The organism is Acinetobacter sp. ANC 4805, assembly GCF_022549495.1.
Taxonomy (GTDB): domain Bacteria; phylum Pseudomonadota; class Gammaproteobacteria; order Pseudomonadales; family Moraxellaceae; genus Acinetobacter.
Window position 1 is genome coordinate 230,686 of sequence record NZ_JAKZGD010000004.1, and the last position, 107,440, is coordinate 338,125.

The following is a 107,440-nucleotide window of genomic DNA, read 5'->3' on the forward strand; positions in this document are numbered from 1 at the left end:
AATGTGGAAATGCCACTAATTTTGGCGAGTCTACCGATCTATTCAAAATTGGATTGGAAAAATAAAGATTTTACGCGTGTGACACTACAACCGATTGTCGGTTCAGGGCCTTATATTGTTGATCGAATTGATGCAGGGCGTAGTATCACCTATAAACGCAGTCCGAACTATTGGGCAAAGGATTTGCCTGTCAATAAAGGGCGTTATAATTTTGATCGACTCAAATATGTGTATTATCGAAATTTAGATGTCAGTTTTGAGGGCTTTAAATCTCGACAATTCAATTTATATGAAGAAAAAAATATCCGAAATTGGGTTACAGCTTATCATTTTCCCGCCGTGCAAGCAGGTCAGATCAAAAAATACAAAGCACGTTTGGGGACACCGCTCGATATTCAAAGCTTGGTATTTAATATTCGTCGTTCACCACTGAATGATATTCATCTTCGTAAAGCACTTACGTATGCTTATGATTTTGAATGGCAAAATAAGGCTTTATTCTTTAATCAAAATCGGCGTTTGCAAAGCTATTTTGATAATACGGATTTGGCTGCAACAGGTCGACCCAGTGCTAAAGAGTTAAAAGTACTGAAACCTTTCTTCGCTCAACTAAATCCAGTCATGCGACAGGGTCTTTTAGCCGATTGGCATTATCCTATTTCGGATGCGAGTGGTTTTAATCGGCAGAATTTATTGGTTGCACAACAAATTTTAAAAGATGCTGGTTATGTGATTCGTCATAATCAGCTATATGATCGACAGGGTAAAGAGGTTCGTATTGAATTATTAATGCAGCAAGAAAATCCACAACGTGAGCTTATGCCTTTTGTGCGTAATTTGAATCGTTTAGGTGTCCAAGTCAATCTCAGACAGGTGGATGTTCCACAATATATGGAGCGAATCCGTCACCAAGATTTTGATATGATGATGTTGAAATTGCCACAAACTTTGACACCTGGTAAGGAGCAAGCTCAATTTTGGGGCAGTGCTGCTGCGGATGAGGCAGGAAATTATAACTATTCAGGAATAAAGAACCCTGCAATTGATCAGATGATCGAGAAAATTGTGGCAGCCAAAAGCCGTGAAGATGTGGTGCTCTATACACATGTACTCGATCGTTTATTACGCGCAGGTTATTATCAAATTCTGACCTATGGGAAACCTGAGCGATGGTTTGCTTATTGGGATATTTATCAGCAACCTCAAATTAAACCGAAGCTTTCAGTTGGTTGGGAATATTGGTGGGTGGATGGCACGAAAGCGAAGAAACTCGACCAACCTATACGAAAATCTGACTTAAAATAATTAAGGATCTTATTAGATGGTTCACTATATTCTGAAAAGAATGTTATTGATGATCCCAACTTTATTTTTCATTTTATTGATTAATTTTACGATTGTGCAAATTGCACCGGGTGGCCCTGTCGAACAAGCCATTCAGCAAATTCAGAATGCGCAAGGTTTAGGTGTTGGGAATAATGCCCAATCTAGTTTGAGTACCTTGGCTCAATATCAAGGGGCGCGTGGGTTGAGTCCAGAGATGATTGAAAAGATCAAAGCACAGTATGGTTTTGATCGTCCTGCATATGAACGTTTTTGGTTAATGCTCAAGGGTTATCTCACCTTAGATTTTGGCACCAGCTTCTTCAAAGACAAACCTGTAACGCAACTGCTCTATGAAAAGTTGCCTGTCACGCTGTCTTTGGGAATATGGAGTACTTTTCTCATTTATTTGATTGCGATCCCACTGGGAATTAAAAAAGCCAAAAACAATGGTTTACTGTTTGATCAATCTACTTCGTTATTACTTGCTGTGAGTTATGCCATTCCATCATTTGTCTTTGCCATTCTGCTCATCGTTTTTTTTGCTGGGGGCAGTTATTTGCAATGGTTTCCATTACAAGGATTAGTCTCTGAAAACTTTAATCAGTTAAGTTTGTTCGCCAAAATAAAAGACTATCTATGGCACATGAGTTTACCGATTCTGAGTATGGTATTGGGTAGTTTTGCTGCACGAACCTATCTGACGAAATATTCCTTTGTAGAAGAGCTGAAAAAACCTTATGTCCTGACGGCACGATCAAAAGGTTTAAATGACAATCAGGTACTTTATGGGCATGTTTTTCGTAATGCGATTTTGGTGGTGGTTGCAGCTTTACCCGAAGCATTGGTCGGTATTTTCTTTGTCGGCAATTTATTTATCGAGATTATTTTTAATCTCGATGGGATTGGTTTATTGGGTTTTGAGGCAATCACTCAGCGAGATTATCCTGTGATTTTTGGAACCTTATTTTTATTTACCTTATTTGGAATGATCTTACGTTTAATTGGCGATTTGCTCTATCAAATGATTGACCCTCGGATTGATTTTGAAGCGAGAGGTGGAACATGATGTCACCGCTGATGCGCGCACGATTTCACCGTTTTAGACAAAATAAATTGGGTGTCCGTTGTTTCATTCTATTTTTAATCATTTTTATTTTGTCATTATTTGCTGAGTTGATTGCCAACGATAAACCTTTGTTGGTTCGTTATCAGCAGTCCTTGTATTTTCCTATTTTTAAAGATTATCCAGAAACCACTTTTGGTGGTGTTTTTGAAACGGCGACAGATTATCAAGACCCTGCGGTAAAACAGCTGATTCAGAATCAAGGATGGATGATTTCTCCACCCGTTGCATTTTCTTATCAATCTCCGAATCTATCACTTACTGTACCTGTCCCGTCAAAACCAAGTCCACAGAACTGGCTTGGAACGGATGATCAGGGACGGGATGTATTTGCTCGAATCCTTTATGGTTTGCGTATCTCGCTCTTATTTGGATTTGCCTTGACGCTTTGTTCTGCTGTGATTGGCATTATTGTTGGTGCAATACAAGGCTATTATGGTGGATGGATTGACTTGATTGGGCAGAGGATTCTGGAAGTATGGGGTGGTTTGCCGATGCTATTTATTGTCATGATTCTGGTCAGTATGTTCAGCCCCAATGTGTATTGGTTATTTTTGATCATGTTGTTATTTGGTTGGACAGAATTAGTGGGATTGGTCAGAGCAGAGTTTTTGCGTGCCAGAAATTTTGATTATGTTCGTGCAGCTCAAGCATTAGGTGTTCGTGATCATCAAATTATCTTTAAGCACATTTTGCCGAATGCCATGAGTTCTAGTCTGTCACAGATTCCTTTTATGTTGACTGCCAATATTATTGCTTTAACTGCATTGGATTTTCTCGGTTATGGTTTACCTGCTGATGCCGCTTCGCTTGGGGAGTTGTTATTGCAAGGCAAAAATAATCTCGATGCACCTTGGTTAGTGCTTTCAGGATTCTTTACTTTGGCGATTGTATTGTCTTTATTGATTTATATTGGGGAGGCGGCACGTGATGCATTTGACCCAAGACGGTAATACAGTTTCGAATCCACCTTTATTAAGGGTTCAGCAGCTCAGCATTCACGATGAAACAGGACATTGCCTTGTGGATGACTTGAGTTTTGATGTTTATCCCGCACAGACTGTTGCGATTGTGGGTGAAAGTGGTTCTGGTAAGTCAATTAGTACTTTAGCTTTATTGGGGTTATTGCCTGAAAATTTAACCGTGCAGGGAAATGTTAAATTCGCCAATCAATCACTTTTGTCTTTAACTCAGACCCAGTTACAACAGATTCGAGGCAAGCGAATTGCCATCATTTTCCAAGAGCCAATGACGGCTTTAAATCCTTTGCATCATGTCGAAAAAATGATGGCTGAAAGCCTGATCTTGCAAGGTGTTTGTAAAGCTGATATTCGACAACAGACGCTTTCTTTATTGCAGGATGTCGGGATAGATGATGCAGTGCAAATTCTTAAATGCTATCCACATGAGTTGTCGGGTGGGCAACGGCAGCGTGTGATGTTGGCGATGGCTCTAGCTTTAGAGCCAGAGATTTTGATTGCGGACGAACCAACAACGGCTTTGGATGTCGTGTTGCAAGCTCAGATTCTCACGTTGTTAAAAAAACTCCAAGAGCAACGAAACATGGCGATGATTTTGATTAGCCATGATTTAAACCTTGTTAAGCAATATACAGATCAGGTACTTGTGCTGAATCAAGGTCGCATAGAGGAACAGGGATGCACGACTGAAATTTTTACACATCCTCAAACTGCATACACACGAAATTTACTCAATCACGATTTTGGACAAGCTCTATCGATTGCACAGACTGAGCGTTTACTTGAACTAAAAAATGTCACGGTCAAGTATCCCATCAAACGTGGTTTATTGAACCAAATTAAGGCTTATAAGATTGCAGCCAAATCAATCAATTTCAATTTATTCAAAGGTGAAGCTTTAGGTATCGTGGGGGAAAGTGGTTCGGGAAAATCATCATTGGCTTTGGCAATTGCACGTTTGATTTCGAGTGAAGGAGAAATTTGCTTTCAGTCCCAAAACTTAAATCAGCTCAATCAAAAACAACTTCGCCCCCTACGCCGTGATTTTCAAATTGTATTCCAAGATCCTTTGAGTAGTTTGAATCCTCGCATGTCTGTTGAGCAAATTATTGCGGAAGGGCTTCACCTTCAAAATATTTCCAAACAGCAATCTAATCTGCAAATTGAAGCTGTTTTAGCAAAAGTCGAACTCTCTTTGGAGGATAGAAGCAAATATCCACACCAGCTTTCTGGTGGGCAACGTCAACGGGTCGCGCTTGCACGTGCTTTGGTTTTAAAGCCTAAATTGATGATTTTGGATGAGCCGACTTCTGCATTAGATCGCAGCACTCAAATGGCGATGATTCAACTGTTACGCCGTTTGCAGCAACAAGAGCAGATCAGTTATGTGTTTATCAGTCATGACTTACAAGTCATTAAAGCACTATGTCAGAACGTCATGGTCATGCATCAAGCTGAAGTATTGGAATATCAAGCAACAGAACTTTTATTTAATCAACCTCAAACTGAATATACACGTCAGCTTATTTCTGCAAGCAAATATTAGCATTGTAATTAAATTGACATATGTTATTGTCAATTTATCGGAAGAACCCTTGACAGTCACAATAATCAGATTAAATTAGAGTAAATACTCTAATTGTAGCAGAGGATGACCATGAGTCAGATTGCAGACAGTATCCAAATTCGTAATACCACATTTAAAAACCGCATTATTAAAGGGGCGATGAGTGAGGCACTTGCCAATCACGAAGGGCAGCCGAATGAGTTACACATTGGCTTATATGAGGCTTGGGCAAAAGGTGGTTTAGGTTGTGCGATTACAGGTAATGTAATGGTCAATATTGCTGCCAAGAATGAACCTGGTGTCGTTGCGATTGAGACTGAGCGTGATTTGGCAAAGTTACAGCAATGGGCTGCGGTAGGTAAAAAATATGGCATGGTGCAATTGATTCAATTGTCACATCCAGGTCGCCAATGCCCTAAAGGTTTGAATAAAGAAACTGTTGCACCATCAGCAGTTCCTTTTAGCCCAATGCTAGCAGCGATGTTTGGGACTCCGCGTGAACTTCAACATGAAGAAATCCTCGATATTATTCAGCGTTTTGCAACAGCAGCAGCAGTTTGTGAAAAAGCAGGGTTTGAAGGTGTGCAGCTTCATGGTGCGCATGGATATCTGATTAGTCAATTTCTATCTCCATTAACCAATAAACGTGCGGATCAATGGGGTGGTTCGATTGAGAACCGTATGCGTTTCTTGGTGGAAATTTATAAGGCTGTACGTGCAGCAACATCAGAAAACTTCATTATTTCGGTGAAGCTCAATTCAGCAGATTTCCAACGTGGTGGGATCACTGAAGAAGATGTGATGACAGTATTTAAAACCATTGATGCTGCGGGAATCGATATTATTGAAATCTCAGGTGGTACTTATGAAGCACCAGCAATGGCAGGTGCCAAAGCTGAGTCTCGTAAAGCCAGTACCATTGCACGTGAAGCTTACTTCCTAGAATTTGCTGAAAAGATTCGTCAGCATGTGACTTGTAAATTGATGGTTACAGGCGGTTTCCGTACTGTAGCAGGTATGAATGCAGCACTTGAAAGTGGTGCATGTGATTTTATTGGTATTGCACGCCCATTGGCAGTTGAAACTGATTTAACAGATCGTTTAATTGCAGGCAATGATGTACGTTATGCCGTGAATCAAATTAAGACGGGGATTCCTTTTGTCGATAAAATGGCAATCATGGAAATCATTTGGTATGCAGCACAATTCAAGGCAATTGGACAAGGTAAAAAGCCAAATCCAAAATTATCGCCTTTGATTGTATTTTTGAATTATGCAAAAGGGAATATCAAGGCTGTTGTCAAAGGTCGAGTCAATTCGCGTAAATCGGCATAACTGAATTACCACGCAATCGTCCAATAGGACTGAAACGTAGAAGCAGACCATTGTCCTTTAATTAAAGATTTTTTAAAGGCGGGTCTGTTTTCTATTTGAGCTAAATAACGCTGTATATGTTTAAACTGATGCTCATTTTGTGAGCAAGCCAGTAATGGAAACCACATCAAAATATCTGCAATCGTAAATTGATCTCCAGCAAACCATAAGTGATCTTCTAAATGTCCATCGATCATACTCATTTGTCGTTGTAATGATGGATTTAAATAGCCTTGATCAAATCCATATTTTAAAAGCTTTGAAACGAAGCGAATTGGAAATGGTGTGCGTTGTACAATTTGGTTAAAAATTTGTTTGAGTAACAGATCGGGAATAAATGTGGCTTCACAATAATTTTTCCAATAATAAAAACTTCGAAGTTGTGATCCTAATAATTTACTTTGCCCTAATTGAGGATATAGATAAGACAAGTAATCAAGAATGGCTGAAGTTTCCGCTAAAATGGAAATTTTTCCTTGATCAATCATTTCAAGGGTAGGGAATTTTGCTAATTGATGCGGTGAGTTTTTCTTTTCATCTACGTTTGAATGGTGGTTGATGACTAACTCATAGGGAAGTCCTAATTCTTCTAAAAACCAAACGATGCGTTGTGAACGTGAATTTTGTAAGTGGAATAAACGGATTTGCATGTTGGGTTTAAATTTATCGTTTTGATCTATTTGCAGTATAGGATAGAAAGCACCATAAATATAATCAAATAGATTTCTCAAATCATAGTTTTATAATGTATGGACTGAAAAACATCAATAAAAAAGCCACTGTCTTAAAGATGCAGTGGCTTTTTAAAATTTGGCGTCCCTACGGGGATTCGAACCCCGGTTACCGCCGTGAAAGGGCGATGTCCTAGGCCTCTAGACGATAGGGACTTCTTGAGGTGGGTGTATATTAGGGCTCTGTCACCAAAGTGTCAAGAAGGTGAGGAGACAGTTTGTTCAAAATATAGCAAAACAGTTCAGCAGTTTTTTGCGTATCGTATAAAGCAGAGTGCGCTTCTTTACCATCAAACTCGATTCCTGCTTGAATACATGCACGTGCTAACACAGTTTGACCAAACATCACTGCACTCAAAGTCACAGTATCAAATACTGAAAAGCTATGAAACGGATTTTGATTTTTAGTACCAGAACGATTGATCGCTGCTTGTAAAAAACCTAAATCAAAATGGGCATTGTGACCCACCAATACCGCATGGGTACAATGCTGTGCTTTACGTACTTCATTTAATGATTTGAAAATGCGACGTAAGGCACCACGCTCATCTTCTGCCATCGCCACACGCATTGGATTAAATGGATCAATCCCAATAAAATCTAATGAACGGCGATCTAGGTTTGCACCCTCAAAAGGATTGATGTGTGCATGGAAGGAAGGGCCTGGTACAAATTGTCCTTGTTCATCATAGATGATTGGGATACAAGCAATTTCGAGGAGGGCATCGGTTTGTGAATTAAATCCTGCGGTTTCTACATCAACCACCACAGGTAAAAATCCACGAAAACGTTGTGCAATCACTGGAGCTTTGTTTTCTTCTTGGGTCACACTTTTCTCCATTGTAGTGTTTTACCTGCATGAAGTGGAATGATTTTTTGACCCTCAAGATAGTCAAAAGATTCAGCGACCGTATTTTCTTCTTTCACTAGCGTGATTGTTGATGTATTGCGAGGAAGACCATAGAAGTCAGCACCAAATATGCTTGCAAAGCCTTCTAAGCGTTCTAATTTACCAACTTGGTCAAATGCTTGAGCATACAATTCAATTGCATTTGGCGCACTGTAGCAACCTGCACAGCCACATGCATTTTCTTTCGCATTCTGTGAGTGAGGTGCGCTGTCTGTACCCAAGAAGAATTTTGGATTGCCACTGGTCGCAACTTCTAATAACGTCGTTTGATGAGTTTGACGCTTTAAAATAGGCAGGCAGTAGAAATGAGGTTTTACGCCGCCAACCAACATATCATTACGGTTAAAGAGTAAATGTTGCGGTGTAATCGTTGCTGCAACATTACGATCTTGTTCAAGTACAAAATTCGCTGCATCACTGGTGGTAATATGTTCTAAAACGACTTTTAATTTTGGGAACTGTTTTAATAACGGAGACAAAATTTCATCTAAGAATCTTTTTTCACGGTCAAAAATGTCGACATGGTTGTGAGTGACTTCACCATGCAACAATAATGGCACTTGATGTTCTTCAAGTTGTTCAATCACCGCATAGACTTTACGAATATCGCTCACACCATTATCTGAATTCGTCGTTGCGCCCGCAGGATAAAGTTTAATGGCATTTACAAACTCAGATTCTTTGATTTTACGAACTTCATCTGGTGAAGTGAAATCTGTAAAATAAAGCACCATACGTGGGTCAAAGTGAAGCCCTTCTGGAACATGGGCAAGAATACGATCACGATATGCGAGCGCTTCTTCTACCGTTTTGACTGGTGGAACCAAGTTCGGCATACAAATTGCGCGCGCAAATTGTTTAGCAAGATCTGGTACAGTACGTTTTAAAGCTAATCCATCACGTAGGTGTGCATGCCAATCATCTGGCTGTAAAAGTGTAATAGTATTCAAGGCGTACTTCAGACTTAAAAATAATATAAATAATAATGCATATAGTGTAAAAATGGTAACTACAATTATGGATAAGTGGTTACGTAAAGCACATGAAAATATAAGAAATTGTGTTATTTTTATGTTGGACAAGAATACAGCATTATAAGAAGAGTGAGAGGGATGGAAAATCAATATGATATTAATCAGTTACGCAAAACAAAAGAAGATTTAGAACACCTTGTTGTTCGACATTCCAGAACGAAGAAAACAAAGAAAATTTTGCCTGCTCAACTCGAAAATGAGTTTTGGCAATTTAATATTGATCGAACCAGAATTAATGCGATTCAGTTTTTTGGTCAAGGTGTAATCACGTATACGATTTTTATACTTTTGATTTTACCATCGAACTTATTGGTTATTCGAACAAGCACTCATTTTCTATTAGATCTTATATATAGCATTCTTAGTCTGGTTGTGGTGGGTGTTGCATTATTTTCATTTTGGGCATTTTCCCGTTTTAGACGTTTGAACCGATTATTTTATCCAGCCACATGCGTGATTGTGTTTTGCACAATTCTTTTTCCATCTTTATTGATGATGAGTATTTCTAATGCAGTGTTGCAGAGTCAATCAATGGTATTGATTGCATTTCTGTATATGTTGGGTTTTATTCTCAGTGGGATTAAACCTAAACATATGTTATGGATTGGTTCTTCGGCTGCGATCGTGATTTTATTGTCCTTATATTTTCTCAAAGTCCCATGTGATTTTTTGATGTTAGGGCGCACTTTTATTGGAAGTCTCTTGTTAGGCTTTTCCATTAGTGTGATGCTTACATCGAAAGAAAGAAAATTATTTTTAAAAACCAAAATAGCTGAAATTGATGAAAAAATTTTGCGGTTACAAGCATCTGAGCTTCTACATTTAAGCCAACATGATGAGTTAACCAAGGTCTCAAATAGACGCACTTTTGAAGAAATGTTTAGTTATTACTATGACTTGGCATGTAAAGATAGTAAGGCAATGTCTGTACTGTTTATTGATATTGATTTTTTTAAAAATTATAACGACTTCTATGGGCATCAGATGGGGGATCAAGTGATTTCTGCCATTGCAAAAACCATTAAAAGTTCAATTCGACATATGGATTTTATTGCACGTTATGGTGGAGAAGAGTTTGTTGTTCTTTTACCGGAAACGTCTGCTCAAGGTGCTTATGCAGTTGCAACAAATATCTATCGAGCAATTGATCGGCAGATGATTCCCCATGAAAAATCTTTAGTTTCTAATCACGTCACCATTAGTTTAGGGATTACAGTTTTTAATGGGAATTCTAAAATCAGCCAAGATTTAGTGATTCATACGGCAGATAAAGCGCTTTATAGAGCCAAACAACTTGGGCGTAACCAAATCTATTATCAACCATTGCCCAGTGTAGAATAAAAGAAAGCGTGATAAAAAAACCGAATACTGATGGTATTCGGTTTTTTTAATTGAATAATCTAAATTATTCTAAGAATTTTACAGTAACGCCAGAACGTACTTTTCCACCTAAATCATTTGCATCCCAGTTGGTTAAGCGAATACAACCATGTGATGCAGTCTTCGAAATCAAAGAAGGATTAGGTGTCCCGTGAATACCAAAAGATCGCTTGCTTAGACCGATCCAGATATTACCGACAGGCGCGTTTGGACCAGGTGGTAACATGAGTGGTTTAAGATTATTGCCTTGAATAAAATTCGATGGTGAATAGCTATAGTATGGGTTCTTGGTTACACCGACTACTTTATATGTACCAGTCGGAGAAGGCGTGTCAGCACTGCCAATTGTTGCAGGAAATGAAGCAATCATTTGGTTACGGCTATTGAATAAATAAAGCTGTCTTGCGCCTTTATGCGCAACGATTAAATGAATATCTTCTGGTAAATCATTGCGCACATTGGCAACAATAATTTTTTCGCCTGCTTTTTTGAACGTTGCAGTTGGATTTAGTTTTTTGAGGAAACCTTCATCCATATGAAATTTTTCACCTAACATTTCTGTTACGCGCGTGTAGTACAAGCCTTTCATTTTTGCTTGTAGTGCATAGTCAGCAGGAATTGAATCTGCATATGGACCTTTTAAGTCCGCATCAGTGATCGTGTATTCAATATATGTTGGTTTGTTTTGTTGAGCGACTAAAGCATCCCACGTTTCTTTTGTGAGTTGTCCTGTTGGCGTGAGACCATTCATTTGCTGAAATGAAGCAATTGCTTTTAAGGTATTTTTACCATTTGAACCATCAATTGCACCAGGTGAAGCATGAGCATTGTTGAGCATCACATGTGCACGTGCATAGACAGGCAATTGACCTTTCTCAAGATTTTCATACCAATCGGCAGTATTTAAACTGTCTAAAGTCCATGAAACTTTAACGGTTGGTGTTGTCGCCGTTGTCTCTGGTGCATTTTCTAGTTTTTGAGATATTGCCGAAGCAGCTCCCGTATTGACTTGTGGTTCAGAAGCAGCTTGAACAGCAACACTTGATGCGGGTTGAGCCATTACACTCGATGCAGCAGAACGCTCGATAGATAATGGGTCAATAGGATCTTGAACGGGAGCTGAGATTTTTTTTGGATTTAATGCTTGCTCAGTTGTTGGGGCAGCAAAAGCAACGTTAGCAAGAATACAACTTAAACTCATAGCGAGTAATGAGCGAACAAACATGTAATTCAACCTTAAGAATTATTCATATTGAAATATAAGATATTGCAAGTATTACAGAAAATAGAACAGCTTGCAGTAGCAGTTTTGTGTCAAAGCTAAAAAATTAGTTGAAGTCTGATTTTTTGTATGGGTTTACAATTATAAATTCAGGGCTAACTTTGTTATGATGCATCCTACATGAAAAAATTTAGAGATTGGTAATGACAACGTTGAAAAATGATCGTTTTTTACGAGCTTTGCTGCGTGAACCTGTAGACACCACACCTGTATGGATGATGCGTCAAGCAGGGCGTTATTTACCAGAATATCGTGAAACTCGTGCGCAAGCAGGAGATTTCTTGTCTCTATGCAAAAATACTGAGTTTGCTTGTGAAGTGACTTTACAGCCATTACGTCGCTATGAGCTCGATGCTGCGATTTTATTCTCAGATATTTTAACTGTACCTGATGCACTGGGCTTGGGACTATATTTTGAAGCGGGCGAAGGTCCTAAGTTTCATAAAACTATTCGTACTGAACAAGATGTTGCAAATTTACCGAAACTAAATTCTAAATCAGATTTAGCTTACGTGATGAATGCAGTTTCAACGATTCGATCTGCTTTAAATGGACAAGTGCCGCTGATTGGTTTTTCGGGCAGCCCTTGGACATTAGCAACCTATATGGTTGAAGGTGGTTCAAGTAAAGAATTCCGCTTCATTAAGAATATGATGTATGCACAACCCGAAGTGTTACATGCTTTACTTGATCATCTTGCTGATTCAGTGATTGATTATCTCAATGCTCAAATTGATGCAGGCGCTCAAGCAATCCAAATTTTTGATAGTTGGGGCGGCGCATTAGCACATCGCGAATATGTCGAATTTTCATTGAACTACATGACCAAAATTATTGCAGGACTGCAACGTGAAAAAGATGGTCAACGTATTCCGATTATTGTATTCACCAAAGGTGGTGGTCAATGGTTGGAGACCATGTTAAGCACTGGTGCAGATGCATTTGGCTTAGACTGGACGACACCACTTTATACTGCACGTGATGTGGTTGCAGGTCGAGCTGCCCTACAAGGAAACTTAGATCCAGCAGTGCTCTATGGCTCAGCAGCTTCAATTGAAAAATCGGTAAAAGCAATGCTCGATGATGCCTATGCAAATGGTGAGAAAACAGGGTATATCGCAAACTTAGGTCATGGCATTACTCAATGGGTTGATCCTGCCCAGCCTAAGATTTTTGTCGATACTGTACATGAATACAGCGCAAAATATTTAGGTTGATATTGAGCATATTTCAAGGCTAAACACGCTAGGATTCATTTTGTGCAGTTGATCGTATTATCCCTAAATTTTATGACTAAGGCAGCTTCGGCTGCCTTATTTGGATTGTTGCTTTTAATTGCTTTTGCATTGACAGCACCTATGGGAAGTCATGAGTACTATGGTTTCTTTCGCTATGACTATTTACTGTTTTATGCATTAGCAATTCAGGTTTGTTTGCTGTACTTAAAGCTTGAATCATGGGCTGAAGCGAAAGTGATAGCCTTGTTTCATATCATGGCAATGGGGATGGAAATTTTCCTCACGCATCCTGCGATTGCTTCTTGGCAATATCCGCAACCTGCAATTTTTAAACTCCTTACTGTGCCATTATTTGCAGGTTTTATGTACTCGGCTGTAGGGAGCTTTTTTGCTCGATCTTTAAGACTTTATCAAGTTTCTTTTGAAAATCTACCACAGTTTAGCAATATGCTGTGCCTAGCAGTTTTGTCGTATTTAAATTTTATGAGCAAGTTTTTTATTCCAGACATTCGTTTAGTTTTATTTGCTTGGAGTATTGTCATTTTTTGGAAGACCAAACTCTCTTTTCAGCTTGAAAGACATACTTTTAAAGTTCCAATGTTACCTGTGTTATTGGTACTTGCATTTTTGATTTGGATCGCGGAAAACATTAGTACATTTTATAAAATTTGGCTATATCCGAGTCAGGTCGATGCATGGCATATGGTCGGTTGGGGAAAATTAGGTTCTTGGTATTTATTATTACTTTTAAGTTTAGTCTTGGTTTTGAAAATCTTAGGTACTAGAAATAAAAAAGGAATGTGGCAATTACATTCCTAAATTCTATATGTTGAAATGTATGTAATGAAATTACACTTCAACAAGCACATAGTATTTTTTAACAGCTTCAATGACTTCAAATGTACCGATAAATGCAGGGGGAATAATGCCTGCATTTCCCGCAGTTACTTCAATAAAAGAATTGGTTTTTGCATCATGGATACGGACAATCCCTTCAATGACTTGAAAAAACTCTTGTTTATTGTCAGCAAATTGAATATTCCACGCACCCACTTCACATTGCCAAATACCACAGCCCATATGTGGATGTTCATATAAGCTATAGGTGAGACGTTCAGGATTTCCTGTGACTAGGCGATCAGCTCGAGGAAAATCAATGCTGGCTTGGTTTTGAACTAATTCACCAAAACCTGCTAACTGAATAGATGACATATGAATTGCTCGGTTTAATAACTTTCAGGCACAGCGCTTAAAAACTCACGACGTGCGTCTTTGTCAGTTTTGAAATCACCAACAAAAGAAACTGTACGTGTGGTTGATTCTTGTTTGCCGACACCCCGCATCATCATACACATATGGGCTGAGTCAATGACAACTGCAACACCACGTGCCTGAGTTACTTCAGCAACTGCTTCGGCAATTTGCTGAGTCAAGTTTTCTTGAATCTGTAAACGGCGTGCAAACATTTCAGTAATACGCGCAAATTTAGATAGACCTAAAACTTGACCTTCAGGTAAATAAGCAATGTGTACACGACCATAGAAAGGAAGAAGATGGTGTTCACAAAGCGAATAAAACTCGATATTTTTGACCAATACCATTTCATGGTTATCGGATGGGAAAACCGCACTATTTGTAACTTCTTCAAGGGTTTTGCTATAACCAGAAGTTAAAAAAGAAAAAGCTTTAGCCGCACGCATAGGCGTATCTTTTAAGCCTGGGCGATTTAGATCTTCGCCAACGGCAGTTAAAATATTTGCGTACGATTGCTGCATAGACATAACAATGTTCACTTAGATGGGTTGAACAAAACGGGAATTGTATCAGAAAACGACTCAAAAACTTAATTTTGAACCAAATGCCGATTATTGTTTGTGCTTTGGGTTCTTTTCTGCACGTTTTAAGAGCACTAAAACAGCACCAGTACCCCCCTGATTTTCAGGTGCGCTGACAAAAGCAAGCACATCACGATGTTGTCTAAGCCAGCCATTGACATAGGTTTTTAAAATGGCTTCAGGTCCTTTACCGTGAACAATTTTGATGACATTTTGATTTTCATCTTTTGCCATTTGAATGATCTGTAGAACGGCTGCTCGGGCTTGTTCAACGGTACAACCATGTAAATCGACTGCTTCAAACCAACGAGTTTTACCTGTTTTTAAATCTTCAAAGACTTTGTGCTGCAAGGTTGCAATGCGATAGCTTAAAGTCGCTTGGCTTGCCACTGGATTTAAGATGGCTTGGGTATCTGAAATTTCTGTAAGCTCTTGCTCAGTACCACCTTCGGCTGCTGCGCGTTTTGCTAAGGTTTGGGCATCAACTTTTTTGCGACGCGCGACTTTGGTATCGGCAATATTTTGATTGTCGATTGGTTTTACGCCGAGAAGGGCTTTTTTAAAAAGCTCAGTATCTTCCAACTCTTCAGCGATCGCCTGAGTTTTTTTTGCCTCAACTTGTTTTGCGATAGCGCTAGATTGAGGGTTAGAGATTTGCTTTTTAAAGGCTTTCAGTAAATTAAACTGATCTTTAGAAAGCGATGAATCATGTTTACTCATAAGTTTAGAAAAATAGGCAAGATACGAGAGATGTAAAATTATAGTCCGAATCTGTGATGATTTGAACTAAATTGCATTCATGCAATGTTGTAGATAATCGAAAGTAGTGAGTGGCTGTTCAAAAATGGTCAATTAGTTGTAATTATAAGGTTATTCAAAATTAGATTGTTAAGAAAAAAGTTTTAAAAAACTAAATATCAAGTAATGACTCATCAAACCAAACATCTTCATAATTATTAGCTATTAAGAATCTCCAACCAGGAGGTAATGCTAGAAATTTTTGTATTTGTGGGCACCATTCAGTGATATGTTCTATATGTATAGATTTAAAAAAATTAGGATCATCAGAAAAATCTTCGCCGCCCCAGATATACCATCCATTTGTATTCTCTTCAGGAGGATGTCTCAAGCCATTAATAGGAGTTATATTTTCTTTAATATTCAGTGTTATTCCTAACTTCGTTCCCTCTAAAGTGGGACGATAAGGAGTACCATATTTTTTACATAAGCTTCTTTGTAATGATTCAATTTCTTTATTCGACATAAATTTAAGCTCTTTATTTTATTGTCAATTCGAATTCATATTTTGGCATGGTATTTTTTAAATAATTATAAAAGCCCAATGATAAAGAATTGGGCTTTTATTTGAATTTAAATTAAATCTGCTCAGTCTTCCCAAACAATTCTGCAAATGCTTGATCTGGACGTGGCTGTTTCATAAAGCTTTCACCGACAAGGAAAGTATGAATATCATTGGCTTGCATCATTTCTACATCAGCAGGTGTGGCAATACCACTTTCAGTAACCAATACACGAGAAGCAGGCAACAATTTCTTTAAACGTAATGAAGTATTTAAATCAACATCAAAGGTTTTAAGATTGCGGTTATTCACACCTAGAATACAGTGCTCAGAAAGCTTTAACGCACGTTCCAATTCATATTCATCATGCACTTCAACCAATACATCAAGTTGATGCTCAAATGCAGTTTTTGACATTTCTTCAAGTTGTTGATCTGATAAACATGCCACGATTAATAAAATACAATCTGCATGTAAGGCACGTGCTTCAACCACGTTATAAGGATCAACCAAGAAGTCCTTACGCAAAGCTGGTAGGGCACAATGATTACGTGCAATCACAATATTTTCATCAGCACCTTGGAAGAAATCCACATCAGTTAAGACAGAGAGACATGCTGCGCCTGCTTGCTCATATTGCTGTGCAATTTCCGCAGGATTAAAGTCTGCACGAATGATGCCTTTAGATGGTGATGCTTTTTTAATTTCAGCAATCACAGCAGGGCGTTTATGCTGTAAAGCATTCGCAAAACCACGAACTGGTGTTGCCTCTTTTGCCCACTGTTCAACATCGTGCAAGCTACGTTGTTTTAAACGTGCTGCAAGCTCCTCATGTTTGCGGTCAACAATTTTACCTAAAATGGTATTTTGAATATCGATCATGAGAAGTCCTTAGTCTGCTTGGTATTGTTTCAATGTCTTGGTGAATTCAGCCAAAATACTCATTTTTTCTAAGGCTTGACCGCCGTAAAGAATATCCTGAGCGAACTCAACTGCTTGTTTGTAGGTCTTGGTGATACCTGCAACATAAATACCTGCACCTGCATTCAGTGCAATCATATTTGCTGCTTTTTCACCAATTTCTGATTTGTCACGACCTAAAGCATCTTTGATCAGCTTTAAGCTTTCTTCTGAACTGTTGACCACTAAGCCAGTTAGTGTTTGAGAGGGAATACCAACTTCATCAGGCGTTAGCGTCCATTCGCTAATTTCACCATCTTTAAGTTCAGCGACAGTCGTTGGGGCTGCAAGACTGATTTCATCTAAACCATCTCTTGAGTGTACAACCAATACATGGACTGCACCCAGTTGTCTTAATACTTCTGCAATAGGACGACACAGCTCATCTGAAAATACGCCAATCACAAAACGTCTGACACCCGCAGGGTTGGTCAATGGACCTAGTAAATTAAAAATGCTACGAATACCTAATTCACGACGTGGTGCGACTGCATAACGCATTGCTTTATGATGATTTGGTGCAAATAAGAAACCAACGCCGATTTCACGGATACAGCGTTCGGTTTGTTGCATGTCTAAATCAAGTTGAATCCCCATTTGCTCAAGCACATCGGATGAACCCGATTTGCTTGATACGCCACGGTTACCATGCTTGGCGATGGTTGCCCCCGCGGCTGCAATTACAAAACTTGAAGCAGTAGAAACATTAAATAGATTTTGACCATCACCACCTGTACCAACAATATCGACAAGGTGAGGAATATCACTAACATCAATTTTTATTGCGAACTCACGCATAATACGTGCAGCCGCGGTAATCTCATCAATACTTTCACCTTTCATACGCAAGCCCATCATCAGCGCACCGATCTGTGCATCGGTTGCTTCACCTTGCATAATGCTACGCATGACATCTTCCATTTGTGGCTGGCTAAGATGAATGTTTTTAGTAATGTGATTGAGTGCCTGTTGGATATTCATAGTCATGAGTTACAGCATTTAATGATTAAAAGATTGAGCAAAACCAGTTGATGATGAGGGTGCGCTTTCAGTGATATATGATTCACTTGCTAATTGGCTATGTTAGCAGAAAATAGCTTTAGTTTTGAGCTTGCGCTTAGTTTTTTAATTTAAAGTATTTTCATGATGCAAAATAAAAACAGCCTATTTTTAAATAGGCTGCTTATCTTAGAGCTTGAGTTTACATTTAAGCGTAAATATCTAAGAAATTTTTGAAAATTTGATGCCCATGTTGGCTCAAAATAGATTCGGGATGGAATTGAACGCCTTCTACAGGTAGTGTTTTATGCTTTACGCCCATAATCTCTTCAATCGTTCCATCGACTTGGTTGGTCCAACACGTCACTTCTAAACACTCAGGCAATGTTTCTTGCTCAATCACCAATGAATGGTAACGTGTTGCCGCAAAAGGTGAGGGTAAATTGCTAAAAATACCTTTATCGCTATGATGCATATCGGATAAACGACCATGCATGACAGTTTTTGCACGAATGATACGACCACCAAATGCTTGCCCGATGGCTTGATGCCCTAAGCACACTCCAAGTAATGGAATTTTTCCTGCAAAATGATTAATTGCTGGAATTGAGATTCCGGCTTCGCTTGGTGAGCATGGACCTGGACCAATTACCAAGTATTTAGGCTGCCATCGTTCAATATCTTCTAATGTGACTTGATCATTACGAACAACTTTTACTTCTTGATTCAACTCGCCAAAATATTGAACGATGTTGTAAGTAAAACTGTCATAGTTGTCAATCATTAAAAGCATGATTATAACCTTTTGAAAATACGCACTTTATGGTGCTTTTGCTTTTGATAAACCTATCTAAAAACGATATTCCTTTCGCGCTATATGCGTCGTAAAGGCATTTCTTAGATATAGAGGACAATAATCATAACAAAAACAAATGATCAATGTTGAATATTTCGTTTAATAGATGTTTTGATGGATTTATATACCGAGGATATAAAGAACCATAGAAACAGATAATAAACTTCATAAATTGAATGACTTGGGTGAAAATATACAAAGTGAACCAAAAGTCTAAATGAATTGATTGGAATGAAGTTAAAAAGAATGATATAAAAAGCCAATTTATGCTAACTAGTGATGGTGTGCTTTTGCACTACATTAGTTCTCTGTTATATGTTTTGCACCACTTTGGTTCGTTATGTCTATTTTGGGGACTAGCTGGGATCGGAATGTTTAAATATGGTGCATTTGTGAAAGCAAACATTATAGTGGACATAGGACATGGAGCTTAAAGCATTTTTTCTGCAAAGAATTTCAATGTTTTAGGTATGCTTTAAAATTGTTGGTATGATAATTGCTAATTATATATCAACAACTAACACGCACTTAACAAGTGCATAAAAATTTCATTGGAGCAAATGAGCATGGCGAACAAGGTCCTTCAACTCATCAAAGAAAGTGGCGCAAAATGGGTCGATTTTCGCTTTACTGATACTAAGGGTAAAGAGCAACACGTAACTTACCCAGCTGACACAATTGATGAAGATACGTTTGAAGACGGTAAAATGTTTGATGGTTCTTCAATTGCGGGTTGGAAAGGCATCGAAGCTTCTGACATGATCTTACGTCCAGATGCTGCAACAGGTTTTCTTGACCCGTTCTTTGCTGAACCTACAGTTGTTGTTACTTGTGACGTAATCGAACCATCTACTGGTCAAGGTTACGAGCGTGACCCACGTTCGATTGCTCGTCGTGCTGAAGAATATTTAAAATCTACTGGTATCGGTGATACAGCATTCTTTGGTCCAGAACCAGAATTCTTCGTTTTTGACGAAGTTAAATGGGATATCGATATGTCTGGCGCGCGCCATACATTAATCGCTGAAGAAGCTGCTTGGTCTACAGGTAAAGATTACGAAGCGGGTAACTCAGGTCACCGTCCACGTGTTAAAGGTGGTTACTTCCCAGTTCCTCCAGTTGATTCTCATCAAGACATGCGTGCTGAAATGTGTGCACGTATTGAAGACATCATGGGCCCTGGTCGTGTAGAAGTACATCACCATGAAGTTGCATCTTGCCAATTAGAAATTGGTGTGAGCTTCAATACTTTAGTTCGTAAAGCAGACGAAGTTCAACAATTCAAATATGCAGTTTGGAACGTTGCTCACCAATATGGCAAAACAGCTACATTCATGCCTAAGCCAATGGTTGGTGATAACGGTTCAGGTATGCACGTTCATATGTCAATCTCTAAAGATGGCAAGAACTTGTTTGCTGGTGATGAATATGCTGGTTTATCAGAAATGGCATTGTTCTTCATCGGTGGTGTGATCAAACATGCTCGCGCGTTGAATGCGATCACAAACCCAGGTACAAACTCTTATAAGCGTTTAGTTCCACACTATGAAGCACCAATTATGCTTGCTTACTCAGCACGTAACCGTTCTGCTTCTATCCGTATTCCTTACGTTTCTAGCCCTAAAGGCAAGCGTATTGAAGCACGTTTCCCTGATCCATTAATGAACCCGTACTTAGGTTTCTCGGCATTATTAATGGCTGGTCTTGATGGTATTCAGAACAAGATCCACCCAGGTGAAGCTGCTGACAAAAACTTGTATGATCTTCCTCCTGAAGAAGAAGCAAAAATCCCAACAGTTGCTCATAACTTGGAAATGGCTATTGCAGCACTTCAAGCTGACCATGAGTTCTTGTTGAAAGGTGGTGTATTCACTAAAGAAATGCTTGATGCATATATCGAACTTAAAACTGAAGATGTACGTCGTCTTAACACGACTACTCATCCAGTTGAATTTGATATGTACTACAGCTTGTGATACACACATTTCTAATGCTGAAATAGGTTAACACTTATTTCATATAAAACGCCCGATGAATTTCATCGGGCGTTTTATATTTTTCTGTATATAGTCCTGATTTAAATCTAATAGAAAACATGTCAGTGTATGTAAAGAAAAATAATGGTTTGTTGGCTTAATTGATATGTTATTTAGGTTGTTTTTTTAATTCTTAGATTCTCATAAGTAAGTTGCGTAGTTCTACTATATTTTTTAATTTATGTTAAATGTTTATAGTAGTCCCAACTTTATGAATTAGACGAGTTTTTTATATTTGTTCTGTATTCTTGCAAACTGTAATAACTTCAGGTTTTAGCTCAGGTAATGACTTTCTCTGACCCATCATATAGGGATGGTCGGCGAGTGAGAGCATGTCTAGATCTTCTTCGCTATTTCCATAAGCATAAATATATTGATAATCTTCTAAATTATATCGTTGCAAAATCCGTAATTTTTTCTGTTCACGGCTACAATCCTGAGAGCTATAACGACCCGTTAAAATACCATTTCTAATTTCTGTTTCTGTACAAATTAACTCAATATTGAGCAGTTCGCAGATTGGTGCTAAATACAAATCGACTGATGCAGAAACAAGAACGATATGATCACCACGTTGTTGGTGTAAATAGAGTTGTTGTAGTAAATCTGGATCTAACTTTTTAACCAGTTGTTTCGCATATTCATATACTAAATTTTCTACAACATCTGCTGAGATTCCCTTAAACATGGTTTGAAATAAACGAGGTCTCATCGCATGAGCTGGATACAAGCGTAAATAATAGGCTTGAATCCAAGGTAATATTGTTAAGCCTTTTTTGACGATGTGACGCTTTGATAGGGTAAAGAAAATAAACCCTGTAAAACTATCTTTAGGATAGAGTGTGCCATCAAAGTCAAATAAAGCAAGATTTATAGTTTTATGCGTTTCGCTCTTTGCATGCATGTCTCATATCGTCCATTTACACGGCTTGCAAACCAATTTGTATTGTAGTCACGACTCAGTTTAGGTCCTGAAATAACGACTTGTGGCATGACGGCATAGATTGGTTCTTTTTTGGTTTTATTTTGATAAAGCTTCTGTACTGCTAAATAGGTCTGAGTATCTTCAAATTTTTTCTCTTTTTCTTTTTTCAAATCATCGCGAATTTGGCGTGGTGTCACTAAAATATTATTTTTTGCAAAAATTGCAATCAGCTCTTTTTCAGTTTGGCTTTGTGTTGATTTTACATCACCATCTTTACTATAAAGCAATAGGTCGCCATCTAGGCTAATTTCAGTTTTTGTGAGTGCATTTAACATGGTTTGGAATGCTGCATTACGGCTTGAATAAACACCAGAGTTGTAGTCTGCAAAACGATAGATTGCTTTATCATAATCAGCAGGGTATTCCATTAAACGATGAATACCATAATATAAACCACCATATTGGGTATACAGATCATTGCGTAGTTCAGCAATGCTACCACTTTGGCGTTTATGTTCTTTTGCGTAGTTAATATGAACTTGCATTGAACCTAAAGTGGTAATTGGATTCATTTTTTCGCCAATGTCTTGCCCAACAAGTTTAGCTGCACCTGTTAATGCACTAACATGGTAATGCTTTGACATGTAATCGAAAATTTCACGGTAGAGTAAATCAAGTTCACGCTCAGTTTTGACTTTGCGCATTTGGCTCATGTAGTTATTTTCAGGAGATGGTTGGTTTTTGAGTACATCTTCGAAATAACCAGCAATTGTTCCACCAATTGTTTCGCCCAACTTGGCTTCAAATTTTTCTTTGAGTCGAGTATTGATTTCTTGTACTGCTTTTTCCCCAAGCCCAGGCACAGTTGGGTCAGCAACAAAATTTGATTCCTGATCAACGACTGCAACGATACTGCACACATTTTGCTTCGTTTTAGGAATATCGAGTTGCTGCATGATATCAAAGATATCTTTTGCCCACGATTGACGATCGTTTACACGGGGAGGAATGACCTTCTTAATCTGTTCTGCTTCCATTTCTGGCCCTTTACCATTAGACCACCACGCCTTATCTCCACAAGCTGACAAGCTGAGGCATGCAGTAATGATGCTAACAATTTTTAATAAAGGACGAGTCGGGAATGATTTATTCATAATCAGAACAACACCACATAATAAAGATGAGTCAAATGGGCGAATGAAGTATACTATGTTGCTCAGAATTTGTAAGAATATATATGTATATTGGTTCGTATCAACTGTCAAATAATTTGATTGTTGCACCTATGGCAGGTGTAACGGATAGACCCTTTAGGACACTGTGTAAATACTTTGGTGCAGGTCATGCTGTCAGTGAAATGATGACGGCTGATAAAACCCTGCGTATGAGTAAAAAGAGTTTATATCGGGCAAATTTTGACGGTGAACTAGCACCCATCTCAGCACAAATTGCAGGTTCTGACCCTGAACAGCTTGCTGAAGCTGCACGTTATCAAGTGGCAAATGGCGCGCAAATTGTTGATATTAATATGGGTTGCCCAGCCAAAAAAGTCTGTAACAAACTTGCGGGTTCAGCTTTGTTACAAGATGAAGACTTGGTTGCTCGTATTTTAGATGCTGTGGTTGCTGCGGTTGATGTGCCTGTGACTTTAAAAACTCGATTGGGTTTTTTAAATGGACATGAAAATATTTTACGTGTTGCAAAACGCGCGGAAGAATCGGGAATTGCTGCTCTAGCGTTGCATGGTCGTACCCGTGAAGATATGTATTTGAATACAGCACGGTATGATCTGATTAAACAGGTCAAAGAATTGATTGATATTCCTTTGATTGCGAATGGAGATATTGATAGTCCCGAGAAAGCCAAATATGTTTTAGATTATACAGGTGCAGATGCTATTATGATTGGGCGTGCAGCACAGGGGCGACCTTGGATCTTTAGAGAAATTGCACATTATTTGAAAACAGGCGAACATTTGGCAGCACCTGATATTGCTGAAGTGAGAACTGTACTGTTAGGACACTTGGCTGAACTTTATCAATTCTATGGTGAATACTCAGGTTGTCGTATTGCACGCAAGCATATTGCTTGGTACACCAAAGGCTTGCATTCGAGTAATGAATTTCGCCAAAGTATGTATAAAGTAGAGAATACTGCTGATCAGGCAAAGGTTGTAGAAGCATATTTTGATCAATTGCTTGATCTAGGGCAGCGTATGAGTGATGTGCAAGTTGAACAGGTTAATTTGTTAGAAATTAAATAGTTGTGTTGTTTTTGGTGATTTTAAAAAACCCTGTAATGATGATCATTACAGGGTTTTTTATTATTCCAAATGCGCCGTGATTTTTTGCAAAATTTGCAAGATCACATCAAATTCACTTTGCAATGGTGTGCTTTTTCGTGTCACCAAAGCTAAGGTACGACTCGGCGCAGCTTCAATTGATTTAACGGCAATTTCTTCATTGAAATGAATCATACTGTTTTTCAATGCAATTTCAGGTAGAAGCGTAAAGCCAAGATCAGATGAAACCATTTCGATGAGTGTTGGAAGAGAGCTTGCCTTCAAACGATGATCATTTTTACGCTCACCTACAGGACAAGCACTTAAAGCATGATCACGTAAGCAATGTCCTTCCTCTAGCAACATTAGACGCGATAAATCCAAATCATCTAGTGAATTTGCATTTTCAGCATTCTTGTCATTTTTATTGTAGACAACAAATAAGTTTTCTTTTGTGATTTCAGCAACTTTTAATCCACGCGTATCGAAAGGAAGCGCAAGCACAATCATATCCAGATTGCCGTGTTCTAATTTTTCTACGATTTTTTCGCTTTGAGCTTCATGCAAGTGAAGTTGAATCTTTGGTAATTGCTGATGCACTTCATCAAGAAGTTGGGTCAAGATAAATGGTGCAATCGTTGGGATAATCCCAAGGTGTAAATCACCCGTTAGTGGTTCACTCATTTCTCGACTTAAACGCATCAAGTCTTGCGCATCTGCAAGTAATACACGCGCACGTGCGACAACTTGTTCGCCTAAAGGGGTTAAACGAACATTTTGACGATCACGCTCAACTAGGACGCCACCTAAGAGACGTTCCAACTCCATGATGCCACCCGATAAGGTGGACTGAGTAACAAATGAACGACGTGCAGCTTCAGTAAAATGTAAAGTTTCTGACAACGTAACTAAATACGATAGCTGTCTTAATGAGGGTAATGCAGCCATAGAGTCCTAGTGTGATGATCTAAAGTGGTGAGCAAACAAACCGCTAAGTTGTGGAATGAAGTGAGCAGGAATATCATGCCCCATTCCTTGAATTAATTCAAATTTAGCACCAGAAATTGCCTTCGCAACGGCTTTCCCATGACTTGGCGGTAATAAACGATCTTTTGAGCCATGTACAACCAAAGTCGGTTGAGTAATATCTTTGTTCAATGGTAATAGCGAACCTGTACATAATATTGCTAAAAACTGTTGAAGTACACCCGCTGGATAGAAACTACGACGATATAGTTTGCGAATCGTTTGAATTGCTTCAACTTGATTCACATAACCTGGAGAACCAATGATGTGAAAGACCTTTAAACTGTGATTAACAATTGCTTCTTCATCATGTGCTTCAGGCTTACCAATTAAACTGAAAAGCTGTTTTGGAAATGGCGGTGGAAGGAAGGGCTGATTGTTACTGGTAAATAGTAATCCAATTTTTTCAACTTTTTCTGGATATTTTGCAGCTACAATTTGAGAAATCATGCCACCCATTGACGCACCTAGGAGATAGGTTTTTTCTAGCCCTAATTGGTCGATCAGCATTGAGACATCTTCAGCCATATCATAAAGCGTATAGGGTGCGCCATCATTGCCAAGCCCCATGATAAAGCGACCCATTAATTTCATAGTATTGAGTCGTTTTCTTTTTTCACGAATTTTTGAGGATAAACCAATATCTCGGTTATCAAATCGAATAACACGAAAGCCTTGGTCAATTAATGATTTACAAAAAAAGTCAGGCCAAAACAGCATTTGAGCACCTAAACCCATCACCAATAAAATTGTTGGGTGTTCTGGGTTTCCCCCAATTTCAACATGCAGTTGAATACCATTGCCTAAAGTGACTTTGGTTTCTTGCATAAATGGGGCGTAAGGTGACACATTAAATTGTAAGGCGCTGTTCATGGCATTCATTCCGAGTTGAATTCTTTTTATCGAATTAAAGTCTGTTGGAAATTCCTTTCTCAACAGACCCTAATTTAAACCTTAAACTTGTGCTGGAATCAAGTCAGGAACCAGTTTGGTTAAGCTTAAACGTTGTTTACTTGCTGTTGCACCTAACAGTACAAAGCCTCGTAATGTTCCTTCGCTATCCGCAGCTTTTGCAAGCATACCATCATCAAATTCTTCTGTTTCCCAACTTACATCAATACCGATTGGTGCAGGTAAAACAGTTAATGGCGCAGCAGGCGTTTTTACTGCAACAGGCATAGCAGGGTAGTGTACCGCAGTGCTTTGACCACTCAGAGTTTTTGCTAAGGCACGTGCTTGTTGCATGATTGGCATCACAAATGGCAATAATGTTCCATTCACTTCAGCACAGTCACCCACCGCATAGATATCTGCTTGATTGGTTTCCAATAAGGTATTGGTCACGATACCGCGACTGGTTTGAATATTTGCAGCTTTTGCCAAGCTTGTATTTGGCTGTAAACCAATTGCTGAAAGGACGATATCGGCAACGAGGGTTTGACCATTTGCAAGTGTAACCGCATAGTCTTCGCCATTATTCGTTTTTGTTACTTTCTCTACCGTAGTTGAAAGTGCAAATTTAATACCTGCTTGTTCTAAATTGGTTTTAAATGCATCTGCAACATGATTTGGGAGTAAACGACCGAGCGGTTGTGGTGCAAGATCAATCACAGTGACATCATAGTTGCTATGAAGTAAATCGTTGGCAAACTCGCAGCCAATTAAACCCGCACCTAGAATCACAACACGTTTATCTTTGCGGTTTGCTAAATTTTCACGGAATGTACGATAGTCACTGAGCGAGTTCACCACATGAATATCATCGCTACCATCACCAGCAATGGCTAAACGAATTGGATTTGCGCCAACAGCAAGCACAAGTTTTGAATAAGGTTGAGTTATGCTTTCACCATTTTTTTCTAAGGTGATCTCATGATTTTCAGCATTAATCTCTTTTACCAATGTTTCAGCTTCAATACGCATATTGAGTTGAGCTGTCATTTTAGCTGCATCGCCTAGAGCAATTTGTTCAGGTGCTTTATTACCTGCAAATGCGTTAGATAATGTTGGTTTTGCATAATTTACCGCATCATCTGCGCAGATCATAACCAGTTCTTGTTCAGGGCTTAGTTTGCGAAATTCTCGTGCAACAGTATAACCTGCCATGCCCGATCCGATGATGACGATAGGATGCATTATATTCTCCAGTATTTTTTCAATAAAAAACAAACGATAGGAAAAAAAAGACCATGATCATAATCACGGTCTTTTAGATCTATTTAGATTTCAATCATTTCAAAATCAGCTTTTGAAACGCCGCAATCTGGGCAAGTCCAATCATCAGGGATATCTTCCCATTTGGTACCTGCTGCAATGCCGTCTTGTGGCCAACCATCTGCTTCGTCGTAAATCCACCCACAAACGATACATTGATATTTTTTCATGTGACTCTCCAAACTGATAGGTGTGCTCAAATTGCCTTTCAGTAAAACTATTCCATAATGTCGCTACGATCGCTGCAATACAACAAACTTGTGTTGATCAGGAGTTAGATTTTTACGCAGAACGCCATTTAAGTAAAGCAAATGCAAGAGTTTAATCATTTATGTAGAAAGTGGAATGGCAATTTGTTCTGAAAGTCTTGTTATTTGAGCAATTACTCTAATTTTTGTAGATATGTATATGCTTATAGCATTTTAAAAACAGTAAAAGTATAAATACAGAGTGGGTGAAAAATAACCATTTAAAATTAAAAGATCAAAAATATCACCATAATTATGAGGAAAATAAAAATGCAGACCTTATCTTATGAAATTGAAATTCATGCTTCTAAACAAAAAGTTTGGGAGATTTTATGGCAAAAAGGAACTTATCAAGCGTGGACGCAATTTTTTTCTTGCAACTCGACCATGCGATCAGACTGGAAAGTAGGCGGTAAAACCTATTTCTATGATGATAAGGGAGATGGCATGATTTCAACAATCGAACGTTTAGATGAACCTAATGTGATTATTTTTAAACATATCGGGATGATTCAAGATGGAGAGGAAGATACTGAAAGTGACGATGTAAAATCTTGGGCAGGTGCATTAGAAAAGTACATGTTATTTGATTTGGATGACGTTACTCAACTCTATGTAGAAGTGGATATTCAACCCGAATATATTGAAATGATGAATCAAGGATTTGAAAAAGGGTTAGCTTTGGTTAAACAACTCGCTGAGCAATAAAATCACTTTTGCCGTACATTTATTACAAGATCGGCGTACTATTTTTGCTTGGAAATGGATAAATCTTTGCTTTTTTCGCCTTTGTGGTACTGAAATGATGCGAAAATGGGCTTTGATCTGCTATTCTATGCCACTTCAATTTTACTTAAATCGAGGCAGAGATGACGCAACAAAACGCTCAATCGACTTCTGAACAAACACTTTCCGAAAACGATTTAATCGCACAGCGTCATGCCAAATTAAAGCAAATCCAAGAGACTGCCAAACAAACAGGTAAGAGTCCTTGGCCGAATACGTTTAAACGTGAGCACTATACGGGTGACTTACAAGAACAATTTAAAGATCAAGATAAAGCACAAATCGAAGGTGCTGAAAAAGTTTATGTAAAAGTTGCGGGTCGTGTCATGTTAAACCGTGGGTCATTTATTGTGATCCAAGACATGACGGGTCGTATCCAACTGTATGTGGATCGTAAAGGTTTACCAGCTGACATTTTAGAAACTATTAAAAGCTTAGACCTTGGCGATATTATTGCTGCTGAAGGTTATATTGGTCGCTCTGGTAAAGGTGATTTATATGTACACCTTGAAGGTTTTGAATTATTAACCAAATCACTTCGTCCACTTCCAGACAAATTCCACGGTTTAACGGATACTGAAGCGAAATATCGCAAGCGTTATTTAGATTTGATCGTCAACGAAGAAACACGTAAAACCTTTGAAATTCGTGCCAAAGTGGTTGCAGGTATTCGTGCATTCTTGACCAATGAACGTTTCATGGAAGTTGAAACGCCAATGATGCATATCATTCCGGGTGGTGCATCGGCTAGACCATTTGTAACGCATCATAATGCTTTAGATATGGAACTCTATTTGCGTATCGCGCCAGAGCTCTATTTAAAGCGCCTTGTGGTGGGTGGTTTTGAGCGTGTGTTTGAAATTAACCGCAACTTCCGTAATGAAGGGGTGTCAACACGTCATAACCCTGAATTTACTATGATCGAGTTTTATCAAGCTTATGCTGATTATAAAGACTTGATGGCATTGACTGAAAACATGCTTGAGAAATTGGCAGTCGACATTTTAGGTTCTACTGATTTGCCTTATGGTGATGAAGTATATAGCTTCAAAGGGCCATTCAAGAAAATTTCAATGTTTGATGCCATTCTTGAACATAATCCTGATTTCACACCTGAAAATGTGAATGATCGTGAGTTCTTAGCTAAATTTACTCAAGATGTGTTGAAAGAAAAAGTGAAGCCAAGTTTCGGTTTAGGTAAATTGCAGACGATTGTCTTCGAAGAAACTGTAGAAACGAAACTACGTCAGCCGACATTCATTACAGAATACCCTGCTGAAACTTCACCACTTGCGCGCCGTAATGATGATAATCCTCATATTACAGATCGTTTTGAGTTCTTTATTGGCGGTCGTGAATTAGCCAATGGTTTCTCGGAATTAAATGACCCGATTGACCAAGCGGAACGTTTCCAAGCACAGGTTGAGGAAAAAGACGCAGGTGATGATGAAGCTATGCATTATGATGCAGACTTCATTGAAGCATTGGAATATGGTTTACCGCCTACAGCAGGTCAAGGGATTGGTATTGATCGTTTGGTTATGCTATTTGCCAACGCACCAAGTATTCGTGATGTATTGTTGTTCCCACATATGCGCCGTAAAGATTAATTTCTGATACGCATTCATAAAAAGCCACTTTCAAAAAGTGGCTTTTATTTTCTTGGTTAATAAGTGTAATTGTTTGGTTTGATGATTGAAAAACACGCATAAAAAAACGATGATGTATTGGATAAATACATTTGAGAACAGTTTGGGTATGTTTGTAAAAAAATCGCTTTATATCGCATTATTTTCGGCTATTTCAGCCACTACTTTTGCTCAAGGTCTTGTATTGAATGATGCAAACTTACGCACTGACTTAAATTGGTTAAATCAACAAGGTGTTATACAGATTAGCACTTCAACGTGGCCGTTGAGTGGTAACGAAATTCAACGTGCTTTATCACAAGCAAAGGTCAGTAATAATACACAGCAAAAAGTGATCAATTCTGTACTAAATGCACTTCAAGCTGATAATGAAACCGTAAAACTTGGTTTACATGCAGCTACTGATTTAAAAACTATTCCTCAAACATTTGCTGATAACCAAAAATCACAATATCAAGCAGCCGTTGAATTTAACGCGGGTGGGGAAAGCTGGGATGCCAAACTGCGTGTTAATGGGGAGAAAGATCCTTTAATTAATCATGGGCATGATGCAAATGTTGAAGGTTCTTATATTGCAGGTAAATTCTGGAATCAATGGGTCGTTGCTGGTCAGATACCAACTTACTGGGGACCTGGACATGATGGTAGTTTGATTCGTGGGGATGCAAGTCGTCCTGTATATGGGGTTACAGCACAACGTGCTGTTCAAAATGCTTTTGAAACAAAGTGGTTGTCATGGATTGGACCTTGGCAGTATCAAGCTTTTGCGGGTCAATTAGATGATTATAAAGCAGTCCCTGATGCGAAACTCATTGGTTTGCGTTTAACAGCTCATCCATTTCCAGCATTAGAAATTGGTGCTTCCCGTGCTATTCAATGGGGTGGTGATGGTCGATCTGAGAGTTTAAGTTCACTTTGGGATGCCTTTACAGGAACAAAAGATAATGGTGGGACGGGCAAAGCCGATCCATCTAATCAAATTGCTGGATTTGATGGTCGATTATCTTTACAGCCTTTGCTTGATGTTCCAGTCAGTTTATATGGTCAGTTTGTTGGAGAGGATGAAGCTGGCGGATTACCTGCAAAATATATGTATCTCGGTGGTGTAGATTTTTCTTCAAGTTATAACAATATGCCATATCAGCTTTATGCTGAATGGGCAGATACACGCACCAATGGTGAAATTAGAAGTATTTCTTATACACATACGACTTATAAAGATGGTTATTACCAACATGGTTTCCCTTTAGGCCATGCAATTGGTGGTGATGGGCAAATCTATTCTGTGGGTGGTGATATTCGTTTTGATGTGATCAATCGTTTAAGTGGGCGTGTATTGTATACAAAGGCGAATCAATCCAATTTGGCAATTAATGACGCATTTCCAAAACAAGACACATTAAAAGGCTTAGATTTAACTTGGACGCATTATTTAAAACCAACAATTCCGTTAAAAGTGAATGGTTGGGTGAGTGATTCTGATCTCAATGGTCGTGATGGTGGTCTTTCAGTCGGTGTAGAAATTCCATTAGAAAAGAATATGTTCCGTTTCTAACAAATTTGAGTAAAAAAAGAAGCCGACAATGGCTTCTTTTTTGATCGTATTTTAGGCGTTTTAAAGTCGTGATCTTCTGTTTTGTCGCTATGCATATCACAATTTTGCATATTGATATGAAAAAACAAGCTAAAGAAGTCAATCTAAATTATTATAATGGATAACCTTTACTAGATTACTGATTTGTTCGCTAGTAAGAATATCGATATCACGAAAAATTGGAGTTGTTATGGTACTCGTTCCTCCACACGGTCTTCCAAGTGGTGGTTTAATGCCACTTATAGATTTTATGGGTAACATGGATAAAGGGGGATATGTACATGACTGAAAATAGATTAACTCACCTCAAGCAACTTGAGGCTGAAAGTATTCATATTATTCGTGAAGTTGCCGCTGAATTTGAAAACCCTGTCATGCTTTATTCTATTGGTAAAGATTCAGCTGTAATGCTACATCTTGCAATGAAAGCATTTTACCCTGCAAAACTTCCGTTTCCACTCCTGCATGTAGATACAGGTTGGAAGTTTAAAGACATGATCACATTCCGTGACAACATGGCAAAAACACATGGCTTTGATTTGATCGTACATCAAAATAAAGAAGGTCGTGATGCAGGAATTAACCCATTTGATCATGGTAGTTCAAAATATACGGACATCATGAAAACTCAGGGTTTAAAGCAAGCATTAGATAAATATCAGTTCGATGCTGCATTTGGTGGGGCACGTCGTGATGAAGAAAAATCACGTGCGAAAGAACGCGTCTATTCATTCCGTGACACTAAGCATCGTTGGGATCCAAAAAACCAACGTCCAGAACTTTGGAATCTTTACAATGGTAAAGTGAACAAAGGCGAAAGTATTCGTGTTTTCCCTTTATCTAACTGGACTGAGTTAGATATTTGGCAATATATTTATTTAGAAAATATTCAACTTGTTCCTCTTTATTTCTCAGCTGTACGTCCAGTTGTAGAGCGCAGTGGCACACTCATCATGGTAGATGATGAGCGTATGCGTTTAAAAGAGGGAGAAGTGCCTCAAATGAAATCGGTACGTTTCCGTACACTCGGCTGTTACCCATTAACAGGTGCAGTTGAATCAGAAGCGGATACATTGCCTGAAATTATCCAAGAAATGCTTTTGGCTACGAGTTCAGAGCGTCAAGGTCGTATGATTGACCATGATGAGGCTGGTTCGATGGAAAAGAAAAAGCAAGAAGGTTATTTCTAATTTCCTTAAGCAAGTCCCTCTTTTTAAAGAGGGATTTAGGGGAGATTAGAACCGATTTCTAAAGAATATGTGGAGTTTTGAGCAATGTCTCATCAATCAGATCTTATTAGCCAAGATATCTTGGCATATTTAAAACAGCACGAAAATAAAGACCTACTGCGTTTTTTGACCTGTGGTAACGTCGATGATGGTAAATCAACACTTATTGGTCGTTTGCTTTATGATTCAAAGTTGATCTATGAAGATCAATTACAAGCGGTAACACGTGACAGTAAAAAAGTAGGAACGACTGGTGATGCGCCTGATCTTGCTTTACTTGTAGATGGTTTACAAGCTGAACGTGAACAGGGGATTACGATTGATGTAGCCTATCGTTATTTCTCAACTGAAAAACGTAAGTTCATCATTGCAGATACACCAGGACATGAACAATACACACGTAACATGGCAACGGGCGCATCAACAGCTGATCTTGCCATCATTTTGATTGATGCGCGTTATGGCGTACAAACGCAAACTCGCCGTCATACTTTTATTGCAAGCTTACTCGGTATCAAGAATATCGTAGTTGCGATCAATAAAATGGACTTGGTTGAGTTTTCTGAAGCACGTTTTAATGAAATTCAAGTTGAATATGATGCATTCTTAAGTCAGCTTGGTGAACGTCGTCCAGAGAATATTTTATTCGTTCCGATTTCGGCATTGAATGGCGATAACGTCGTTAATCCATCTGCAAGTACGCCGTGGTACAAGGGTCAAACCTTGATGAGCATTCTTGAGTCGGTGGAAATTAAACGCGAATCAAATAAAAATGAATTCCGTTTCCCTGTTCAGTATGTAAATCGTCCAAACCTTGATTTCCGTGGTTTTGCGGGTACGATTGCGCTTGGTGAAATCAACGTTGGTGATGAAATCGTTGCCTTACCTTCAGGTAAAAAATCAACGGTTAAAGAAATTGTGACCTTTGATGGAAATCTTGAACAAGCAATTGCAGGTCAAGCGGTTACCTTAACGTTAAATGATGAAATTGATATTTCTCGTGGTAACGTTTTGGTTCGTGCAGGTGAACAACCGCTTATTTCACGTAGTGTTCGCGCATCTGTTGTATGGATGAATGAGCATCCTTTAGTGAAAGGTAAACTATATAACGTTAAAATTGGTACGCAAACTGTTCCTGCAAAAGTCAGTGCGATCAATTATCGTGTCAACGTAAATACTCTTGAACATACTCAAGTTGAAGAAATTGAGTTAAATGCGATTGCAGATCTTGTGATTGAGTTTGATGCTCCAGTGGTATTTGACCAATATCAAGATAGCCGTTATACAGGTTCGTTTATCTTTATTGACCGCTTAAGCAACGTTACTGTTGGTGCGGGGATGGTTGAAGCCGCAGTAGAATGGACTGCGCATAGCAATCCTGTAACAGCGGAAGATCGTGCCGCTCGTTTAGGTCAAAAACCTGCTGTGATTGGTGTTTCTGCGCAGTTAATCGAGAATGCACAAGCTTTAGAAAGTTTGTTGATTCAACAAGGTGTCGTTGCGATTGCGAAAGTTGGTTTAACGACTGAGCAAATTACGCTGTTACGTGAAACAGGTGTTGTTGTGCTCACAACAGTTGTTGATGGTACTGATACTGATATCACTGCTGACACTGTTGAAGAGGCAGTTGATCAAATTATTGAATTAGTTCGCCTGTAAGCGATTGAACTGATTTAAACAAGCCCGCTTCATGAAGCGGGCTTGTTTATTTTATACAACTTAGATTTTAGTTTTAGAGGTTGCTGATTTTGAGCTGTGATTTAAAAGATGAGTAAATATATCGGGCTGATATTTTTATTCTGTTTTGAAATGTCTTTTATGAGACAATAGTTCTTTAAATTATTGTCTAAGGACTCCCATGACTGAACAATCTCCTGAATATTTAAGCGATATCGAAATTTTAGACGTTCTACAGTCTATGAAAAAAGATGAGCTTGATGTTGAAGCAAATGAGATCATCCGTAATGGGGGAAAGGCTGGGCGTCAAGAAGCACATAAACAAGCATTGGTGGCTTTGAATACAAGTTTTGAAGAAAAATTTGTAGAAGCAGTGACACTTGCATTAGGTTTAAATGCAGGGCAGGCTAAAAAAATCCGTTATAAAAAAGACCGTATCCGTATTTTAAAAGTACGTGATATTGATTATCTTGCGATTGATGGTGCAGAAACGGCACAGGTTTTATCTCAGGTTGCACAGGCAATCAGCCGCGAGGATGCGATTGTGACTGAAGGTTTACATAATATTTTTCCATTTTGGAAAGAAGGCTGGCCAATGGTTCAGTTTGATAATGCATATAAAATTTTATCTGAAGACATAGCGATTCATTACCAAGCGACTTTAGATCAATTGATTTCATTGTATGGTGGAAATTAAGATTCAATAAGATTTCTGCAAAATGGAATAAATGATTAAAAATAACAAGGATGTTAATTTTATGAACTCGAATTTAGAGATTCCGCATGAGGCTTTACAAGCATTAAGAGCAGGGCAACTGATTGATGCAATTAAAATTACGCGTGAGAAAACAGGTCTTGGGTTGAAAGAATCCAAAGACTTGGTTGAGCAATATTTAAAAGATCATCCACAAGAGCAAGCACTTATTCAAGAGCAATTAGCTCAACGTAGTCGTGGTGGCGTTAAAATCTTTATTCTGATTTTTGTCGTATTCATCATTTTAACTTGGTTAATGATGAAATAAAATTAAGCCCAAGAAATGGGCTCTATTTTATGGTGCGTTATTCTGTTGGTGATGTAGGCGGTTCATTTTCTAAGCTTGGGATAATTTGAGTGACCAGTAATTGATCAATTTTATAATGATCAATATCAACCACTTCAAACTTAAAACCAGCATATTCTACCGCATCAGCAGGACGTGGAATTTTACGTAGACGATACATAATAAAACCAGCGATGGTTTCATAATTCTCGTTTTCAGGAAATTCTTCAATTCCGAGTACATGTTTTACATCTTCAATAGGGGTGCTACCATCAATTAGCCATGAATGATTATCACGTTTAATGATTTGTAGGTCTTCTTCCATTGGTGTGACCCAATCACCCATCACCGTAATCATAATATCGCTTAATGTAATGACACCGACAACTAAAGCATACTCATTAATCACAACAGCAAATTTTTCTTTGGTCGAACGAAAACGATCTAGTACTTCAGATAAAGTCAGCGTATCAGGAATGATCAGAACAGTACGAATGGTTGATTCATTAAGCTGAAGGAGAGATTGATTATTTAATATACGTACTAAAATATCTTTTGTATCAACATAACCAATGACTTGATCTATTTGTTCATTGCACACTAAAAACTTCGAGTAGGGATATTCGGCTAATTTCTGGCGAATACTATTCTCGTTTTCTTTTAAGGTGAAATAAACCACATTTTCACGTGTGGTCATACTTGATGGGACGGTACGTTCTTCAAGTTCAAAAACATTTTCAATAAAATGATGTTCTTGTTTCTGTAGTACCCCAGCTTGAGCCCCAGCATCCATAACGGCTGAAATATCATCAAAGGTAATGTTGTCATCACGAATGGTATTCACTTTAAATAAACGGAACAGCAGATTGGCAATGGCATTGATTCCCCAAGCCAATGGTTTGCAGACTTTAATAAAAACTTGAATCGGTTCAATGACACTAATCGCAATTTTTTCTGGAGCGATCATTGCCAAACGTTTTGGCATTAAATCAGCAAATAGAATAAATAGGGAGGTCACTAGGGTAAATGATAAGGCAAAGCCAATGGTTTCTAACCAAGGACCCACATAGAATTGTTTCAGCATTTCTACAAAAAACGGACGAAAAGCGGCTTCACCTAAAATGCCGCCTAAGATTGCAACGGCATTTAGTCCTATTTGCGAGGCTGCAAAAAAGTCAGCAGATTGTTCTTGTAAGTCCAGAACTTTTTGCGCACGAATTTCACCAGATTCTGCCAAGATCTTTAATTTAACTTTTCGTGCGCCAGCAAGTGCAATTTCAGTGAGTGAGAGGAATCCTGCTGCAATAATCAGCACAATAATGATAATAATATTTTGGAAGAGACTCACACATCACCTGTGGTTCATCGTTTATTATGAATATGTTGTAACATAAAAAAAGAAGAGAGGTAATTGGGTATTACCTCAGTATAACAATTTTGCTTATGAAACAAGTATATCCGTAGAGGGATTCATATTGTTACAAAGCAATATTTTAGTATTGTGAAAATTGTGAATTATTTAAAAGAAACTCACGATTTTCTTCTTCAATCATTTGGCGTGCAACAAATAGAATCAGTTGTCTTAACCAACGATGTGCTGGATGATGATGTAATAGTGGACACCAAGCCATTTTTAGCTCGAATTCTGGAATGTAGAAAGGAGGATCTTTGATTAGAAGTCGAGGATTCTGTGCTTGTAGGCGTGCCATACGTGTTGGTAATGTGGCAATCAGATCAACATTTTGTGCTAAAAGTGCAGGCATTTGATAATGGCGTGTAAATACCGAAATCTTACGACGTTGACCAATGCGTTCTAAGGCTTGATCAATCCAACCAAGTCCTGCTTGTTTGTCAGGGTTTACGCCAAAACCTACCCCCATTCCTGTTTTAGATACCCAAATATGTTGAGCATCTAAATAGCTTTTAAGATTGAGGTGAGTTACAGCAGGGTGCTTATCATTTAAAATACAGCTAAAACTATCACGCCACACCAAAACTTGGTGGAAACTTTGTGGTATTTCGTTAAAGCGATTAATTGCTAGATCAACTTTACCTTGCTCCATGTCACGATAAGACACATCACTTGGTGTTAAGAAGTCGAGTACAACATTTGGTGCTTCTGAGCGTAATGCTTTAACTAAACGAGGAACAAGTGTTGCTTCAGCATAATCCGATGTCATAATACGGAAAACACGAGTACTTGTATAAGGTCTAAATTCGGTACGTGGTTCTAAAATCATTGACAGATCTGACAATGCATCACGAATACGAGGTTGTAACTCTAATGCACGTTCAGTTGGTGTCATTCCTTCAGAAGAACGAATCAGGAGAGGGTCATTAAATAAGTTACGTAAGCGACGTAATATATTACTCATCGCTGGTTGGGTAACACCCAGTTGTTCGGCAGCACGTGTGACATTTTTTTCACGAAGAAGTACATCAAGATAAATTAATAAATTGAGATCCACTCGCTCCAGATTCATAAAAAAAATACCGAAAATAAAATTTTTGAATTGTGTTGAATTATGACATATGTAAAACCGTTTGTGTAACTTAATACACTATAAAAATGGCAGTAAATGGTTGAATAGGTTGGTCTGAGTGAGTCATTCACATTTATATAATTTGGAAGTTACGATCAAAATTCTATAAATGGAGTCAAAATAATGAAAAATAACCATTATTTTAATGCGAGCGATTATTTCAGAGATTTTTTTGTATGGGGTACTGATTTTAAAGTGTGTGGAAATAATACGATTCTAATAGAACATTCTATTTTTTTAGAATTTTTACTGTTATTAAAATGTTTAATAACAGTAATTTGTGGTTTTTATTTAAATTTTAAATCCCTCTTTATCTGTATATTTCATAAATAAATACTGAAAATTAACCTAGGATATTGGATAAATTTGTTTGCAAAGACTAAGCTGTGCAACATGTTGATGAAATGCTTAAAATCTAGACTATAAAAGCATGATTTTTAGCAGTCATTCGATGCCAATCCTCAAAAGGAATATATCATGTCTACATATCAAACAGCGATTGATGCAATCCGCGAACTAAAAGCAAAATTCGGCAACACTTGGCGCGATATCAGCGCAGAAGATGCTGCGCGTATGCAAATGCAAAACCAATTCAAAACTGGTTTAGACATTGCTAAATATACAGCTGCGATTATGCGTCGTGATATGGCTGCTTATGATGCTGATTCTAGCAAATACACTCAATCATTAGGTTGCTGGCACGGTTTTATCGCGCAACAAAAAATGATCGCGAACAAAAAATACTTCGGTACTACTGAACGTCGCTATATCTACCTTTCTGGTTGGATGGTTGCTGCACTTCGTTCAGAATTTGGTCCACTTCCTGACCAATCTATGCACGAAAAAACTTCAGTACCTGCTTTGATCGAAGAAATCTATACTTTCTTACGTCAAGCTGATGCGAAAGAACTTAACGATTTATTCCGTGCGCTTAAAAAAGCAAACGAAGCTGGTGATACTGCTAAAGCTGCTGAAATCACTGCTCAAATCGATGGTTTCCAAACTCACGTTGTGCCAATTATTGCGGACATCGATGCTGGTTTCGGTAACGAAGAAGCAACTTACTTACTTGCTCGTAAAATGATCGAAGCTGGTGCTTGTGCGCTTCAAATCGAAAACCAAGTATCTGATGCTAAACAATGTGGTCACCAAGCTGGTAAAGTAACTGTTCCACACGAAGACTTCATCTCTAAAATCCATGCATTACGTTATGCATTCTTAGAAATGGGTCTTGATGATGGTATCATCGTTGCTCGTACTGACTCTGAAGGCGCTGACTTAACTCAAAAAATCCCAGTGGTTAAAGAGCCAGGTGACATCGCTTCTCAATACATCAGCTACTTAGACACAACTGAAATTGACATCGCTGATGCTGAAGAAGATGAAATCTTAATCAAGCGCGGTGGTAAATTACACCGTCCTAAGCGTTTAGCTTCTGGTTTATATCAGTTCCGTGCTGACACTCAAATTGACCGTGTTGTACTTGACTGTGTATCTAGCCTTCAAAATGGTGCTGACCTTCTTTGGATCGAAACTGCGACTCCAAACGTAGAAGAAATCGCTCACATGGTTAACCGTGTACGTGAAACAGTTCCAAATGCTAAGCTTGTTTATAACAACAGCCCATCATTCAACTGGACTTTAAACTTCCGTCAACAAGCTTACGACCGTTGGGTTGCTGAAGGTAAAGACGTTTCTGCTTACGACCGTGCTAAATTAATGAGCGCTGAGTACGATGCAACTGAATTAGCTGCTGATGCTGATGAGAAAGTACGTACATTCCAAGCTGATGCTTCTCGTGAAGCGGGTGTGTTCCATCACTTGATCACACTTCCTACTTACCACACTGCTGCGCTTTCTACTCATGAGCTTGCACAAGGTTACTTCGGTTCTGAAGGTATGTTGGCTTATGTTGCTGGCGTACAACGTAAAGAAATCCGTGGCGGTATTGCTTGTGTTAAACACCAAGCAATGGCTGGTTCTGACATCGGTGATGATCACAAAGAGATCTTCTCTGGTGACAACGCTCTTAAAGCGCACGATGATGCTAAAAATACAATGAACCAATTCTCGGCTCACTAAGCTTTGACTTGATTCAATAAAGAAACCCTGCATATGCAGGGTTTCTTGCTATTGGTTTTTATAAAACTAATAAGAAGTGATTGCTTATTTAACTTCTTTTTTAAGTTGGTACTTATCTGCTAAAGCACCTGTAATCTGATTGCCTTCTAAATCTAGTGCTTTTAGATGACCTTCAGCAACAAAATATTTGCGATTATCGCCAGCTTTATCTAACGTAATAATAGATGAATTTTTACTGTCGAATTGGAAGCTACCTTTGCTTTCAAATGCTTTACCATCACCTTTACCGAGATAGGTTTCTTTTATTTCATAGGTTTTATCTAGATTGAGTTTTAACTCGGTTTCAATCCCTTCACAATCTGCGCAAGGGAGTACGCCTTTGTAAGTACCATTCCAATCTAATGAGTTTTCAGCAGTGTGTGCTGTATCTGCTATCGCAGTCTCTGATACTGCTTCAGTTGTCGTGGCTGGTGCGGGTGTTTGCTGCTCTTCTGTTTTTTTATTTTCAGTTTTGCTACAAGCCACTAAAACAAGAGAAGCTAACGAAAGTGCGAGAATGGATTTTTTCATTTTTGATTTGACCTTTTTGAAAAGATTGCCATCTAAACTATGAAATTTCAAAGGAAAAGGGTAGTGATAGTATGTAAGTGTTATTTAACCTTTAGTAAATTGATTCATTGCTTTAATTGCAATTTTTTCTATTTATATTGTATTAATAATCTGAATTTTGGTATTAGAAAACCATAAACCATTGATATGAAAAAGCCCTCATCAAAAGATAAGGGCTTTTTAAATTTTGGAGCGGGAAACGAGACTCGAACTCGCGACCCCAACCTTGGCAAGGTTATGCTCTACCAACTGAGCTATTCCCGCAATATGAAAGCATTATAGAGAATTTCATCAAACTGTCAACTCTCTATCATACTAAGTGCTTAATTAATCAGCACGCCGCCAAGTGGTTCCTTGACGAGTATCTTCAAGAACAATCCCTTGAGCTAACAATGATTGGCGAATTTCATCTGCTTTCGTAAAATCTTTCGCTTTCTTCGCATCGACACGTTGTTGAATAAAACTTTCAATCTCCGTATCAGACAGAGCAAGTGCTTCCTGTCCAATATCAGATTTTAAAAACTCTTCGACATCATGTTGAACCAAACCAAGAATGTTCATTAAATGACGTAGCGTTGAATACAGAACTGTTGCTTGCTCAGCTTGTTCTTCTTTAACAGCACGATTTAATTCTTTATTGAGCTCAAATAATACTGCAATTGCTTCAGCTGTGTTGAAGTCATCACGCATTGCACTATTGAAACGTTCAACAAAATCTTGTTCTAAGGTTTCAACTGTTTTTTGCCCATAAATTTGTTGATAGGCTTTAAAAGAATGATAGAAACGACTTAACGTTGCTTTCGCTTCTTTTAATGCGAAATCTGAAAAGTTCACTGGGCTACGATAATGTGATGACACAATAAAGTAGCGAATGACTTCTGGATGGAATTTATCCATAACATCACGAATGGTAAAGAAGTTGCCTAATGATTTAGACATTTTCTCACCATCAACATTGATGAAACCGACATGCATCCAGTAATTCACATACTGTTCACCCGTCGATGCTTCGCTTTGCGCGATTTCATTTTCATGGTGTGGGAACATGAGATCCGAACCACCACCATGAATATCGAAATGATTACCTAAGCAGCAAGTCGACATTGCAGAACATTCAATATGCCAACCTGGGCGACCATTACCCCATGGTGAAGCCCATGCAGGTTCATTTTCTTTGGCATGTTTCCAAAGTACAAAGTCAAATGGATGCTTCTTGTCTACTTCGACATCCACACGTTCTGATGCGCCAGCTTGCATATCATCCAATTTACGACCTGATAAGCGACCATATTTATCAAATTTAGTGACTTCAAAATACACATCGCCATTTTTAGCAGGGTAGGCAGCACCTTTACTAACGAGTGTGTTGATCATGTTTTGCATTTGATCAATATATTCAGTTGCTTTTGGTGCTTCGTCTGGTGCAGCACAGCCTAAGTTGGCGGCATCTTCATTCATTGCATCAATAAAACGTGCTGTGAGTTGTTGGATGCTTTCACCATTTTCATTGGCACGCGCAATGATTTTGTCATCAATATCGGTAATGTTGCGGATATAGCGAACTTTCCAGCCTTGGCTACGTAAGAAGCGGATGATGTAGTCAAATGCAACCATAACTCGAGCGTGTCCAATATGACAGTAATCGTAAACGGTCATACCACAGACATAGATATCGATTTGACCTTCTTGGCGTGGGACAAATTCAACTTTTTTACGTTGCTCAGAATTATATAGAACAAAATGTTGCATAAGGGTTTTCAAACACTCTACAAAAATCGTGATTCATCATAACGTATGCATTGTATTTCATAAAGTTATCAGGTGAAAAAAATGGAGAAGTGCTATTCATGATTGGGTCAGTTGAAATCTAATGGATTGTTTCCAAATGATGTAGGCTTAGAAAATCTATAAAACGAGTATGATTTGTATGTTGCTATATGGTTTATAGAGAGGATTTTGAAAATTCAGTTTACAGATTGGTGATCAATTCTATTGATTTTATAGCTGCTGTGATTTGTTTGACATAAGTTCAATCTCTCTTCATTTTCGATGAAAACTACTACATTTAGAAACGTGCATATTTTTCAATTATGCTAGAATCAGCATCATTCTTTTGATTAAAATCATCTACCTTCAGGTGGATAGCGTATTATTTTGGGTCAAACTCATATGTCACAAGCCATAAATTTTCAAAGAAGCGCATTAGAGACCCTACGAATCGAGCAACAAGCCTTAGAGGTTCTTGCGACACAAATTAATGAAAGTTTTGATTGTGCCTGTGAAATCCTTTTGCAGTGTAAAGGGCGAGTTGTTGTGACGGGTATGGGCAAATCTGGTCATATTGGTCGGAAGATGGCAGCTACTTTTGCATCAACTGGAACACCATCATTTTTTATGCACCCAGGCGAAGCGGGGCATGGTGATTTGGGTATGTTGGTGCGAGGAGATGTTCTGATTGCCATTTCAAACTCTGGCAAGAGTGATGAAATCATGATGCTTATGCCGTTAATCAAGCATCTAGGTGTGCCATTAATCACCATCAGTCGTGATGATAAGGGACCAATGCCACAGAATGCGGATGTTGCACTGACGTTAGGTGAGGCGGATGAGGCTTGTCCTCTCGGTTTAGCACCAACGTCTAGTACGACTGCAACACTTGTTTTAGGTGATGCATTAGCCGTTGCATTGTTGGAAGCACGTGGTTTTACCGCAGATGATTTTGCTCGTTCGCATCCAGCAGGGGCATTAGGTAAACGGTTACTTTTGCATGTAAAACATTTGATGCATACAGGGACTGAATTACCTAAAGTTAAACCCAATACACCGATGAATAAGGTGTTATATGAAATCTCAGATAAACGTTTGGGTCTTACCACGGTTGTTGATGAGAACGATATTTTATTAGGTATTTTTACCGACGGTGATTTGCGTCGAATGATTGATCAGCAACAAGGTTTTGATGTAAATCTACCTGTTGCTGAAGTCATGACCAAAAATCCACTCACTATTTCTCAAGAAGCCCGTGCGGTGGAAGCATTGGAAAAAATGCATGAGAGAAAAATTAATCAATTTGTAGTTGTTGATCACACCAATAAAGTGATTGGTGTGATTAGTATGCATGACCTTATTCAGGCAGGAGTAAATTAAGCCATGGCATCTTATGCTTTACAAGAACAAGCACGTCATTTACAAGCATTAGTGCTTGATGTGGATGGAATCTTAAGCGATGGCTTTGTAACCTTAACCAATTCAGGTGATGAACTTAAATCATTTGATATTCGTGATGGTTTAGGTATGAAATTGATCCAAAAAGCAGGAATGAAAGTGATTATTATCACTGGACGCAAGAGTAATATTGTTGAAAAAAGAATGACAGATTTAGGTGTTGATCTTATTTTTCAAGGACGAGAAGATAAAGGTGTAGCACTACGTGAAGCATGCGCTCAGTTGAATATCTTACCTGAAGACTGTTTGTATATGGGGGATGACTGGCCTGATTTATCTGCATTTGCGATTGCAGGAATGAGTATTACTGTTCCAAATGGGCATGAAGAAGTTCGTCGTCGTGCAAATTTAGTCACACAAGCGATGGGTGGACGTGGCGCAGTGCGGGAAGTATGCGATATGCTACTATTTTCAAAAGGCATTTACCAAGAGCTACTTGCAAAATACCTAGCTGTACCACATTAATAATAGCGTGAATTACCCAAAGGTCAGGTAACCCTGTTTATGGATACCAAAGTTTTATATGTTGTTGCTGTTTTGATTGCTGCTTTAAGCGGTGGCTATTATTATTACAGTGGCAAAGCAAAAAAGTTGGATGTAGATTCAGCGAAGAATATGACTTATTCAGCACAGGGTGTTCATTTAACACAAACCGATGAGCAGGGTAATTTGTATATTCGGGCTGAAGTAAAACAGTTGCAGCAAAATATGCAACAAAAAACCTCTCAGCTTGATCAATTAAATGCCGTGATGTACAAGCAAGGTAAAGCTGACGCAATGTTTTATGCAAAACAAGCGAAAGGCTATAATGATAATACTAAGATCGTACTGCAAGGTAATGTCGTTGCGACTCGATTGTCTGATCAGGGTAAAATGGAATTTCATACGGATGAATTGACAGGCTACCCAAAAACAAGAGAACTAGAAACACAACATGAGGTGGCTGTGCAAACGCCAAACTCTGAGTTTGTGAGTCAAGGTCTCAAGGCAAATTTGAATAATGGTCAATATGAGTTCTATAAAATTCGAGGAAAGTATGCACCAAGCTCTTAATTCTAAATCTCGTTTCGCTTTCCTAAAACAAGTCACCTGTATTGCTGCTGTTGCTTTGTCTTCTGTTTCAAGTTTTGCTTTGCCATCTGATCGTAATCAGCAGCTTTCTTTGGTTGCTGACCATGCTACTTATAATGATAAAACAGGTGTGACAACTTACACAGGTAATGTTGTGATTGAGCAAGGTACAATGAAGCTACAAGCTGATTCAATTATTGCGACATTAAATGCTAAAAAAGAAATACAAACCATTACTGCCAAAGGGCAATTAGCTAAGTTTCAACAACAAATAGATACCAACAAAGGATTGGCACGAGGTGAGGCTCAGACGATTGTTTATAATGCAGAAACAGGTATTTTGACATTGACTGGTAAAGCATACCTCTACCAAGGTGGTTCTAGTATTCGTGGTAATAGTTTGAAATATAGTATGAATAAGGGTGATGTTGAAGCTCAAGGTTCTTCATCAAATCGAGTTCAAATTATTATTCCACCGTCAAGCTCAAAAAGTTTTCCAGGGGCACGTGATTAATGGATCAATCAGTGCAACAACCACAAACCTTATGTATTAAACATCTAGCTAAAAACTATAGCAAACGTTGGGTCGTTAAAGATGTTTCTTTTACCATGCAAAGCGGTCAAATTGTGGGTTTACTTGGGCCAAATGGTGCTGGAAAAACGACAAGCTTTTACATGGTGGTAGGGCTTGTTCGAATGGATAAGGGTGAAATCCATTTAGATAATTTAGACCTGTCTGATTTAGCGATGCATGAGCGGGCACGTAAAGGTATTGGATATTTACCGCAAGAAGCTTCTATTTTTAGAAAGCTGACAATTTCCGAAAATATCATGGCAATTTTGGAAACACGCAAAGATTTAAACAAACAACAACGCCAGCAACGCTTAACTGAATTATTAAATGATTTTAAAATCAATCATATTAAAGATTCATTGGGGATGAGTGTTTCAGGTGGTGAACGCCGTCGTGCTGAGATTGCTCGTGCGTTGGCTGCTGATCCAAAATTTATGTTATTGGATGAACCTTTTGCGGGCGTTGATCCAATTTCTGTGGGTGATATTAAAGATATTATTCAAACGTTAAAGAGTCGAGGAATTGGTGTTTTAATCACTGACCATAATGTTCGAGAAACCTTAGCCATTTGTGAAAAAGCTTATATTGTAAGTGAAGGTTCTGTGATTGCAGAAGGAACTCCGCAAGAAATTTTAGATAATGAGCAAGTGCGTAAAGTGTATCTAGGTGATGATTTTGTGGTTTAAATTTAAGCAGTTGTTTGTGAGAAAGAGCAGATCCTGCTCTTTTTTTATTTTTAAAACGGTAAAAATAATGAATATATTTCTAGGTTTTTATTCGTTAAAATTATGCTTCTGTTTTTATGTAATTGAATTTAACTGATTTAAAATTATCAGTGGTGATGTTTTTTTGTGACTAGTGAGAGAATATTTTATAAAAATAACTGATTATAGGGGGTGAATTAATGTTTAGAGTATAGTGTTTTTTCTAAAAAAATAAGTAGAATGAATTAGCTTTTTAATCATAACTATATGAAAAGAATATGAGTGCTAAAAACGACAGAAAGGTAAACAATGGATTTCTGGAAATATGCAAAGATTTAAAATTTTTAATGTGTGTTGTGGCTTTTTCTGTACAAACGGTGTATGCAGAAACACCAAGTGAACAGTACCATACTTTAAAAAATAATCTATCTCAGTTATTTGCACCCAAAAGTAGCGAAGACTTTAAAGTTGCGAATATGCAGAAGTTAAGCAATTTCTCAGTGAATCCTTCGACTATTGAACTACCTGTAGTTGGTTCTAGTTATGCGATTGATAATGTTCAAAATGCCTTGTTGCAAACTCAGCTTAAAGTATTAAAAGATGCTGTAAAAATTGCAGTACAACGAAATCCTGAAATTTCTCAGACGCTTGCAACACTAGCAGCACAGAATGCAAATATTGATGTGGCGAAAGCTGGCTATTACCCCCAGATTACTGGGGGAATCAATACTGGAAATTTAACAAAAAAATCAGCGCGTGGACAACAAATACTTGCATTAAATGCTACACAGATGCTTTATGACTTTGGAAAAGTAAAATCAGGTGTGAATACAGAACAAGCAAAGCTTGCATTAGAGCAAGCAAAAGTTCTTATTAAAATTGATGATATTTCATTGGATGTTGCGCAGACTGTTATTAATATTCAACGCTATCAAAAACTTATAAAAATTGCGAACCAACAAATAGTTGGTATTAGACGTATTCAGGAAATGGCAAATTTAAGAGCAAATGCGGGAATTAGTAGTCAGGCAGATCCTGTTCAGGCTCAATCTTATTTACAGTCGGCTCAGTCGGCTTTAATCGCTCAACAATCTTTACTCGCACAATATCAACAACATTTACATACATTACTTGGATTTGATCCAAGTAATGCGCAGTGGACTATTCCAGAGGATTTAGTTCAACAGTCTGATCTGTATTCCGCACCACAATTTAATATTATTCCTCAGATGATTGCTGCTCAAGCAGGAATTGAAGTTGCCCGTTCTCAAAAGTTGCAAACACAATTAACTCGCTACCCTACATTATCTGTAAAAGGCGAATTGAGTCAGGCTTTGCATGGTCGAAATCCGAATAATGATAAAGACGGGGGATTTGATAGCGCTATTATGTTGGAAGCGACCAGCCAGTTTTATCAAGGTGGAGCAACATCTTCACAAATCAAAGCTGCGAGCTTTGCTGAAGAAGCTGCTAAAGCCCAAGTCAATGCAATCTATCTACAAGTGCTTGACCAGATTCGCACGAGTCGAGAACAGATTGAAAATAAGCAGCGACAAATGCAGGTTCTCATGAGTCGGCAAGCGACAACGGTGAGAACAAAAGAACTTTATCAAGAACAATATAAACTAGGTACACGATCGCTTGTTGATTTATTAAATGCTGAACAAGCGATTCATGGTGCAAATTCTGAATTAGAAACTGCACGTTACGATATTTATAGCAGTATTGCTCAGTATATAGCGACTACAGGGCGTTCGCGTCAAGCCTACGACTTAAATAATATTCAAATTCAGGGGTTTGAAGTTCAGCCATGATGACTAAAATAAATTATCAGCCTTGGTTACAAGCGGTATTGACGATTGCAAAGCATTATCGGATAGAACCATCAGAAGAGAGAATTCGTTTACAACTGGATTGGAATCAAAACCAAAATTTAGATGAAATCTTATTATTAATGAGTCGGCAGGTTGGACTTAACTTACGAAAAGTTAAATTTAGCGATGAAGTTGTGAATCCCTGGCGATTGCCTGTCATTGTTGAATTTAATGATGGTCAAGTGGGTGTGATTGATAAAGCGGATACTGATGGTAATGTGAGCATTCAATTAAGTGGTGATCAAGGGTTATCGCAAAGGTTTGTGGTAGATTCACTTAAGCAGATTGTCAAAAATATTTATGTGCTACGCCCAGAAAAATCGGTTCCTGATGCACGTATTGATGAATATATTAAACCTTATGAGGCAAATTGGTTCTGGTCGATTGTCTTGCAAGACTGGAAACGTTATATCGATATTATGTTTGCTTCATTAATGGCAAATATTTTGGCTTTAGCAACCATTATTTTCTCAATGCAAGTCTATGATCGAGTTGTTCCATCGCAATCCATCCCCACACTTTGGGTGCTTGCAGGTGGGGTATTTATTGCTGCAATTTTTGAATTTGTACTTCGTGTTTCCCGTGTTTATTTGTCTGATATTATTGGGAAACGTGCAGATTTACGTGTTTCAGATCGGGTATTTGGTCATGCTTTAAGAATAAAAAATAGTGAGCGCTCTAAGTCTACAGGTACGTTTATTTCACAAATTCGGGAACTTGAAGGTGTTCGTGATCTTGTGACATCTACAACGATGGGTGCAATTGCTGATTTACCATTCTTCTTTTTATTCCTCGTGATCTTTGCAATTATTGGCGGTAATTTATTCTGGGTGATGCTAATTGTTGTCCCATTGATGATATTGCCTGGTATTTTGGTACAAAAAAAATTAGCGCAACTTGCACAAGAAGGGATGCGTGAATCTTCTATCCGAAATGCAATTTTGGTTGAAGCAGTCCAAGGTATTGAAGATATTAAGTTATTGCGTGCAGAATCTCGTTTCCAAAATCAGTGGAATCATATGAATGAAGTTTCTGCTGATATTAGTATGCAGCAACGTAAAATCGTTGGCGTTCTAACCGCATGGACTCAAAAGATTCAGGGTTTGACTTATGCTGCAGTAATTTTGGTGGGATGTTTTGCGGTGATGGATGGTGAAATGACCACAGGTGCGCTTGTCGCTTGTTCAATTTTGTCATCACGCATGTTAGCACCTATTTCTCAAATTACTGGTATTTTAGGACGTTTGCAACAGGCAAAAGTTGCTAAAAAAAGCCTAGATGAACTTATGCAAAAATCTGTTGATCAAGCTGATCAAGCTCATTTAGTTCATAAAGAGGTTCTAAATGGGGATTATGAACTTAAAAATGTGATGTTCCAATATACAGAAGAAGATCCAAGACCAAGCTTAGCAATTCGCCAATTAAAAATTAAGGCGGGTGAAAAAATTGCGATTTTGGGGCGCAATGGGGCGGGGAAATCGACTTTATTGCAAGTTTTGTCAGGAATGCAGTTTCCTACCAATGGTTCAGTTCATTTAGATGGATTGGATATTAGTTTGATTGATCCAGCTGATGTGCGTCGAGATATGGGATTATTGAATCAAAATGCGCATTTATTCTATGGGACAATTCGTGAGAATTTAACATTGGGTGCTCCTCTAGCACGCGATGAAGATATCTTAAGAGTATTAAAAGTTACCGGTGCTTTGAGCTTTGTACAAGAGAAAAAAGAAGGCTTAGACCATTTAGTCCTAGAAGGAGGAGTTGGTTTTTCTGGTGGGCAAAGACAGGCCTTGTTATTAGCACGTTTACTCGTTCGCCAACCGAATATCTTGCTCTTAGATGAACCAACGGCTGCAATTGATGATGTTGCTGAGAAACAACTCATTGATCATTTAAAAGGTTGGTTATCTCATCGAACTTTGGTTGTAGCGACTCATCGCCGTGCTGTTTTGGAGTTGGTAGATCGTATTATTGTCATGAATGATGGCAAAGTGGTCATGGATGGACCTCGTGATCAAGTTTTAAACCAGTCTGTTGTACAACAAAAACAAATCAAGCAAGGGGAAGATTCATGAGCGAACAACAAGTCAATAGCCGTTCAATGAATGTTTCCTATAAAGAACCTAACTTACCACGTTCTAGCTTTGTGATCTGGATTGTTGGTATCGGTTTACTTGTACTTTTAATTTGGGCATGGTTATTCAACTTAGAGGAGGTTTCAACTGGTACAGGCAAGGTTATTCCATCTTCTAAGGAGCAGATTATCCAGTCTCTTGAGGGGGGGATTTTGACGAAATTAGATGTACATGAAGGTGACATTGTACAAAAAGGAGAAATTCTAGCTCAACTTGATCCAACACGTTTCGCATCTAATGTCGGTGAATCTAAATCACTGTTAGTTTCCTCCCAAGCAACAGCTGCTCGTTTACGTGCAGAAGTTAATGGAACACCTTTGGTTTTTCCTGAAGAAGTTTTAAAAGAACCAAAGTTGGTAAGAGAAGAAACAGCACTGTATTATTCACGCCGTGAAAATCTTGAAGAATCATTAGCAGGCTTTCAACAAGCACTGAAATTAGTACAACAAGAGTTGGTCATGACAGAACCGTTGGTTGCTAAGGGTGCGGCAAGTGAAGTTGAAGTTTTGAGGTTGAAACGTGAAGCGAATGATTTACAAAATAAGATGAATGACACTCGTAATCAATATTACGTTAAGGCTAGGGAAGAACTTTCTAAAGCCAGTACAGATACTCAAACACAACAACAAGTGGTTATGGGACGGAGTGATAGTTTACAACGTGCTGTTTTTAAAGCTCCGGTTCGAGGGATTGTAAAAGAGATTGATGTCACAACTTTAGGTGGAGTAATTCCACAAAATGGTAAATTGATGACTATTGTGCCTTTAGAAGATAAATTATTAATTGAGGCGCGTATTTCTCCAAGAGATATTGCATTTATTCGCCCAGGACAAGAAGCATTAGTAAAAATTACAGCTTATGACTATTCAATTTATGGTGGTTTAAAAGGCAAAGTCACTGTTATTTCACCTGATACGATTCGTGATGAAGTGAAGCAGGATCAATTTTATTATCGTGTCTATATTCGTACAGATTCTGATAAGCTCAAAAATAAAGTAGGAAAAACCTTTGGCATTACCCCTGGTATGGTTGCGACGGTTGATATTCGAACTGGTGAAAAAACAGTCATGGATTATTTATTAAAACCATTTAATAAAGCAAAAGAAGCCTTACGCGAACGTTAATTATGATATAGCTTAAACCTCGCTTGATGCGAGGTTTTTTATTTCGGTGTGAAAAGTTATAATTCCTTTTTAAGCTTGTATTTATGTTTATGCCTTTCACCATTGCCAATACAGTAACTTTTGAAGAAGACATTAAAAAAAGTCGCTTCCAAGCGATTGCTGCAATTGTTGAAAATGAGCAGCAAGTTAAAACTTTTTTAGAACAAAACAAAGATATTTCAACGATACATCAATGCTGGGCATGGAAAATTGGACACCATGTTCGGTTTAATGATGATGGTGAACCTTCTGGCACAGCAGGTCGCCCCATTCTAGCGACAATTGAAGGCAATGACTTAACCAATGTCATCGTCTTGGTGAACCGTTGGTACGGCGGTATTAAGCTTGGTACAGGTGGTTTAGTTCGCGCCTATGGTGGATGTGCAGGTCAATGTTTATTATTGGCTGAAAAAATTGAGTTGATTGAGAAAAAACAGATTCAATTTGCCTGTTTATTTAATGAATGGGCAATTATTCAATATGAGTTGATGCAACAACAAATTGAATATCAAGAAAGTTACACTGAAATAGGTGTTCTTATTCAGGCACGAGTACAAGTACATCAAATTGAGCCTTTAAGGCATAAGCTCCAAGATGTCACACGTGGACGTGAATTGCTTAAGGTGATAGATGAACAAGAAGATGACAACTGATCCTTTATTAAAGTATCGAGAACAACATAAGCATCGTTTGAATTATATGCCTTGGTTGTACTGGTCACTTAAAGCGAAGCATCGAGAATGGGCCGAAGCATGGCAAGCTGAATATCAAGCTTATTTGATGGAAATGGAAACAATAAAGATTGGCAAAAATTGTTTTATTTCCCCTTTAGCACATATTTTTGCTGAGCGTGGGCGCAAGATCACGATTGGAGATAATACTTTTATTGCAGCCGATTGTACTTTACATGGCCCTTTAGAGATTGGTAACGAAGTTGCAATTAACCATCATTGTATTTTAGATGGTGGACGGGCAGGGATTAAATTACATGATCAAGTCAGAATTGCAGCTTATAGTCATTTATATGCATTTGATCATGGCATGGGTTTAGACCGACCGCTGTACCAGCAGCCTGTCACGTCCAAAGGGATTGAGATTGGGCGAGATGTTTGGTTAGGTGCTCATGTTGGTATAAAAGATGGTGTGAAAATAGGGCATCATGCTGTTGTTGGAATGAATAGTATGGTCACAAAAGATATTGAAGATTTTGCAATTGTTGCAGGTAATCCAGCTCGATTCATTCGTTATCGCACTGAATAAAATCAATTAAAAGCTCATTAGATTCTATACATAAATTTAACCCACCATGCTTTGATCTGTGATAAGTTAAAAATAAGTAGAAGACCTAAGGTATATACCTAAAGAGAGGCGAAAAATGAACCGTGTAATTGCATGTATCGATTCTTCACCCTGTATTGATGCTGTTGCAGAAGCTGCGGTTTGGGTTGCAAAACAAACCCAAAGAGAATTAGTACTGTTGCAAATCTTGGATTATTATCCTGCAAGCTATCATTTAGGTGAAATTAGTGGTGTGATTGGTTTTGAAAGTAATGCGATGTTACTGAAAGAGCTAGCTGAACTAGAGCAAAAGCAAAGTGAACTCGCGCTTGATTATAGTAATAATTTACTCAAGCATATTTCAGAACTCATAGAGAAACAATACGATTTAACCAGTACCAAGATTCAAGAAAAGGGCGATTTTCTTGAACAAAGTTTTAACATCTTGAAAGAAAATGATGTGGTGATTATTGGTCGTGTTGGCGAGCGAGCAGCAGAAAAGAATAAGCCCATAGGCAGCAATGTTGAAAACTTTATCCGTGGTGCAAACTGTACGGTAATTACAGTAGGTGAGCATTTTGAACCACCAAAACGCTTTATTTTTGCTTATGAATACTCACCAACCTGTCAAAAGATGATGCAACGTATAGCTCAAAGTGACTTATTGAAAAAGTTACAATGTCATTTGCTGTATGTGGGGGATCATCCTGAAATGTTGGCTGAGCCTGAAAAATATTTAAAAAATGCGGGTCTAGATGTTATACCCGTTTATCGTTATGGTGATGTCGCACAAAATATTCTTGAATATCAAAGAGAACATGACATTCAACTGATTGTTTTAGGTGCTTTTAGCCATAGTAAAATTCATCAATTTTTCTTGGGGAGTATCACCACAACGATCTTCCGAAATGCGAATGTACCCTTACTCGTTGCTAAGTGATTCATTTTATTCCATATAGTTATCCGCAATTACTGTGGATAACTATATGGAAAAGCACTGTGGATAAATACAATACATTGATATTAAACAACTAATTTTTTTAGATTGTTTTTTGATCTTTATTTCACAATTGCGATTGCAAAGCCATCATGTCCCTTTGAGCCAACTGTTTGTAATGCAGTGCAAGACAAAAGTTGAGGATGATCTTTTAATGCTGTGAATGCTTCACGAATGCCTTCAATACTAGGCTTCTTATTATTTTCATCTAAGATCGCACCTGCACGAATGACGTTATCAAGCACAATAATCGTCCCTGAATGAGAAAGTTGCAAGCTTAATTCAAAGTATTCACGATAACTTTGCTTATCGGCATCAATAAAAATCAAATCAAAGGGTTCACTGCCTTCAGCAATGAGTTGCTTCATAATATCTGCACCACGACCTTTCTTTAACTCGATATTGGTTGGCATCTTGGCAAAATCAATATTTTCCTGAGCAATAATGACGTGGGTATCTCGACCTTCTACCGTGAGTAGATAGCCATCTTCAGGTAATGCTTTTGCAAGCCAAATGGTACTATAAGCACCAAAAGTTCCTAGTTCCAGTACCCGTTTGCATTGGTTCATCTGAATCAACATTTGCAAAAACATGCCTTGATTAGGCGCAACAGCCAAATGATTAGAAAATCCCTGCGTATCGGTATTGTCTAATGCATGTTGAAGTCTTGGGTCTGTGGGAATTAAATGTGAATTGATATAGTCATCAATGTCGGTCCACATCTGTTGCATAATCAAGTTTACCTACGAATCTGTTAGCTGCATTTTAAACATTTATGCTCAGAGTGCAATTTGATTACTGAATTAATCAGTGTCATTGAAATGAAAAAGAGATCATCTCGATCTCTTTTGGGTTTAAGTCTATTTTAATTAGAAGTTACACATTGAACTATTACGGGTGAGGTCAGGTCCCCAAGTTCGATAACCTTGAGTATCAATATGAATTTGACCAGAACTATATAAACCGATTCCTAGGTCTAAACTTTGCCCATGCTGTATCCAGAATTGGCATAATTTAAATTTAGTTTGTTCAATATAAGCGTAGTCTTGTGGTTGTGGCACTTCAGGGCCAATACGGAAATCGATGGCTGAATTAAATAAATGTTTAGAAGAACCCGCACCACCTGCACATTGGTTTAATGGCAAATCACGATAAACGGAGGTTACTTCGAAATCGGTGAGAACTTTAGCAGCAATCAGATATTTAAAGACACGTAAGGTTGAAAGTGAGTTATTCCATAGCTCACGATTTGGCACCATATATTCCGAACGACCACATTTTTGCCAATCTCGTGCAGTACGTAATAATTCAAAACTTGGAATAATATGTGCGACATTATTACGATTTAAGAACTGCTCGTATTCACGAACACGTGCATAGTTTTCACCTTGGTTGAGCCATTGGCGGTAAGAGGTAGGTTCAACTTTATTGGGAATTGGGCGAGTAAAAGTGATTTGTTCTTCAGGAATATAAATTCTTTTACCCTGATTTTGATTCACTTTAGTGGCTGAACTGACACAACCGACCATCATCACAGGGATGATACAAAATGATAAGAGACCCTGTAATTTATTTCGCATCATAAAAAGGTGGTTCACAATCTATAGGTGATAGATGGATTATTTTAATGCAAAATAACGCACAGATAATGGTGCAATTGCAAAGAAATGTGTGATTCGAGTATAAAAAAAGACCAGTCCGTACTGGTCTTTTTTTATGATTATTTTTCTAAATATTGCAATTTATTTGGTTTGCCGTTCCATTCTTCACGATCAGCAGGCTGTTCACCAATTTGAGTGATGTTATTACCTGCCCATTTTTCAGAAAGTTCAGTATTGAGTTCAATAAAGACTTCTTGACCTTCTGGTAGCTCATCTTCAGAGAAAATAGCATTTGCAGGGCATTCAGGTTCACACAGTGCGCAGTCAATACATTCATCTGGATTGATCACGAGGAAGTTTGGACCTTCATAGAAACAATCTACAGGACAAACTTCAACACAGTCTTGATATTTACATTTAATACAATTTTCGGTGACAACAAAGGTCATGGCGGCAGCTACCTAAAAAATATGGTTTTCATTTTGCATAGTGTATTTTAGGCAAAAAATACCGATAGAAACAATTCCTTTTATTGATATTTATTATTCGTATCAATGAAATGGGCTTATTTATATGACTTTTATTGATAATAAGTCTCAATAACCTACTAAATTCAAGAATCTGCCTCTGAAAAATTGTTTGTCAATTGATGCAACAGAGATATTTAAAGTGGTTATCGATTTAAATCAGCTCTAACTAAATGCTAGAGCTGATGATTTAGTCTTAATTTTCGAGGGTTTGACTGGATTTAAATAAGGCTTTGAGCTGATAAAGCTGTTCAAGTGCCTGACGCGGAGTCAGATCATCTACATCAATTTTATCCAACAACTCAAGAGCAGGGGATTGAGCTTCCACTTCAACAATTTTCTCAACAACTTGAGTTTCAATTTCATGCTCAAGCGAGCTGAATAAATCATTCTGAACTGTATTTTGCAAATGTTGATGCTGTTGTTTTTCCAGAATTTTCAAACGTTTCTGCGCTTCTTTAATTACACTTGCGGGAATACCTGCCAGTTTTGCAACTTGTAAGCCGTGGCTTTGGCTTGCAGGACCGTGTTGTACTTTGTGCAATAAAATTAAATTACCATTCAATTCCTGCGCAGTGACATGATAGTTATCAATGCCAACTTCACCGCCCAATTCAGTCAATTCAAAATAGTGTGTTGCAAAAAGACAGAGGCATTTCACCCGCTTAGTTAAATCGACAACACATGCCCAAGCCAAAGAAAGACCATCATAGGTACTCGTACCACGACCAACTTCATCCATCAGCACTAAAGACTGACTGGTTGCATGATGTAAAATTTGTGAGGTTTCAGTCATTTCCACCATAAAGGTCGATTTGCCTGTCGATAAGTCATCAGCAGAACCAATACGGGTAAAGATACGATCAATCGACCCCAATTTTGCCGATTTTGCAGGGACAAAACTACCACAGTAAGCAAGTAAACTGATTAATGCAGTCTGACGCATAAACGTCGATTTACCACCCATGTTTGGACCAGTGATAATCGCCATACGATGTTGTGGGTCTAAGAAGGTATCATTCGGGGTGAATGGTGCTTTATTTAAAGCTTCTACGACTGGATGACGACCTGCTTGAATTTTGATACTAGTTTCAGCGGTAAATTCAGGTCTTGCCCAATTGTTTAATCTCGCTTGATGGGCAAAATTGGCAAGTACATCAATATGGGCAATCGCAGCGCTCATCATCTGTAAATGCGCAATGTTTTGACGAAGCTGATCTAGCAATGATTCAAACAACAGTTTTTCACGGGTAAGCGCACGTGATTCACTCGAAAGTACTTTATCTTCAAAGCTTTTGAGTTCGGGTGTGATATAGCGTTCAGCATTTTTGAGCGTTTGACGACGTATATAATCGGCTGGTGCTTGCTCTGCTTGCGAACGTGTTAACTCAATATAATAACCACTGACACGGTTATAACCAATTTTAAGGGTATTGATGCCAGTACGTTGACGCTCTTTAATTTCGAGATCAATCAGGAATTGCCCTGCATGATCACGAATTTTACGTAGTTCATCGAGTTCATCATCATAACCTTCTGCGATGACATTACCATCACGTAACAGCACAGGTGGACTTTCAACAATTGCATCCATTAGGTGTTGATGAAGGCTTTTGAAATCACCTAATTCATTGTCTAGTCGGTTTAATAACTTAGATTGTTGTGTTTTTAGCACAGGGGCTAGTGCATGACGTAAAAATGGAATTTGTGCACATGCTTGACGAAGTTGAACTAAATCACGCGGACGGGCACTCCCTAAAGCAACACGACTCAATACACGTTCAATATCACCAATTTCTTTGAGCACTAAACGTACAGGAGATTCATGATAGCCTTGTAATAACTGCTCTGAAGCATCCAAACGAGCATCCAAAATCGCAGTGTCACGAATTGGCTGCATGAGTGTCCGACTTAGTAAACGTCCACCCATTGCCGTTTGACAATCATTAATCAGTTGGAATAAGGATGTACCATGATCAAATAACGGTTCAATAATTTCTAAATTACGGCGAGTAATGGGGTCGAGTGCAATAAAATCGGTACTTTGCTCAATCTGAATTGAACGAATATGCGGTAAAGCCGTCTTTTGTGTTTCTTTGGCATAATGAATCAAAGCTGCTGCTGCCGCTTTTGCCAAAGGCAGTGGATCTAAACCAAAACCTGATAAAGTTGAAACCGCAAACTGATCACACAAAGTTTTTTGTGCATTATTTAAATTAAAATCAACATTTGGACGTTTGGTAATCGGGCAGTCTAGATTCTTTTTAATCTGTTCAATAATATTTTTATCAATCAGATCTTCATCAATCAAAATCTCACTTGGCATCAAACGAGCCAGTTCAATCGCCAATTGTTCAGGTTTATAGTCTTGTTGTTGAACTTTAAAAATACCAGCACTTAAATCAAGTAATGCGAAGCCAATTTGGTTCTGTTGAATACATAACGCAACCAAATTTGAAGATTGATAACTGGTGAGTAGTGCATCATCTGTTAATGTCCCTGGCGTTAAGATGCGAACGACTTTACGGTCGACAGGCCCTTTTCCTGTTACTTCTCCGACTTGTTCGCAAATAGCAACAGTACGACCAGACTTAACCAAACGAGCAAGGTAGCCTTCTGCTGCATGATAGGGCACGCCCGCCATTGGAATTGGTTGTCCATTGGCTTTTCCGCGATGGGTGAGGGTAATTCCTAAAAGTTTGGCAGCTTGATGGGCATCTTCAAAGAAAAGTTCATAAAAATCGCCCATACGGTAGAACAGCAAAGCATGTTGATACTCTGTTTTGACTTTGAGATATTGCTGCATCATTGGGGTGTGGTTTGAAAGGTCTGCTATGCTATTATTATCATTCATTGTTGTTAAGTCCTTTATTTTCAATGTATTTAATAGTATCTAACATAAACAGAATATCCGAAGGTGTAGGAGAAAATCTAAGCAAATACAGCCTAAGCCAAAACATTAGTGTAGGTTTTAGTGTAGGTTGTTTTAGTTTAAACTAGCCATCATTCCTTATCAATAATTGGAAAATGGACAGCTTGAAAGGATAACAAATAATTCAGTCTTTCTGTGAGGATTAAAGTGGTTCGTTCAATAGAGCAACAAACAACAATTAAAAAAGCACTTTCAGCTAAGGCGATAGAGAAGATGAAGGTGGGTGATCCTGATAAATCTGATATTGGGGAATATGTGGGGCTGCGGGTGCATTGCGGCAAAACGGGAATGAAGACCTTTTTCTACCGTTATCGTAGTCCTGTGGATGACTCGATCAAACAATATAAGATCGGAAATTTCCCTCAAGTTACATTGGCGGAAGCAAGGATAGAACTCATTCGTTTAAAGGCTGAACGAAATCAGGGAATTTGCCCAAAACAAAAAAAAGAGCAAGAAAAGCTTCAACAACAGATTGAGCAAGAGCTTGCACAAAAAGATATGTCTCAACTCACTGTGCACCAAATGATAGAGATGTATTTGACCGAGGTGATTGAAGATCACTGGGTTGCTGACTCTCGAACAGGAGAAAGGAAGAAAGTCTTGGGGGTAAGAAAGCCCAAAGGTCAATCTGAAACACGACGAACCCTGTATGGTGATGCGGTACGGGTTTTGGGAAATCGTGTTGCCGTAGAAGTGACCCGAAAAGATGTTGTAGTTTTAACCAAGGAAATTATTGATCGTGGTTCTAATGTACAGGCTGGACGGGTATTGTCTGAATTGACGTTAGCATATGAATACGCTATTGGGCTAGAGCGATTTCCTGCCAATTTTGCCAATCCTGCCTTATTAGCCAAAATGAGTATCAAACAGTCAAGGTTGAAAGTAACCTGTAAAAAGGGCACACGAGTTTTAAATGATCAAGAGTTAAAACGTGTATTGGCTTGGTTGCCAACATCAGGATTTACAACACATCAAAAACACATTCTTTATTTAACGCTATGGACGGGTTGCCGTACTGGAGAATTGTGTGATGCACAATGGAGTGATTTTGATTTAGATCATGGAACATGGCATCTGAAAGCTTCAAAAAATAGTACTGAGCGTTATGTTCAGTTATCAACGCAATGCATTAAATTTTTACAGAAATTATATAAACCTGATCAGAAATATTTATTCGCCTCGAGTCGAACGGGGCTTCCTATTCAGCAAAAGTCTTTGAGTGAAATGAAATGGCAACTGAAGAATCCAGAGAAGGTCCAAACGAAATATCGTGCTGAACAACTTTGGTTAGAGAGCATGGATGATTGGAATCCCCATGATTTACGGCGGACGGTGAGAACGGGTTTATCCAGATTAGGCTGTCCTACAGATATTGCAGAAGCAGTTTTAGGGCATAGCAAGAAAGGGATTGAAGGGACATATAACCTGCATAATTATGAAGCAGAATGTGCGGAGTGGTTACAGAAATGGGCGAATTACTTGGATAGTGTAATAAAAAATAGTCTCTAAATTTGGAATTAATTATTTTTGAGATCTGGTTGTTTCAACTGGATCTTTTTATTTATATATCAAATGTAATTCTGTGTTTTAAATTTTCAGGACATAAAAATGTTTGCAGTTCCGTCGGTTAATTTTATCAATTTAGATAATATAGTTGATCAAAATAACAATTATGTTAATTTTTATGCAAACTATACTTTGAACTTAGATTATATTTTTACCCTATAAATATTCCTAGTCAGCAATTTACAAATATATCGAGTAATATGGGAGTTAGATATGGAATTCAATTTTTTATGACAAACTCTCAAATTATTCAATGGTTTTTTGTTGATTTAAGTGAAAGAAATTCTAAATTAGATAAGTTGAATCTATTTTTTAATACGTAAAATTGATTTAGCTATACATTAGTTCTAATTTAATGTATTTTTTAATTGATTTTATATACAAACTTGATGCTTATTGGTTGTTTTTATTTTTTGTATCTTGCTGTTAATTGGGGTATTATTGTGAAAATATCATTGGATTTTTTGGTTGATGAAATTGGTATTCTTACGCATGAGCTACAGCACAACATTCATTTCTATGACACGAAAAGTACAGGAATTACTCCGTTTATTCATTTTGAAGACTTCTCAAGAGTGGCGCAAATTGAAAAATTTGTAGTCTATATTTCAAAGTATAAAAGCAATTTATTTAGAGCCATTCCTCAGTTAGATGGATCAACAATATTTACGATCACAACGCTTTCAAATCTAATTAACCCTTATCATTTTTTATACTATACCGATTTAAGTGCTGAAAGCTTGCTCAAAGTTAGCAATAGATTTAGCCTTAATGTACGTATTTTTATAGATGTTCTACTCAACCAAAATCGGCAATTAGATTGTAGGACAATACCTGAGGTTATCTACGACAATCAGATACCTAGTGATGGATGTATACCATTCTTGGATACTGAGTTGACTCATTTGCAAAAAAGAAATTTAAATTTTTTTGTTGATAGGCTGAGAGATAGGCTTGCTGTTAAGAATGATGATGAAGCCATAAAGAAAGTTTTAAAAAAAACTAATGCAAAATTTCGAGATTATAGTAATTATATTGATGAATTGTTTGAGCAGTACGGAGATCTAACTTTCGTCTGCTTAGAGCTTGGTTTAGTAAGTGGTTTGCAAGTAAATTTTAAAAATAATAAGGTATTGAACTTGGTTGAGCTTAAAACCAAGTTATTGAATAATGCGAGAAATGTTGATCCATTGAGTCGAGCAATAGGCTTTGTTGGTAAGTGGGAGTGGTCTACTGTAAAGGGTGGTTTATATTTCAGAATAGTATTTATTTTCCCTACAAATGATCTTGGTGATATGAATGCTCTTCAACTTGCTTTAAATTTTTATTGGTGTGAAGAAATCACGCATGGGCAAGGTTTATGTCATCACGCTCCATTGGCTGCTGCTCCTGCAAAATTCAAGAAAAGTTTTTGTCATATTAAGGCAAGTAATCAGAAAGAACGAGAACGTTTCAAAGAAAGAACGATTGGTTATCTTACAAAGTCAGAAAAATACTATTATCCACCTGAGCTAAAACATACTTTGAATGATTTGTTAACTGAGAAAACATCCGATAGGGAACTTAGTCTAACGTTCAGATCGAAATCTAAAAAATAAATTAACTTTAGCTTATCCTGATTTCCCATTTTTATGAGGTTGAGGTGAAGTTCGTATTCCAAAGTCATTGTTGGATGGATGATCAACCTTAGTTGGTTTTTAAAGTTATTATAAGTAAATATTAATACTAACTATCAATAGCTTATAGGTTTAGGTGGTTCTTTATTCATATATATGAGTAAGAATTTAAAAATTACAGATCAGTCAGTGATATGAATCCAATCAGATGAGTATCCTACATGATTACAGTAACTTGGAATGAAGCAAGCCTGACACATGCAATTGATCAGTTTGTTAAACAGGTTTGTTTTTATCCAATCTCTCAACAAGAGTTCTTATTGAGTTTGAATGCGCTTTATCATGCCTTTAAGCCAATCTATCAACCGCATTTGATCTATGCCAAAACAATCGAATGTTTTATTCAGTGCATGCAATGGATTGAGTACTTCGTTGGTGCATCCAAGCCATTTAGCTTGGAGCAGTTGGATGAACAGCAAATCTCAATTCTTCAAATGTGTTTACTTCAGTATCAACCATGCCACTTTCATGAACAGCAGTATCAAGCTCAATTAGAAGTTGCTAATAGAGCATCCTTATCGCAGTACTTACAACAACTATTAAATCATTATTCTCAACTGCTATTTGTTCGAGTGGATTTGTCCTATGCAATGGAATACAGGCATTTGATTAACATTGAACAGGTCAAATCTGATCTTAGTGTTTTACTCAATCGAATTGCGAATAAAGATACGTGCTTCTATGGCTTACAGGGATATGCATGGGCACTAGAGCAGGGTGCTGATAAAGGCTATCACTGCCATTTATTACTGATCTATGATCCATCTAAGCGTCAGAGTGACTGGTATCTTGCTGATCAAGTTGGACAATTATGGAAAGAGATCACTCAGCAACAGGGGATTTTCTATAGCTGTAATACGCCAGAAATCAAAGCGCATTATGAAAAATTGGGTCGTTTGGGTGTTGGACTAATTCATCGGAACAATGTAGATGAGGTATCCAATGCCATGAATGCAGCAATGTATCTGGTTAATCCTGAAAAGTCTGAACAATGGCTTTTAGCTAAAGTGGCAGGCATGCGTACTTTTGGTATGGGGCAATTTGATGTTGCTTGGCGTCGAGGTGTAGCAAATACCATGCAACAGCTTCAAGGTTATCTCCCTTAAAGATTTACAGCACTCCTAGTGATATGAACAAATAACCTAGGATGTGTTTTCTCATGACGACCTACAACGAAGCTCAAACCTTTTGTGAAATTGAAAAATTTATCAAGGATGTGGTGGATGACCAAATCAGTTGTGAACAATTCAAGCAACAAATTGTTCCTTTAATTATCAAGTCTAGACGCTTTTTTATTGCTGGTTATGACTATGTTGATTCCATCATTATTTTTAAGCTGATTGAACGAGCCTTGTTTCAAGCAAATAAATATAGATTGTATGAAAATATTTATGATCTGCCCGATCATGTGATTGAGTTGATGATTGCAGATATCCAGTCGCAATTTGAACGAATACAAGACGGTCATCAATACGACCAAAAACAGAATAAAGCTGAAACGAAAAAGGTCGAACGTTTCTTATTGAATACCATGCAATACACAGATTGCTTAATGATCTTTCCAATGCGATTTGGTATCAGGGAAGGTGTATCGTCATTAGGATTTAACGGTTTTGAGTGTTATGTCAATGCCATATTAAGAGAGGTCAGGGCAAGGGAGACCAATGTATTCCGTTGCATCCATTCAGTGATTTGGAAGATAAAACATCATCCTGAACAGGGCTACTACCTCCAGATCTACTTTATTTATGCTGGACAAGCACAGGATACGACTTTATCTGACCATGCCAATAAACTGATAGCAAAGTGTGAAGAACTCAGTAATGGTTTTGGTGAAGTCTACATTGAAGAGCAAGCTAAAAAAGGATGGTCAGTGAATTGCCAAGATGACAGGCAGATTCAACGGATCCTGCAATTGCTGAAGAGTGATTTCAATGCGAATAGTAAAAATCATTATTTAAGGGTGATGCCAACTCACGGCAAAACTTTTAATTGTGAACGCATTCCTCTAAAGCTGAAGTAGCTTTATTCAGTAAAATCAATCGAGTTGTTATCGAATAATGGTCTAAGAATGAATCCGCTTAGACCATTATTAATTTCAGTGGAAAAATACGCCACTTGATCTAGGAGTTGAATACCTAAAAATTATAGGTATAGGTCAAACCACTATTGGTGGTGACCGTCACTTCACGAACATATTCAGCCGAACAACCAAGATAGACCTTTGCCACAGAGCCATAGCGCATATTTTGGTAATCGTATGTACCTTTGCTTCTACAATTCCCACGATTGATTAAAACCCCTGTGATGGTGGTTGGCGCATCGTTCAATGACATGATGTTTAATAAATCGGTATAGCCTGTCATGGAGTATTGTGATTCTTCACGACGAACACGGACCTCAAACTGTTCCTGCACCGTGGGTTCAGTCACTTCCTCAGCATTATATGATTCATCTTCCAAAAAGGATTTACCAACGGCTGGAAAATCATCTTCGGATTGTTGAGGCGTTTCAGTTGTATCAGCAGTGCTATGCTCACTGGTTTGAGTTTGGACATCTTTGGGTTTTGGTGCATCGTTACCTGAATTACACGCAGTTAAAGTCAGTAGCAGCACACAGGATAAAACAATAGATGGAATAAAATTCATTACATATGCCTATATTTAATCGAATATTCTGATTTACAGGGTTGGGCGAAAGTCCAACCCTGTGTATTTAATTGTTTGGTCAATCAATTTTTTACTTTTTATAAAAGTGGGAATTACTCATCGATCTTTTTAAATACCTTTTCGATCGGGGTATAGTTTTCCAAGCTAAAATCAAAAGGAATTGGCTTTTTCAGCGGCACATCAAATTTCTTTAATGGCGCATTTTCTATGCCGTTGAAATGTTTACGTTGAAAGGACATGGTACTTGGTTCAAGGATTGCGATCGGCTCATTTAGTGAATCAACTTGAATATTCTTGGCTTTATAAATGACTAAGCTATCTAATTCCAATTGATGATTATTGAAGTTGAAAATGTAACCGACATACTTTTGTCCACCAGCCGTAATGATATTTTGTGCTAACTCTGGCGTGGATGGGGCTGTGAAATTCACAATAAGGTCAGATGAGAAATTCATATTCTCAAAATGTAGTTGTTTCGAATCAGCATCATAATAAACAAAATTATCAATCGGACCCTTTGGTCGATCATTCGGTGTATAGCTGCTTGGCATAAACAGACTTTGTGCAGACGTAGCATTTAAACTGAGTTCTAAAAGTTTCAAGTCATAATTTAGATGGGCATTTTTAGTATCCAATTCTTTTTGAAGTGTTTGAATACGTTGCTGATATTGCTCTGTACTTTCAAATTGATCTTTTTGTGGTGGAGTCACCTGCATTGTTGATCTTATATAATTGATGGCTGTATCATGCGCTGCACGCAAAGAATAGTCATCACCTAAAGCAAAGGTGAATGCTGGAAATTGTTGACCTGTATTTCCGATCACTAAAACTTGATTGTTCTTTAAAGCCAGCACATTTCTTAAATCATTGAGAACGGACTGGAAATGCACACAGTTTGCACAATACTCTGCAACATCGTCATTTTCAGCAAACATCTGCAATCCAGAGATGGTTTTATACGGTGGATAAAAGGAAAAATATCCTTCATCTTTGATCAATTCCTGAAAGCTTTCACCTGTTTTGGTGAGCGGAGGTGTAATTTTATTGCGAGCGATAATCAAAGGGGAAGAAACAGCCTGTGCAGGGGCAGCATCATTCAATGACATGTTTTCAATCTTTTGAGTAAGTTCTTTATTCTCTACATCATCTTGTTGTGGTTTAGAGCAGCCGACCAATGCAAGGCTGGTGAGCAGCACAATTGAAATGTATTTCATCCTATTATTTCCCCATCCAATATTTTTTAAGTTTTTAAAATGAATTATGAAATTGACTGTAATTTCAAATACATTTTGTTTGGCTGTCACAGACTCTAGCGATGCTGTTACTGAGCACAATAAGAACAATCCGAATAAGCCGTGTAGTACGCTTCATGATTTTTATCCAGCACAAAACACCACTGACAAAAATGGATGCAGCAGTTAACTGATGTCTTGAATCAATCAGGACACAGCGAAAGCGTGTGATAAATGAATTGGAATAAAATGCCTGAGAGGCGGAGAAAGTGCAGGGGAATAAAGCACAGTAAAATGTGTCATGGTTGACTCCTTGGAATTACAAGAAGTTCTGCTACATCACTGCTAAATAATGGTGGCAGAACGAAAGGGGGTTAGCAGACTGGGATCCAAGGAACCAGCACGCACGAGGCGTCCCCCTCTCGCCCTACCATAGAAAAAAAGGGGGACACGAGGGTTCCCACAACATACAAAATTACTTTCATATATCGTGCTGGATCTGCGGTCTGCTAAAACCGACTGACAATGTAGGTCAGCCCTTGCATCATAATCGTTGCGAAAAAACAGGTCAATTGATCTATTTAACCTTCATTCAAAAATTGCCTAAAACTGATGATAAAAAACGCATTCTAAAAAAATACAAATACATAGCATCTAATTGAGAACGGTGTTTCTCCATTTGAGACCGCACCAATACATGCTTCAGCTACATCGCAATCATTTTGCCTGCTTCCCTCAGCAGGCTTTGTTTATTCATTTACAGGAAATATCACAATGAGTTTGCCATGTCCTTATTGCCAGTCCCGAGAGACGGTACAACTGCAATCCCCACAACATTTACCCAGTACTTCAACTCACAGCCCAATTTCCAATAGTGTGATGTCACCGATGGCACTTGCCACCTTGGGTGTCAGTGTTTCTAAAAGCCTGAATATTCCTCCGATTGCAGGCGCGATCGTTGGGGTGTTGATCGGTGGTATCTGGATGTTGATCACTGAAGATGAACCGCAACAACCGCTTCACCCAACTTATCGCAGACAGTATTACTGCAATCACTGTGACCGCAGCTTTAGCCCGAATTTACACAATTAAGCATTCAGCAAAATTCAAATCCAACGCTTTACCCATTTTAAAATTAATACAGGAATTATTCTTATGGCACATTTAGTTGAAACAATGGCATTCACAGGACAAACCCCTTGGCACGGTTTAGGCAACCAACTCATCCCAAACCAACCTATCGAGGTCTGGGCACAACAGGCAGGCATGGATTGGCGGATTGAATCCTCGGATGTCAGTTACATGGCACAGAACCATCGGGGGCAGAGCATTATTATGCCCTTTGAGGAACAACGAGTGCTTTACCGTTCAGATACGCATGCACCTTTATCCGTGGTCAGCCAACGCTTTCAAGAAGTCCAACCGATGGAAATCCTACACTTCTACAAAGACCTGACGGAGCAATCAGGCTTTGAATTGGAAACCGCAGGCGTACTCAAAGGTGGTAAGAAATTCTGGGCACTGGCTAAGACTGGACAGACTTCAGCACTCAAGGGTAAGGATGTGAGTAATGGCTATATTCTACTAGCGACGGCTTGTGATGGCACACTTGCCACCACTGCTCAATTCACTTCTATTCGGGTGGTGTGTAACAACACCTTAGCGATTGCTCTTAAAGGACAAAACACCAGTGCAGGTGTGGTCAAAGTTCCACATAGCACCAAGTTCGATGCGGAGAAAGTCAAACAGCAACTCGGTATTTCAGTCCGTGCATGGGATGAACACATGTATGAAATGAAACAACTGAGTCAACGTAAAGTGACACAGCAAGAAGCCGCAGCCTACTTTGATGCGGTATTTAACAACACTAACTTGAGTACAGCGGAACAGGATGAAAGCATTATTCAGTTCTACCGAAATGCCGCCATGCCAAATCAAAGTAATCCGTCCAAAGCGGACAATAAAACTGAACCGAATGGACGTGCGATGTCGAAAGTCATGACTATGTTTAACGGGCATGGACGTGGGGCAGAACTGAGTTCAGCTAAAGACACGGCTTATGGTTTACTGTGCGCAATAACTGAATTTACTGACCATGAACGTCGGGCGATGAGTACCGATCACCGACTCGATTCAGCTTGGTTTGGTGCAGGTGCAGTGATCAAGCAACGAGGCTTGGAACAGGCACTTCGAATGATTGCCTAAATTCAGTTTCAATTAAGCCGCTTCTTTTAGCCTAAGCATACGGTAACACCGTACAAGCACAGTGACACTTTTCGCCACATCTCCCCTGATGTGGTTTTTTTATGCCATAAATATGTATTAAGCTCTTCATAGTTATAGAAAAATATAGATTTGTGATTGAAATCGGATCAATTTTCTATAATGATAACTGTTATTCACTTGGTCATTTATTCTAGGGAGTAGATCATGATTGATGTGCAATATTCTAAAAATGTCTCAATTCAACAGTTAGCCGATGATGCATTCGTATTAAGGATCAATGATGCAAAAGTCTATCAATACTTGCTTATCCAGTGTGGCAAGACCTTTGGTTGGGAACGCTCCATCCAAAAGTCACAAAGCTTTTTAAATGGAGATATTGAATATCAGATCAATGTATCCGATTTGGCTTTAGAGCACTTTGGCAAAGACTTTTTTATGTTAGAACCCGAGTTGCTCAATAACATCGCCAAAAGTTAGATGTTCAACCGAGAGAGGATGTATTTAGGATAAATACATCCTCAAAATCAAGATTCACTTTTTTGCCACATTTCCCCAAATGTGGCTTTTTTTATGCCCGAAATTTAGTTTTTACGATTTTACTCATACAGGAATATTCAATATGCATAGCCATACTCAAATTCAAAACACTTTAAACCATCCACCTTTACAACCTTATTCACCAAACCTGAATCCACCCACCCAAAACTCACCGACCCAACAGCTTGAGGTGGGAACTCGAACTAAAAGTGGCCGACTGAATACGCAGCCACGAAAAACCAAAGCACCTACAGCCAAACGCCTTGCCAATACTAAACAGCTCAATTATCAACAATGGCTCGAAGTCAGAAAACAGGGCATTGGCAGTAGTGATGCGGCAACCGCCTGTGGACTCAATCCTTACATGAGCATGTTGGAACTGTGGATGATTAAAACAGGACGGATGCAACAAAACATCGAGGATGAAAGCGCAGGCTATGCGCCACTTTACTGGGGTAAGCAGTTAGAGCCGCTTGTGGCGGAATACTACAGCATGCACACCAACAATAAGGTACGTCGAGTCAATGCAGTGTTACAACACCCTGATGAAGACAAACACTTTATGCTCGCCAATTTGGATTATGCCGTGGTGGGCAGTGGCGAAGTGCAAATATTAGAGTGTAAAACTGTTGGAGAATATGGTTCAAAATTATGGCGAGATGGCGTACCACTGTATGTCCTGTGCCAAGTGCAACATCAATTGGCAGTGACAGGCAAACAAGCCGCACATATCTGTGCCTTGGTTTGTGGGCATGAAACTAAAATCTTTAAAGTGACCCGTAATGAAACCGTGATTCAGCACATCATCAATGCCGAACGTCACTTCTGGCAATGTGTGGAATCCGATATTCCACCGAGTGTCGATGCCTCCGATTCAGCAGCCAAAGCTTTACAACAACTTTATCCTGCACAAACCCCATTACAGGTAGAAGACCTCAGCCAAAACGAACAAGCCAACTATCTGTTTAATCAGTTGCTTGAGGAGCGACATAAAGTTGAGCAGCATCAACAGTATTTTGATGAGTTGAAACATCAATTACAAATGATGATGAAAGAGGCAGAACGAGCAGTATTTACAGGTGGCTCAGTGACGTGGAAGAAATCACAAGACTCAATCAGCCTAGACAGCAAATCCCTGCTTAAACAATACCCTGAATATCTACAGCAGTTTCCACAAACCAAAGCAGGGACACGAAGATTTCAGATTTACCCGAATGGTGGATAAGGCAGCTACGCATATCCAGCATTTATTTCTCAAACAAACGTATCAAATCAGCCAACACAGAAACCCACCGATCCCATACCACAATAGGTATGGGATTTTTTTATACCCAATTTTTATTGAAAGGACATCATCATGATTAAAGGTTTAGCAATCACTCCACCTGTTTTAGGTCGTATCAGTATCGGCAAGATTGTCGAAAAGAATGGTAAACGTCTGCCTGAACGGGATGATCAATTTACCATCACTAGCCAAATCCAGAACAAGGATGGCTGGGTCAAACATCCACTGGATGAACAACTTAGATCTAAAGCACCCAATCAAAACCAAAAGCTCAGAACTATTCCAGTCCGCATGATCTTCAATGATCCTGAACTGAACTTACGGGCAGAGTACAGCCTATTTGATCGCCAAACTGGACGATTAATCTGCTCAGGCAATGGAGAAACTTGTCAGCGACTTGGGCAAAGCGGAGTTGAACAACATCCATGCCCATCACCTGATTTATGCCCACTGGCACAGGGTGGGTTGTGTAAACCTTATGGCAGGCTGTATGTCAATTTAGATGAATCAGATGAGTTTGGCACATTCATCTTTAGAACCACAGGTTTTAACAGCATTCGCACCTTAGCAGCACGGCTTCGCTATTACCATGCAGCTTCAGGTGATTTACTTTCATGCCTGCCATTGCAACTTACTCTGAGAGGCAAAAGCACAACACAAAGTTATCGTACTCCGATCTACTATGTGGATTTAACTTTACGTGATGGCACAAACCTGAAAGATGCGATTAGCTCAGCCAAACAGATGGATGAACAAAGTAAGACAGCAGGGTTTTATCAGGAAGCTTTGGATCATGTGGCACGGCAGGGTTATGGCAATGCTCATTTTGAGGTTGGAAGTGAAGAAGGCTTGGATATCGTGGAGGAGTTTTACAACGATGAATCTAAAACAGAGTATCAGCAAACGCATGATCTCACTCATGTTCAGGATATTCAGAAAGGGTTGCAGCAGTCGGTGCAGGCTTTGAATTGAATGGGTGAAAGCAGGACGTTTTTTCTTACAGCGAGCTCTATTATTTGAGCGAAATCGCGCTCGCATCATTGATTGGGAGAAAAACATCATGAATGCGTTCACAGGTCAAACTTTTCAGGTACATCAACTCATTAGTATTAAACAGGTTGTAGAGTACACAGGTCTTAGTCGTTCTACTGTTTATGACATAATGAACGAAAAGTCTCCATACTACGATTCGACTTTTCCAAAGAAAATTAAAATGACACAAAATCGTATTTGCTGGTCAGCTTTGGAAATCAATCAATGGATTGAGTCCAAGATGGCACAACGCTGAGAGAGCTTAGGCTCTCTTTTTTTGATTAATAATATCCAATGGGCTGCAATTCTTGATGAGTTTTATACGGATGATTCAAAATCAGAATAGCATCAATGGAGGTATCGTCTTACTATCAGGGCATTCAAAAGACTTACAGCAGAATGTAAATATTATAAGTTATTTATGTATTAGAATGTAAATGATTGTTTTTTTTATGTAAATTCAATAAAATTAATAACTTACATCTTTATTATTAAATAAAACTTAAATATTAAGGGGCTGAAATGTCATTAAAAATTTGGCAGAAATTATTATTTGGCATCGGTATGGTGGCAGGCGTAAATCAAAATTCTTCTGCAACCGAGCAGCAGGGAATTACTTGGTTAAAAAATACAAATAGTTCTAATATATCGACTGAATTGCAAGCTATATATGAGAAAGAAGTTACTTTAGGGTTATATAGTCAAACAAATAATAGTATAAATACTGATGAATTATTGAATGATGAACAAAGCACAGAAGCATTAGTACGTGCTGCTATTTTATTGAAAATTCAACAAAAACCGACAGATCAGATTGTTAATAAAATCTTAAGTTATCAAAATCAGGATGGTGGCTTTGGTCATTTAGCCGATTGGCAAAGTAATCCTTTAGATACAGCATGGGTGTTACTTGCACTTAAACAGGTGAATTCCTCAGACACTATAAAAATATCTAAGGCATTGGAATACCTTGCAAGCCAGCAAAGAACAACAGGTGCATTTCAGATTGTTTCTTTGGACGAATACTACGTTACAGCATATGCTTTAACAGCTTTAACAGATTATTTAAAAGCATATCCACAATATAATGCTGTTGCACTAAAAACAGTAAATTACCTAGAATCGAAACAACTTAGTGCTGGGTCGTGGACAGAAAATTCAGAGCAACTTTTTCTTGATGCTTTATTAAATGAAGCTTTACATCCTTATCGAGGCGTAGATAGCCCTGCACGCTCTGCTTTTAAAACCAAAGTATTGGAGAAACAAGCCCAAGATGGTAGTTGGAATGAAGATACGTATACAACTTCAATTATTTTACGTTCATTAAAGACTCAATCAACACCAGCGGTTAATCCAGTCACTTCTACGATTAGTTTTAGTGTGATTGATGCAGAGACTAAAGCTAATATTTCTGATGCAAAGATCAGTAGCTCAGCAGATAGTGCTTCTTCTTTAAATGTACAAACCAAAGAAGATGGCAGCATTGTATTCACAGATGTGAAAGCTGGGGACTATCACTTTATAGTAGAGAAAGAAGGCTTTGGTTCACTGACTTTTCAAGTGACCTTAAGGCAAGGAGAAAGTCTCAACCTAGGGCAAATGGAATTAGCTCGTCGGGCAAATGTAACAAGTGCATTAGTTCAAGGACAGGTAACAGACAAGACCACGGGTCAAGCAGTGGTTGGAGCTCAGGTTAAGTTGGTCAGTGGAACTAATACATTGACCGCCACAACCAATGCAGAAGGTCGCTATCAGATCACATTGGCACAACCTGCGGCATTTACACTAAGTGTGGCAGCAAATGGCTATGTTGCAGCGAGTGGCTCAGGTACTGTCACAGCAGGAAGTACATCCGATTTTTCACCTCAACTCAGCTCTGAGCAGGCCTATATTGGCAATGTAATAGGGAAAGTAACGGATGGCAATGGAACTACTCTCACAGGCGTATCCATTCTAAAAAATGGTGTAGTAGTTGGCCAAACAGATGCGAATGGTCAGTTTGTATTGGATAAAACCCCAGCAGGCAGCTTTACCCTAAGCTTTGAAAAAGTAAATTATCAAGGTCCAAGTATCAATATTAACCTGCCTGCGGGACAAACTGCGAATATCGGTACAGTTCAGCTCTTTGCCCAGAATCCTAGCAATCCAACTCAGCCTGATCCCGCATTAGCTACAGGTCAGTTCGAGGTTACAGTGGTTAATGCTAATGGTGTGGCAATTCAAAACCCAACCATTCTGGCTGAGAAATTAGATAATAATAATCAGGTGATACAGCAACAAAGCTTTACCTCACCAGAGGGGGTAAATAGTACCAAGCTTTTAGCCGAGTTGACGGCAGGACGCTGGCGTTTAACAGCGAAGCATCCAAGTTATCAAGATAGTGCAGAAACGATTCTTAGCCTCACAGCAAATCAAATCCAACCCGTACAACTTAAGCTCACTTTACTTGTTTATGAGTTAAAGGGAACTGTAGTCGACTCCCAAACAAATAAAGCCATTCCAAGTGCGAATATCACTGTATATCGTCAAGACAATAATCAACAGTTGTATACAGGTAAAACAGATGCATCTGGAGGCTTTAGTGTAAAAAACTTAAATACTGATCTGATTAAAGTACAGGTTGATTCAACACCCCATTTAAGTACAACGCGTTATGTTGATAAGCAATATATTGAGGGGGCAGTTGCGAATCTAGGAGAAATGCGTTTACGCCCACTATCGGCAGATACGAGTATGCCTGATCTGAAGGTTATGGCAACGGATGCCTCTGGTTTAAGTACAGATCAACAAAGTTTGCAGACGACAGGTATATTAAAAGCAAAGATTGGAAATATTGGTAATAAAGCATTTACCAAAACGCAAGAAGTAGAAATAGTTGCCTTTGCGGATACCAATAACAATCGCATCTTTGATGAAGGTGAGATTGTATTTGGTAAAACCAAGTTACCAAAAGGTTTAGAGATTAAGGAAGAGGTAGAGGTTAGTTTACAGATTGAAGGGAAGTCTTTATTTAGGGATGCACCCATTGCTGTATGGGTAGATAGTACGAAGCAAGTCGCGGAGAAAGATGAGAACAATAATATTCGTTTGACCAGTGATGCAGCAGAGACTAGTTCTCAAAAAGGGACGTTAGATACGGAAATAAAATGGCATTATTATCAAGATGAAAAGGACGGACAACAATATAGTGGATTAATATCTGCTGTTGCAGCACCCTTACATGATACTAACCAAGATGGAAAAATTGGTTTGGGTGATGCGTCAACAATTTTATTTACTACCTATACACCAAGTAAAAATATTATTGCAATCAATAGTAAAACAGGTAAAGAAGAATGGAAAATTCCTTTGCTTTATAATACTTCAACCCCTTTAATTGCAGATGTAGATGGAGATAATGTTCCAGATGTTATCGCACCTGGGGGGAAAAGCAGATATTTAGAAATATATAATAATAATGGTGTTCTTAAAAAAATATTAAATAATCAACAAATAGGGGATTCACTTTATAACTCAGTGATTTCATCTGATTTGGATTCAGATGGTATTCCTGAGATTATGCATATGGGTAATATTTTTGATTATTATAATGGGGTTAAATTAACCAATTCAACTGTTGGTTCAATTTTAGCTGTGTCTGATATTGATGGTGATGGGACTAAAGAGATTATAGGCACTACAGGAGTTGGACAATATGTTGGTGGAGTGAAACCATCTATTAAAATATTATTTAATTATTTTAAAACCGCTTGGCAACAGCGTAAATTTGTTGCGATTGCTGATGTTTTAAATCTTGGTACAGCTCAATTGATTTTTAGTGGCGATGGTCCAGTTTCTGGTGGAGTTGGGGAGATTGTTATTGTTGATGCGACAGGGAAAGTATTAAGAAATTATACTGTTCCTGGTTCTAATATTGCATCAGGAGGTCCAATCACTGTTGCAGATTTAGACAATGATGGACAAAAAGATATCTTAATTAGTGCGACTTCTGTATTAACTGCAATGAGAAGTGATGGAAGTATAATCTGGTCAAAAAAAATCTTTGATGGTAGTTCGGGTATCGTTGGTACGACAGTCTTTGATTTTAATAATGATGGGATTTTAGAAGTAGTTCATCAAGATGAATTAAATTTTTATATAAGCGATGGTAAAACAGGAGAAACGGTTTGGAAGATGCTGAATCCTTCAGGGACGTTTATTGAATCTCCAATTGTTGTTGACGCTGATGCAGATGGGCATGCTGATATTATTGTCACAGCTGATAAAGACTCCCCAGCAGCAGGAAATAAAACTATTTCAGGTATTCGGATGATCTCAGGTAAGAACAAGGACTGGGCGAATACTCGTAATGTTTGGAATCAATATAGTTACCATGTCACCAATATCAATGATGATTTGAGTGTGCCTGCGAAAGAAATAAATCATTGGCAAACTCATAATACTTATAGGGTAAATTTACCTATCTTAGCAGAAAGTGTAGCAGCATCAGATCCGACAGCATCTTATATCCGAGTGAACGATCAGGGTGGCTTAAATAAAGCAGAGTTTACAGTACGGATTGGTAATGCAGGTGGTAAAGCGATTGCCAAAGCGTTGCCTGTGAGTTTCTATCGAGTCACAGCACAGCAAGCAGCCAATGGAGAAAAAGGTACTTTATTGGGAACAATCCTTACAACCAAAGCCCTCAATGCGGGTGAATATGAGGATGTGAGCTATAGCTATACAGGCAATCTGGCAGACTTTGGCGAGATTGTGATTATTGCCAATGATATCGGTCAAAGCAATGCGGTTAAGATTCAAGAATATACTGAAACCAATAACACCGCTCGCTTAAGCGTCACAGGTGGCTATGAATCATTAGGATTATCTGCAAGTCTGGACAAGGCAGCTTACCAAGCCAGTGAAAATGTACAGATCACGGCCAATGTCAGTAACTTAGGTAGCTTTGCCAGCGGAGCAACAGTTCGACACAGCATTTATGACAGTGCCAATAACCTCATTGTAACCTTACCCAGCTATGAGGTGAGTCTTGCTGCTGCCAACCAAGCTAATGATCAGCATAGCCAAGCATTAGCTTGGTCATTGGTTGGGATTTATAGCGGACAATATCGAGTACAAACAGACCTAATAAAACAAGGCAGTGTGATTGCGACAGCCAATAATACGCTGACACTACAAAGCTCGGCATCTACAAATGGTTTGACCGATACACGGATACGCACAGATAAACAACAATATCCAGTCAATGGATTGGTAACACTGGAAATGCAGTTACAAAACACCTCAAGCAATGACCTTGGCGGTGCTGCAACAGTTCTCATCGAAGTGCTGGATAGTAATGGGCAGGTGATTTTTAGTCGCACAGCTGCATATCCACAACTGGCTGCCAATACCCTAAAACAGGAACAATATCCATTACAACTTTCCAATACAAAGGCAGGCAGCTATACCGTTCGTACCACCACCACATTAGGACAGCAAAGTTATACTCGTCAAACCAGTTTTAACGTACTCAGTTCAACCCAAACTGGCTTAGGGCTTGTGGGCGCATTAAGTGCAACACCAAACGAAGTTCCTGTCGGAAATAATGTCTTACTGAACCTTCAAGTCCAAAATACAGGCAGTGAAGCTTGGTCGAATTTGCCGTTAAATATCCGCTTATTTAAAAATGATGATGTTGATGCGATTGCAACATTGAGTACCACAGCCAACCAACTTGCGCAGGCACAAAGCTACCAGCAAAGCTTAAGTTGGAAAACACAGGGACAAAATGGAGACCGTATTACTGCAGCATTGACTTATATTGCAGGTTCAGGACAAGAAAAACCACTTGCCCAAGCCAGTTTTAAATTGATCCAAATACCTGTTGAAGTTGAACTACCCGACTACAAACAAGTTAATAACCAACTTCTGGTGTACTACAGCTGTGAAGCAGGCTGGCATAAATCAGTACTGAATTGGGGATTTGGTAAATTTAATTATGCTTGCTTTAGTGAACGTGGAAACACCCTCAATCGCTATCTGAATGAGATTAAATTAGAAACAGGACTGAATTATAAAATTACCTATAGTCCGCATGAGTTTAAAAAACTCATGCGTAGCGGACGCTATAACAATTATTGGGTATTGGGTGCGGTTGAGAAATTCCACATTAGTACCAACGATGAACTACGTGAATTGAGCTTTAATGGCGAATCAGTCTTATTCGACAAAGGAATATTGGACTGGACCAACTATGAATTATTGAACCTCACAGACATTCGCTACCGTGGACATCTATTGCTCACCAAGGGTGAAATGAAAGTACACGAACCAGTTTATGCAACCAACCTACCAGTGTTGAGCCCAGTTGGAGATACCTTAGCTTGGTACATAGGTCCAAGAGCCAAAGTCACCGCAGACTATGATGGACGCTATTGTGCAGGCTTTAACAAAGATTGGATAACATCGATAGAGACGATTGTTGATTTGAAATTCTATAACTGTAACAGCCAAGCCAAATATCCAGCGATAGTGACGGCTAACTACGGTGATGGTAAGCCACTGGCGTTATCCTTTGACTTGCTCAGAAGTTTAATGACGGATGGATCCACATCAACGACCAAGCAGCAAGGTTGGAAGAACGTATTAAAGCAAAGCCTGAACTACCAACAAATAGATGCAACTAAACGCTTGAGTTATGCACCGAAAGAACCTGTATATCTCAGTGTTAAGTTGAATACGAACCAAAATGCCCAAGCAACAGTTGTCGTACAACTTCCAATTGGAGCGCAATGGCTAGGAGCAGGTACAGTCAGTAACAATCAGGTGAAGTTTACAGTCACACTCAATGCGGTAAAGGCAGAGAATATGACCCTGCCAATCATATTACCGAGTAATGCCGGGACCCATGCGATAAAGGTCAATGTCTATAACGGTACAGATACCAGTGTAACTGCATTGAATAGTAAGGAATACCGTTTCCTTGTACGTGGAAGCAATGAACGAATAGCGTTACTTGATGGGGAAGTCCGTAAATGGCGCGTGGGACTCACCGATTTGGTGCAGGTCACGGCAATCAAGACCTTGTTGGGAACAGCCAAACTTCACAGTAGCTTAGGCTTACATGACCTTGCGATTGCAGGTTATGCCGAAGCAGGAGGAGTGATGGATCGTTTAAACAACATTGATGCCAAAGCAGCGAGAAAGGAGTTAGATGAACTGATTCGTACCCTGCAAATACAGTGGTATCAAAACAATCAGTAGCAGTAGGTTTTTAAAGTAGATGGAGTGGCATATCGATTGAGTCATGCCACTCTAACAATAGTTTAAATATGAAAATAAGTTTTAACACTTGGTGAAACAATGAAATTTAGTAAAACTTTAAAACGCTGTATAGCGGGGACAATTGTGCTTTGTCATGCAGGGGTACTCTCTGTACCTGCCATGGCAGCAATTGAACAGGAAGCCTTTGGACGAGTCAAACCAGGCACTGAGGGTTCAGTCAGCCAATCTGATTTGGAGCAGATGCAAGAGTTGGTCAAGAAAATGCAAATGCGTTTAATGGATTTGCGCCCTACTGCAAAAACGAGTGCTGCTCAATTACAGAAATTAAACCAGCAACAAGAATCATTAAGAGCTGCAACAGCAAAACAGATTTTAGAATTACGCAGTAACATTGCCAAAGAAACAGCGAAAGCCGTTGCAGACATTCGTCAGGAAGCACAGCAGTTTAAAGTCAAGAAAGTGGCGAGTAGTATTATTGCCCGTCAGGAACAAACGGCAAAACTGATCGAACAACGTCAAACGATTATGGATGGTTTATTTGATCAATTGGCAGCAGCAAAAGATACAACGAGTCGTAATACTGCACTGGATAAAATCTCCAATCAGATGAAGCAGTGGGAACCCAAGAAACTACAACGCGACTTTAAGGAGTTGCCTTGGGGACGACCAGATAGCAAAGTTCCAGCTCCTGTCACCGCACAGGACTTTAAAAAGCTTGCGCCTGCACTAGAACACTATCAAGTTAAAAATGATAAAATCAGTATTAATCCCAAATATAAGTCATTGGCAGATGCCTCAACCTTGAGTCCAGACCAACTTTGGAAACAAGCGACTCCAACTGTGTTTACCAGTACCAGTGTGGGACAATGGCAGAAAATTGCTTTTAATGGTATGACACTGAATGATCAAAATAAATGGCCTGTACTGGCTTCACTCCCTGTGGCAACCCAAGCAGAAGATTTAACTGCTAATGAAGATGTACAAATCAGTCAAGAGATCAAAGACCTTGCAGCACAGTTGAATCATAACCCTGCGAAAATCTATAAATGGGTATATGACAATATTGAGTTTGTGCCAACCTACGGTTCAATTCAAGGTTCAGCCTATACACTGGAAACCAAACGAGGCAATTCCACTGATACCAGTAGTTTACTGATAGCCTTGTTACGTGCATCAGGTATTCCAGCTCGCTATGTCTCAGGAACGATTGATGTACCTGCTGAAGTTGCCAAAGACTGGGTCGGTGGTGTCAATAATTTGGGTGCTGTTGGAAACTTGATCGGGCAAGGTGGTGTACCGAATTTGATCATTGCCAATGGCGGTAAAGAAACCCATTTACGTATGGAACATATGTGGGTCGAAGCCAAGTTAGACTTCATACCAAGTAAAGGTGCGATACAGACCAGTGGACAAAATAATCCAAATATTGAAGATAGTTGGGTGCCACTGGATGCAAGCTATAAGCGTTATGAACGAACCAAAGGCATTGACTTAGCTAAAGCTGTGCCATTTGATGCCGAAGATTTCTTAAACAAAGCGCAACAAGGTGCAACTGTTGATGAAGCCAATGGTAGTGTACAAAACCTGAATGCCACTAATATTGAAACAGCAACCAAAGCCTATCAAGATAAGGTTGAAGCCTACCTTAAGCAACAACATCCAACCGCAACAGTGGGCGATGTGTTAGGCACAAGCAAGATCAAGACTTATAAAAGTAAGATGCTGAGTCCTGTATTGCCTTATGAAGTGGTTGCTGTAGTACGTGACTACCATACTTTACCTGACACCATGCGTCATTATTTTCACCTGAATGTGTATGATGCAACTGACCCATATGCATCTCAGATGGGAAGCTATGCGGTACAGTTTAAGATTCCAAGCACTCAGTTACGTGGTAAGTCATTGGCACTCTCATTCCGTCCAAGCACAGATGCGGATGCACAAGCGATTGTGAATGCATTGCCAAAACCAGATGCCAGTGGCAACATTGACCCTAGCAAGCTACCAAAATCTTTATCCAGTTCAATTCGGATGACAGGTGAAATTACACTGGATGGCCAAGTTTTAAAGACCTTACCAAGCTATGCTTTAGGTACAGAAATACAAGCACAAATGGGTTTTATGAGTCCAAATAATAACTGGAGCTTGCCAAACAAACAGTTCAGTGCAGGTGAATACCATGCAATTGGTTACAATATGCAAGGCATTGGCAAACCGCAAATGGAACGGTTAAAAGCCAAACTTGAAGCAGCCAAAACCAAGATTGAGAGTAAAGATGATGCTCAGATTAAAACGCTAAATAACCATGATGTCACTGGAACAATGCTTCAATCAGTGGTTCAGAGTTACTTTGGTATTAATGATGTTCAGGACGAAGTTCAAGAACGTCCATCTGGTATTATTAATAATTCGTTTATGAGTTTTGGGACATTCTCAACCAGTTTACAGGGTGTTTATAGTTGGGGAGTGTTAAGAACTGCAAAATTTGCAGGTATGGTGATGGATATTGACCGTATAGGTGCAACTATTGTAGATAGTGATAATAAACAATCTAATGTATTGGCTTTTACTCAGTCGCAAGGACCACGTCAAAGTCTAAATGAAAATCAAATACCAGAGATGTTCTTTAATGATCCGAATAGTCTAAAAAAGAATGTAGCAGGAGTGAGCGCAGTTAAGGTCCTTCAGATAGCCTCATCGCAAGGTCAAAAAATTTATAAGATTGATCAGTCCAATATTGATAAAATATTACCTGAGCTTAATCATAGTAACCAGGTAACTACAGATGTGCGTAATGCTATTGCAGCAGGTAAAATTGTTACGATAAGCCAGACTAAAATTAATTTTAATACTTGGAATGGAAGTGGTTATATTATCACTGACCCCAATACAGGTAGCGGTGCTTATATGATTAGTGGAGGATTAAATGGAGGAGCAATTGATGTTTTATCAGATGCTTTAAATGGACCTTTAGTTGGTGCTGGCTTAGCAATATTGGGGTTGTTAGCATTACTGTTACCTGCTGGATCTGCACTAATATTAGTGGTTTTTATATTCTCATTAGTTATGAGTATTCTTACTTTAGTGTTTGGTATGTATGATTTGTACAAATCTAAATGTCCTATTTCTGATGTGTTGGGTTTTGGTTTGGTAACAACAATATTTTTAATACTTGGACTTAGTAATATAAGGTCTATAGCAGCATGGATTGGGTTTAATTCTTGGTTGATAGGGGTGTTATTACCTGATGCTATAAAAGAGGAAAAAAACTGTGGTGCTTGATTATATTTATATGAATAATTTACCAATTTATATTTATATTTTATATTTTATATTAGGTGTGGGGTTATTCTTTATTTCATTTAATATTGCTAATGAGCGGTTTTCAACGAATAATATTCCACTATGGGTTGGAATATTTATGGCGATATTTTGTAGCTTAATCATAGTTTTTGCATTTTCACTGCTTAAATTTCATATAGGGTTATATCTAATTTTGAATGCAATTATTCCTTATATTTGTATGTGGCGATCAAATAATTTAGTTTAATTTGTAGAGGTGGGTTTTAATTTAATTCACCTCTTTAAGGGATTGTATGGAAAGTATATTTTTTATATTTTTTAGCTTTTTAAATTTGTTTTTATCAGTTTTTTTCATTTTTGTTTTTTTTCGAAGTAGGAGGATGACATTGTTTTTGCATTTTTTAATGTATTATTTAATATTTTCTAATTTATTTTTATCAGTTTTTTCAATGGTAAATGATTAGAATTGTTGCAATTTTTATAAGTTGTGGAGGTGGTGTCAATCCGCTATAAAGACCTAATGTCCTATTTCTGATGTATTCGGTTTTAGTTTGGTAACGCTAGTATTTTTAATTTTAGGTTTTACAAAAATTCGGTCTATAGCGGCATTGATGTGTGCTGAAAAAACAGTAGGCTTTCACTTGGGAGATTCTAAGCAGCGAACCTGTAAAAGTCCTCTGCCATTTGATTTGGTGTCTTAAAATCCAGACCTTTCTGAATTCTTTGTTGATTATAAAATAGCTCTATGTATTTTATAATATCTGCTTTAGCTTCTTCCCTTGTTTTATAGTGACGATGATGAACTAACTCATTTTTTAATATGCCCCAGAAGCTTTCAATCGGTGCATTTTCAAAGCAATCGCCTTTTTTACTCATCGAACCCTGAAATCCATATTTTTCAAGCATGTTTCGATATTCATAGCTGCAATATTGGCTGCCTCTGTCCGAGTGAATAATTAAGTTTTGAGGTGGCTTTTGATTGCGAATCGCCATGCTGAGCGCATTACAAAGAAGCTGTGTCGTCATCCGTTCACTCAAACTATAACCAATCACTTGTTTGCTATAAAGATCTTTCAACGCTGCTAAATATAGCCATCCTTCAGCTGTCCAAATGTAGGTAATGTCACTGACCCATGCTTGATTCGGAGCTTGCATTGAAAATTGTTGTTCCAATAAATTATTATAAACACTACGATTGTGATCACTATTTATCGTTCTTTTAAAACGCTTATGACGTTTACAGTACAAGTGGTTGAGTTTTTTAATGCAACGAACTGCATGCTGATTTATTTTGATGCCTTGTGACTGTAAGTGTTTAGTTAAGCGAATATAACCATAACTTTCTTGATGGGCTATTTTCACCAATAGTGTCTGCTGATTTCTTTGATAGCTCTTTTACTCAAGCCACGCTTCAACCAGTCATAAAACTGTGAAACTGAAACATGAAGTAGCTTAGCCATCATGACGACTGGGTATATATTTCTGTGCTGTTTCATATATGCGTACCTTACTGACTTTCTTTGGCAAAGTACGCTGCTGCTTTTTTTAGAAATTCTCTTTCCATTTCAGCAGTTTTAAGTTGTTGCTTTAGCTTTCTATTTTCTTCAAGCAAAGCAACGAGATCAGGTGAATATTGCTGTGTAGCTACAAGTGTTCCTGCTTTTGCTTTATTATACCAATTCGACAAGGTTTGCATGGAAATATCAAGTTGTCTTGCTGTTTCTGAGACATTACCATTATTTGAATCAATAGCTTTTATTGCTTCAGCTTTAAATTCTGCTGTGTAATTTTTTTGTTTTTTGCTCATGGTAAACTCCTGATGAGTAGGGTTAGTTTACCAAGTTAAAGTCTCCTCATTTATCAACACACATCAATCTTATAATTGACAGCTAAAAAATCAAACCAATGCGATTCTCTAATTCCACCGCTGTGCGGTGGAATTTCTAATATTTTATACTATATGTTTTTTGTGTTATTACTTTTAGTTCTAATTGTTGATAAGAGTCAGTTTGATAACTCTCTCGCAATTTTGCATTAATAACGTTTCCTTTAGCATTGGATTTGACACCAATGATTTGCTTCTGCTCATCATAAATATAAATAAAAGATTGATGAGTCAGTGGATCTTTATACAATTGGCGGAGATAGCGTTTACAAGGATAAGTCTGACCATCACATAAAAGTTGTTTGATGTCTTTAGGTAAAACCTGATGATCTTTATAGTAGTGCTCTAAAGCTTTGATATACAGTTGAGCTGTATTAATAAAGTCTTGTTCTTTAAGACGTTTCGTCTGCGTTGAGGTGATTTCGATATAGCTACCTAATAAAATTCCATAAACCAGAATAAACCATAAGAAAAAAACATAGGTCATGCCTGCTTGTTGGGATTTACCAAGTCTGGTAGTTGCTACCATCTATGGATACTCCCTTGGCATTACTTTTTATGTCATACATAACCTGTTCACCATCCATATTGATATAGATAGGCTGCCAATTCGCCTGCTTGGTAATCGGATCAACTGGAATATGTCTTAGATATTTTTCTGATACTAGCTCATTTAAATTCTTAGGATAACGTCCCTTATCAGAATAAAACCGATCAATCGAAATTCGAATCGTTGCTAAATCACTTTTAAGCACAGACTCTTCTGCTTTGTCTAAACTCTTAATATATCGAGGCAAAACCACACTGAGTAATGAGGCAATAATCACCAGCACCACTAAAAGTTCAACCAAGGTAAAACCACGCTGGATTTTGAACTTACCATTTGTCATAACGAGTTCCATCCAAAGCGAGTTTTTTACTTTTGGAGTGAATATCATAGACATCATCTCCAGCTTCAGGTGCATCGGCAGGACTGGCATAGCTTCTCAGCGCCCATGATTCTGCTCCATTAGCTTGGTCAGGTACAAACGGATCAGTAGGAATACGTCTTAAAAAATAGATTTTGCGTCCTTTAATATCTTTAAGATCAGGAACGCCATCAACTAAATCCGTCAATGTTTTGGGATAACCAGAACTATCAACAGGCATATAAATTCTTCCCTCATCAACTGCCTGCTTGTAATTATCCAAAGCAGTACGTATTTGTATCAGTGCATCTTTCAATTCACGTTCCTGACGACGTTTTTGATCCAACTGAATCAGTGGAAAAGCCATAGAGGCAATAATTGAAATGAGGGTGAGGGTCACTAACATTTCAACTAAGGTAAAGCCTCGCATCCTCGCGAACATGATTATTTTACTTCCACTGTCTTGCGATCAGTTCGATGACCAAATTGATCATGTGAACTGGCTAAGGTAATTTCCCCTTTGCCCTTATAACCTGGTAGCGGTTGTAAAATTAATAAAGCGAGAGACTGTTGCTTGAGATCATCATTCACCACAATTTCAATGCCTTCTAAAGTGGTATTGTAGGTCACAGACTGACTGGCTTTTGTCATTAGTCGAACATCAGATAGATTAAAGGCGTGACGATCAAACTTGATCAATACTTTTGAGCCTTTGGCAATAGATTGAGCTTCTACCAATACATTTAATGGGTCAGTACTGATAATCTGCTCAGGTACATTGAGGTTAATAATATTCTCTGAAGTGCTTTGGGGTTGTGCCACAGGCTGAGGTGGTGGTACAGGGATGTAAGCTGATGGCGGAGGATTATCTGAGGATGAACCTGAGATTTCACCTTTGAATTGGGCTAAGGAGTTTTGATTGTTGTTTAAACTAATATAGTTTTGTGTACCAGAATCAAAGGCATTGGTATAGTTTAAACGTTCGGTATTACGACGAATAATTTTGGGAGTAATTGATAACAGGATTTCTGAGCGACTTTTGTCTTTGGATCGGCTTGAAAATAGAGGCCCCAAGACAGGTAGTCTACCTAAGAATGGAATATTGGTTGAACTCTTACGTTCCTGTTCGCGAATTAAACCTGCTAAAACTTCAGTTTCACCATCTTTAAGTTGCAGAACCGTATTCGCATTTCGCGTACCAATTTGATAGGTCAATAAACCTGTATTGGTTCGAATTTCTTTGACAATATTGCTAACCTCTAAAGAAACTTTAATCCCAACTTCATCATTCACCTGAATTTCAGGTTGAACTTCTAGGGTTAATCCGACATCTAAATAGCTCACCGACTCAGTTACTGAGCTAGAGACCTGATTCATGGTTGACGTAATCACAGGTACTTTATCACCCACCACAATTTTAGCTTTCTCTAAATTCTTAACACGTAGCGAGGGGCGGGCAAGTAGATTAACTCGACCATTAGTATCTTGCAGATTTAAGGTAACAAGAGGAGAAACACCCCCTACAGTCATACGGTCTTTAGATAGATTAAGTAAATCATTTAAAACGACACTTGATGATTGAGCTGATATACCTATGGGTGATAAAGAAACTTTGCTTGGAATCGCAATACCTAAATTATTTAGAATCTCATTACTGACTTCAAAAACTTTAACTTCTAAAACCACTTCTGGATCAGGTTGGTCATAGACTTGAATCAACTTTTCTGCGGCTTGTAAAATTTCAGGACGGTCACGTAAAGTAATCAGTCGATTTTTATCATCAATGTAGATAAATTTAGGATTTAAAATCGTTTTTAAAACGTCTTGTGTTTTTTTAGGATCGCCCGCTTTTAAAACAAAGGTTTTGATTTGTAGGTCTTCGTATTGCTGGGTTTTATCTGCGGTATCGTTAAAAATCAAATAAGTATTTTGATTTACAACTTTATAGCGAAGTTTATTGGTTTTTAGAATCAGATCGAGGGTTTCTGAGATTTTTGCATTACTGGCGTAAATTGTAGTTTTGAGATCTTTCCCAACATCACTGTCAAAGATAAAGTTAATCCCTGCAGTTTGAGATACGACATCCATCACTTGTCTGACATTGGCTTCTCTAAAATTAAGAGAAATCTTTTTATCCAGTAATGATGGTTGTGAAGAGGCTAGATCTTCGTTTGCAAGTGCAACAGAAGAGTAAATGACTGTTCCCCAGAACAACGTTGCGCATAAATAATATTTTTTCATCATCATTTAAATATAAAGTACAAAAAATTGTTGGTTGGTCAAATCAAGAATCGTGATTTGGTCATTTTGAATTGCGTTGATTTTCCAACGATTGCCGAGTACATCACCTGCTTTAACCACATAGGTTTCCTCATCACTAGACAGAAAAATCTTTTTGACGCCATCTGGGTCAACCATTTGACCAATATATTGGAAATTAGGTGGAGTCACAGGTGGAGCCGCTTGAATCACTGGCGCAGTTTTAATTGGTTTAGTAATTGGTGTCATTACAGGGGGAATCGTTTTTTGGGGTACATCATCGATCACTAGAAATTGTTTAAATATTTCATGCTGTTGATATGCTTCCTGCTGCAATTTTAGAGAATGAAATTCTGATGATATTTTAGAAGAATCAGCTTCTGTCGGCGCTATGCTTTGATAAGGTGTGGGCATTAACCATGTCGCAGCTGTCAAAGCGAGTGTAATTGTTAATGCGGAAATCAAAAGAAACTGTCTGATCATTGCTGTTCCTGCACTTGCCAAACGACATTTAGATTGGGCTGTTTCTTTAAATCATCTTGTACAAGACTTAGACTTAACAATTGGATATTTTGGTACTGTTTTAAATTACGGGTCGTTTCAAGTAACTTACTAATTTCACCCTGTAGCTGTAACTGAACTTGTTGATTCTGTGGATCGTATTTTGCATCTAGAACTTGAACATTCGCATATTGATAAGATTTAGAAATCTCGATCAGAGCTGTACCTGCTAGTGTTTTGCTGGAGACATGTTGTATATCTTGTTGTTTAATACTTCTTTTCACTTCACGTTGTAATTCACTATTTTCATACACGATTGTATTCAGATTTTGCTCATATTGGGGCAATACCAAAAGGTAACTGAAGATTGAAAATAGACAGAAAAAGGCAATCATGAGATCAATTTTGGTGAGTCGATCAATAGATTGGTACATGACCCATTTAAATTTTTGATGATTCATAGTGTACCCTTTAATGAAAACTCAACTTTATAGGTCTTACTTTCAGGCAATGCTGAGGTTGAAAGTATTTCAACTTTTTGAACCTGTTGGTTTTTTAATAAAAATGCATTAAACAAACCTAAATCTTCAATGGAACTTGCTTGCCCTGAAATTTCAAACTGATTCAGGCTTTTTTTATATTCTAATTTTTTTAATAGAATTGTTTCTCTAGGATATTGATTCAACTGATCAATAATTTGCAAAATGTCTGTAGGATGACTTGATACCAAAGCTTTGGATGTTTGTTTAGCCTGCTTATTCAGTTTTTCTAATTGCATTTGCAAGGTGAGTAGGCTTTCTTCTTGGGCCGTAAATTGTTGTTGTTTTTCCCATATGCTCATGAATATCAATACAGCGATTATTAACAATACAAATAACAGGCAATATCTGATCGGATGCTTGAAACGCTTATGGTCATAAATGGTAAAACTCATTTTATGCCCATCCATGTTTGGAAAGACAATGTTGTTATCTCTGCTCTAGGCTTACAAAGAATCATATCAAGTACATGATTCACTTTAATAAATATGGTCTCTGCTGAGGGTTCTAAGCAGGAAAAAGCTTGTTCTTGCGTTAAGTCATTTCTAAAAAGATAAGTCGCCAGCGGCTGAATATTCGTATTGAAAAATTTACGCTTATCTAGATATTGTTTCAGTGCTTCCAACCATTGTTTTTCAATAGCAATACCTAAATAAGGTTGATTAAACTGAGGTTGATCAAAGAAAAGCTGATAATTTTCAATATCAAGGTGAGGGAAATGCTGTAAAAAATGACTTTGGTTTTGCTTTTTGAACTGCGCTGGATCGTAGCTTTGTTCTGCCGAGTTGATAAAAATTTCATAACAGTCAGCACTTAAAAAAACAAAGCTAGGTTCAGCCAATTCACTACTCGAAAAGAGTTCTGAAAGTTGCCCTAAAGGCTCAAGCTGAGTTTCAGTAATGAGATAGAGTTGTTGTTGGGTAATATAATATCGAGGTTTGGATTTATTTAAAGGTAACACGGTTGACCTCCTCCAATGAAGTTTCACCATTTGCGACCATGTCCAATGCTTGCTCGCGCATGGAACTAATGCCATATTCCAAAGCTTTTTGCTTCATTTCTGCTAAGGATGCTCGATGGATAATCATGTCTTTAAGGGCATCATCCAGTATCAGAATCTCTGCAATCGCTTTTCGACCTTTATAACCAGTGTGATTACATTCCTTACAACCTGAGGCGATATAACGGTTTTGCTCTTGTACTTTACAATTTGAACAAAGTAGACGGATTAAACGCTGTGCAATAATGCCATTCAATGCGCTAACAAAATTAAACTGGTCAATTTCCATATGTTGGAATCGTCCAACCACATCAAATACATTATTGGCATGAACAGTGGTAAAAACGAGATGTCCCGTCAATGCTGCCTGTATGGCAATTTCACCAGTTTCTTTATCTCGAATTTCACCGACAAGAATTTTATCTGGATCGTGACGTAGGATTGAGCGCAAGCCCTTGGCAAAAGTTAAGCCTTTTTTAGCATTGATTGGCACCTGTAATACATTATCCAATGCATATTCAACAGGGTCTTCAATGGTGATTAATTTTTCATAAGGTTTGAGTGTTTCATTAATTAGTGCGTATACGGTTGTGGTTTTACCTGATCCTGTTGGACCTGTCATCAGCACCATGCCATAGGGTTGGCTGGCAATTTGATGCAATTTTTCTCGATATTGTTGATTATATCCCAAGTCAGATAACTGAAGTTTTTGTCCCTGTTTTAAGATGCCATCTTTATCTAAAATTCGTAGAACAGCATCTTCACCAAAAATCCCTGGGATAATTGAGACACGGAAGTCTAATAATTTGTGTTCTAAGTTAATGGTAAAACGACCATCTTGTGGTACACGGCGCTCACCAATATCAAGTTCTGCGAGAACTTTAATTCTTGAAACGATCTGTTGAGCAAGTTCGGTTTGATAGATTTGTTTAACCTTAATCAGAATGCCATCAAGTCGATATCGAATAATTAACCCACCTGAAATATTTTCAAAATGAATATCGCTGGCTTTTTTTATATAAGCATCATATAGCGCAGCATCCACTGTTTGAATCACTTCATTGGTTGCATTGGCAATACTATTGAGTGAAATGACCTCAATAAGTTCGCTATTTGCGATATCCCCTTGATGAGTATGCTCTTGATCGATCTGATTGTTGGAAAAGCTTTGTATTTGCTGTAAATGCTGCTTGATCAACTCAGGGTTTGAGAAATAAATTTGAGTATTCTGAACTTCTCCTTTTAAAAGTGAAGACAGATTAAAATGCCAAGGAGAGGGAAGAATAAACACATGCTGATCATGATGTTTAGCAAGAAGAATGTTATATCTGAACATCTCTTGATAACTGATTAAATGATCAGAAGCCTCAAGTTTACTTTCAGAATGCCAATAAGGGATTCTATATAAGGTTTCTAAATAAGAAATCAGTTCAGAGAATTGATCCGCTGCAATCTTTTCTAACCAATTTTCATGATTTAATGCTTTTTCTTTAAGTGTGTTTAAGTGTATTTGATTATTCATAATGAACCCACCATATCGAAGATCGGGAGGTAGAGGAGGATGACAATAAAGCCAATGCCACTTCCAATCACAATCATTAAAAGTGGTTCAATGACTTTGGATAGTTTTTCAATAAATCTAGAAATTTCGGCATCATGAAAGTCAGCAGTTTTTTCAAGCATTCTACTGATATTGCCATTCGTTTCCCCACTTTTAATGAGACGATTAGCGATTGGGGTCGTGAGCTTATGTTTTTCTAATAAATCGCTAAATTTTTCGCCTTGTTTCAAACCTTGTTCAATAAACTGAATTTTATTTCTTTGGTTTTGGTCAAGGATGTCTTTACAATTTTGTAATGCATAGATAAGGGGATAGCCACCCTCAAGCATGAGGCTTAAGCCTCGATAAAATCTGGTAAAAATAACTATATTATAATAGTAAGAAAAAACCTTGATTTTGATCAAGTTTGTTAGACTGATATGAAGAATACTTTTTCTATAATAGAATGTGGTTATAAATATAAAAACAATAAAAGCAATAAGATAGGCTCTATATTGAGAAATATAAGAACCAGACTGGATCAATAAATTAGAAAAAAAAGGAAGTTTTAAATCTAAATCACTATAGATAAGAGAAAACTTTGGAATCAAATATAGGAGCAAAAATAAAAATATAATGACGCCAATGACTAACACCGTAAGAGGGTAGATAGATGAATTGATGAGCTTAGTTTTGATCTTGTCTAGATTTTCTGTATAAGCTAAATAGCGTTCTATTCCAATGACTAAACTTCCTGTCTTTTCATTAGACTTAATAATCGCAATACACAAGTCAGGAAAGTAAGCTGATTGATAAGACATACTTTGAGAAAGCGTTTTACCTGCTCTTAGATGAGCATAAATGGGTTGTAGAACATCATGGTAAATTTGCCCTCTTTCCAACAACACATCTATAACTTCTACGATACTTAATCCAGACTCTAATAAAGTTTTGAATTCGTATAGAAAAACAGTGAGGTTGAAATGGGGTTTATAAGTCAGTTTTTTAAAGACATCACTGCTGTTCATTTACCAGTTACCAATATCGGTATTGTCGTTTTCACCACCTAACTTTTTATCTTTACCAAATGAAAAAACATCATAGTCATCATTATGTTGACCAGGTGCAGAATATTGATATTGAGTTCCCCAAGGATCAGCAGGAATATTTTTCTTTAAATAAGGTCCATTCCAACCCTGTAAATTATTAGGCGTCTTTAATAAAGCAGCTAAACCTTCTTCAGTTGTTGGGTAACGACCTGTGTCGATTCTAAAGTTATCTAAAGCTTTAATAAAAGTATCAACTTGGGCTTTAGCTGTTGTTACCTCGGATTTGTTAATGTTTTTAAATAGCTTTGGGCCAACAATCCCCGCCAAGAGTCCGATAATCACAACAACAATTAATAGCTCTAAAAGTGTAAACCCAGAATTATTCTTTCTCATATTTTTCATGTATTTAAAGCATATGATTCAAATGGTAGCAAAAAGTTACAGAAGAATAAATACTATTAGGAATTATTTAAATTTATAATTAATTTTACTTAATAATTTATATTTTTTGTTTAGTATAGCTAAATTTGAGTTGGTATATAAATTCCTGAAATAGTCGTAGCATCTATTTGGGTTGATAAAAGTAGAGAATCTAGCTCAATCGGCTATCAATTTCTGAGTTCCTTAAGGTGTATTTCACATAAATATATTGTTCTAACATCATCTGAATTAAGTAGCTTATGGATGATGATGTGTGCTGAAATTGCAGGAGACTTCCGCTTGGGAGATTCTATGCAGTCGGCTTGTAAAAGTCCTCTGCCATTTGATTTAGTGTCTTAGACTTTTCTGAATTCTTCCTTGATTATAAAATAGCTCTATATAATTTGTAATACCTGCTGCTTTAGCTTGGTCCTTTATTCTATAACTGTGATGATGAATCAACATTATTCAATCTGATTGCTTATTTGATGGGCATAAAAAATGGTGGGTAGGTTGCGGTGTAGGCTGTTTTAATGATTTTGAAAAAGTGTAGGTTGTTGTATAGGTTTTTAGAAGTTAGTGAAAAATTGTTTTATAAATCAATGTAAAGGTATTTCTGCATCATTGGGGTGTGGTTTGAAAGATCTGCTATGCTATTATTATCATTCATTGTTGTTAAGCCCTTTATTTTCAATGTATTTAATAGTGTTTAACATAAACAGAATATCCGAGAGTGTTGGAAGAAGTTTAACTAAATACAGCCTAAACCAGAACAAAAGTGTAGGTTGTTTTTGTTTGAACTAGTCATCATTCCTTATCAATATTGGAAAATGAGCAGCTTGAAAGGATAACAAATAATTCAGTCTTTCAGTAAGGATTAAAGTGGTTCGTTCAATAGATCAACAAGCAACAACTTAGATTTTCATAAAAACTCGATAAAGCAAGATAAGCAGAGCCTCCACGGTGACCCAAAAATCAATAAAGCTGAGCAGAAGGAATACTACTTTTCAGCTTTTGATCGTTGAAGGTCAATTTATCCTCTTTAGATTAAATCGTCTCATATAAAATATTTTATATATATTACAATCGCTTGAATGTATTTTTTTAATTTTGATTGAATAGTAAAAATATGAAAATAATTACCATATGTAAAATATGATGAAAATGAGAATTATTTTTATTAAAATTGTACCGTTTGTTATATTTTTTAAGTTTGTCTGAATTTTTTTGGAAATTTTATGAAATCTCTGCGTTTTAATGCTTACCATAAGCCAATTTTTAAACTCAGTTTATTGAGCATCATGCTCATTCAAGCACAGTATGCTGTTGCAAATGAACCCAATACACAAACGGCAGTCATGCCAACCATTAAAATTGAAGCGATGAGTGAGCTTGATCCAATCAAAAGTTACATTGATTATGATCAAGCCAGCGTGACTCGGAATGGGCTAAAGAAAAAAGATATTCCTCAAACCATTGATACCATTGATGTTCAAAAATATAAAATCTATGGTGCAAATGATTTAAGTGTCATGTTGCAGGGAACACCTGGTGTATCAACAAGTTATGATATGCGTGGAGATGGTATTAATCTTCGGGGATTTAATGCAGATACTGGCGATATCTATCGTGATGGTATTCGTGAAAGTGGCCAAGTGCGCCGTAGCACTGCAAATATTGAACGGATTGAGATTTTAAAAGGACCATCTTCTGTGCTTTATGGGCGCAGTTCGGGTGGGGGTGTTATCAATATGGTCAGTAAATTTGCCAACTTTGACTCTAAAAGTTCAGTTGGTATTTATACGGGTTCGTACGATAACTATGGTACGACTGTTGATTTGAATCAAGTTGTAACGGATAACCTCGCATTACGTTTGACAGGAGAGTATGGCGAATCAGATAGTTTTCGTTCAGGAATTGAAAATAAAATTGAAATGTTGTCGCCAAGCTTTACCTATAAAAATGATGAAGGTCTCACTTGGACAATGCAATATACCTACGATAAGTTACATCGAGTGCCTGATCGTGGTCCATCATTTTCTGCCCTTCCTCAAGGTACTTCCATCAAAACAGGTTTCGCACAAGAGGGCGACTATGTAAATGATGTTTTACAAATTGCACGTTCTGATTTGAATTATGAATTTGCACCAAACTGGAATTTCCATTGGGCCGTGAGTTATCGAGAAGCTGAGCAAAACTTTGATCATTTCTATTTAGGTGGGCTTTGTACTACTGAAAATACCGTGATTGCAAATGCGGGTTCATGTAAGGGGCATGTTGGTGAAATTTCACAAATTTATTATTGGCAGCAAACCAATAACAAAACCACCAGTAATACTTTCGATATTCGTGGCGAATTTGATACAGGCAGTCTCAAACACAACGTATTGGTTGGTGCTGACTGGACATACGAGCAACGAGAACCACTTTTAGCAAACCAAAATAAAAATGGTTCTGCCATATATGGCTATGTGAACCCGTTAACAGGAGATCGAACCAGTTCTAGAGGGACAGGTGATTTAAGTATTAGAACTCATAATTACAATCAGAATGAAGCTTATGGTCTATTTGTTCAGGACTTAATAAGTTTCAATGATTATTTTAAAATCATGTTGGGTGGTCGTTATGACTATTTTCAATCTGAAACAACCAATCGTCTCAAGACAAGTGACGCTTTAGATTATCACCGTAGTATCGATGGTGAGAGCTTTAGTCCAAATGTAGGTTTCATTTGGCAGCCGATAGCAAGTCAAAGTTTTTATGCTTCTTATAGTAAGAGCTTTGCGCCATTTGGTGGGCGTGTTGGTGTCAATGTTGTTTCTGCAAATACAGATGTAGATGCATTTGATGCTAAACCACAATACAACGAACAATATGAAGTGGGTGTAAAAAGTGATTGGTTAGATAATCGTTTAAATACGCAGCTCTCGGTCTATGATATTCGTAAAAATAATATTCGCTACCAACCTGACTCAGTGAATCGACCTGAAGAATGGGTGGTTGGTGGGCAGCACCAGTCTAAGGGGATTGAGTTTAGCTTTATTGGGCGTGCTTTGGATAATCTATTCGTGCGTGGCGGATATGGTTATATGGATACCGAGGTAACAAAAGACAATAAGCCACAAAATATTGGGAAAGAATTAAACAACACACCTCATCATACAGGTAATCTGTTTGTTCGTTATCTTCCAACCGATAAAATTTATGGTGAAGTCGGAGCAACTTATGTCGGTGATGCCAAAATTTATCCAAATGGTAACCTAGATAGAGACCCAACCAATTTTGATGGTTTCACACGGTTGGATGCTGCGATTGGCTATAGTACTGACCCGTGGAATGTTACGATTGCAGTGAATAACCTAACCAATAAAGAATATTGGCGTTCAGAGTCGATGCCTGGAACGCCACGTAATTTCTTGGTTCGTTTGAATTATCAATTCTAAATATATGTAATCCGTGTGTTGATATTCAGCATCTTTGCATAGGTAAGGATGCTGTTTTAGGTCTAATGAGCAAATACATTTGCATAAAATTTGACCGTTTAGTTTGTTTTGAATTATAATCAGTTTGTATCTTATTGAATTATATAAAATACAATTGTTTTATAAACTTTAATATTTCTATATTTGTTTGTCTAAAAAATATACAAAATTAATATGAAAATAATCATATAATTGATACTTGCAACTCGTTTGTGATTATTAAATGTTAATTTTTTCTCGTTTTTATTGGTTTTTGTTAGTATCTAAAAAGATCGTATCATAGAGATAATAATAGAATGAAAGTATTACTTACACTGCTTATTATCTGCTCAGTTTTCATTTTAGGCTATGCAGCTTATGTTGACGCGCAGAATAAAAAGCGTCAGGAACTCATGAAAATTGTGAATGATGCAGAACATAGTTTGAATACCATTCAACATAATCCTAACTATACAAAGCGTACAAATTTGTCTTCATATAAGCAAAAGCAATAGTTGCTGATGTTCAATGGGTTGGTGTTCTAGGCTGATCCGTAAAAATTATTGAACGTTTCACAATCGGGCTTTTTTTATCTTGTAGCCATCAAGTTTTGTGTAGAATCTGTTAAAATATTTACCATTAAATAAAAAGCTGCATCTTCTCATGCGGCTTTTTACATTTTGATAGCGGATCAAATTTGTATATCTTGTTGCTATTACAAGGGTTTAACTGGCATGTAGATTGCTTTGTTGTCTTGTCTGGCATTTCACACATTCAAAAAAGATTGAAATGCAAGAGTACAAATTTCAAGTCCTAAGATCTCAGATTTTAACAGGTGCTATGTTATGACAACGCCTAATGCTTCGGTTGGTGTTCTAGAACGCTTATTTAAATTAAGTGAGAACAAAACCAACTTTAGAACAGAAGTTTTAGCAGGTGTAACCACATTTTTGACCATGTGTTACATCATTATTGTAAATCCACTTATTCTTTCCGAAACAGGAATGGATCATGGTGCTGTGTTTGTTGCGACCTGTTTAGCTGCTGCTATCGGGTGTTTGGTTATGGGGATTGTTGCGAACTATCCTATCGCACTTGCACCAGGTATGGGCTTAAATGCTTATTTTACCTATTCTGTCTGTTTAGGGATGGGAGTGCCTTGGCAAACTGCACTTGCGGCTGTTTTTGTTTCAGGTTTAGTTTTCTTAGCAATAAGCTTCTTTAAAATCCGTGAAGCGATTGTGAATGCAATTCCGATGTCACTTAAGTTTGCGATTGGTGGCGGTATTGGTTTATTTCTTGCCTTGATTGCACTCAAAAATGCAGGAATTATTGTTGATAATCCAGCGACTTTAGTTGGTCTGGGAAATATCAAGCAACCTACGGTTTTACTGGCTTTATTTGGCTTTTTAATGATTGTGGTTTTACACCAGTTAAAAGTTCGTGGTGCGATCATTATTAGTATTCTCGCAGTTACAGCAATCGCAACGGCTTTAGGCTTAAATGAATTTAAAGGTGTTGTTGGACAGATTCCATCGATTGCACCAACCTTTATGCAAATGGACTTTGAAGGTTTATTTACTGCAAGTATGGTTGGTGTGATTTTCGTCTTCTTTATTGTCGATTTATTTGATAGTACGGGTACTTTGGTGGGTGTATCACACCGTGCAGGATTGCTACAAGATGGTAAATTACCGCGCTTGAAGAAAGCTTTATTTGCTGATTCAACTGCGATTGTTGCAGGTGCAGCATTAGGTACGTCTTCAACAACACCGTATATTGAATCTGCATCAGGTGTTGCTGCGGGTGGTCGTACTGGTTTGACTGCCGTTGTCGTTGCATTGTTATTTATCGGTTGTTTATTCTTAGCACCATTAGCGCAATCTGTTCCAAGTTTTGCGACAGCCCCTGCGTTGTTGTTCATCGGTGTGTTGATGATTCAAGGAATCACACATATTGATTGGGATGATATTACAGAAGCAGTCCCAGCATTCTTAACGATTGTATTTATGCCATTTACGTATTCAATTGCAGATGGTATTGCAATGGGCTTTATCAGTTATGCATTGGTTAAGTTATTTACAGGCAAGGCAAAGACCGTTCCTTATATGGTTTGGATTATTGCAGCACTGTGGGTATTTAAATTTATTGCATTTGGTGGCTAAGCCATTTAAAAATTAGTGATAAAACCTCTAAAGGGTGTACCGAATTAGGCAACACCCTTTTTTCTTTAGACGTGGAGTTAATATGAATCAAATCGAGCTGATTCGTGCTTTACCCAAAGCCGAATTGCATGTGCATATTGAAGGGACTTTTGAACCAGAACTGATGTTTGCAATTGCACAGCGTAATCAGATTCAGATTCCTTATCAATCGGTTGAAGAAGTGAAGCAAGCGTATAACTTTCATAATCTTCAATCTTTTTTAGATATTTATTATGCTGGTGCGAATGTACTGGTGTATGAACAAGATTTCTATGATTTGGCTTGGGCATATTTTGAAAAATGTGCTGAAGATCGAGTTGTACATACTGAGATGTTCTTTGATCCACAAACACATACTGAGCGTGGGGTTGCATTTGCAACGGTACTGGCAGGTTTAAAGCGTGCTTGTAAAGATGCTCAAGAAAAATTAGGGATTAGTTCTCAATTGATTATGTGCTTCTTACGTCATTTAAGTGAAGAAAAAGCATTTGAAACACTTGAGCAAGCTTTGCCATTTAAAGATGACATTATTGCAATTGGTTTAGATTCGAGTGAGGTAGGGCATCCTCCTTCGAAATTTGAACGTGTTTTTGCCAAAGCGCGTGAAGTAGGTTTCTTGATCGTTGCACATGCAGGTGAAGAAGGCCCACCAGCATATATTTGGGAAGCTTTAGATGTACTCAAAGTAAACCGTATTGATCATGGTGTTCGCTCAGAAGAAGATGAGCAGTTAATGGCGCGTTTAATCGCAGAAAAAATGCCATTAACGGTTTGCCCTTTAAGTAATTTAAAGCTTTGTGTTGTGAATGACATGGGCGAGCATAACATCCGCCGTTTATTACAAAAGGGTGTGCATGTTACGGTGAATTCAGATGATCCTTCATATTTCGGTGGGTATATGAATGATAACTTTATTGCAATTCAGCAGGCTCTAGATTTGTCGAATGATGAGTTAAAGCAACTGGCAATACACTCTTTTGAGGCATCCTTTATTTCTGATAATGAAAAACAGAAATGGATTGCAGAAGTAAGAAAGATCTAAATCAAAAAAAACCGCTTTAAGCGGTTTTTTTATGTGTCAGGGTTTATTTAGGTTGGCGCAACATACTCAATAAGACATTATCTTTGTCAATAACATGGTGTTTAATTGCAGCTAAAGCGTGTCCAGCAATGAGTAGACCTGCAAACCACGATAAATAGATATGCAAGGGTTTCACGATTTCAAGAAGATCAGGATTGTCTTGCACTAAGCGTGGAATTTCAAATAAATATAAAACAGGGGCAGGGTGTCCAGCACTCCAACTAAATAAACAGCCTGTAATTGGTAGTGCAAGTAGCATGAGATATAATAAGAAATGCCCAACATGTGCCACTATTTTCATGGTCGGAGACATTGTGTCAGGTAACTGTGGTGCAGGGTGGGTATAACGCCAAAAAATTCGAATCACAACCAGAAAGATAATGGTGGTCGCTATATTTTTATGTAGTGTAATAACATTCCCTTTAAAGCTTCCATCAACGTCATAGCTGAGAAAATTACCACTATAAAAGCCGATCAGCCAAGCGGTGATAAAAATAGCCGCCATCAGCCAGTGTAAAATTTGCGCTGTGCGTGTGTAATATTGTGCTGAGGTTGACATCGCAACATCCTAGCGGTGAGATATGAGTCTTTCAATTTTAAATAGCTCATTTTTCTTCATATACAGTGTATATGTAACAGAGCGTTTTATGCTTGGAACAGTAAGTGGAATGCAGCGTCATTGTTATATTATGTAAAGAATCTACACAGTCATTTCTTTCAAGCAGCGCTTTAGGCACAATACGTCTGCCAAAATTTTGGATACAGGTTTGAATTCGTGAAAAAATTATTATTTATTGTGCCTATGCTATTTGCTTTAAATGGATGTGTTGCACCTAATACCAATAATACCGCTGCAACAACATCTCAGCAGTTGGGGGTGACGGCATTAAAAATTGCAGTGAATGCGAAATGTATTAATGAAATACATACATTACCCGCATGGAAAACAGCAACTCGTTTAATGACATCTGAGCAACGTGAAAACATTCAGACAAATGTATGTGGCTGCGTCAGTGAAAAAGCACCAAATAGTGTAACGACGATTGAATTGGCAACAGCCGCGATTGACCCTACGGCACGTGCAACGATTGTGAATCAAGTTGTTTCTGAAACAGTAAATGCCTGTGTCGCAGAAGTATTGAGAAAATAATGAGTTTAGAGATAAGACTGGTGATTACATTGGTCTTATTTCAATTGATCGCAACAACGTTATGTTTATTTTGTAAACTTTAATTATTTTATCTGAAATGTAGAATAAGATTTAAAACTCGTTATAAATAATACAATAAGGTGAGTGCATGTATAACCATAAATTTTTGATTGCTTTAGCTTTGGCTTTTACCTCATCATTATGTGTAGCGCAAAATGCTGAGCAACATAGTTCCCATATCGTAAATTCAGCCATTCAAATTGCTGCCCAAACAAAATGTAAACATGATCTTGATGATTTTGCAGCATGGAAAATTGCAGCAAAGTTAATGAGTCATGATCAGAAACAACAAAAGAAGTCGCAGATTTGTAAATGTGTTGGTAAAAATGCACCTACAGTATTATCACCCTCTGAGCTTGCTTTAGCAGCAGTTGATTCGAAAGCAAGAACGACGTTAACAAGTGTTGCTGTTGCAAAAACCATGAATGCTTGTGTATCAGAAGTGCTAAAATAGTAGAGTTTGAATAAGTTTTGATTAGCTGCGATACGCGGCTAATTTTTTGTGAGTAGTATAATGTTTGTTGCTGGTGTAGATGAGGCAGGGCGAGGTCCCTTAATTGGTTCAGTGGTGGCTGCCGCAGTGATTTTAGATCCCAATAATCCAATTGAAGGTCTGAATGACTCTAAAAAATTGACTGAAAAAAAACGTGAAAAACTTTTTCTAGAAATACAAGAAAAAGCACTGGCTTGGTCGATTGCAGAAGCGACACATACTGAAATTGATGAGTTTAATATTTTACAAGCGACATTTTTGGCAATGCGCCGTGCAGTAGAAAACTTAAAGATTCAGCCTGAAAAAGTGATTGTGGATGGCAATCAAATTCCGAAAGGAATAGAAATTTCCTGTGAAGCAATTGTCGGTGGAGATGCGAGCCATGCTGAGATTAGTGCAGCAAGTATTTTGGCTAAAGTTACCCGTGATCATCAGATGTATGAACTTGATCAACAATACCCAAATTATGGTTTTGCTAAGCATAAAGGCTATCCAACAAAAGCTCATTTTGAAGCAATTGCTGCGCATGGCGTAATTGATCAACATCGCCGTAGCTATGCACCAGTAAAGAAAGCACTGGGCTTATAGTTGTTAGAAAAGCTTGCCCCCTAAATAATTAAAGCGACTAATGATTAGTCGCTTTAATTATTGGAGAAGAATTCTGTACATTAACGATTGAAGTTATTATGTCGGGTGAAATCGTTATTATCTTCTTCAAAAGAAAGTTGATAATCTTGATCAAGATGTTGTAAATGCTCATGCATGGCACGTTCATGTTGGATACGTTGGTAAATTTCCTCACGATGCACAGAAACTTCTTTTGGAGCATTAACCCCAATACGCACCTGATTACCTTTTACGCCAAGCACAGTAACACTGACTTGATCCCCAATCATTAATGTTTCTCCGACACGACGGGTCAGAATCAGCATGTTTATCTCCTTGCTAAACGCTTAAACTTGCGACAGGGAATTCATTGTTTGAAAGCACAGCCTTAATATACAGAAAATTTTAACAGAAATATGTAAAAAACAGCATTTTTTCGTAAGTTCTGCCAAGTTCTTCTGAAAAACCTCACAACTTAATATAACAGAGCCACTGTAATAAAAACTATAGTGGCTCTGTATTTTTTACTATTTACATGAAAGTAAATATGTTTAGTTTGTTATTAATTAAGCACGTGCGCTGCTTTCGCCATGTTCACGGTCTAAACCAAAAGCGGTATGCAAGCAACGTACAGCAAGCTCTAGGTAGTTTTCTTCAATGATTACAGAAATTTTGATTTCTGAAGTTGAGATCATGAGGATGTTAATGCTTTCATCAGCAAGAGCCGTAAACATTTTGCTTGCTACGCCAGCATGTGAGCGCATACCTACACCAACGATAGATACTTTTACGATGTCATCACGTGTTACAACTTCACAGCCTTCAATGCTGCTTGCTGTGTGGTCTAAAATTGCTTTTGCTTTTGCTAGGTCATTACGATTTACCGTAAAAGTAAAATCAGTTGTACCATCTTCTTCAACATTTTGGATAATCATATCCACTTCAATGTTGGCATCGCTGATTGGTGACAAGATTTTAGAGGCAATACCTGGTTCATCAGGAACACCCAAAATAGTGAGTTTTGCTTCGTCACGGTTAAATGCAATACCTGCAATAATTGGTTGTTCCATATCGTCTTCTGCCTCAGTCGTAATTAGTGTGCCTACGTTTTGTTTGAAATCTTCATCAAATGCGCCATCATCGTCATTATCAAAGCTTGATAATACACGTAGAGGTACTTGATATTTACCTGCGAATTCAACAGAACGAATTTGTAAAACTTTTGAACCTAAAGATGCCATTTCAAGCATTTCTTCAAAAGAGATACGGTCAACTTTTTTCGCTTTAGGCGCAACACGTGGATCAGTGGTATAAACGCCATCCACATCGGTATAAATTTGGCATTCATCTGCTTTTAATGCAGCAGCAAGTGCTACGCCAGATGTATCTGAACCACCACGACCTAATGTTGTGATATTACCTTCAGCATCAAAACCTTGGAAACCAGCGACAACAATGACACGACCTGCATCTAAATCATTGGTCATTACATCTGTATCAATTGATTCGATACGCGCTTTGGTAAACGCGCTGTCAGTTTTAATCCCAACTTGACGTCCAGTATATGATCTAGCTTCTACACCAATTGAATTCAGTGCCATAGCTAACATGGAAATCGTTACTTGTTCACCCGTTGACACCATTTGATCAAGTTCACGTGGGTTAGGGGTGCTAGTAATGGCTTTAGCAAGCGAAAGTAGGCGGTTAGTTTCACCACTCATTGCAGATACGACCACGACCACTTTATGACCATGATCATGCCAACGCTTGACACGACGAGCAACATTTAAAATGCGCTCAGGAGTACCCATAGAGGTACCGCCATATTTTTGAACGATTAATGCCATAGTTGTTCCATATAAGCCATGACCCTGAGAGGCATCAGGGTCAGTTACACAAAAGTGAAGTTTTTATTATTGCTCAAGCCAAGCAGGCAATGCTGCGATCACTTGATCAAACTTCTCGTTAAGTGGCGCGCCACCTTGTGCTAAGTCAGGTTTACCACCACCTTTACCACCCAACTCTTGAGCTAAGTGTTTGATGATGTCACCTGCTTTTAGATGTGCAGCATATTGTTTAGCGACGGACGCGATTAAACTCACTTTATCGCCTTCAACACCAGCTAAAATAATGACTGCATCTTCCAATTTTGATTTTACGCTGTCATGTAGATTGCGTAATGATTTGGCATCTAAACCTTGTACTGATGTAATTAAAGTTTGACGACCTGCAATTTCTTTCACTTGATCAAGTAGCGCAACTGCTTGGAAGTTTGCCAATTTTTGATTCAATTGTTCGATTTGTTTTTGCAAGCTAGATGCTGTTTCAACAATCGCTTCGACTTTTTCTACAGTTTGGTCTTTTTGCGCTTTCAATAAACCGTTGATGGTTTGAATGTCACTTTCGGTTTTTTGAACTGTTTCAAGTGCCTTCGTACCTGTCACGGCTTCAATACGGCGAACGCCCGCAGCCACGCCACCTTCAGAAGTGATTTTGAATAAACCAATATCACCCGTGCGCTTAACGTGAATGCCGCCACACAGTTCGATCGAGAAGTTCTTTTCTTCAATGACTGAACCCATAGACAATACGCGAACTTCTTCGCCATACTTTTCACCGAAAAGCATCATTGCGCCTTTCGTTTTAGCTGATTCAATATCGAGCAGTTCAGTCGTTACAGGAGTGTTGGCAATCACTTCGGCGTTGACTAAACGTTCAATCTGTTGCAATTGTTCAAATGAAACAGGTTGGTCATTGGCAAAGTCAAAACGTAAAATATCGCTTGCAACCAAAGAACCTTTTTGCTGAACGTGATCACCTAATATTTGGCGTAACGCAGCATGTAATAGGTGAGTCGCAGAGTGGTTGCGCGCTGTTGCAGCACGAATATCCGCTTTAACGGTTGCTTCAACGTTTTGAGTTGCTTTGAGGCTACCCATCGTCACGATACCTTGGTGTACAAAAGCACCACCAGATTTTTTGGTATCTTGAACTTCGAAAATACCAGTATCATTTTTGAAGATACCTGTGTCACCAATTTGACCACCGCTTTCAGCATAGAAAGGGGTTTGGTTCAAAACGATAAGGGCTTCATCACCTTCATTAATTTCATCAACTTGAACGCCATCTTTATAGATCGCAACAATTTGACCTTGACCTTGAGTTGCATCATAACCATCAAATTGAGTTTCGCCTTCAACTTTAACAATGCTGTTATAGTCAACTGCGAATTTACCAGCATCACGTGCACGTTGACGTTGTGCAGCCATTTCAACTTCGAAGCCAGCTTCGTCAATTGTAAGATCACGTTCACGCGCGATATCAGCAGTTAAGTCAGTCGGGAAGCCGTAAGTATCGTAAAGTTTAAATACAGTTTCACCAGCAATCACATTGCCTTTTAGCTGAGCCAATTCACCTTCAAGTAATTTCAAGCCTTGTTCAAGTGTTTTCGCAAATTGCTCTTCTTCTTTCAGCAGTTGCGCTTCAATGCGTGCCTGTTGTGCTGCAAGTTCAGGATATGCTTCACCCATGACTTCAATTAGCGGTTGCAACATCTTGTAGAAGAATGAACCAGTCGCACCCAATTTGTTGCCGTGACGCACTGCACGACGAATGATACGACGCAACACATAACCACGACCTTCATTTGATGGGTTAACACCGTCAGCAATCAAGAATGAGCATGAACGTGCATGATCTGCAATCACTTTTAAAGAAGCTGGGTATTCAACTGGTTTATTTTGAGCTTTCGCTTCAGCTTCAATGGCAGTGGTATCCAAACCAATGATTTCAGCTGCTGCTTTTAATAAATGCTGGAACAGGTCAATTTCGTAGTTCGAATTGACATGTTGCAGAACTGCAGAAATACGCTCCAAGCCCATACCTGTATCTACAGAAGGTGCTGGAAGAGGGTGCATTACACCATCCGCAGTACGGTTAAACTGCATGAAAACGTTGTTCCAGATTTCGATGAAACGGTCGCCATCTTCCTCAGGTGAGCCTGGTAAGCCACCCCAGATATGATCACCATGATCATAGAAAATTTCAGAACACGGACCACAAGGACCTGTATCACCCATTGCCCAGAAATTATCAGATGCGTATTTTCCGCCTTTGTTATCGCCAATACGAATGATACGTTCAGCATCGATTCCGATTTCTTTGTTCCAGATATCAAATGCTTCATCATCGGTATGATAAACCGTGACATATAAACGATCTTTCGGTAAGCCTAACCATTGTTCGCTGGTTAAAAATTCCCAAGCAAATTTCAGTGCATTTTCTTTAAAATAATCACCGAAAGAAAAGTTACCTAACATTTCAAAGAAAGTGTGATGACGTGCGGTATAACCTACATTGTCGAGGTCATTGTGTTTGCCGCCTGCTCGGACACATTTTTGAGATGAAACAGCACGAACATAATCACGCTTTTCTAAACCTAAGAAACAATCTTTAAACTGGTTCATACCAGCATTGGTAAACAGTAAAGTTGGGTCGTTGGCAGGAACGAGAGAACTCGAAGCAACACGTGTATGCCCTTGCGATTCAAAGTAACGCAAAAATGCTTCACGGATTTCAGCGGATGTCATAAAACGAGTACTCACAACCAAGCGTCCATAATTTTTAAAAGTGCTAAATTATAACGGAAAATATGATCCCAACCAACGATTTTACAAGCAATATCATATAAAACTGTGTTTAAGCTAAAAATCTATATTCAATAGCGCTGTTCATGTTTTACCATATAGCATAGAAAAGATGATGTTTTGATGAAAGGGCTCTGCATGCAACGTATCGCTATCAATGGATTTGGTCGAATTGGTCGAAATGTATTACGTGCGTGGTTTGAGAGTCCAAAACAATTTCAATTTGATATCGTTGCTATCAACGACATTGCCGATGTGCAGACTTTGGTACATCTGTTTAAATACGATACCACGCATGGACGTTTTGCAGGTCAAGTTGAAATTCAGATTGAAAATGAACAGATATTTTTAAATATTCAGTCCCATCAACGACAATTAAAATTACAGGTATTTAAACAGGCTCAACCTGAATTACTCCTTTGGGCAGATTTAAAAATAGATGTGGTGTTGGAATGTACAGGTCTATTCCGTTCACGTGCTGATGCAACTCGGCATGTCGAAGCAGGGGCAAAGCGCGTGATTATTGGGGCTGCACCTTTTGATTCGGTCGATGCTGCAATTGTCTATGGTGTCAATCATGCCGAAGTCAAAGCCACGGACCAGATTATTTCCAGTGTGTCCTGTACCACACAGGCTTTGGTGCCATTGGTGAAAATTATTGATGATGCTTTCAGGATTGATACCGCTTTAATGACAGAAATTCATGCAGTCACAGCAGATCAATCCGTTTTAGATCATGCACACCGAGATTTACGTCGTGCCCGTGCTTCAGGACAAAATATTATTCCAACAACTTCGAGTGCATTAGGGGCATTAAAACAAGTCATGCCAAAAATGGAAGGTCGAATTGATGGTTATTCTATTCGTGTTCCAACCATTAATGTCGCAGCAATTGATTTGAGTTTTGTCTCGCATTCAGCCATTACGGTGCATAAAATTAATCAGGTATTGAGCAAAGCTGCACAACTTGATTATGCGCAGATTATGCAAGTGACCGATGAGGATTTGGTTTCAAGTGATTTTAATCATTCACCATATTCTTTAATCGTTGATTTAACTCAAACCATGGTGGTGGGTCATCAAGCCAAAGTGTTTGCGTGGTATGATAATGAATGGGGATATGCGAATCGTTTACTCGATTTGTGTGAATCATTTTGTCGTTAAATAGATCATATATTAGAAATAAAATTTGAGGATAAAATTATGACATTGATGTTGATTTGGGGTTTCCTGATTGTTTTATTGGTGGCTGTTGCTTTTTTATTCTGGTTTCAGTTTAAAACGTCAACAGTAGTACCAAACCAAGATACACACGTTTTACAACTTGAGGGAAAAGTTGTACATCTAGAGTTGCATCTAAAAAAGAGTTTGGAAATTATGCAAGATTTAGCAAAGAAGATGCATGTACAACAAGAAGTTTTAGATAGAACGGTGGCAAATATTGCAGCATTGGAGAAACAAAATGCTGAGTTAGTGAATGTGTTGGAAATCGTGGTGAAGGGTGGGAGCAGAAACCTGTAATATAAGTGATTCGAAATCTCATTCTATGCTGTATGTTTAAATAAAATTTGATATTATCCATGATATTAAAAATTTAATATTAATGAATCATTATGGAATTTAACTTTAAAACAAAAACCATTTTTTTATTTCTAGCATCTGGTTTTATTTTAACTGCATGTGGAGGCGGTGGTTCAGATCAAACGAGTAACGATAGTCAACAAGAAGATGCTTTATATCAAGTTTATTATCAGCGTCCAAATGTTTCATTAAATATTATCTCAGACTTTTTTGAAATTACTAAATATTCAATTCAAGGTGGTGGGATTGACTAGATCTCTTGCGAAAGTTAATTTTGACTCATCCAGTTAATCAGCCCAGCAATTAAATTCATCCTTAAACCAAATCGTTTTCTTCTGTTTCGATA

General features: G+C 38.1%; 93 protein-coding genes, 2 tRNA genes and 2 pseudogenes (1 of these 97 cut by a window edge). 51 read left to right on the plus strand and 46 right to left on the minus strand.

All coding sequences use genetic code 11. From position 1 onward, the window contains the following. The 5 genes from MMP60_RS07365 to MMP60_RS07385 all read left to right on the plus strand — a co-directional run. Positions 1-1,305, plus strand: partial view of an extracellular solute-binding protein gene (locus tag MMP60_RS07365; RefSeq protein ID WP_241335664.1) — the 3' portion only. The gene continues 546 nt to the left of window position 1, outside the view; only the last 1,305 of its 1,851 coding nucleotides appear in the window; the start codon falls outside the window, past its left edge; it ends in the stop codon at positions 1,303-1,305. A 16-nt stretch (positions 1,306-1,321) separates the two neighbouring features. Beyond that, entirely contained in the window at positions 1,322-2,392 is a 1,071-nt protein-coding gene (gene yejB, locus MMP60_RS07370) for a microcin C ABC transporter permease YejB (protein ID WP_241335665.1), read from the plus strand. Continuing rightward, complete coding sequence (locus tag MMP60_RS07375; protein WP_241335743.1) at positions 2,392-3,402, plus strand: ABC transporter permease; 1,011 nt, start codon at positions 2,392-2,394, stop codon at positions 3,400-3,402. The genes yejB and MMP60_RS07375 overlap by 1 nt, the downstream gene beginning before the upstream one ends. Then, positions 3,380-4,975, plus strand: coding sequence for a dipeptide ABC transporter ATP-binding protein (locus MMP60_RS07380; RefSeq protein WP_241335744.1), 1,596 nt, complete (start codon positions 3,380-3,382; stop codon positions 4,973-4,975). Before MMP60_RS07375 ends, MMP60_RS07380 begins: the two co-directional genes overlap by 23 nt. A gap of 111 nt (positions 4,976-5,086) precedes the next feature. Then, positions 5,087-6,331, plus strand: a complete 1,245-nt coding sequence (locus MMP60_RS07385) for an NADH:flavin oxidoreductase/NADH oxidase family protein (protein ID WP_241335666.1) — start codon at positions 5,087-5,089, stop codon at positions 6,329-6,331. A gap of 5 nt (positions 6,332-6,336) precedes the next feature. On the opposite strand, the gene MMP60_RS07390 is transcribed toward MMP60_RS07385, so the two are convergent. From MMP60_RS07390 to pyrC, 4 genes are all read right to left on the minus strand, one after another. Then, on the minus strand, positions 6,337-7,020 hold the full coding sequence (locus tag MMP60_RS07390) for a glutathione S-transferase (protein ID WP_241335667.1): 684 nt from the start codon (positions 7,018-7,020) through the stop codon (positions 6,337-6,339). 161 nt (positions 7,021-7,181) lie between these two features. Further along, a tRNA-Glu gene (locus tag MMP60_RS07395) sits at positions 7,182-7,257 on the minus strand. A gap of 19 nt (positions 7,258-7,276) precedes the next feature. Next, a complete protein-coding gene (gene rnt, locus MMP60_RS07400; RefSeq protein WP_023274763.1) occupies positions 7,277-7,942 on the minus strand; it encodes a ribonuclease T in 666 nt (221 codons plus the stop codon). Beyond that, the gene (gene pyrC / locus MMP60_RS07405) at positions 7,927-8,961 is read right to left on the minus strand and encodes a dihydroorotase (RefSeq protein WP_018678650.1); all 1,035 of its coding nucleotides are present in this window, start codon (positions 8,959-8,961) and stop codon (positions 7,927-7,929) included. Before pyrC ends, rnt begins: the two co-directional genes overlap by 16 nt. 162 nt (positions 8,962-9,123) lie before the next feature. Here pyrC and MMP60_RS07410 point away from each other — a divergent pair, with 162 nt between their 5' ends. Then, positions 9,124-10,386 (plus strand): diguanylate cyclase, encoded by a 1,263-nt coding sequence (locus MMP60_RS07410; protein WP_241335668.1) that lies wholly within the window; start codon positions 9,124-9,126, stop codon positions 10,384-10,386. A gap of 64 nt (positions 10,387-10,450) precedes the next feature. Here the strand turns inward: MMP60_RS07410 and MMP60_RS07415 are convergent, their stop codons facing one another. Next, positions 10,451-11,650, minus strand: coding sequence for a L,D-transpeptidase (locus tag MMP60_RS07415; RefSeq protein WP_241335669.1), 1,200 nt, complete (start codon positions 11,648-11,650; stop codon positions 10,451-10,453). 200 nt (positions 11,651-11,850) lie between these two features. Between MMP60_RS07415 and hemE the strand changes: the two genes are divergently transcribed. Next, complete coding sequence (gene hemE, locus MMP60_RS07420) at positions 11,851-12,924, plus strand: uroporphyrinogen decarboxylase (protein WP_241335670.1); 1,074 nt, start codon at positions 11,851-11,853, stop codon at positions 12,922-12,924. Positions 12,925-12,966: 42 nt separating this feature from the next. Beyond that, positions 12,967-13,764, plus strand: a complete 798-nt coding sequence (locus MMP60_RS07425; protein WP_241335671.1) for a DUF817 domain-containing protein — start codon at positions 12,967-12,969, stop codon at positions 13,762-13,764. Between the two features lie 30 nt (positions 13,765-13,794). Here MMP60_RS07425 and MMP60_RS07430 read toward each other — a convergent pair whose 3' ends face one another. The 7 genes from MMP60_RS07430 to MMP60_RS07460 form a co-directional block, all read right to left on the minus strand. Continuing rightward, entirely contained in the window at positions 13,795-14,157 is a 363-nt protein-coding gene (locus tag MMP60_RS07430; protein ID WP_241335672.1) for a cupin domain-containing protein, read from the minus strand. A gap of 14 nt (positions 14,158-14,171) precedes the next feature. Next, positions 14,172-14,720, minus strand: a complete 549-nt coding sequence (gene folE, locus MMP60_RS07435; protein ID WP_017397502.1) for a GTP cyclohydrolase I FolE — start codon at positions 14,718-14,720, stop codon at positions 14,172-14,174. A 90-nt stretch (positions 14,721-14,810) separates the two neighbouring features. Continuing rightward, positions 14,811-15,500 (minus strand): Smr/MutS family protein, encoded by a 690-nt coding sequence (locus MMP60_RS07440; protein ID WP_026315777.1) that lies wholly within the window; start codon positions 15,498-15,500, stop codon positions 14,811-14,813. Between the two features lie 190 nt (positions 15,501-15,690). Further along, positions 15,691-16,044, minus strand: coding sequence for a hypothetical protein (locus MMP60_RS07445; protein WP_241335673.1), 354 nt, complete (start codon positions 16,042-16,044; stop codon positions 15,691-15,693). Positions 16,045-16,156: 112 nt separating this feature from the next. Then, on the minus strand, positions 16,157-16,963 hold the full coding sequence (gene trpC / locus MMP60_RS07450) for an indole-3-glycerol phosphate synthase TrpC (RefSeq protein WP_241335674.1): 807 nt from the start codon (positions 16,961-16,963) through the stop codon (positions 16,157-16,159). Positions 16,964-16,972: 9 nt separating this feature from the next. After that, complete coding sequence (trpD, locus tag MMP60_RS07455) at positions 16,973-18,022, minus strand: anthranilate phosphoribosyltransferase (protein ID WP_241335745.1); 1,050 nt, start codon at positions 18,020-18,022, stop codon at positions 16,973-16,975. Between the two features lie 226 nt (positions 18,023-18,248). Then, a complete protein-coding gene (locus MMP60_RS07460; RefSeq protein WP_018678640.1) occupies positions 18,249-18,833 on the minus strand; it encodes an aminodeoxychorismate/anthranilate synthase component II in 585 nt (194 codons plus the stop codon). Between the two features lie 623 nt (positions 18,834-19,456). On the opposite strand from MMP60_RS07460, the gene glnA reads away from it, so the two are divergent. After that, on the plus strand, positions 19,457-20,872 hold the full coding sequence (gene glnA, locus MMP60_RS07465; protein WP_241335675.1) for a type I glutamate--ammonia ligase: 1,416 nt from the start codon (positions 19,457-19,459) through the stop codon (positions 20,870-20,872). Between the two features lie 289 nt (positions 20,873-21,161). Here the strand turns inward: glnA and MMP60_RS07470 are convergent, their stop codons facing one another. Beyond that, positions 21,162-21,836: an HAD-IB family hydrolase gene (locus tag MMP60_RS07470; RefSeq protein WP_241335676.1), complete on the minus strand. Its 675-nt coding sequence runs from the start codon at positions 21,834-21,836 to the stop codon at positions 21,162-21,164. Beyond that, a complete protein-coding gene (locus MMP60_RS07475) occupies positions 21,803-23,011 on the minus strand; it encodes a DUF1615 domain-containing protein (RefSeq protein ID WP_241335677.1) in 1,209 nt (402 codons plus the stop codon). The genes MMP60_RS07470 and MMP60_RS07475 overlap by 34 nt, the downstream gene beginning before the upstream one ends. An 83-nt stretch (positions 23,012-23,094) precedes the next feature. Here MMP60_RS07475 and dusB point away from each other — a divergent pair, with 83 nt between their 5' ends. Continuing rightward, positions 23,095-24,120, plus strand: a complete 1,026-nt coding sequence (dusB, locus tag MMP60_RS07480; RefSeq protein ID WP_241335678.1) for a tRNA dihydrouridine synthase DusB — start codon at positions 23,095-23,097, stop codon at positions 24,118-24,120. Between the two features lie 60 nt (positions 24,121-24,180). On the opposite strand, the gene oxyR is transcribed toward dusB, so the two are convergent. The 4 genes from oxyR to rubA all read right to left on the minus strand — a co-directional run bounded on the left by oxyR (position 24,181) and on the right by rubA (position 27,548). Next, positions 24,181-25,086 carry a LysR family transcriptional regulator OxyR gene (oxyR, locus tag MMP60_RS07485; protein ID WP_241335679.1) on the minus strand — a complete coding sequence of 302 codons (906 nt, stop codon included), beginning with the start codon at positions 25,084-25,086 and terminating at the stop codon, positions 24,181-24,183. A 6-nt stretch (positions 25,087-25,092) separates the two neighbouring features. Next, the gene (gene estB, locus MMP60_RS07490; RefSeq protein ID WP_241335680.1) at positions 25,093-26,037 is read right to left on the minus strand and encodes an esterase EstB; all 945 of its coding nucleotides are present in this window, start codon (positions 26,035-26,037) and stop codon (positions 25,093-25,095) included. An 81-nt stretch (positions 26,038-26,118) separates the two neighbouring features. Further along, a complete protein-coding gene (rubB, locus tag MMP60_RS07495; protein WP_241335681.1) occupies positions 26,119-27,300 on the minus strand; it encodes a rubredoxin reductase RubB in 1,182 nt (393 codons plus the stop codon). An 83-nt stretch (positions 27,301-27,383) separates the two neighbouring features. After that, positions 27,384-27,548, minus strand: a complete 165-nt coding sequence (gene rubA / locus MMP60_RS07500; RefSeq protein WP_004663059.1) for a rubredoxin RubA — start codon at positions 27,546-27,548, stop codon at positions 27,384-27,386. 348 nt (positions 27,549-27,896) lie between these two features. On the opposite strand from rubA, the gene MMP60_RS07505 reads away from it, so the two are divergent. The 7 genes from MMP60_RS07505 to MMP60_RS07535 all read left to right on the plus strand — a co-directional run bounded on the left by MMP60_RS07505 (position 27,897) and on the right by MMP60_RS07535 (position 35,583). Next, a complete protein-coding gene (locus MMP60_RS07505; RefSeq protein ID WP_241335682.1) occupies positions 27,897-28,334 on the plus strand; it encodes an SRPBCC domain-containing protein in 438 nt (145 codons plus the stop codon). A 161-nt stretch (positions 28,335-28,495) separates the two neighbouring features. Beyond that, complete coding sequence (gene lysS, locus MMP60_RS07510) at positions 28,496-30,022, plus strand: lysine--tRNA ligase (protein ID WP_241335683.1); 1,527 nt, start codon at positions 28,496-28,498, stop codon at positions 30,020-30,022. Between the two features lie 148 nt (positions 30,023-30,170). Continuing rightward, a complete protein-coding gene (locus tag MMP60_RS07515; RefSeq protein ID WP_241335684.1) occupies positions 30,171-31,616 on the plus strand; it encodes a capsule assembly Wzi family protein in 1,446 nt (481 codons plus the stop codon). 320 nt (positions 31,617-31,936) lie between these two features. Next, positions 31,937-32,845, plus strand: a complete 909-nt coding sequence (cysD, locus tag MMP60_RS07520) for a sulfate adenylyltransferase subunit CysD (RefSeq protein WP_005053074.1) — start codon at positions 31,937-31,939, stop codon at positions 32,843-32,845. A gap of 84 nt (positions 32,846-32,929) precedes the next feature. Then, positions 32,930-34,543 carry a sulfate adenylyltransferase subunit CysN gene (gene cysN / locus MMP60_RS07525; protein WP_241335685.1) on the plus strand — a complete coding sequence of 538 codons (1,614 nt, stop codon included), beginning with the start codon at positions 32,930-32,932 and terminating at the stop codon, positions 34,541-34,543. Positions 34,544-34,742: 199 nt separating this feature from the next. Next, the gene (locus tag MMP60_RS07530) at positions 34,743-35,258 is read left to right on the plus strand and encodes a hypothetical protein (protein WP_241335686.1); all 516 of its coding nucleotides are present in this window, start codon (positions 34,743-34,745) and stop codon (positions 35,256-35,258) included. A 61-nt stretch (positions 35,259-35,319) separates the two neighbouring features. Beyond that, positions 35,320-35,583 (plus strand): ribosomal protein L7/L12, encoded by a 264-nt coding sequence (locus MMP60_RS07535; RefSeq protein ID WP_241335687.1) that lies wholly within the window; start codon positions 35,320-35,322, stop codon positions 35,581-35,583. A 37-nt stretch (positions 35,584-35,620) separates the two neighbouring features. Here the strand turns inward: MMP60_RS07535 and MMP60_RS07540 are convergent, their stop codons facing one another. Together MMP60_RS07540 and MMP60_RS07545 are read right to left on the minus strand one after the other, a co-directional pair. Next, positions 35,621-36,949 carry a hemolysin family protein gene (locus MMP60_RS07540; RefSeq protein WP_241335688.1) on the minus strand — a complete coding sequence of 443 codons (1,329 nt, stop codon included), beginning with the start codon at positions 36,947-36,949 and terminating at the stop codon, positions 35,621-35,623. Between the two features lie 145 nt (positions 36,950-37,094). Next, a complete protein-coding gene (locus MMP60_RS07545) occupies positions 37,095-38,084 on the minus strand; it encodes a LysR family transcriptional regulator (RefSeq protein WP_004663040.1) in 990 nt (329 codons plus the stop codon). Between the two features lie 537 nt (positions 38,085-38,621). On the opposite strand from MMP60_RS07545, the gene MMP60_RS07550 reads away from it, so the two are divergent. Continuing rightward, complete coding sequence (locus MMP60_RS07550; protein ID WP_241335689.1) at positions 38,622-40,226, plus strand: isocitrate lyase; 1,605 nt, start codon at positions 38,622-38,624, stop codon at positions 40,224-40,226. An 84-nt stretch (positions 40,227-40,310) separates the two neighbouring features. On the opposite strand, the gene MMP60_RS07555 is transcribed toward MMP60_RS07550, so the two are convergent. The 3 genes from MMP60_RS07555 to cysS form a co-directional block, all read right to left on the minus strand. After that, entirely contained in the window at positions 40,311-40,796 is a 486-nt protein-coding gene (locus MMP60_RS07555) for a copper resistance protein NlpE (protein WP_241335690.1), read from the minus strand. A 227-nt stretch (positions 40,797-41,023) separates the two neighbouring features. Next, positions 41,024-41,099 (minus strand) — tRNA-Gly (locus tag MMP60_RS07560). Positions 41,100-41,162: 63 nt separating this feature from the next. Beyond that, positions 41,163-42,584, minus strand: a complete 1,422-nt coding sequence (gene cysS, locus MMP60_RS07565) for a cysteine--tRNA ligase (RefSeq protein WP_241335691.1) — start codon at positions 42,582-42,584, stop codon at positions 41,163-41,165. Between the two features lie 420 nt (positions 42,585-43,004). On the opposite strand from cysS, the gene MMP60_RS07570 reads away from it, so the two are divergent. The 11 genes from MMP60_RS07570 (at position 43,005) to MMP60_RS07620 (ending at position 53,802) form a co-directional block, all read left to right on the plus strand. Continuing rightward, positions 43,005-43,982 (plus strand): KpsF/GutQ family sugar-phosphate isomerase, encoded by a 978-nt coding sequence (locus MMP60_RS07570; protein ID WP_241335692.1) that lies wholly within the window; start codon positions 43,005-43,007, stop codon positions 43,980-43,982. Positions 43,983-43,985: 3 nt separating this feature from the next. After that, positions 43,986-44,525, plus strand: a complete 540-nt coding sequence (locus MMP60_RS07575) for an HAD-IIIA family hydrolase (RefSeq protein WP_241335693.1) — start codon at positions 43,986-43,988, stop codon at positions 44,523-44,525. Between the two features lie 39 nt (positions 44,526-44,564). Further along, positions 44,565-45,113 (plus strand): LPS export ABC transporter periplasmic protein LptC, encoded by a 549-nt coding sequence (gene lptC / locus MMP60_RS07580; RefSeq protein WP_241335694.1) that lies wholly within the window; start codon positions 44,565-44,567, stop codon positions 45,111-45,113. Next, entirely contained in the window at positions 45,097-45,645 is a 549-nt protein-coding gene (gene lptA, locus MMP60_RS07585; RefSeq protein WP_241335695.1) for a lipopolysaccharide transport periplasmic protein LptA, read from the plus strand. The genes lptC and lptA overlap by 17 nt, the downstream gene beginning before the upstream one ends. Beyond that, positions 45,645-46,391 carry an LPS export ABC transporter ATP-binding protein gene (gene lptB, locus MMP60_RS07590; RefSeq protein ID WP_241335696.1) on the plus strand — a complete coding sequence of 249 codons (747 nt, stop codon included), beginning with the start codon at positions 45,645-45,647 and terminating at the stop codon, positions 46,389-46,391. The genes lptA and lptB overlap by 1 nt, the downstream gene beginning before the upstream one ends. Before the next feature lie 296 nt (positions 46,392-46,687). Continuing rightward, the gene (locus MMP60_RS07595) at positions 46,688-48,223 is read left to right on the plus strand and encodes a TolC family protein (protein ID WP_241335697.1); all 1,536 of its coding nucleotides are present in this window, start codon (positions 46,688-46,690) and stop codon (positions 48,221-48,223) included. Then, a complete protein-coding gene (locus tag MMP60_RS07600; RefSeq protein WP_241335698.1) occupies positions 48,220-50,361 on the plus strand; it encodes a type I secretion system permease/ATPase in 2,142 nt (713 codons plus the stop codon). Before MMP60_RS07595 ends, MMP60_RS07600 begins: the two co-directional genes overlap by 4 nt. Continuing rightward, entirely contained in the window at positions 50,358-51,545 is a 1,188-nt protein-coding gene (locus tag MMP60_RS07605; protein ID WP_241335699.1) for an HlyD family type I secretion periplasmic adaptor subunit, read from the plus strand. The genes MMP60_RS07600 and MMP60_RS07605 overlap by 4 nt, the downstream gene beginning before the upstream one ends. Positions 51,546-51,634: 89 nt before the next feature. Further along, positions 51,635-52,237, plus strand: a complete 603-nt coding sequence (locus MMP60_RS07610) for a YigZ family protein (RefSeq protein WP_241335746.1) — start codon at positions 51,635-51,637, stop codon at positions 52,235-52,237. Beyond that, a complete protein-coding gene (locus MMP60_RS07615) occupies positions 52,227-52,844 on the plus strand; it encodes an acyltransferase (RefSeq protein ID WP_241335747.1) in 618 nt (205 codons plus the stop codon). The genes MMP60_RS07610 and MMP60_RS07615 overlap by 11 nt, the downstream gene beginning before the upstream one ends. 115 nt (positions 52,845-52,959) lie before the next feature. After that, positions 52,960-53,802, plus strand: a complete 843-nt coding sequence (locus MMP60_RS07620; RefSeq protein ID WP_018677295.1) for a universal stress protein — start codon at positions 52,960-52,962, stop codon at positions 53,800-53,802. Between the two features lie 119 nt (positions 53,803-53,921). Here the strand turns inward: MMP60_RS07620 and MMP60_RS07625 are convergent, their stop codons facing one another. The 4 genes from MMP60_RS07625 to mutS form a co-directional block, all read right to left on the minus strand. Beyond that, positions 53,922-54,590 (minus strand): O-methyltransferase, encoded by a 669-nt coding sequence (locus MMP60_RS07625; protein ID WP_018677296.1) that lies wholly within the window; start codon positions 54,588-54,590, stop codon positions 53,922-53,924. Between the two features lie 138 nt (positions 54,591-54,728). After that, the gene (locus MMP60_RS07630; RefSeq protein ID WP_018677297.1) at positions 54,729-55,442 is read right to left on the minus strand and encodes a D-Ala-D-Ala carboxypeptidase family metallohydrolase; all 714 of its coding nucleotides are present in this window, start codon (positions 55,440-55,442) and stop codon (positions 54,729-54,731) included. A 137-nt stretch (positions 55,443-55,579) separates the two neighbouring features. After that, the gene (gene fdxA, locus MMP60_RS07635; protein ID WP_018677298.1) at positions 55,580-55,909 is read right to left on the minus strand and encodes a ferredoxin FdxA; all 330 of its coding nucleotides are present in this window, start codon (positions 55,907-55,909) and stop codon (positions 55,580-55,582) included. A gap of 274 nt (positions 55,910-56,183) precedes the next feature. Then, complete coding sequence (gene mutS, locus MMP60_RS07640; RefSeq protein ID WP_241335700.1) at positions 56,184-58,841, minus strand: DNA mismatch repair protein MutS; 2,658 nt, start codon at positions 58,839-58,841, stop codon at positions 56,184-56,186. A gap of 225 nt (positions 58,842-59,066) precedes the next feature. Here mutS and MMP60_RS07645 point away from each other — a divergent pair, with 225 nt between their 5' ends. The 4 genes from MMP60_RS07645 (at position 59,067) to MMP60_RS07660 (ending at position 64,184) form a co-directional block, all read left to right on the plus strand. Further along, positions 59,067-60,428, plus strand: coding sequence for a site-specific integrase (locus MMP60_RS07645; RefSeq protein ID WP_241335701.1), 1,362 nt, complete (start codon positions 59,067-59,069; stop codon positions 60,426-60,428). Between the two features lie 500 nt (positions 60,429-60,928). Next, a complete protein-coding gene (locus tag MMP60_RS07650) occupies positions 60,929-62,083 on the plus strand; it encodes a hypothetical protein (protein WP_241335702.1) in 1,155 nt (384 codons plus the stop codon). A gap of 239 nt (positions 62,084-62,322) precedes the next feature. After that, a complete protein-coding gene (locus tag MMP60_RS07655) occupies positions 62,323-63,267 on the plus strand; it encodes an inovirus-type Gp2 protein (protein WP_241335703.1) in 945 nt (314 codons plus the stop codon). Between the two features lie 53 nt (positions 63,268-63,320). Next, a complete protein-coding gene (locus tag MMP60_RS07660; protein WP_241335704.1) occupies positions 63,321-64,184 on the plus strand; it encodes a hypothetical protein in 864 nt (287 codons plus the stop codon). A 115-nt stretch (positions 64,185-64,299) separates the two neighbouring features. Here the strand turns inward: MMP60_RS07660 and MMP60_RS07665 are convergent, their stop codons facing one another. Then, positions 64,300-64,809 (minus strand): hypothetical protein, encoded by a 510-nt coding sequence (locus MMP60_RS07665; protein ID WP_241335705.1) that lies wholly within the window; start codon positions 64,807-64,809, stop codon positions 64,300-64,302. 113 nt (positions 64,810-64,922) lie between these two features. Next, complete coding sequence (locus MMP60_RS07670; protein ID WP_241335706.1) at positions 64,923-66,044, minus strand: hypothetical protein; 1,122 nt, start codon at positions 66,042-66,044, stop codon at positions 64,923-64,925. Positions 66,045-66,836: 792 nt separating this feature from the next. On the opposite strand from MMP60_RS07670, the gene MMP60_RS07675 reads away from it, so the two are divergent. From MMP60_RS07675 to MMP60_RS07710, 8 genes are all read left to right on the plus strand, one after another. Beyond that, a complete protein-coding gene (locus tag MMP60_RS07675; protein WP_241335707.1) occupies positions 66,837-67,154 on the plus strand; it encodes a hypothetical protein in 318 nt (105 codons plus the stop codon). A 63-nt stretch (positions 67,155-67,217) separates the two neighbouring features. After that, on the plus strand, positions 67,218-68,267 hold the full coding sequence (locus tag MMP60_RS07680; RefSeq protein ID WP_241335708.1) for a DUF932 domain-containing protein: 1,050 nt from the start codon (positions 67,218-67,220) through the stop codon (positions 68,265-68,267). 225 nt (positions 68,268-68,492) lie between these two features. Next, a complete protein-coding gene (locus tag MMP60_RS07685) occupies positions 68,493-68,765 on the plus strand; it encodes a hypothetical protein (protein ID WP_241335709.1) in 273 nt (90 codons plus the stop codon). Positions 68,766-68,907: 142 nt separating this feature from the next. After that, positions 68,908-70,050, plus strand: coding sequence for a lambda-exonuclease family protein (locus MMP60_RS07690; RefSeq protein WP_241335710.1), 1,143 nt, complete (start codon positions 68,908-68,910; stop codon positions 70,048-70,050). 132 nt (positions 70,051-70,182) lie between these two features. Next, on the plus strand, positions 70,183-71,082 hold the full coding sequence (locus MMP60_RS07695) for a hydrolase or metal-binding protein (protein ID WP_241335711.1): 900 nt from the start codon (positions 70,183-70,185) through the stop codon (positions 71,080-71,082). 88 nt (positions 71,083-71,170) lie between these two features. Next, positions 71,171-71,398 (plus strand): AlpA family phage regulatory protein, encoded by a 228-nt coding sequence (locus tag MMP60_RS07700; protein WP_241335712.1) that lies wholly within the window; start codon positions 71,171-71,173, stop codon positions 71,396-71,398. A 266-nt stretch (positions 71,399-71,664) separates the two neighbouring features. Further along, positions 71,665-78,387, plus strand: a complete 6,723-nt coding sequence (locus tag MMP60_RS07705; RefSeq protein ID WP_241335713.1) for a carboxypeptidase regulatory-like domain-containing protein — start codon at positions 71,665-71,667, stop codon at positions 78,385-78,387. A 99-nt stretch (positions 78,388-78,486) separates the two neighbouring features. Then, positions 78,487-81,690 carry a transglutaminase domain-containing protein gene (locus MMP60_RS07710; protein ID WP_241335714.1) on the plus strand — a complete coding sequence of 1,068 codons (3,204 nt, stop codon included), beginning with the start codon at positions 78,487-78,489 and terminating at the stop codon, positions 81,688-81,690. Between the two features lie 672 nt (positions 81,691-82,362). Here the strand turns inward: MMP60_RS07710 and MMP60_RS07715 are convergent. The 13 genes and pseudogenes from MMP60_RS07715 to MMP60_RS07775 all read right to left on the minus strand — a co-directional run. Further along, positions 82,363-83,518, minus strand: a pseudogene (locus MMP60_RS07715) (IS3 family transposase). A 136-nt stretch (positions 83,519-83,654) separates the two neighbouring features. Beyond that, on the minus strand, positions 83,655-84,125 hold the full coding sequence (locus MMP60_RS07720) for a hypothetical protein (RefSeq protein ID WP_241335715.1): 471 nt from the start codon (positions 84,123-84,125) through the stop codon (positions 83,655-83,657). Further along, entirely contained in the window at positions 84,100-84,486 is a 387-nt protein-coding gene (locus MMP60_RS07725) for a prepilin-type N-terminal cleavage/methylation domain-containing protein (protein ID WP_241335716.1), read from the minus strand. The genes MMP60_RS07720 and MMP60_RS07725 overlap by 26 nt, the downstream gene beginning before the upstream one ends. Then, positions 84,473-84,946: a type II secretion system protein gene (locus MMP60_RS07730; RefSeq protein WP_241335717.1), complete on the minus strand. Its 474-nt coding sequence runs from the start codon at positions 84,944-84,946 to the stop codon at positions 84,473-84,475. Before MMP60_RS07730 ends, MMP60_RS07725 begins: the two co-directional genes overlap by 14 nt. A 2-nt stretch (positions 84,947-84,948) precedes the next feature. Next, a complete protein-coding gene (locus tag MMP60_RS07735) occupies positions 84,949-86,751 on the minus strand; it encodes a secretin and TonB N-terminal domain-containing protein (protein ID WP_241335718.1) in 1,803 nt (600 codons plus the stop codon). Next, positions 86,752-87,246 carry a hypothetical protein gene (locus tag MMP60_RS07740; RefSeq protein WP_241335719.1) on the minus strand — a complete coding sequence of 165 codons (495 nt, stop codon included), beginning with the start codon at positions 87,244-87,246 and terminating at the stop codon, positions 86,752-86,754. Then, positions 87,243-87,725 carry a hypothetical protein gene (locus MMP60_RS07745; RefSeq protein WP_241335720.1) on the minus strand — a complete coding sequence of 161 codons (483 nt, stop codon included), beginning with the start codon at positions 87,723-87,725 and terminating at the stop codon, positions 87,243-87,245. Before MMP60_RS07745 ends, MMP60_RS07740 begins: the two co-directional genes overlap by 4 nt. Next, positions 87,722-88,105 carry a hypothetical protein gene (locus tag MMP60_RS07750; protein ID WP_241335721.1) on the minus strand — a complete coding sequence of 128 codons (384 nt, stop codon included), beginning with the start codon at positions 88,103-88,105 and terminating at the stop codon, positions 87,722-87,724. Before MMP60_RS07750 ends, MMP60_RS07745 begins: the two co-directional genes overlap by 4 nt. An 89-nt stretch (positions 88,106-88,194) precedes the next feature. Then, the gene (locus MMP60_RS07755) at positions 88,195-88,764 is read right to left on the minus strand and encodes a hypothetical protein (RefSeq protein WP_241335722.1); all 570 of its coding nucleotides are present in this window, start codon (positions 88,762-88,764) and stop codon (positions 88,195-88,197) included. Continuing rightward, positions 88,748-90,325, minus strand: a complete 1,578-nt coding sequence (locus MMP60_RS07760) for a GspE/PulE family protein (protein WP_241335723.1) — start codon at positions 90,323-90,325, stop codon at positions 88,748-88,750. Before MMP60_RS07760 ends, MMP60_RS07755 begins: the two co-directional genes overlap by 17 nt. After that, complete coding sequence (locus MMP60_RS07765; protein WP_241335724.1) at positions 90,322-91,371, minus strand: type II secretion system F family protein; 1,050 nt, start codon at positions 91,369-91,371, stop codon at positions 90,322-90,324. Before MMP60_RS07765 ends, MMP60_RS07760 begins: the two co-directional genes overlap by 4 nt. Beyond that, positions 91,372-91,785, minus strand: a complete 414-nt coding sequence (gspG, locus tag MMP60_RS07770) for a type II secretion system major pseudopilin GspG (protein WP_241335725.1) — start codon at positions 91,783-91,785, stop codon at positions 91,372-91,374. A gap of 337 nt (positions 91,786-92,122) precedes the next feature. After that, positions 92,123-92,274: pseudogene (locus MMP60_RS07775) on the minus strand (IS3 family transposase); the annotation flags it as partial. Between the two features lie 776 nt (positions 92,275-93,050). Between MMP60_RS07775 and MMP60_RS07780 the strand changes: the two are divergent. The 4 genes from MMP60_RS07780 to MMP60_RS07795 all read left to right on the plus strand — a co-directional run bounded on the left by MMP60_RS07780 (position 93,051) and on the right by MMP60_RS07795 (position 98,519). Further along, complete coding sequence (locus tag MMP60_RS07780) at positions 93,051-95,255, plus strand: TonB-dependent siderophore receptor (protein WP_241335726.1); 2,205 nt, start codon at positions 93,051-93,053, stop codon at positions 95,253-95,255. Positions 95,256-95,590: 335 nt separating this feature from the next. Then, on the plus strand, positions 95,591-95,788 hold the full coding sequence (locus MMP60_RS07785; protein ID WP_241335727.1) for a hypothetical protein: 198 nt from the start codon (positions 95,591-95,593) through the stop codon (positions 95,786-95,788). Positions 95,789-96,118: 330 nt separating this feature from the next. After that, a complete protein-coding gene (locus MMP60_RS07790) occupies positions 96,119-97,438 on the plus strand; it encodes an NCS2 family permease (RefSeq protein ID WP_241335728.1) in 1,320 nt (439 codons plus the stop codon). A gap of 82 nt (positions 97,439-97,520) precedes the next feature. Then, positions 97,521-98,519, plus strand: coding sequence for an adenosine deaminase (locus MMP60_RS07795; RefSeq protein ID WP_241335729.1), 999 nt, complete (start codon positions 97,521-97,523; stop codon positions 98,517-98,519). Positions 98,520-98,562: 43 nt separating this feature from the next. Here the strand turns inward: MMP60_RS07795 and MMP60_RS07800 are convergent, their stop codons facing one another. After that, a complete protein-coding gene (locus MMP60_RS07800; RefSeq protein WP_241335730.1) occupies positions 98,563-99,117 on the minus strand; it encodes a cytochrome b in 555 nt (184 codons plus the stop codon). A gap of 216 nt (positions 99,118-99,333) precedes the next feature. Between MMP60_RS07800 and MMP60_RS07805 the strand changes: the two genes are divergently transcribed. From MMP60_RS07805 to rnhB, 3 genes are all read left to right on the plus strand, one after another. Further along, positions 99,334-99,708 (plus strand): hypothetical protein, encoded by a 375-nt coding sequence (locus tag MMP60_RS07805; protein ID WP_241335731.1) that lies wholly within the window; start codon positions 99,334-99,336, stop codon positions 99,706-99,708. 148 nt (positions 99,709-99,856) lie between these two features. Continuing rightward, positions 99,857-100,222 (plus strand): hypothetical protein, encoded by a 366-nt coding sequence (locus tag MMP60_RS07810; RefSeq protein WP_241335732.1) that lies wholly within the window; start codon positions 99,857-99,859, stop codon positions 100,220-100,222. A 60-nt stretch (positions 100,223-100,282) separates the two neighbouring features. Next, a complete protein-coding gene (rnhB, locus tag MMP60_RS07815; RefSeq protein ID WP_241335733.1) occupies positions 100,283-100,849 on the plus strand; it encodes a ribonuclease HII in 567 nt (188 codons plus the stop codon). Between the two features lie 80 nt (positions 100,850-100,929). Here rnhB and csrA read toward each other — a convergent pair whose 3' ends face one another. From csrA to alaS, 3 genes are all read right to left on the minus strand, one after another. Continuing rightward, on the minus strand, positions 100,930-101,193 hold the full coding sequence (gene csrA / locus MMP60_RS07820; RefSeq protein ID WP_004661337.1) for a carbon storage regulator CsrA: 264 nt from the start codon (positions 101,191-101,193) through the stop codon (positions 100,930-100,932). A 240-nt stretch (positions 101,194-101,433) separates the two neighbouring features. Continuing rightward, complete coding sequence (locus MMP60_RS07825) at positions 101,434-102,714, minus strand: aspartate kinase (protein ID WP_241335734.1); 1,281 nt, start codon at positions 102,712-102,714, stop codon at positions 101,434-101,436. 66 nt (positions 102,715-102,780) lie between these two features. Continuing rightward, positions 102,781-105,471: an alanine--tRNA ligase gene (gene alaS / locus MMP60_RS07830; protein ID WP_241335735.1), complete on the minus strand. Its 2,691-nt coding sequence runs from the start codon at positions 105,469-105,471 to the stop codon at positions 102,781-102,783. A gap of 180 nt (positions 105,472-105,651) precedes the next feature. Here alaS and MMP60_RS07835 point away from each other — a divergent pair, with 180 nt between their 5' ends. The 3 genes from MMP60_RS07835 (at position 105,652) to MMP60_RS07845 (ending at position 107,348) form a co-directional block, all read left to right on the plus strand. Continuing rightward, a complete protein-coding gene (locus MMP60_RS07835; protein ID WP_241335736.1) occupies positions 105,652-106,677 on the plus strand; it encodes a glyceraldehyde-3-phosphate dehydrogenase in 1,026 nt (341 codons plus the stop codon). 39 nt (positions 106,678-106,716) lie between these two features. Then, a complete protein-coding gene (locus MMP60_RS07840; protein ID WP_241335737.1) occupies positions 106,717-107,034 on the plus strand; it encodes a hypothetical protein in 318 nt (105 codons plus the stop codon). Positions 107,035-107,126: 92 nt separating this feature from the next. Further along, on the plus strand, positions 107,127-107,348 hold the full coding sequence (locus MMP60_RS07845; RefSeq protein ID WP_241335738.1) for a hypothetical protein: 222 nt from the start codon (positions 107,127-107,129) through the stop codon (positions 107,346-107,348). Positions 107,349-107,440 lie beyond the last annotated feature (92 nt).

What these genes read in the sequence shown, in the direction of transcription:
- folE (WP_017397502.1), bottom strand. Translation starts at nt 14,720, where the DNA reads ATGCAGCAATCGTACGCAAATATTTTAACTGCCGTTGGCGAAGATCTA.
- MMP60_RS07685 (WP_241335709.1), top strand. Translation starts at nt 68,493, where the DNA reads ATGATTGATGTGCAATATTCTAAAAATGTCTCAATTCAACAGTTAGCC.
- MMP60_RS07575 (WP_241335693.1), top strand. Translation starts at nt 43,986, where the DNA reads ATGGCATCTTATGCTTTACAAGAACAAGCACGTCATTTACAAGCATTA.
- estB (WP_241335680.1), bottom strand. Translation starts at nt 26,037, where the DNA reads ATGAACAGCGCCTTACAATTTAATGTGTCACCTTACGCCCCATTTATG.
- MMP60_RS07845 (WP_241335738.1), top strand. Translation starts at nt 107,127, where the DNA reads ATGGAATTTAACTTTAAAACAAAAACCATTTTTTTATTTCTAGCATCT.
- MMP60_RS07460 (WP_018678640.1), bottom strand. Translation starts at nt 18,833, where the DNA reads ATGCTTTTAATGATTGACAACTATGACAGTTTTACTTACAACATCGTT.
- mutS (WP_241335700.1), bottom strand. Translation starts at nt 58,841, where the DNA reads ATGAATGATAATAATAGCATAGCAGACCTTTCAAACCACACCCCAATG.
- dusB (WP_241335678.1), top strand. Translation starts at nt 23,095, where the DNA reads ATGTATATTGGTTCGTATCAACTGTCAAATAATTTGATTGTTGCACCT.
- MMP60_RS07515 (WP_241335684.1), top strand. Translation starts at nt 30,171, where the DNA reads ATGTTTGTAAAAAAATCGCTTTATATCGCATTATTTTCGGCTATTTCA.
- cysD (WP_005053074.1), top strand. Translation starts at nt 31,937, where the DNA reads ATGACTGAAAATAGATTAACTCACCTCAAGCAACTTGAGGCTGAAAGT.
- MMP60_RS07690 (WP_241335710.1), top strand. Translation starts at nt 68,908, where the DNA reads ATGCATAGCCATACTCAAATTCAAAACACTTTAAACCATCCACCTTTA.
- MMP60_RS07610 (WP_241335746.1), top strand. Translation starts at nt 51,635, where the DNA reads ATGCCTTTCACCATTGCCAATACAGTAACTTTTGAAGAAGACATTAAA.
- MMP60_RS07385 (WP_241335666.1), top strand. Translation starts at nt 5,087, where the DNA reads ATGAGTCAGATTGCAGACAGTATCCAAATTCGTAATACCACATTTAAA.
- MMP60_RS07660 (WP_241335704.1), top strand. Translation starts at nt 63,321, where the DNA reads ATGACGACCTACAACGAAGCTCAAACCTTTTGTGAAATTGAAAAATTT.
- MMP60_RS07825 (WP_241335734.1), bottom strand. Translation starts at nt 102,714, where the DNA reads ATGGCATTAATCGTTCAAAAATATGGCGGTACCTCTATGGGTACTCCT.
- MMP60_RS07810 (WP_241335732.1), top strand. Translation starts at nt 99,857, where the DNA reads ATGTATAACCATAAATTTTTGATTGCTTTAGCTTTGGCTTTTACCTCA.
- cysS (WP_241335691.1), bottom strand. Translation starts at nt 42,584, where the DNA reads ATGCAACATTTTGTTCTATATAATTCTGAGCAACGTAAAAAAGTTGAA.
- MMP60_RS07735 (WP_241335718.1), bottom strand. Translation starts at nt 86,751, where the DNA reads ATGATGATGAAAAAATATTATTTATGCGCAACGTTGTTCTGGGGAACA.
- MMP60_RS07675 (WP_241335707.1), top strand. Translation starts at nt 66,837, where the DNA reads ATGAGTTTGCCATGTCCTTATTGCCAGTCCCGAGAGACGGTACAACTG.
- trpD (WP_241335745.1), bottom strand. Translation starts at nt 18,022, where the DNA reads ATGAATATCCAACAGGCACTCAATCACATTACTAAAAACATTCATCTT.
- MMP60_RS07840 (WP_241335737.1), top strand. Translation starts at nt 106,717, where the DNA reads ATGACATTGATGTTGATTTGGGGTTTCCTGATTGTTTTATTGGTGGCT.
- rubB (WP_241335681.1), bottom strand. Translation starts at nt 27,300, where the DNA reads ATGCATCCTATCGTCATCATCGGATCGGGCATGGCAGGTTATACTGTT.
- MMP60_RS07620 (WP_018677295.1), top strand. Translation starts at nt 52,960, where the DNA reads ATGAACCGTGTAATTGCATGTATCGATTCTTCACCCTGTATTGATGCT.
- gspG (WP_241335725.1), bottom strand. Translation starts at nt 91,785, where the DNA reads ATGAGAAAGAATAATTCTGGGTTTACACTTTTAGAGCTATTAATTGTT.
- MMP60_RS07570 (WP_241335692.1), top strand. Translation starts at nt 43,005, where the DNA reads ATGTCACAAGCCATAAATTTTCAAAGAAGCGCATTAGAGACCCTACGA.
- MMP60_RS07655 (WP_241335703.1), top strand. Translation starts at nt 62,323, where the DNA reads ATGATTACAGTAACTTGGAATGAAGCAAGCCTGACACATGCAATTGAT.
- MMP60_RS07390 (WP_241335667.1), bottom strand. Translation starts at nt 7,020, where the DNA reads ATGCAAATCCGTTTATTCCACTTACAAAATTCACGTTCACAACGCATC.
- hemE (WP_241335670.1), top strand. Translation starts at nt 11,851, where the DNA reads ATGACAACGTTGAAAAATGATCGTTTTTTACGAGCTTTGCTGCGTGAA.
- MMP60_RS07470 (WP_241335676.1), bottom strand. Translation starts at nt 21,836, where the DNA reads ATGCATGCAAAGAGCGAAACGCATAAAACTATAAATCTTGCTTTATTT.
- MMP60_RS07760 (WP_241335723.1), bottom strand. Translation starts at nt 90,325, where the DNA reads ATGAATAATCAAATACACTTAAACACACTTAAAGAAAAAGCATTAAAT.
- lptC (WP_241335694.1), top strand. Translation starts at nt 44,565, where the DNA reads ATGGATACCAAAGTTTTATATGTTGTTGCTGTTTTGATTGCTGCTTTA.
- MMP60_RS07605 (WP_241335699.1), top strand. Translation starts at nt 50,358, where the DNA reads ATGAGCGAACAACAAGTCAATAGCCGTTCAATGAATGTTTCCTATAAA.
- lptB (WP_241335696.1), top strand. Translation starts at nt 45,645, where the DNA reads ATGGATCAATCAGTGCAACAACCACAAACCTTATGTATTAAACATCTA.
- MMP60_RS07475 (WP_241335677.1), bottom strand. Translation starts at nt 23,011, where the DNA reads ATGAATAAATCATTCCCGACTCGTCCTTTATTAAAAATTGTTAGCATC.
- MMP60_RS07430 (WP_241335672.1), bottom strand. Translation starts at nt 14,157, where the DNA reads ATGTCATCTATTCAGTTAGCAGGTTTTGGTGAATTAGTTCAAAACCAA.
- rnhB (WP_241335733.1), top strand. Translation starts at nt 100,283, where the DNA reads ATGTTTGTTGCTGGTGTAGATGAGGCAGGGCGAGGTCCCTTAATTGGT.
- MMP60_RS07700 (WP_241335712.1), top strand. Translation starts at nt 71,171, where the DNA reads ATGAATGCGTTCACAGGTCAAACTTTTCAGGTACATCAACTCATTAGT.
- MMP60_RS07535 (WP_241335687.1), top strand. Translation starts at nt 35,320, where the DNA reads ATGAACTCGAATTTAGAGATTCCGCATGAGGCTTTACAAGCATTAAGA.
- MMP60_RS07555 (WP_241335690.1), bottom strand. Translation starts at nt 40,796, where the DNA reads ATGAAAAAATCCATTCTCGCACTTTCGTTAGCTTCTCTTGTTTTAGTG.
- MMP60_RS07695 (WP_241335711.1), top strand. Translation starts at nt 70,183, where the DNA reads ATGATTAAAGGTTTAGCAATCACTCCACCTGTTTTAGGTCGTATCAGT.
- yejB (WP_241335665.1), top strand. Translation starts at nt 1,322, where the DNA reads ATGGTTCACTATATTCTGAAAAGAATGTTATTGATGATCCCAACTTTA.
- MMP60_RS07740 (WP_241335719.1), bottom strand. Translation starts at nt 87,246, where the DNA reads ATGATCAGACAGTTTCTTTTGATTTCCGCATTAACAATTACACTCGCT.
- MMP60_RS07730 (WP_241335717.1), bottom strand. Translation starts at nt 84,946, where the DNA reads ATGTTCGCGAGGATGCGAGGCTTTACCTTAGTTGAAATGTTAGTGACC.
- MMP60_RS07765 (WP_241335724.1), bottom strand. Translation starts at nt 91,371, where the DNA reads ATGAACAGCAGTGATGTCTTTAAAAAACTGACTTATAAACCCCATTTC.
- glnA (WP_241335675.1), top strand. Translation starts at nt 19,457, where the DNA reads ATGAGCATGGCGAACAAGGTCCTTCAACTCATCAAAGAAAGTGGCGCA.
- MMP60_RS07795 (WP_241335729.1), top strand. Translation starts at nt 97,521, where the DNA reads ATGAATCAAATCGAGCTGATTCGTGCTTTACCCAAAGCCGAATTGCAT.
- MMP60_RS07440 (WP_026315777.1), bottom strand. Translation starts at nt 15,500, where the DNA reads ATGAGTAAACATGATTCATCGCTTTCTAAAGATCAGTTTAATTTACTG.
- MMP60_RS07745 (WP_241335720.1), bottom strand. Translation starts at nt 87,725, where the DNA reads ATGAATCATCAAAAATTTAAATGGGTCATGTACCAATCTATTGATCGA.
- rnt (WP_023274763.1), bottom strand. Translation starts at nt 7,942, where the DNA reads ATGGAGAAAAGTGTGACCCAAGAAGAAAACAAAGCTCCAGTGATTGCA.
- MMP60_RS07625 (WP_018677296.1), bottom strand. Translation starts at nt 54,590, where the DNA reads ATGCAACAGATGTGGACCGACATTGATGACTATATCAATTCACATTTA.
- MMP60_RS07530 (WP_241335686.1), top strand. Translation starts at nt 34,743, where the DNA reads ATGACTGAACAATCTCCTGAATATTTAAGCGATATCGAAATTTTAGAC.
- lysS (WP_241335683.1), top strand. Translation starts at nt 28,496, where the DNA reads ATGACGCAACAAAACGCTCAATCGACTTCTGAACAAACACTTTCCGAA.
- MMP60_RS07630 (WP_018677297.1), bottom strand. Translation starts at nt 55,442, where the DNA reads ATGATGCGAAATAAATTACAGGGTCTCTTATCATTTTGTATCATCCCT.
- MMP60_RS07680 (WP_241335708.1), top strand. Translation starts at nt 67,218, where the DNA reads ATGGCACATTTAGTTGAAACAATGGCATTCACAGGACAAACCCCTTGG.
- MMP60_RS07725 (WP_241335716.1), bottom strand. Translation starts at nt 84,486, where the DNA reads ATGACAAATGGTAAGTTCAAAATCCAGCGTGGTTTTACCTTGGTTGAA.
- MMP60_RS07710 (WP_241335714.1), top strand. Translation starts at nt 78,487, where the DNA reads ATGAAATTTAGTAAAACTTTAAAACGCTGTATAGCGGGGACAATTGTG.
- MMP60_RS07600 (WP_241335698.1), top strand. Translation starts at nt 48,220, where the DNA reads ATGATGACTAAAATAAATTATCAGCCTTGGTTACAAGCGGTATTGACG.
- MMP60_RS07445 (WP_241335673.1), bottom strand. Translation starts at nt 16,044, where the DNA reads ATGTCGAATAAAGAAATTGAATCATTACAAAGAAGCTTATGTAAAAAA.
- MMP60_RS07720 (WP_241335715.1), bottom strand. Translation starts at nt 84,125, where the DNA reads ATGGTAGCAACTACCAGACTTGGTAAATCCCAACAAGCAGGCATGACC.
- MMP60_RS07785 (WP_241335727.1), top strand. Translation starts at nt 95,591, where the DNA reads ATGAAAGTATTACTTACACTGCTTATTATCTGCTCAGTTTTCATTTTA.
- lptA (WP_241335695.1), top strand. Translation starts at nt 45,097, where the DNA reads ATGCACCAAGCTCTTAATTCTAAATCTCGTTTCGCTTTCCTAAAACAA.
- cysN (WP_241335685.1), top strand. Translation starts at nt 32,930, where the DNA reads ATGTCTCATCAATCAGATCTTATTAGCCAAGATATCTTGGCATATTTA.
- MMP60_RS07705 (WP_241335713.1), top strand. Translation starts at nt 71,665, where the DNA reads ATGTCATTAAAAATTTGGCAGAAATTATTATTTGGCATCGGTATGGTG.
- MMP60_RS07380 (WP_241335744.1), top strand. Translation starts at nt 3,380, where the DNA reads ATGCATTTGACCCAAGACGGTAATACAGTTTCGAATCCACCTTTATTA.
- MMP60_RS07410 (WP_241335668.1), top strand. Translation starts at nt 9,124, where the DNA reads ATGGAAAATCAATATGATATTAATCAGTTACGCAAAACAAAAGAAGAT.
- MMP60_RS07835 (WP_241335736.1), top strand. Translation starts at nt 105,652, where the DNA reads ATGCAACGTATCGCTATCAATGGATTTGGTCGAATTGGTCGAAATGTA.
- oxyR (WP_241335679.1), bottom strand. Translation starts at nt 25,086, where the DNA reads ATGGCTGCATTACCCTCATTAAGACAGCTATCGTATTTAGTTACGTTG.
- MMP60_RS07415 (WP_241335669.1), bottom strand. Translation starts at nt 11,650, where the DNA reads ATGTTTGTTCGCTCATTACTCGCTATGAGTTTAAGTTGTATTCTTGCT.
- MMP60_RS07375 (WP_241335743.1), top strand. Translation starts at nt 2,392, where the DNA reads ATGTCACCGCTGATGCGCGCACGATTTCACCGTTTTAGACAAAATAAA.
- trpC (WP_241335674.1), bottom strand. Translation starts at nt 16,963, where the DNA reads ATGATCGATATTCAAAATACCATTTTAGGTAAAATTGTTGACCGCAAA.
- MMP60_RS07780 (WP_241335726.1), top strand. Translation starts at nt 93,051, where the DNA reads ATGAAATCTCTGCGTTTTAATGCTTACCATAAGCCAATTTTTAAACTC.
- MMP60_RS07595 (WP_241335697.1), top strand. Translation starts at nt 46,688, where the DNA reads ATGAGTGCTAAAAACGACAGAAAGGTAAACAATGGATTTCTGGAAATA.
- MMP60_RS07545 (WP_004663040.1), bottom strand. Translation starts at nt 38,084, where the DNA reads ATGAATCTGGAGCGAGTGGATCTCAATTTATTAATTTATCTTGATGTA.
- MMP60_RS07665 (WP_241335705.1), bottom strand. Translation starts at nt 64,809, where the DNA reads ATGAATTTTATTCCATCTATTGTTTTATCCTGTGTGCTGCTACTGACT.
- fdxA (WP_018677298.1), bottom strand. Translation starts at nt 55,909, where the DNA reads ATGACCTTTGTTGTCACCGAAAATTGTATTAAATGTAAATATCAAGAC.
- MMP60_RS07550 (WP_241335689.1), top strand. Translation starts at nt 38,622, where the DNA reads ATGTCTACATATCAAACAGCGATTGATGCAATCCGCGAACTAAAAGCA.
- MMP60_RS07615 (WP_241335747.1), top strand. Translation starts at nt 52,227, where the DNA reads ATGACAACTGATCCTTTATTAAAGTATCGAGAACAACATAAGCATCGT.
- MMP60_RS07670 (WP_241335706.1), bottom strand. Translation starts at nt 66,044, where the DNA reads ATGAAATACATTTCAATTGTGCTGCTCACCAGCCTTGCATTGGTCGGC.
- MMP60_RS07750 (WP_241335721.1), bottom strand. Translation starts at nt 88,105, where the DNA reads ATGAGCATATGGGAAAAACAACAACAATTTACGGCCCAAGAAGAAAGC.
- MMP60_RS07790 (WP_241335728.1), top strand. Translation starts at nt 96,119, where the DNA reads ATGACAACGCCTAATGCTTCGGTTGGTGTTCTAGAACGCTTATTTAAA.
- csrA (WP_004661337.1), bottom strand. Translation starts at nt 101,193, where the DNA reads ATGCTGATTCTGACCCGTCGTGTCGGAGAAACATTAATGATTGGGGAT.
- MMP60_RS07800 (WP_241335730.1), bottom strand. Translation starts at nt 99,117, where the DNA reads ATGTCAACCTCAGCACAATATTACACACGCACAGCGCAAATTTTACAC.
- MMP60_RS07505 (WP_241335682.1), top strand. Translation starts at nt 27,897, where the DNA reads ATGCAGACCTTATCTTATGAAATTGAAATTCATGCTTCTAAACAAAAA.
- rubA (WP_004663059.1), bottom strand. Translation starts at nt 27,548, where the DNA reads ATGAAAAAATATCAATGTATCGTTTGTGGGTGGATTTACGACGAAGCA.